This window comes from Rhizobium sp. CIAT894, from assembly GCF_000172795.2.
Taxonomy (GTDB): Bacteria; Pseudomonadota; Alphaproteobacteria; order Rhizobiales; family Rhizobiaceae; genus Rhizobium.
In genome coordinates, this window is record NZ_CP020947.1 from 3,143,572 (window position 1) to 3,257,346 (window position 113,775).

At 61.7% G+C, this 113,775-nt stretch carries 110 protein-coding genes and 1 pseudogene; 61 read left to right on the forward strand and 50 right to left on the reverse strand.

Translation table 11 applies throughout. From position 1 onward, the window contains the following. Positions 1–66: 66 nt before the first annotated feature. A complete protein-coding gene (locus RHEC894_RS15615) occupies positions 67–336 on the forward strand; it encodes a hypothetical protein (RefSeq protein ID WP_064840017.1) in 270 nt (89 codons plus the stop codon). Positions 337–448: 112 nt separating this feature from the next. Further along, the gene (locus RHEC894_RS15620; protein WP_010065608.1) at positions 449–634 is read left to right on the forward strand and encodes a DUF1059 domain-containing protein; all 186 of its coding nucleotides are present in this window, start codon (positions 449–451) and stop codon (positions 632–634) included. Between the two features lie 74 nt (positions 635–708). Here RHEC894_RS15620 and RHEC894_RS15625 read toward each other — a convergent pair whose 3' ends face one another. From RHEC894_RS15625 to RHEC894_RS15635, 3 genes are read right to left on the reverse strand one after another with little or no spacing between them, the layout of a single operon-like run. Next, positions 709–1,962: a CCA tRNA nucleotidyltransferase gene (locus RHEC894_RS15625; protein WP_085737946.1), complete on the reverse strand. Its 1,254-nt coding sequence runs from the start codon at positions 1,960–1,962 to the stop codon at positions 709–711. Then, positions 1,959–2,609, reverse strand: coding sequence for a CoA pyrophosphatase (locus RHEC894_RS15630; RefSeq protein WP_085737947.1), 651 nt, complete (start codon positions 2,607–2,609; stop codon positions 1,959–1,961). Before RHEC894_RS15630 ends, RHEC894_RS15625 begins: the two co-directional genes overlap by 4 nt. Continuing rightward, positions 2,606–3,229 (reverse strand): DUF1285 domain-containing protein, encoded by a 624-nt coding sequence (locus tag RHEC894_RS15635; protein ID WP_085737948.1) that lies wholly within the window; start codon positions 3,227–3,229, stop codon positions 2,606–2,608. Before RHEC894_RS15635 ends, RHEC894_RS15630 begins: the two co-directional genes overlap by 4 nt. Before the next feature lie 158 nt (positions 3,230–3,387). On the opposite strand from RHEC894_RS15635, the gene RHEC894_RS15640 reads away from it, so the two are divergent. The 5 genes from RHEC894_RS15640 to RHEC894_RS15660 are packed head-to-tail and all read left to right on the forward strand — an operon-like array spanning position 3,388 to position 10,633. Then, a complete protein-coding gene (locus tag RHEC894_RS15640) occupies positions 3,388–4,398 on the forward strand; it encodes a MoxR family ATPase (RefSeq protein WP_085737949.1) in 1,011 nt (336 codons plus the stop codon). Between the two features lie 13 nt (positions 4,399–4,411). Next, the gene (locus RHEC894_RS15645) at positions 4,412–5,332 is read left to right on the forward strand and encodes a DUF58 domain-containing protein (protein WP_085737950.1); all 921 of its coding nucleotides are present in this window, start codon (positions 4,412–4,414) and stop codon (positions 5,330–5,332) included. Next, positions 5,329–8,142 carry a DUF4159 domain-containing protein gene (locus RHEC894_RS15650; protein ID WP_085737951.1) on the forward strand — a complete coding sequence of 938 codons (2,814 nt, stop codon included), beginning with the start codon at positions 5,329–5,331 and terminating at the stop codon, positions 8,140–8,142. The genes RHEC894_RS15645 and RHEC894_RS15650 overlap by 4 nt, the downstream gene beginning before the upstream one ends. A 1-nt stretch (position 8,143) precedes the next feature. Beyond that, positions 8,144–10,213, forward strand: a complete 2,070-nt coding sequence (locus RHEC894_RS15655) for a hypothetical protein (RefSeq protein WP_085737952.1) — start codon at positions 8,144–8,146, stop codon at positions 10,211–10,213. A gap of 3 nt (positions 10,214–10,216) precedes the next feature. Then, positions 10,217–10,633: a GNAT family N-acetyltransferase gene (locus RHEC894_RS15660; RefSeq protein WP_085737953.1), complete on the forward strand. Its 417-nt coding sequence runs from the start codon at positions 10,217–10,219 to the stop codon at positions 10,631–10,633. Here the strand turns inward: RHEC894_RS15660 and RHEC894_RS15665 are convergent, their stop codons facing one another. Then, positions 10,634–11,197: an N-acetyltransferase gene (locus RHEC894_RS15665; RefSeq protein WP_085737954.1), complete on the reverse strand. Its 564-nt coding sequence runs from the start codon at positions 11,195–11,197 to the stop codon at positions 10,634–10,636. It abuts the gene before it with no gap. Positions 11,198–11,426: 229 nt separating this feature from the next. Between RHEC894_RS15665 and RHEC894_RS15670 the strand changes: the two genes are divergently transcribed. Beyond that, positions 11,427–12,437: a glutathione S-transferase family protein gene (locus RHEC894_RS15670; protein ID WP_085737955.1), complete on the forward strand. Its 1,011-nt coding sequence runs from the start codon at positions 11,427–11,429 to the stop codon at positions 12,435–12,437. A 29-nt stretch (positions 12,438–12,466) separates the two neighbouring features. Here the strand turns inward: RHEC894_RS15670 and RHEC894_RS15675 are convergent, their stop codons facing one another. Then, entirely contained in the window at positions 12,467–12,946 is a 480-nt protein-coding gene (locus tag RHEC894_RS15675) for an NUDIX domain-containing protein (RefSeq protein ID WP_085737956.1), read from the reverse strand. 70 nt (positions 12,947–13,016) lie between these two features. Between RHEC894_RS15675 and RHEC894_RS15680 the strand changes: the two genes are divergently transcribed. The 4 genes from RHEC894_RS15680 (at position 13,017) to RHEC894_RS15695 (ending at position 16,187) form a co-directional block, all read left to right on the forward strand. Then, the gene (locus RHEC894_RS15680) at positions 13,017–13,925 is read left to right on the forward strand and encodes a metallophosphoesterase (RefSeq protein WP_085737957.1); all 909 of its coding nucleotides are present in this window, start codon (positions 13,017–13,019) and stop codon (positions 13,923–13,925) included. 159 nt (positions 13,926–14,084) lie between these two features. After that, complete coding sequence (locus RHEC894_RS15685) at positions 14,085–14,645, forward strand: hypothetical protein (RefSeq protein ID WP_010069547.1); 561 nt, start codon at positions 14,085–14,087, stop codon at positions 14,643–14,645. Between the two features lie 187 nt (positions 14,646–14,832). After that, positions 14,833–15,342, forward strand: coding sequence for an RNA polymerase sigma factor (locus RHEC894_RS15690; protein ID WP_010069548.1), 510 nt, complete (start codon positions 14,833–14,835; stop codon positions 15,340–15,342). Between the two features lie 2 nt (positions 15,343–15,344). Beyond that, positions 15,345–16,187 (forward strand): anti-sigma factor, encoded by an 843-nt coding sequence (locus RHEC894_RS15695; protein ID WP_085737958.1) that lies wholly within the window; start codon positions 15,345–15,347, stop codon positions 16,185–16,187. 335 nt (positions 16,188–16,522) lie between these two features. Here the strand turns inward: RHEC894_RS15695 and leuA are convergent, their stop codons facing one another. After that, positions 16,523–18,241, reverse strand: a complete 1,719-nt coding sequence (leuA, locus tag RHEC894_RS15700; RefSeq protein ID WP_089152715.1) for a 2-isopropylmalate synthase — start codon at positions 18,239–18,241, stop codon at positions 16,523–16,525. A gap of 341 nt (positions 18,242–18,582) precedes the next feature. Continuing rightward, positions 18,583–19,782 carry a benzoate/H(+) symporter BenE family transporter gene (locus RHEC894_RS15705; protein ID WP_085737960.1) on the reverse strand — a complete coding sequence of 400 codons (1,200 nt, stop codon included), beginning with the start codon at positions 19,780–19,782 and terminating at the stop codon, positions 18,583–18,585. A gap of 36 nt (positions 19,783–19,818) precedes the next feature. On the opposite strand from RHEC894_RS15705, the gene RHEC894_RS33790 reads away from it, so the two are divergent. Beyond that, positions 19,819–19,950: a hypothetical protein gene (locus tag RHEC894_RS33790; RefSeq protein WP_281069149.1), complete on the forward strand. Its 132-nt coding sequence runs from the start codon at positions 19,819–19,821 to the stop codon at positions 19,948–19,950. A 6-nt stretch (positions 19,951–19,956) separates the two neighbouring features. Here RHEC894_RS33790 and RHEC894_RS15710 read toward each other — a convergent pair whose 3' ends face one another. Continuing rightward, positions 19,957–20,541 carry an ATP-dependent Clp protease proteolytic subunit gene (locus tag RHEC894_RS15710; protein WP_085737961.1) on the reverse strand — a complete coding sequence of 195 codons (585 nt, stop codon included), beginning with the start codon at positions 20,539–20,541 and terminating at the stop codon, positions 19,957–19,959. Positions 20,542–20,772: 231 nt separating this feature from the next. Here RHEC894_RS15710 and RHEC894_RS15715 point away from each other — a divergent pair, with 231 nt between their 5' ends. Then, positions 20,773–21,531, forward strand: a complete 759-nt coding sequence (locus RHEC894_RS15715; RefSeq protein WP_085737962.1) for a DUF2076 domain-containing protein — start codon at positions 20,773–20,775, stop codon at positions 21,529–21,531. Positions 21,532–21,677: 146 nt separating this feature from the next. On the opposite strand, the gene queF is transcribed toward RHEC894_RS15715, so the two are convergent. The 6 genes from queF to RHEC894_RS15750 all read right to left on the reverse strand — a co-directional run bounded on the left by queF (position 21,678) and on the right by RHEC894_RS15750 (position 29,001). Then, entirely contained in the window at positions 21,678–22,142 is a 465-nt protein-coding gene (gene queF / locus RHEC894_RS15720; RefSeq protein ID WP_085737963.1) for a preQ(1) synthase, read from the reverse strand. Beyond that, positions 22,142–23,056, reverse strand: coding sequence for a CDF family cation efflux transporter EmfA (gene emfA, locus RHEC894_RS15725; RefSeq protein ID WP_085737964.1), 915 nt, complete (start codon positions 23,054–23,056; stop codon positions 22,142–22,144). Before emfA ends, queF begins: the two co-directional genes overlap by 1 nt. A 189-nt stretch (positions 23,057–23,245) precedes the next feature. After that, positions 23,246–23,917, reverse strand: a complete 672-nt coding sequence (locus RHEC894_RS15735; RefSeq protein ID WP_085737966.1) for a DUF2161 family putative PD-(D/E)XK-type phosphodiesterase — start codon at positions 23,915–23,917, stop codon at positions 23,246–23,248. 15 nt (positions 23,918–23,932) lie between these two features. Further along, complete coding sequence (locus RHEC894_RS15740) at positions 23,933–24,172, reverse strand: hypothetical protein (protein ID WP_003561395.1); 240 nt, start codon at positions 24,170–24,172, stop codon at positions 23,933–23,935. Between the two features lie 111 nt (positions 24,173–24,283). Then, entirely contained in the window at positions 24,284–26,473 is a 2,190-nt protein-coding gene (locus RHEC894_RS15745; protein ID WP_085737967.1) for an anthranilate synthase, read from the reverse strand. Between the two features lie 269 nt (positions 26,474–26,742). Continuing rightward, a complete protein-coding gene (locus RHEC894_RS15750; RefSeq protein ID WP_085737968.1) occupies positions 26,743–29,001 on the reverse strand; it encodes a TonB-dependent hemoglobin/transferrin/lactoferrin family receptor in 2,259 nt (752 codons plus the stop codon). 247 nt (positions 29,002–29,248) lie between these two features. Here RHEC894_RS15750 and RHEC894_RS15755 point away from each other — a divergent pair, with 247 nt between their 5' ends. Further along, positions 29,249–30,244: an extensin family protein gene (locus tag RHEC894_RS15755; RefSeq protein WP_085737969.1), complete on the forward strand. Its 996-nt coding sequence runs from the start codon at positions 29,249–29,251 to the stop codon at positions 30,242–30,244. Here RHEC894_RS15755 and RHEC894_RS33045 read toward each other — a convergent pair. Both RHEC894_RS33045 and RHEC894_RS15765 read right to left on the reverse strand, forming a co-directional pair. After that, positions 30,207–30,500 carry a hypothetical protein gene (locus RHEC894_RS33045; RefSeq protein WP_164517693.1) on the reverse strand — a complete coding sequence of 98 codons (294 nt, stop codon included), beginning with the start codon at positions 30,498–30,500 and terminating at the stop codon, positions 30,207–30,209. The genes RHEC894_RS15755 and RHEC894_RS33045 overlap by 38 nt on opposite strands. 41 nt (positions 30,501–30,541) lie before the next feature. Then, complete coding sequence (locus RHEC894_RS15765) at positions 30,542–32,221, reverse strand: formate--tetrahydrofolate ligase (protein ID WP_085737971.1); 1,680 nt, start codon at positions 32,219–32,221, stop codon at positions 30,542–30,544. A gap of 156 nt (positions 32,222–32,377) precedes the next feature. Between RHEC894_RS15765 and RHEC894_RS15770 the strand changes: the two genes are divergently transcribed. Then, on the forward strand, positions 32,378–32,908 hold the full coding sequence (locus tag RHEC894_RS15770) for a TIGR00645 family protein (protein WP_085737972.1): 531 nt from the start codon (positions 32,378–32,380) through the stop codon (positions 32,906–32,908). Positions 32,909–32,975: 67 nt separating this feature from the next. Here RHEC894_RS15770 and RHEC894_RS15775 read toward each other — a convergent pair whose 3' ends face one another. After that, positions 32,976–34,619 carry a hypothetical protein gene (locus tag RHEC894_RS15775; RefSeq protein ID WP_010069513.1) on the reverse strand — a complete coding sequence of 548 codons (1,644 nt, stop codon included), beginning with the start codon at positions 34,617–34,619 and terminating at the stop codon, positions 32,976–32,978. A gap of 331 nt (positions 34,620–34,950) precedes the next feature. On the opposite strand from RHEC894_RS15775, the gene RHEC894_RS15780 reads away from it, so the two are divergent. Beyond that, a complete protein-coding gene (locus RHEC894_RS15780) occupies positions 34,951–35,676 on the forward strand; it encodes a LuxR C-terminal-related transcriptional regulator (RefSeq protein WP_085737973.1) in 726 nt (241 codons plus the stop codon). Between the two features lie 34 nt (positions 35,677–35,710). After that, positions 35,711–36,172, forward strand: a complete 462-nt coding sequence (locus RHEC894_RS15785) for a PAS fold-3 domain protein (RefSeq protein WP_010069511.1) — start codon at positions 35,711–35,713, stop codon at positions 36,170–36,172. Between the two features lie 11 nt (positions 36,173–36,183). Here RHEC894_RS15785 and RHEC894_RS15790 read toward each other — a convergent pair whose 3' ends face one another. The 3 genes from RHEC894_RS15790 to RHEC894_RS15800 form a co-directional block, all read right to left on the reverse strand. After that, entirely contained in the window at positions 36,184–37,314 is a 1,131-nt protein-coding gene (locus RHEC894_RS15790) for a DUF2333 family protein (protein WP_085737974.1), read from the reverse strand. Between the two features lie 144 nt (positions 37,315–37,458). Then, positions 37,459–38,529: a hypothetical protein gene (locus RHEC894_RS15795; RefSeq protein WP_085737975.1), complete on the reverse strand. Its 1,071-nt coding sequence runs from the start codon at positions 38,527–38,529 to the stop codon at positions 37,459–37,461. Between the two features lie 136 nt (positions 38,530–38,665). Then, positions 38,666–39,268 carry a thymidine kinase gene (locus RHEC894_RS15800; protein WP_085737976.1) on the reverse strand — a complete coding sequence of 201 codons (603 nt, stop codon included), beginning with the start codon at positions 39,266–39,268 and terminating at the stop codon, positions 38,666–38,668. A gap of 236 nt (positions 39,269–39,504) precedes the next feature. Between RHEC894_RS15800 and RHEC894_RS15805 the strand changes: the two genes are divergently transcribed. From RHEC894_RS15805 to RHEC894_RS15830, 6 genes are all read left to right on the forward strand, one after another. Continuing rightward, positions 39,505–40,461 (forward strand): choline ABC transporter substrate-binding protein, encoded by a 957-nt coding sequence (locus RHEC894_RS15805; protein WP_085737977.1) that lies wholly within the window; start codon positions 39,505–39,507, stop codon positions 40,459–40,461. A gap of 74 nt (positions 40,462–40,535) precedes the next feature. Next, entirely contained in the window at positions 40,536–41,381 is an 846-nt protein-coding gene (choW, locus tag RHEC894_RS15810) for a choline ABC transporter permease subunit (protein ID WP_085737978.1), read from the forward strand. Further along, positions 41,378–42,430: a choline ABC transporter ATP-binding protein gene (choV, locus tag RHEC894_RS15815; RefSeq protein ID WP_085737979.1), complete on the forward strand. Its 1,053-nt coding sequence runs from the start codon at positions 41,378–41,380 to the stop codon at positions 42,428–42,430. The genes choW and choV overlap by 4 nt, the downstream gene beginning before the upstream one ends. Before the next feature lie 31 nt (positions 42,431–42,461). After that, on the forward strand, positions 42,462–43,211 hold the full coding sequence (locus RHEC894_RS15820) for a pyridoxamine 5'-phosphate oxidase family protein (protein WP_010067735.1): 750 nt from the start codon (positions 42,462–42,464) through the stop codon (positions 43,209–43,211). 117 nt (positions 43,212–43,328) lie between these two features. Beyond that, entirely contained in the window at positions 43,329–43,646 is a 318-nt protein-coding gene (locus RHEC894_RS15825) for a metalloregulator ArsR/SmtB family transcription factor (RefSeq protein ID WP_085737980.1), read from the forward strand. 312 nt (positions 43,647–43,958) lie between these two features. Then, complete coding sequence (locus RHEC894_RS15830; RefSeq protein WP_085739011.1) at positions 43,959–45,284, forward strand: aspartate aminotransferase family protein; 1,326 nt, start codon at positions 43,959–43,961, stop codon at positions 45,282–45,284. 78 nt (positions 45,285–45,362) lie between these two features. On the opposite strand, the gene RHEC894_RS15835 is transcribed toward RHEC894_RS15830, so the two are convergent. Continuing rightward, entirely contained in the window at positions 45,363–46,277 is a 915-nt protein-coding gene (locus tag RHEC894_RS15835; RefSeq protein ID WP_085737981.1) for an HD-GYP domain-containing protein, read from the reverse strand. Positions 46,278–46,737: 460 nt separating this feature from the next. Between RHEC894_RS15835 and RHEC894_RS15840 the strand changes: the two genes are divergently transcribed. From RHEC894_RS15840 to RHEC894_RS15855, 4 genes are all read left to right on the forward strand, one after another. Further along, positions 46,738–47,841, forward strand: a complete 1,104-nt coding sequence (locus RHEC894_RS15840; RefSeq protein WP_010068297.1) for a branched-chain amino acid ABC transporter substrate-binding protein — start codon at positions 46,738–46,740, stop codon at positions 47,839–47,841. A 116-nt stretch (positions 47,842–47,957) separates the two neighbouring features. Further along, positions 47,958–49,655 (forward strand): adenine deaminase, encoded by a 1,698-nt coding sequence (gene ade, locus RHEC894_RS15845; RefSeq protein ID WP_085737982.1) that lies wholly within the window; start codon positions 47,958–47,960, stop codon positions 49,653–49,655. A gap of 58 nt (positions 49,656–49,713) precedes the next feature. Further along, positions 49,714–49,914: a hypothetical protein gene (locus tag RHEC894_RS15850; protein ID WP_010067552.1), complete on the forward strand. Its 201-nt coding sequence runs from the start codon at positions 49,714–49,716 to the stop codon at positions 49,912–49,914. Further along, positions 49,911–50,165 (forward strand): hypothetical protein, encoded by a 255-nt coding sequence (locus RHEC894_RS15855; RefSeq protein WP_010067551.1) that lies wholly within the window; start codon positions 49,911–49,913, stop codon positions 50,163–50,165. Before RHEC894_RS15850 ends, RHEC894_RS15855 begins: the two co-directional genes overlap by 4 nt. Positions 50,166–50,168: 3 nt before the next feature. Here RHEC894_RS15855 and RHEC894_RS15860 read toward each other — a convergent pair whose 3' ends face one another. After that, positions 50,169–51,815: an alpha-glucosidase family protein gene (locus RHEC894_RS15860; protein WP_085737983.1), complete on the reverse strand. Its 1,647-nt coding sequence runs from the start codon at positions 51,813–51,815 to the stop codon at positions 50,169–50,171. A gap of 284 nt (positions 51,816–52,099) precedes the next feature. On the opposite strand from RHEC894_RS15860, the gene RHEC894_RS15865 reads away from it, so the two are divergent. The 7 genes from RHEC894_RS15865 (at position 52,100) to RHEC894_RS15895 (ending at position 59,093) form a co-directional block, all read left to right on the forward strand. Continuing rightward, entirely contained in the window at positions 52,100–53,680 is a 1,581-nt protein-coding gene (locus tag RHEC894_RS15865) for a peptide ABC transporter substrate-binding protein (RefSeq protein ID WP_085737984.1), read from the forward strand. 48 nt (positions 53,681–53,728) lie between these two features. After that, entirely contained in the window at positions 53,729–54,652 is a 924-nt protein-coding gene (locus RHEC894_RS15870; RefSeq protein ID WP_085737985.1) for an ABC transporter permease subunit, read from the forward strand. Further along, positions 54,649–55,566 (forward strand): ABC transporter permease subunit, encoded by a 918-nt coding sequence (locus RHEC894_RS15875; protein WP_085737986.1) that lies wholly within the window; start codon positions 54,649–54,651, stop codon positions 55,564–55,566. Before RHEC894_RS15870 ends, RHEC894_RS15875 begins: the two co-directional genes overlap by 4 nt. Position 55,567: 1 nt before the next feature. Beyond that, a complete protein-coding gene (locus RHEC894_RS15880) occupies positions 55,568–56,569 on the forward strand; it encodes an ABC transporter ATP-binding protein (protein WP_085737987.1) in 1,002 nt (333 codons plus the stop codon). After that, on the forward strand, positions 56,562–57,548 hold the full coding sequence (locus tag RHEC894_RS15885; RefSeq protein ID WP_085737988.1) for an oligopeptide/dipeptide ABC transporter ATP-binding protein: 987 nt from the start codon (positions 56,562–56,564) through the stop codon (positions 57,546–57,548). The genes RHEC894_RS15880 and RHEC894_RS15885 overlap by 8 nt, the downstream gene beginning before the upstream one ends. 111 nt (positions 57,549–57,659) lie before the next feature. Continuing rightward, entirely contained in the window at positions 57,660–58,001 is a 342-nt protein-coding gene (locus RHEC894_RS15890) for a hypothetical protein (RefSeq protein WP_085739012.1), read from the forward strand. A 171-nt stretch (positions 58,002–58,172) separates the two neighbouring features. Beyond that, a complete protein-coding gene (locus RHEC894_RS15895; protein WP_085737989.1) occupies positions 58,173–59,093 on the forward strand; it encodes a sugar kinase in 921 nt (306 codons plus the stop codon). An 81-nt stretch (positions 59,094–59,174) separates the two neighbouring features. On the opposite strand, the gene gstI is transcribed toward RHEC894_RS15895, so the two are convergent. Next, complete coding sequence (gstI, locus tag RHEC894_RS15900) at positions 59,175–59,366, reverse strand: glutamine synthetase translation inhibitor GstI (protein WP_010068489.1); 192 nt, start codon at positions 59,364–59,366, stop codon at positions 59,175–59,177. Positions 59,367–59,797: 431 nt separating this feature from the next. On the opposite strand from gstI, the gene RHEC894_RS15905 reads away from it, so the two are divergent. Then, complete coding sequence (locus RHEC894_RS15905; RefSeq protein ID WP_085737990.1) at positions 59,798–60,838, forward strand: glutamine synthetase beta-grasp domain-containing protein; 1,041 nt, start codon at positions 59,798–59,800, stop codon at positions 60,836–60,838. 239 nt (positions 60,839–61,077) lie between these two features. Beyond that, positions 61,078–62,259 carry a glycosyltransferase family 1 protein gene (locus tag RHEC894_RS15910; RefSeq protein ID WP_085737991.1) on the forward strand — a complete coding sequence of 394 codons (1,182 nt, stop codon included), beginning with the start codon at positions 61,078–61,080 and terminating at the stop codon, positions 62,257–62,259. 6 nt (positions 62,260–62,265) lie between these two features. On the opposite strand, the gene RHEC894_RS15915 is transcribed toward RHEC894_RS15910, so the two are convergent. Then, entirely contained in the window at positions 62,266–63,279 is a 1,014-nt protein-coding gene (locus tag RHEC894_RS15915) for an alpha/beta hydrolase (RefSeq protein ID WP_085737992.1), read from the reverse strand. A 160-nt stretch (positions 63,280–63,439) separates the two neighbouring features. Here RHEC894_RS15915 and RHEC894_RS15920 point away from each other — a divergent pair, with 160 nt between their 5' ends. Beyond that, positions 63,440–63,877 carry a MarR family transcriptional regulator gene (locus tag RHEC894_RS15920; protein ID WP_085737993.1) on the forward strand — a complete coding sequence of 146 codons (438 nt, stop codon included), beginning with the start codon at positions 63,440–63,442 and terminating at the stop codon, positions 63,875–63,877. A gap of 242 nt (positions 63,878–64,119) precedes the next feature. On the opposite strand, the gene der is transcribed toward RHEC894_RS15920, so the two are convergent. From der to RHEC894_RS15935, 3 genes are all read right to left on the reverse strand, one after another. After that, on the reverse strand, positions 64,120–65,541 hold the full coding sequence (gene der / locus RHEC894_RS15925; RefSeq protein WP_085737994.1) for a ribosome biogenesis GTPase Der: 1,422 nt from the start codon (positions 65,539–65,541) through the stop codon (positions 64,120–64,122). A gap of 16 nt (positions 65,542–65,557) precedes the next feature. Then, the gene (locus RHEC894_RS15930) at positions 65,558–66,241 is read right to left on the reverse strand and encodes a tetratricopeptide repeat protein (protein ID WP_085737995.1); all 684 of its coding nucleotides are present in this window, start codon (positions 66,239–66,241) and stop codon (positions 65,558–65,560) included. A gap of 211 nt (positions 66,242–66,452) precedes the next feature. Next, the gene (locus tag RHEC894_RS15935) at positions 66,453–67,031 is read right to left on the reverse strand and encodes an NnrU family protein (protein ID WP_085737996.1); all 579 of its coding nucleotides are present in this window, start codon (positions 67,029–67,031) and stop codon (positions 66,453–66,455) included. A gap of 121 nt (positions 67,032–67,152) precedes the next feature. On the opposite strand from RHEC894_RS15935, the gene RHEC894_RS15940 reads away from it, so the two are divergent. Further along, complete coding sequence (locus tag RHEC894_RS15940) at positions 67,153–68,142, forward strand: polysaccharide deacetylase (RefSeq protein ID WP_085737997.1); 990 nt, start codon at positions 67,153–67,155, stop codon at positions 68,140–68,142. Between the two features lie 268 nt (positions 68,143–68,410). Here RHEC894_RS15940 and sbmA read toward each other — a convergent pair whose 3' ends face one another. The 9 genes from sbmA to glpK form a co-directional block, all read right to left on the reverse strand. Next, entirely contained in the window at positions 68,411–69,676 is a 1,266-nt protein-coding gene (gene sbmA, locus RHEC894_RS15945; protein ID WP_085737998.1) for a peptide antibiotic transporter SbmA, read from the reverse strand. 125 nt (positions 69,677–69,801) lie between these two features. Then, positions 69,802–70,986 carry a YbfB/YjiJ family MFS transporter gene (locus RHEC894_RS15950; RefSeq protein WP_085737999.1) on the reverse strand — a complete coding sequence of 395 codons (1,185 nt, stop codon included), beginning with the start codon at positions 70,984–70,986 and terminating at the stop codon, positions 69,802–69,804. Between the two features lie 133 nt (positions 70,987–71,119). Further along, positions 71,120–71,878: a type I methionyl aminopeptidase gene (map, locus tag RHEC894_RS15955; protein WP_085738000.1), complete on the reverse strand. Its 759-nt coding sequence runs from the start codon at positions 71,876–71,878 to the stop codon at positions 71,120–71,122. Between the two features lie 41 nt (positions 71,879–71,919). Then, on the reverse strand, positions 71,920–72,981 hold the full coding sequence (locus RHEC894_RS15960) for an LLM class flavin-dependent oxidoreductase (protein ID WP_085738001.1): 1,062 nt from the start codon (positions 72,979–72,981) through the stop codon (positions 71,920–71,922). Positions 72,982–73,338: 357 nt separating this feature from the next. Then, positions 73,339–73,629 carry a GIY-YIG nuclease family protein gene (locus RHEC894_RS15965; RefSeq protein WP_010068735.1) on the reverse strand — a complete coding sequence of 97 codons (291 nt, stop codon included), beginning with the start codon at positions 73,627–73,629 and terminating at the stop codon, positions 73,339–73,341. Between the two features lie 187 nt (positions 73,630–73,816). Further along, positions 73,817–74,284 (reverse strand): SRPBCC family protein, encoded by a 468-nt coding sequence (locus RHEC894_RS15970; RefSeq protein WP_010068734.1) that lies wholly within the window; start codon positions 74,282–74,284, stop codon positions 73,817–73,819. An 89-nt stretch (positions 74,285–74,373) separates the two neighbouring features. Then, positions 74,374–75,633 carry an RNA polymerase sigma factor gene (locus RHEC894_RS15975; RefSeq protein WP_085738002.1) on the reverse strand — a complete coding sequence of 420 codons (1,260 nt, stop codon included), beginning with the start codon at positions 75,631–75,633 and terminating at the stop codon, positions 74,374–74,376. Beyond that, a complete protein-coding gene (locus tag RHEC894_RS15980; RefSeq protein WP_010067050.1) occupies positions 75,630–76,004 on the reverse strand; it encodes a YciI family protein in 375 nt (124 codons plus the stop codon). Before RHEC894_RS15980 ends, RHEC894_RS15975 begins: the two co-directional genes overlap by 4 nt. Before the next feature lie 260 nt (positions 76,005–76,264). Next, positions 76,265–77,758 (reverse strand): glycerol kinase GlpK, encoded by a 1,494-nt coding sequence (gene glpK, locus RHEC894_RS15985; protein ID WP_085738003.1) that lies wholly within the window; start codon positions 77,756–77,758, stop codon positions 76,265–76,267. Between the two features lie 157 nt (positions 77,759–77,915). Between glpK and RHEC894_RS15990 the strand changes: the two genes are divergently transcribed. The 5 genes and pseudogenes from RHEC894_RS15990 to xdhC all read left to right on the forward strand — a co-directional run bounded on the left by RHEC894_RS15990 (position 77,916) and on the right by xdhC (position 84,217). Next, positions 77,916–78,692 carry a 3-hydroxybutyrate dehydrogenase gene (locus tag RHEC894_RS15990; protein ID WP_008530592.1) on the forward strand — a complete coding sequence of 259 codons (777 nt, stop codon included), beginning with the start codon at positions 77,916–77,918 and terminating at the stop codon, positions 78,690–78,692. A gap of 28 nt (positions 78,693–78,720) precedes the next feature. Next, positions 78,721–80,187, forward strand: a complete 1,467-nt coding sequence (gene xdhA / locus RHEC894_RS15995; protein ID WP_085738004.1) for a xanthine dehydrogenase small subunit — start codon at positions 78,721–78,723, stop codon at positions 80,185–80,187. Between the two features lie 181 nt (positions 80,188–80,368). Next, the gene (gene xdhB, locus RHEC894_RS16000; RefSeq protein WP_085738005.1) at positions 80,369–82,708 is read left to right on the forward strand and encodes a xanthine dehydrogenase molybdopterin binding subunit; all 2,340 of its coding nucleotides are present in this window, start codon (positions 80,369–80,371) and stop codon (positions 82,706–82,708) included. Between the two features lie 23 nt (positions 82,709–82,731). Then, a pseudogene (locus RHEC894_RS16005) lies at positions 82,732–83,151 on the forward strand (DUF559 domain-containing protein); the annotation flags it as partial. A gap of 250 nt (positions 83,152–83,401) precedes the next feature. After that, complete coding sequence (gene xdhC, locus RHEC894_RS16015; protein ID WP_085738008.1) at positions 83,402–84,217, forward strand: xanthine dehydrogenase accessory protein XdhC; 816 nt, start codon at positions 83,402–83,404, stop codon at positions 84,215–84,217. On the opposite strand, the gene RHEC894_RS16020 is transcribed toward xdhC, so the two are convergent. Next, a complete protein-coding gene (locus RHEC894_RS16020) occupies positions 84,193–84,396 on the reverse strand; it encodes a hypothetical protein (protein WP_010069448.1) in 204 nt (67 codons plus the stop codon). The genes xdhC and RHEC894_RS16020 overlap by 25 nt on opposite strands. 101 nt (positions 84,397–84,497) lie before the next feature. Between RHEC894_RS16020 and RHEC894_RS16025 the strand changes: the two genes are divergently transcribed. After that, the gene (locus RHEC894_RS16025; RefSeq protein ID WP_010069447.1) at positions 84,498–85,394 is read left to right on the forward strand and encodes a LysR substrate-binding domain-containing protein; all 897 of its coding nucleotides are present in this window, start codon (positions 84,498–84,500) and stop codon (positions 85,392–85,394) included. Between the two features lie 51 nt (positions 85,395–85,445). On the opposite strand, the gene RHEC894_RS16030 is transcribed toward RHEC894_RS16025, so the two are convergent. Beyond that, entirely contained in the window at positions 85,446–85,778 is a 333-nt protein-coding gene (locus tag RHEC894_RS16030) for a hypothetical protein (RefSeq protein WP_085738009.1), read from the reverse strand. A 288-nt stretch (positions 85,779–86,066) separates the two neighbouring features. On the opposite strand from RHEC894_RS16030, the gene RHEC894_RS16035 reads away from it, so the two are divergent. From RHEC894_RS16035 to RHEC894_RS16055, 5 genes are all read left to right on the forward strand, one after another. Beyond that, a complete protein-coding gene (locus RHEC894_RS16035; protein ID WP_085738010.1) occupies positions 86,067–87,305 on the forward strand; it encodes a urate hydroxylase PuuD in 1,239 nt (412 codons plus the stop codon). Then, a complete protein-coding gene (gene guaD, locus RHEC894_RS16040; protein ID WP_085738011.1) occupies positions 87,302–88,609 on the forward strand; it encodes a guanine deaminase in 1,308 nt (435 codons plus the stop codon). Before RHEC894_RS16035 ends, guaD begins: the two co-directional genes overlap by 4 nt. Before the next feature lie 52 nt (positions 88,610–88,661). Then, on the forward strand, positions 88,662–88,922 hold the full coding sequence (locus tag RHEC894_RS16045) for a type II toxin-antitoxin system ParD family antitoxin (protein WP_085738012.1): 261 nt from the start codon (positions 88,662–88,664) through the stop codon (positions 88,920–88,922). Positions 88,923–88,925: 3 nt separating this feature from the next. Beyond that, the gene (locus RHEC894_RS16050) at positions 88,926–89,225 is read left to right on the forward strand and encodes a type II toxin-antitoxin system RelE/ParE family toxin (RefSeq protein WP_085738013.1); all 300 of its coding nucleotides are present in this window, start codon (positions 88,926–88,928) and stop codon (positions 89,223–89,225) included. 105 nt (positions 89,226–89,330) lie between these two features. Further along, the gene (locus RHEC894_RS16055; RefSeq protein ID WP_085738014.1) at positions 89,331–90,473 is read left to right on the forward strand and encodes an alpha-hydroxy acid oxidase; all 1,143 of its coding nucleotides are present in this window, start codon (positions 89,331–89,333) and stop codon (positions 90,471–90,473) included. A 69-nt stretch (positions 90,474–90,542) separates the two neighbouring features. On the opposite strand, the gene RHEC894_RS16060 is transcribed toward RHEC894_RS16055, so the two are convergent. From RHEC894_RS16060 to RHEC894_RS16070, 3 genes are read right to left on the reverse strand one after another with little or no spacing between them, the layout of a single operon-like run. Continuing rightward, entirely contained in the window at positions 90,543–90,983 is a 441-nt protein-coding gene (locus tag RHEC894_RS16060) for a hypothetical protein (RefSeq protein WP_085738015.1), read from the reverse strand. Continuing rightward, a complete protein-coding gene (locus RHEC894_RS16065; RefSeq protein WP_085738016.1) occupies positions 90,980–92,308 on the reverse strand; it encodes a phosphatase PAP2/dual specificity phosphatase family protein in 1,329 nt (442 codons plus the stop codon). Before RHEC894_RS16065 ends, RHEC894_RS16060 begins: the two co-directional genes overlap by 4 nt. Positions 92,309–92,318: 10 nt before the next feature. Next, positions 92,319–94,103, reverse strand: coding sequence for a bifunctional alpha/beta hydrolase/class I SAM-dependent methyltransferase (locus tag RHEC894_RS16070; protein ID WP_085738017.1), 1,785 nt, complete (start codon positions 94,101–94,103; stop codon positions 92,319–92,321). Positions 94,104–94,305: 202 nt separating this feature from the next. Here RHEC894_RS16070 and RHEC894_RS16075 point away from each other — a divergent pair, with 202 nt between their 5' ends. The 4 genes from RHEC894_RS16075 (at position 94,306) to RHEC894_RS16090 (ending at position 98,632) form a co-directional block, all read left to right on the forward strand. Beyond that, positions 94,306–94,917, forward strand: coding sequence for a CDP-alcohol phosphatidyltransferase family protein (locus RHEC894_RS16075; protein WP_085738018.1), 612 nt, complete (start codon positions 94,306–94,308; stop codon positions 94,915–94,917). A 162-nt stretch (positions 94,918–95,079) separates the two neighbouring features. Further along, positions 95,080–96,219, forward strand: a complete 1,140-nt coding sequence (locus RHEC894_RS16080; protein WP_085738019.1) for a PspA/IM30 family protein — start codon at positions 95,080–95,082, stop codon at positions 96,217–96,219. A gap of 5 nt (positions 96,220–96,224) precedes the next feature. Next, positions 96,225–96,872 carry an OB-fold-containig protein gene (locus tag RHEC894_RS16085; RefSeq protein WP_085738020.1) on the forward strand — a complete coding sequence of 216 codons (648 nt, stop codon included), beginning with the start codon at positions 96,225–96,227 and terminating at the stop codon, positions 96,870–96,872. Further along, positions 96,869–98,632: a flotillin domain-containing protein gene (locus tag RHEC894_RS16090; protein WP_085738021.1), complete on the forward strand. Its 1,764-nt coding sequence runs from the start codon at positions 96,869–96,871 to the stop codon at positions 98,630–98,632. Before RHEC894_RS16085 ends, RHEC894_RS16090 begins: the two co-directional genes overlap by 4 nt. Before the next feature lie 16 nt (positions 98,633–98,648). Here RHEC894_RS16090 and RHEC894_RS16095 read toward each other — a convergent pair whose 3' ends face one another. The 8 genes from RHEC894_RS16095 to RHEC894_RS16130 form a co-directional block, all read right to left on the reverse strand. Continuing rightward, positions 98,649–99,389 (reverse strand): metallophosphoesterase family protein, encoded by a 741-nt coding sequence (locus RHEC894_RS16095; protein WP_085738022.1) that lies wholly within the window; start codon positions 99,387–99,389, stop codon positions 98,649–98,651. Further along, a complete protein-coding gene (gene uraH / locus RHEC894_RS16100) occupies positions 99,390–99,746 on the reverse strand; it encodes a hydroxyisourate hydrolase (protein ID WP_010066677.1) in 357 nt (118 codons plus the stop codon). Next, positions 99,743–100,243, reverse strand: coding sequence for an ureidoglycolate lyase (locus RHEC894_RS16105; RefSeq protein ID WP_010066678.1), 501 nt, complete (start codon positions 100,241–100,243; stop codon positions 99,743–99,745). Before RHEC894_RS16105 ends, uraH begins: the two co-directional genes overlap by 4 nt. Positions 100,244–100,248: 5 nt before the next feature. Next, entirely contained in the window at positions 100,249–100,611 is a 363-nt protein-coding gene (locus tag RHEC894_RS16110; RefSeq protein ID WP_085738023.1) for a HepT-like ribonuclease domain-containing protein, read from the reverse strand. After that, positions 100,608–101,108: a 2-oxo-4-hydroxy-4-carboxy-5-ureidoimidazoline decarboxylase gene (gene uraD, locus RHEC894_RS16115; protein ID WP_085738024.1), complete on the reverse strand. Its 501-nt coding sequence runs from the start codon at positions 101,106–101,108 to the stop codon at positions 100,608–100,610. Before uraD ends, RHEC894_RS16110 begins: the two co-directional genes overlap by 4 nt. Beyond that, positions 101,108–102,031 carry an allantoinase PuuE gene (gene puuE / locus RHEC894_RS16120; protein ID WP_010069467.1) on the reverse strand — a complete coding sequence of 308 codons (924 nt, stop codon included), beginning with the start codon at positions 102,029–102,031 and terminating at the stop codon, positions 101,108–101,110. Before puuE ends, uraD begins: the two co-directional genes overlap by 1 nt. A 115-nt stretch (positions 102,032–102,146) precedes the next feature. After that, complete coding sequence (locus RHEC894_RS16125) at positions 102,147–102,854, reverse strand: DUF1045 domain-containing protein (protein WP_010069466.1); 708 nt, start codon at positions 102,852–102,854, stop codon at positions 102,147–102,149. A gap of 114 nt (positions 102,855–102,968) precedes the next feature. Beyond that, entirely contained in the window at positions 102,969–104,147 is a 1,179-nt protein-coding gene (locus RHEC894_RS16130; protein ID WP_085738025.1) for an FAD-binding oxidoreductase, read from the reverse strand. Here RHEC894_RS16130 and mnmD point away from each other — a divergent pair. The 3 genes from mnmD to RHEC894_RS16145 all read left to right on the forward strand — a co-directional run bounded on the left by mnmD (position 104,146) and on the right by RHEC894_RS16145 (position 105,436). Continuing rightward, positions 104,146–104,874 (forward strand): tRNA (5-methylaminomethyl-2-thiouridine)(34)-methyltransferase MnmD, encoded by a 729-nt coding sequence (mnmD, locus tag RHEC894_RS16135; protein WP_010069464.1) that lies wholly within the window; start codon positions 104,146–104,148, stop codon positions 104,872–104,874. The genes RHEC894_RS16130 and mnmD overlap by 2 nt on opposite strands. Before the next feature lie 72 nt (positions 104,875–104,946). Continuing rightward, positions 104,947–105,195, forward strand: coding sequence for a type II toxin-antitoxin system ParD family antitoxin (locus RHEC894_RS16140; protein ID WP_010069463.1), 249 nt, complete (start codon positions 104,947–104,949; stop codon positions 105,193–105,195). Continuing rightward, a complete protein-coding gene (locus tag RHEC894_RS16145) occupies positions 105,167–105,436 on the forward strand; it encodes a type II toxin-antitoxin system RelE/ParE family toxin (RefSeq protein WP_245339473.1) in 270 nt (89 codons plus the stop codon). Before RHEC894_RS16140 ends, RHEC894_RS16145 begins: the two co-directional genes overlap by 29 nt. Here the strand turns inward: RHEC894_RS16145 and RHEC894_RS16150 are convergent. After that, on the reverse strand, positions 105,430–108,825 hold the full coding sequence (locus RHEC894_RS16150; RefSeq protein ID WP_085738026.1) for a response regulator: 3,396 nt from the start codon (positions 108,823–108,825) through the stop codon (positions 105,430–105,432). The genes RHEC894_RS16145 and RHEC894_RS16150 overlap by 7 nt on opposite strands. A gap of 329 nt (positions 108,826–109,154) precedes the next feature. On the opposite strand from RHEC894_RS16150, the gene RHEC894_RS16155 reads away from it, so the two are divergent. The 4 genes from RHEC894_RS16155 (at position 109,155) to RHEC894_RS16170 (ending at position 113,764) form a co-directional block, all read left to right on the forward strand. Continuing rightward, positions 109,155–109,463: a hypothetical protein gene (locus RHEC894_RS16155; protein ID WP_085738027.1), complete on the forward strand. Its 309-nt coding sequence runs from the start codon at positions 109,155–109,157 to the stop codon at positions 109,461–109,463. Positions 109,464–109,707: 244 nt separating this feature from the next. Then, the gene (locus tag RHEC894_RS16160; RefSeq protein ID WP_085738028.1) at positions 109,708–110,631 is read left to right on the forward strand and encodes a hypothetical protein; all 924 of its coding nucleotides are present in this window, start codon (positions 109,708–109,710) and stop codon (positions 110,629–110,631) included. A gap of 14 nt (positions 110,632–110,645) precedes the next feature. Beyond that, complete coding sequence (locus RHEC894_RS16165) at positions 110,646–111,761, forward strand: DNA alkylation repair protein (RefSeq protein WP_085738029.1); 1,116 nt, start codon at positions 110,646–110,648, stop codon at positions 111,759–111,761. 248 nt (positions 111,762–112,009) lie between these two features. After that, positions 112,010–113,764 (forward strand): DEAD/DEAH box helicase, encoded by a 1,755-nt coding sequence (locus RHEC894_RS16170; protein ID WP_085738030.1) that lies wholly within the window; start codon positions 112,010–112,012, stop codon positions 113,762–113,764. The last annotated feature ends 11 nt before the right edge of the window (positions 113,765–113,775 follow it).

A 113,775-nucleotide genomic window follows, 5' to 3' on the forward strand; every position in this document is an offset into this window, starting at 1 on the left:
CCTTCAAGAAAAATCAGTGCGTCCTAACTTTATATGTATGTGCGTAACAATCGGAGGAGGATTGTCATGACGATACAAAGTGGCTCGCCTGCGTCCACGGATGTCCAGGAAACATCCCGTACGATCGACACATCCGAGTTTTTGACGCGCATCGCCGAAAAGCTACGGGCCAAAAGCGGCTCGGATCTGCCATTGTCCTGCTTCATTGAGCAGGTCAAGCTGCAACTGGCCGGCGGAAAATCGCCGGAACAACTGCAGAACGAAGCTGCGGCCGCCAACAGCAACATGCCCGGCCAGCTTTCGGATACCTACAAAGCTTGGGCTATGCCCGACTGAAAGATCTTCTCCGGTCGACACCTCATGCCGGCCGGAACCTTCTCTTCCTCCGCACATTCATCAATCGCGTGAAAACGCGAGGGCCGTTGCGTTCCAGACAGAGGAGAAAACCATGCGACTTTTCGAATGCGGCACGCTCGTTCCCGGCTGCGCCTGGCACACCCGGGCGGACAATGACGCCGAAGTGGTCCGCCGCGCCGTCGAGCACATGAAGAGTGCTCACGGTGAAACGACCATACGCGAGAACATGGTTGATAATATCAAGGCCCGCATCCGCGACGAGGCAAACGCCGCCTGATCGCCGGTGGGCAGATGCACGGATGAAAGCAAGTTGAGGTGCGCCGCATCGACCGGATGCGACGGCCATGACCTTTATCGCGTCCGTTCCTGCAGCCGGACGAGCAGTACTGCCCGATCGGACGCGAAGTTTTCCTCGACCCACTGGCATTCCAGGCTGCCAAGCAGTTCGCCAACGCGCGGGCCGGGCGCGATGCCTGCCGATAGCACATCGCCGCCATTCAGTGGAAATTGCGGCTTCTTCCAGTTCGCGGCCTGATCCAGGAGCTTGGTGAGCCGCGCCGATCGGGCCATTTCGCCGAGATCGCCCTCGGCCTTGCCGCGCGCAACGGCAAGCGCCAGCTTTAGCCGTGTCGTGATGCCGTCTTGACCGTTGCGATAGAGCAGCCGTTCGAAGGCGGCCGACGACATCTCGTCATTGACCGGCGCTGCCATCGCCCAGGCTTTGAGGGTGGCCGCTTCCGCATTCGAGAGCTTCAACCGGGCTGCAAGCGCCGTGAGCCGCGTGACATCGGGCGGCACGATCGCGGCAAGGCGCAGCAGCGGATCGGGCGTCCAGCCGAGCGCCTTTTCGGTGGCAACAAGCGAAGGGATCGCATCGATCCCCCATTTTTCCGATTCCGGCAGGATTTCCGTCAGCACCGCCATCTGCCGCATCCAGAGCAGCGCCCGGCCGGGTTCGGCAGCCCCGAGCAGCTTTCTAAGCTCCGACCAGACGCGTTCTGCCGACAGCGTCTTCAGTTTCGAACGCGCCGCCGCACAGGCCTTCAGCCCCTCGGCATCCGGCCGTCCGGAACCGTAATAGGCAAAGAAGCGGAAGAAGCGCAGGATGCGCAGATGATCTTCGGCAATACGCCTTGCCGCGTCGCCGATGAAGCGGATGTTGCGCTTCTCGATATCGGCAAGCCCGCCGACGAGATCCACCACTTCGCCCTCGGAGTCCGCATAGAGCGCGTTGATCGTCAGGTCGCGCCGTTCGGCATCCGCTTTCCAATCGGTGCTGAAGGCGACCTTGGCACGGCGACCGTCGGTCTCGATGTCGGTACGAAGCGTCGTCACCTCGAAGGGCTTGCCGTCGATGACGAGTGTCACCGTGCCGTGCTCCAGCCCTGTCGGCACTGCCTTTATGCCGGCCACTGCTGCCCGCTCCATCACGATCTCCGGCGTCAGCGTCGTGGCGATGTCTATATCGCTGACCGGCAGACCCATCAGGCTGTTGCGCACCGCGCCGCCAACCACCCGTCCTTCTCCGTCATCGGTATTGAGAAGTGCCAGGACCCGGCCGAGCGCCGGGTCGCGGAACCATGCTTGGTCGGCCAGGCCGGTCATGCATAAAGCCTTTCATAAAGCGTGCGGACGATGCCGGCGGTGATGCCCCAGATCATTCTGGTTTCATAGGGCACGCGGTAGAAATGCCGGTCGATGCCGTCGATCACACGCCTGTCGCGGCTATGATTGGCAGGGTTCATCAGGAAGGAAAGCGGCACCTCGAACACATCGTCCACCTCGGTCGGGTTCAGCGTCAGCGCAAAACCGGGCGTGACGACGCCCAGCACCGGCGTGATGCGGAAGCCGGTCGAGGCAAGATAATTCGGCAGCCGCCCGACGGTCTCGACGAAGGAGCCGGCAAGACCGATCTCCTCCTCCGTCTCGCGGATCGCCGCCATCTCGGGTGAGATATCGGCGGGATCGATCGAGCCGCCGGGAAAGGCAATTTGTCCGGAATGTTTGCGCAGCGTCGTCGTGCGCTTGGTGAAGATCACACGCGCCTCCTCGCCATCGTCGACGACGGGCACGAGCACGGCGGCGTCGCGCAGCTTGAAGGTCGCGACCTCCTCCACGATATCGGGATTGAGGATATGGTCGCCGTGATCGCGCCAGGCATGATCGACCGGCCCTCCATTCTGATTGAGCGCGCGGCGGCGGAATTCGGCTGCTGAGAACAGCGGATAACGGTGGGTGATCGCATCATTCATCGGGAAAGTGCATCCAGTTCGTCGGCCGGCATGACCGGGAAAACCTCGCCGGCGGAGCGGATCGCAAACATCGCCCGCCCCTCCACGTCGAGGATCTCGCCGAGTGCCGCCAGTTCATACATCACTGCACGCGACACCAGCGCCTCCAGCCGCCCGCGCACATGCAGATAGGGTTTCAGTTCGGCATTGCCGCCCGCAATGGCAAAGCGCAGCCGATGCTCTCCTCCCGCCTCCACGACATCGCCGACATTGGTGCGGAATGTCAGCACCTGTTTGCCTTGCCCCCCGGTCACGCTCATTTCCACGGCGACGAAAGGCGCGTCGACGACCCTGATCCCGACCTTTTCCACAGGAGTTACGAGATAGGTCTTCTGGTCGTCGTCTTTCCGCAAAACCGTCGAAAACAGCCGCACCAGTGCCGGCCGGCCGATCGGCGTGCCCATGTAGAACCAGGTGCCGTCGGCCCTGATCTCCATGTCGATATCGCCGCAGAAAGGCGGATTCCACCGCTCGACCGGCGGCAATCCGCGTTTTTTACCGCTACTTTCCGCAGACGCACGCGAAATCATGGCGGCAAGTCCCGCCGCATCCGCCTGTCCGCTGATTTCTTCGGCTGCCATTCTTCCGTCCCGGTTTGTCCTTAACGAAGTAAAGTCACGAGATAGTCATTCGTAACGAACTTGTCAGCCCGTCGCATCTCCATAACTCTATCGAGTATGAGGCAGATGTATAAGTCCGCCGATTCGCTGCCGAATGATTTCAGCCGTTGGAGATGCCCGTGGGTATGATGAAGACCGAAGCCAGCCTCGATGAAAAGGCGATCGTCGCCGCCGCCGAGAAGGCGCTCTCCGATATCGCCGCCATCCGCGGACAAGTCTCGAAGGTGATCTTCGGTCAGGAAAGCGTCGTCGAGAACACCATTCTCGCCGTGCTGTCCGGCGGCCATGCCCTTCTCGTCGGTGTCCCCGGCCTTGCCAAGACCAGGCTGGTGACGACACTCGGCGAAGTGCTCGGCCTTGCTGCCAACCGCATCCAGTTCACGCCGGATCTGATGCCCTCGGATATCCTCGGATCCGAGGTGATGGACCAGGACGACAGTGGACGCCGCTCTTTCCGCTTCGTCAAGGGCCCTGTTTTCGCCCAACTGCTGATGGCCGACGAAATCAACCGCGCCTCGCCGCGCACCCAGTCGGCCCTTCTGCAATCCATGCAGGAATATCACATCACCATCGCCGGGCAGCGCTACGACCTGCCGGCCCCCTTCCACGTGCTCGCCACCCAGAACCCGCTCGAGCAAGAAGGCACCTATCCCCTGCCCGAAGCCCAGCTCGACCGTTTCCTGCTGCAGGTCGACGTCAACTATCCCGAGCTCGCCGCCGAGCGCCAGATCCTGCTCGAGACGACGGGCTTGGGCGAAACCCGGCCGGAAGTCGTCATCGACGCACAGCGACTGATCGAAATCCAGACCCTGGTACGCCAGATGCCGGTGAGCGACACGGTCGTCGATACCATCCTGGCGCTGGTGCGCTCCGCCCGCCCCGGACAGGGCAATGCCTCGACCGACAAGAACGTCGCCTGGGGCCCGGGCCCTCGCGCCGGCCAGGCGATGATGCTCTGCGCGCGCGCGCGCGCGCTTTACGAAGGCCGCCTCGCGCCGTCGCTCGACGATATCTTCGCGCTTGCCGAACCCATTCTCCAGCACCGCATGGCGTTGACGTTCGCCGCCCGCGCCGAAGGCATGTCGGTGCGCGACGTCATCGCCGGACTGGTCAAGCAGGCAAAGGGATAAGGAAGCCGGACGCGTGGCATCTATCGGACAGATCGTCAACCCGACGCCAGGCAGCGATGCCCTTTCCCGCGCCAGGCAGCGGGCCGCCCTGGTGCCGGACTGCCTGGTGGAGGCCAAGCGCATCGCCAACACGGTGATCGCCGGCTGGCATGGCCGCCGCAAACGCGGCATCGGCGAAAATTTCTGGCAGTTCCGTCCCTATGCCGAGGGCGAAAGCCTGTCGCGCATCGATTGGCGTCGCTCCGCCCGCGACGACCATACCTACGTGCGCGAACGCGAATGGGAGGCGGCTCACACGATCTGGCTCTGGTGCGACATGTCGCCCTCGATGATGTACAAGTCGAGCTATGGCAGCGTCTCCAAGGAAAGCCGCGCGCTGGTCGTCATGCTGGCGCTGGCCGAAATCCTCGCCCGCTCCGGCGAGCGCATCGGCTGCCCCGGCATCATGGAACCCATCTCCGCGCGCAACGCCGCCGAGCGCCTTGCAGCCGCGCTCATGCACACGCCGCTGACCGGCGGCCTGCCGGAAACGGCGATGATCCGCGGCTGGAGCGACCTCGTCCTCATCGGCGATTTCCTCGACGACGCCCCGGCGATCATGGAGCGCCTCGGCCCGCTTGCCCGCCGCGGCCTGCGCGGCCACGTGGTCGAGATAGCAGATCCCGCCGAGGAGATCTTCCCCTATAGCGGCCGCACCGAATTCACCGATCCGGAGAGCGGCGCCAAGCTCATCTCCGGCCGCGCCGAACACATCCGCGAGGCCTATCGCAACGCCTATCTCGCCCGCAGGGACGGCCTCGGCCAATCGCTGCGCCATCTCGGCTGGACCTTTGCGACGCACCGCACCGATCATCTTGCCTCTGAGGCATTGGTCGCGGTGCATATGTATCTGTCCGGCATGCCGGCCAAGGCGACGCATGGAGGGCAGCTATGAACGCCCTCCCCTTCGCTTTCGCCTATCCCGCCATTCTCGGCGCGCTCGTCGCTCTGCCCGTCATCTGGTGGCTGCTCAGGCTGACGCCGCCGCGGCCGAAGACCGAGGTGTTCCCGCCGCTGAAGATCCTGGCATCGGTGCTGAAGCGCGAGGAGACGCCGGCGCAAAGCCCGTGGTGGCTGACGCTGCTGCGCATGCTGCTCGCCGCCGCCATCATCCTTGCGATCGCCGATCCGGTTTTCAATCCACGCACCAGTTCGCTCGCATCCGGCGGCCCGCTCGTCCTCTTCGTCGACAACAGCTGGGCGACGGCGCCCGACTGGGAACGCCGCATCCAGACTGCCGACGCGTTGATAGACGATGCCGAATCCGCCGGTACGCCGGTATCGATCGCCTTCACCGCCGATCCCACAAACAACGCCGTACCCGGCACCGCAGCGAGTGCTCGCGACAAGCTGCGCGCCGCCGAGCCACGGCCGCTTGTGCCGGACCGCGAACGCGCCTTCCAGGCGCTGCGCGCCGCGCTGAACGGCATCAAGCCCGGCACCCTCGCCTTCCTGAGCGACGGCGCCGCCGCCAAGTCAGACGATGCCACAGTACGCAGGCTTGCCGAACTCCAGCCCGCCGATCTCCGGCTGATCGAGGGCGATGCCGCACGGACGGTCGCGATCACCGCGGCCAACAATGCGGCCGATGCCATGACCGTCAAGGTTACACGTCTCAACGCTTCGCATGCCGCATCCGTGGCGCTGAACGCCGTCGATAGCCAGGGCCGCTCGATCGCCAACGGCAGGGTGGATTTCCGTCCCGGCCAGAGCGTTGCGACGAGTTCGATCACCGCACCTTTCGAGATGCGCAACGATTTCGCCCGCGTCAGCGTCGATAACGGCGCAACGGCGGGCGCGGTCCATCTTCTCGACGACGCATTCAAGCGCCGCCGCGTCGTCTTGCTGTCGGGTGCAGGCGGAGATGAGTTCCAGCCGCTGCTCTCGCCGCTCTATTATATCCAGCGGGCACTGCAGCCCTATGCTGATCTGATCCAACCCAGCGATTCCGATCTTTCGGTCGCCATACCGAAACTTCTCGCCAGCAATCCCTCCATCATCATCATGGCCGATATCGGCCGGTTGCCGGAGGAGACCTACGAACCTCTGACCCGCTGGATATCGAACGGCGGCATGCTGCTGCGTTTCGCCGGTCCGCGCATGGCGGCAGCCCCCGCGGACGACCCGCTGATCCCGGTCATCCTGCGCCAGGGAGAACGGGCGCTGGGCGGCACCTTGTCCTGGAGCGAGCCGCAGTCGCTTGCCGAATTTCCGAGTTTCGGGCCTTTCGCCGGCATAACGCGCCCCGCCGATGTCGTCATCAAGCGGCAGGTGCTTGCCGAACCGACGCCCGATCTTGCCGAACGCACCTGGGCGAGCCTGGCTGACGGCACGCCGCTGGTGACGATGAAACAGCTCGCAGCCGGCCAGATCGTCCTGTTTCATGTCACTGCGGAAGCGACCTGGTCCGATCTGCCGATCTCCGGCACTTTCGTCGACATGCTGCGCCACCTGCTGCAGATATCGCGCTCGGGCGGCGTCACCTCTGAGGCGCGCGGCAATGCGCGTGTCTCGGAGACCCTGCCGCCGTTCCGCATGCTGACGGCCAAGGGCACGCTCGTCTCCGAGACGGGCGCGGCGCGCCCCCTCATCCCACAGGCAGGAACCGAACCGACGGCGAATTTCGACAACCCGCCCGGGCTCTACGGTTCGGAGGATGGTTTCACTTCGCTGAACGTATTGCCCGAGAATGCCGAACTGACGCCGCTCGACACGGCCGGCACCAACGCTGTGCGCGAAGGCCTGATCGGCGGCGAAAGCTGGTCGGCAAAACCCGCGCTCTTTCTCGCAGCCTTTCTGCTGCTGCTCGCCGATAGCCTGATCGTCCTCTTCATGAACGGTGCGTTCTCCCGCTCGCGCCCGGCTGTCCGCACAGCGGCGATGATCGCTATTGCGCTCAGCGCCGGCTTTCTCATGCAACCCGGCACGCTTCATGCCAACGACTCCCGGCCCGGCGACGACCTCATCCTGCAAAGGCTCGACAACACGCACCTCGCCTATGTCGTCACCGGTGAGCAGGACGTCGACAATATATCCGAACGCGGGCTCGAGGGCCTGACCCAGTTCCTGACCTTTCGCACGACGCTGGAGCCGGCGCCGCCCGTGGGCATCGACCTCACCAAGGACGAGCTTGCCTTCTATCCGATCATCTACTGGCCGGTTTCGGCGACGGCGCCGATGCCGTCTTCGGCGGCGATCAGCCGCATCGACGCCTATATGCGCAATGGCGGCACCGTGCTTTTCGATACGCGCGATCAGATCAGCGCATTGGACAATGGCGGCAATGTCAGCGCCAACGGCCAGAGGCTGCAGCAAATCCTCGGCAATCTCGACATTCCGCCGCTTGAGCCGGTACCGTCGGATCACGTGTTGACGAAATCCTTCTATCTCCTGTCGAGCTTTCCCGGTCGTTACGCCGGCAGCCCCCTGTGGATCGAGGCCCGGCAGGGCGGCCGCGAAGCGACCGAAAAATCGGCAGCGACGGCCGACGGCGTTTCGCCGATCCTGATCACCGGCAACGATTTCGCCGGTGCCTGGGCAATCGACGACAACGGCATACCGATGCTGCCGACCGTGCCGTCCGATGAAACACAGCGGGAATATGCCTATCGTTCCGGCGTCAACATCATGATGTATATGCTGACCGGCAACTACAAAACCGACCAGGTTCATGTTCCCGACCTGCTCGAACGGTTAGGGCAATGAGATGACGTTCGATTTTTCGCCCTTCCTGCCTTGGCCGGTTCTGGCCGCACTGGCTGCCGTCAGCGCCATCATCGCCGGCCTGGCGGTCTGGCGCGGCATTCGCGGCGCCTGGATCCGGACGCTGGCGGCACTCGCCATGCTGGCCGCCCTTGCCAATCCCGTCCTGCTGCAGGAGGACCGGGATCAGCTGTCGACCATCGTCCCCGTTCTCGTTGACCGAAGCCAGAGCCAACAGACACCCGACCGCGTCAAGACGACAGACGATGCGCTTGCTGCCCTGAAAGGACAGCTCGCCCGCTTCCCCCAGATCGAACCTCGCTTCGTCGATGTCGAAGGCGACGTCAATTCCGACGTGCCGTCGACCCGGCTGTTCGACGCGCTGTCTGCCAACATCGCCGATGTCCCGCCCGCCCGTATCGGCGGCGCCATCATGCTGACTGATGGCGAAGTCCATGATGTCCCCGCCGCCAACCAGGCGCTCGGTTTCGACGCGCCGATCCACGGCCTCATCACCGGCAAGGCCAATGAATTCGATCGCCGCATCGAAGTCATCAAGGGGCCGCGCTTCGGTATCGTCAACGAGGAGCAGCAAGTCGTTCTGCGCGTCTTCGACGACGGCCCGAGCCCCGGCGGCACGGCCAATGTCACGGTGAAACTGAACGGTGACGAGATCGCTACCCTGCAGGCGACGCCCGGCCAGGATACGCCCTTCTCCTTCAAGGTGCCGGCCGGCGGCAGCAACGTGCTCGAATTCTCGGTCGCGGCCCTTCCCGGCGAGGTCACCACCGCCAACAACCGCGCCGTCCACGTCATCGACGGCATCCGCCAGAATCTCCGCGTCCTGCTCGTTTCCGGCGAGCCGCATGCCGGCGAGCGTGCCTGGCGCAACCTGCTGAAATCCGATGCCTCCGTCGATCTCGTCCACTTCACCATCCTGCGTCCGCCGGAAAAGCAGGATGGCACGCCGATCAACGAGTTGTCGCTGATCGCGTTCCCGACGCGTGAACTCTTCGTCGACAAGATCAAGGATTTCGACCTGATCATCTTCGACCGCTATCAGCACCGCGGCGTACTGCCACTGCTCTATTACGATTACATCGCGCAATATGTCGACAACGGCGGCGCGCTGCTGATCGCTGCTGGTCCCGAGCATGCCGGCCCCGATTCCATCGCGCTGACGCCGCTTTCGTCGGTCCTGCCGGCAACGCCCACCGGAGAGATGATCGAAAAAGCCTTCTATCCCCGCCTCTCCGAGGAAGGCCGCAAACATCCCGTCACCCGCGGCCTGGATGGTTCGGGCGAGGATCCGCCGCATTGGGGCCGCTGGTTCCGCAGCGTCGATGTCGACCGGCCGCAGGGCGAGACGATTATGCTCGGGGCCGACAACCATCCGCTGCTGGTGCTGAACCGCGCTGGCCAGGGCCGCGTCGCCATGCTGCTTTCCGATCAGGGCTGGCTGTGGGCGCGCGGCTTCGAAGGCGGCGGTCCGAACGTATCGCTCTATCGCCGTATCGCCCATTGGCTGATGAAGGAGCCGGCGCTAGAGGAAGAAGCGCTGACGGCGCGCGCCTCCGGCCGGACCCTTGAAGTCACGCGCCAGACGATCGGCGACAATCCCGGCAACGCCACCGTGCGTTATCCCTCCGGCAAGACCGAAACTCTGGCGCTCACCCAGTCCGAACCCGGGCTCTACAAGGCCGAGAAACGGATGGACGAAATCGGCCTCTTCGAAATCCGCAACGGCAAGCTCTCGACACTTGTGCATATCGGCGCCGTCGACGCACCTGAGTTCAAGGCGATGATCTCGACGACCGATGTGCTGAAGCCGATCGCCGACAGAAGCAAGGGTCTCGTCACCCGCGTTGCCAACGAAAATGGCAGGATCAACGTTCCGCCGATCCTGCCGGTGCGCGGTCAGGTGCGCGTCGCCGACAATGATCGCATGATGATCCGCATGACCAGCGAGACGGTGTTGAAGGGCATCAACACGCTGCCGCTCTTTGCCGGCTTCGCCGGCGTCGGCATCCTGCTGCTGGCCTTTGGCGCCATGTGGTGGCGTGAAGGGCGATAACCCATGCCGGCATTCGAGCTGACCGCCTCACCCTCGCCGGAGGAACTCGCTGTTATCACCGATGCGCTCTCGGCCTTCAACAATAGTGATGTTGGCCCCGCGGATCGCCGGCCGCTTGCCGTCCTCATCCGCGACACGGACGGCAAGGTGACCGGCGGTCTGTCCGGCTTTACCGCCTGGGGCTGGCTGTTTACCCAGATGCTCTATATTCCCGATACGCTGCGCGGCACCGGTCTCGCCGGCAAGATCCTCGCGAAAGCGGAAGACGAGGCGAAAGCCCGGGGCTGCCGCGGCGCCTGGATCGACACGTTCAGCCCGCAGGCCTTGCGAGCCTATCTGCGTCAGGGTTATGAGGTCTTCGGGGAGCTTGAGGATTTCCCGGAGGGCCGCACACGCAGCTTCCTCCGGAAAAAACTCTAATCATCCGTGCCAGGCGATAATGCCCTTCAGCCGCTCGTGCACGCCTTCGGCGATCGGAACGACGAGTACGCGGCCGGGGTCGACGGGTCCCGGAAAGGACAACGCGTTATAGGCGACCTTCTCGAAGCCGAGCGGGCCGTAATAGGGCGGATCGCCGACCAGGATGACCGCTTCCGAGCCCTTGCGTCTGGCCGCCTCCACCGCGATCCGTACCAACTCACGGCCGATACCCTGGTTCTTGTGCGAGGGCCGGACGGCAAGCGGGCCGAGCAAATGCCCCTTCGCCGTGCCGGCCAGCACCGGCGTCATCCGCACGGAAGCAATCGTCTCGCCATTGTCGGTGCAGATGAAGGAGAGCGACAGATCATGCGGCCCCTGCTCGCGGATGCGCGCGGCAGCGCGCGCGAAGCGACCGGGACCGAAGGCTTCTTCGTTGATGTGTTCGATGGCGGCGTCATGAGACGCGTCTTCGGTGAGGTAGACGAGATCGTGCTTGTACATGATGACAGAAACCGGATGGACAGATTGATGGGTCTCGAACACGCCTTGGGCGTTCGGGAGCATCAGCGTCGTCGCGGGTTTCTGAAAATGAACATCAGGCAGGGGTCTCTCAAATCATGACAAGGCCGATAGCAGGAAAAATTTCCGCCGTCCAACGCAAAATGCACACCACGGCACTCGAAACTATGCAGTGCCTGAACGGCGTGACGCACTGTTCAACCTTTACCACCTGCAAAGCGCCGCTATCTCAGCTAAGTCAGGTCCCGACACGCAATCAAGGGAAGTGAAGATCATGGGAATGCTGGTGGACGGCGTCTGGCATGACGTCTGGTACGACACGAAGGAGAGCCAGGGCCAATTCAAGCGACAGCCGTCGCAGTTTCGCAACTGGGTGACCTCGGATGGTGAGGCCGCCCCTTCCGGCAGCAGCGGCTTCAAGGCCGAGGCCGGGCGTTACCATCTTTATGTTTCGCTTGCCTGTCCCTGGGCGCACCGCACGCTGATCTTCCGCAAGCTGAAAAAGCTGGAGGAGCTGATTTCGGTCTCTGTCGTCGATCCGCTGATGCTCGAGAACGGCTGGGAATTCAAAGTCGGCGACGGCGCCACGGGCGACCCGCTTTTCGGCGCGGCCGCGCTCTGGCAGATCTACGCCAAGGCCGATCCGCATTATTCCGGCCGCGTGACCGTTCCCGTCCTCTGGGACAAGAAATCAGGCACGATCGTCAACAACGAATCCGCCGAGATCATCCGCATGTTCAACAGCGCCTTCGACGGCCTGACCGACTCGAAGATCGATTTCTATCCGGAAGATCTGAGAGCCGAAATCGACGCGCTGAATGCCACCGTCTACGACACAGTCAACAACGGCGTCTACAAGGCGGGCTTTGCCACCACCCAGGACGCCTATGAGGAAAATGTCGGCAAGCTGTTCGAAACCCTCGATATGCTCGACGAACGCTTGGGCAAGGGCCGCTACCTCTTCGGCAACCGCCAGACCGAGGCCGACTGGCGCCTGTTCACCACGCTGGTGCGTTTCGACGCCGTCTATGTCGGCCATTTCAAGTGCAACATCCGCCGCCTCGCCGACTACCGCAACCTGCCCGGCTATTTGAGGGATCTCTACCAGACGGCGGGCATTGCCGAGACGGTGAACCTGACGCACATCAAGCAGCATTATTACCGCAGCCACAAGACGATCAATCCGACCGGCATCGTCCCCGTCGGCCCGGCGCTCGATCTTGACAGCCCACACGGCCGCGCTACAGCGCCGCGCGTCTTTTCAGACGCGCAAAGGACGCCATAGAACTTTAAATCACGGCTTGAATTTGCCTCTCACCACCGGTGGTCAGGTTCCTGCTCGCCGCGCAACTCGGCCAGGCGGCGATGCGTCGCCTCGGTCGTGCCGGCGGGCAGGCTGTCGAGCGAGAAGAAGCCGCTGTCGGAGATTTCCCAATCCGGCGGGCGCGGCGCCGTCTGCTCGACGCTGGCCCGGTAGAATACGACATGGTCGCGCCGTGTGGTCGTGGTGTTGAAATAGACCTGGACCAGTTGCGGTTTGCCGATAATCCTGAGGTTGCCCTCCTCGCGCAGTTCCTTGGCGAGCGCTTCCTCGACCGTCTCGTTGCGTTCCAGCCCGCCGCCCGGCATATGCCAGCCGCCGACATAGCTGTGACGCACCAGGAAAATCCGCCCTTCGGCGTCGAAGCAGGCAGCCCTGACACCCATCGTCATGCCGCGGGCGAAGGAGAAATAGACATGCAGGAGGCGCAAGGCCAGCCTGATGTGAGGGGGCCGCTTTTCTTTATCCACCATCGTACCGTTTCAGCCCTTCATCGCGCCGGATGTGTTTGATTTGTCAATAAGCTGGTCTATGTCTCGTAGGATGTTCAAACTCGCGCATATTTCCGACGTCCACCTCGGGCCGCTGCCCCGTCTTTCCATCCAGGAGCTGTTTTCAAAACGCATAACGGGCTTTGTGAACTGGCATCGAAATCGACGCAAGCACCTTTTCGGCAGCACGCTGGATCTGCTGCTCGACGACATCCGCGCCCATCAGGCCGATCATCTGGCCGTGACCGGCGACCTTGTCAATCTGGCGAGCGGCATTGAGATCCGCGCCGCCGCCGCCTGGCTGCGTGAACTCGGCGACCCCGCCGACACTTCCGTCGTTCCCGGCAATCACGACGCCTATGTGCCCGGCGCCTACGAGAAGTCGATGCGCGCCTGGTATGATTATGTCCGCGGCGATCTCGCCCCGCCGCAATGGCAGGAGGATCGCCATATCTTCCCCTATCTGCGCATCCGCGGCAAAGTCGCGATCGTCGGCTGCTCGACGGCGGTCGCGACACCTCCCTTTGCCGCCTCCGGCTTTTTCGGCGCCCGCCAGGCCCGCGATACCGTCAACATGCTGCGCGCGGCCGGCGAGGCCGGTCTCTTCCGCGTCGTCATGATCCATCATCCGCCGATCCGCGGCGCCACCACCTTCTACAAGCGCATGATCGGCATTCGCCGCTTCGCCGCGGTGATTTCGACCGGCGGCGCCGAGCTGGTGTTGCACGGGCATACGCACCTCAACACGCTGCACTGGCTGCGCGGCCAGGTCCAGCCGGTGCCCGTCGTCGGCATTGCCTCGGCCTCGCAGGGACCGGGCAGCATCAAGCCGCCCGGCGCCTACAACCTCTTCTCCATCGATGGAGCTCCCGGCGCCTGGGAGCTCAGCGGTGAGCGCTTCAGCCTCAACCGGTCCGGCGATGCCGTGATGCCGGAAAGCGTCGATATTTTCGCGCGTTAGCGCAGGATCCGGACTCTGTTCATCCAGAACTTGAATCGATCTGAGAAGACATCGGACCATCGTCGCAACATTTGCCGCAGAGACCGCTTACCCCCTTGGTATTTTTAATCGTAAGCGTACAATCCGGCCAACCGCATCGCCTCAGAACGGAGCCCGCCGATGACTTCCTCTTTCCGTCACCTGTCCAGACTTTCGCTCGCTGCCGGCTTCGCCTTCGGCATCGCCACGGCCGCTTTTGCGGTCGGCGGCAGCAATGATGACACCAATCCGCCGCCGAAGACCGAGACGACCAAGACCTGCACCGGCGGCAAGGTCTGGGACAAGGCCAAGAAGGAATGCGTCAACCCGAAGAAGAGCAGCTTCAACGATGACGATCTCTATAAGTTCGCCCGGGAGTTTGCCTATGCCGGCCAGTATGAGAACGCCATCACCGTGCTCAATCTCGCTCGCAACCAGAACGACCCGCGCATCCTGAACTATCTCGGCTACGCCAACCGCAAGGCCGGCCGCATGGAGCTCGGCATGTCCTATTACCGCAAGGCGCTACAGGCGGACGAAAACTACATCCTCGCCCGCTCCTACATGGGCATGGCGCTGGTGGAACAGGGAGATATCCAGGGGGCTCGTGTCCAGCTCGTCGAAATCCGCGATCGCGGCGGCGAAGGCACATGGGCCTATCGCGCTCTGCTGCAGAGCTTGAACGGCTACAAGACATATTGACGCAAGTTTTGTGGACCACAATACGAAAACCCCTTGAGAAAAGGGGATGAAGACCGCCGAATGCTTGCGCAGTGCAGGAGACTTGTTTCATAAAGCACATGCATCGTCGGCGTCGATAAGGCCGGCTTCGCGCCCGACGGCGAACCCTTCGTCCGCGAAACCATCGTGAATGCTTCTTGGATAGACAATGCGTCAACCCGCAACGACCATCGACCTCCGGCGTGATCTCGTCGGCCTTCTGCCCCGCCTTCGCCGCTTCGCGATCACGCTCGCGGGTGAGGCTGCCGTCGCCGACGAACTCGTTCAGGCCGTCTGTCAGCGCGCCATCGCCAAGGGCCATCAATGGAGCGGTGAAGGCCGGCTGGAAAGCTGGATCTATACGCTTGCCCGCCAGCAGTGGACGGACGACAGCCGCAAGCGCAAGCCGAAGGCTTCCGTCCGCGGCAACGTCACCGATATCAGAGAAGCCGCGCGCGAGCGCTCGGCTGCGGTCGATCCCGACGCCATCCATCGCATGATCGCCGACATGCCGGACGGCCTGTCCAGCATGTTCCTGCTCGTCGACGTCGAAGGCCACAGCTACCAGCAAGCGGCCGACATCATGGGCACGCCGGTGGCAAATGTCGTCTCGCAGCTTGCCACCGCCAGGCTGCATTTTGCCGGGCTCGCCGACACCCACCCGATTCACAGGTACTGAATTTGCCCGATCTTAGGAAATTGCCGCTCGAAGCCCAGCTCACCGCCCTTCTCGACGGCGAAGTCTCGCCCGAACAGCGCCACGAGTTGGAGCAGCGCCTGGCAGTCGACGAGAACGCCCGCCGCCTGCATGAGAGGCTGCGCCACGGCGCCGATTTCGGCCGCCGCCGCCTCGACGATATCCTGAAGGAGCCGGTGCCGCTCGCCCTCGTCCGCTCGATCAAGAGCACGCAGCCGCCGAAGACGCCGATCGCCCAGCGCGCCACGCGCCCGCAGGTGAAACTGGCGCCGACCGGCCCGCAGGCGTTGGCCGCCGCTCTCATCCTCTTCGCCGTCGGTTGCGGTATCGGCTATTTTGTCGGCACCAGCCCTGATGCCGACGACATCGCCGCCACGACCTCGACCGCCGCGCCCGCCAATACCAGCGACTGGCTGGGCGACGTCACCGCCTATCAGCGGCTGCTGATCCGTCAGCCCCGTCATCTCGTCGAAGTACCCGCCTCGCAGGCCGAGGAAATCTCCAGCTGGCTGACCACCGCGATCGGCGTGCCTTTCCGCGTGCCCGATCTCAGCGCCGAATCCTGGACCTTCCAGGGCGCCCGCGTCATTCTCGGCGACAGCCGCCCTGTCGGCCAGCTCGTCTATTCCAACGCCGACGGCGACGTCATCTCCATCTGCTTCCGCAAGGACGCGCTGCCGCCGGAGACCGACGATTTCAAGGAAACGATCAAGGACGAGATCGGTCTTGTCACCTGGCACAATGCCGGCACGTCCTACGTGCTTGCCGGCCCCTCCGCCGAAGCCGCCCTCGGCCAGCTCGCCATGAAGATCGCTACGGCGATTTGATGACCGCCAGCGGAGCTGAGGCGGCACCATGGCAAAATCGACTATCAGCGCCAGCCGCCCCCTCATCCGACCCTGCGGGCCACCTTCTCCCCGCTGGGGAGAAGAGGGAGCGAGTGGTGGCCTACCGTCCGTCGGCGCCCTTTTGCGGATGAGAGGAAGCGAGACGTTGCGGCATATCTCTTCTCCCCAGCGGGGAGAAGGTGCCGGCAGGCGGATGAGGGGGCCGCACGGCACGTCTTTCATTGCTTTCGCGTGCGCTCAGCGCAGACGCAACGAAGTCAACCTAATCGTCAGGCCGCACCGTACCGAGACGATCGCGGCCTGATTCAATCCGATCAGGCCTTGCCGGCCTTCAGCTCGAGCACGCGGTTGGCCGCAGAGACGATTGCTTCCAGCGATGCCGCGACGATGTTGGTGTTGATGCCGGCGCCGAAGAGCTTGCCGCCGGGATAGGAGGTCTCGACATAGGAGATCGCCGCCGCGTTCGAGCCGTGCTGCAGCGAATGCTCGGAATAGTCCTCGACCGACATCTCGATGCCGAGATAGTGCGACAGCGCATTGATGAAGCCGTCGATCGGGCCGTTGCCGTGTCCTTCGATGCGCTTGATCTCGCCATTATCGGTGATCTCGGCCGCGACGATCCGCTGGCCCTTGCGCTCCGTGTCGGGATAGGTGTGGTGATCGACAAATTTGAGGCGCGCATCGGGCTGGGTCACGTAGCGCTCGATGAAACGATCATAGATGCGCTTGGAGGGAAGTTCCTTGCCCTCGACATCGGTGATGCGCTGAATGTCCTCGCGGAACTCGACCTGCAGGTTACGCGGCAGGTTGAGCCCGTAATCCTGCTGCAGGATATAGGCGATGCCGCCCTTGCCGGACTGCGAGTTGATGCGGATGATCGCCTCGTAGGAACGGCCGACGTCACGCGGATCGATCGGCAGATAGGGCACTTCCCAGACCGGATGGTTGGCGACCTGTGCGGCCTTCATGCCCTTGTTGATCGCATCCTGATGCGAGCCGGAGAAGGCCGTATAGACCAGCTCGCCGACATAGGGGTGGCGCTCTGCAATCGCCATCTGGTTCGAATATTCGAACACTTCCTTGATGCGCTCGATATTGGAGCAGTCGATCCCGGGATCGACCCCTTGCGTGAACATGTTCAGCGCCATCGTCACCACGTCGACATTGCCGGTGCGCTCGCCATTGCCGAACAGCGTACCTTCGACGCGGTCGGCGCCCGCCAGCAAGGCCAGTTCGGCGGCAGCGATCCCCGTGCCGCGATCGTTATGCGGATGCAAGGAAATGATCAGGTTTTCGCGATTGTCGAGATTGCGGCACATCCACTCGATCTGGTCGGCATAGACGTTCGGCGTCGCCATCTCGACGGTGGACGGCAGGTTGATGATCAGCTTGTTGTCAGGCGTCGGCTTGACGACCTCGATAACGCCGTTGCAGATTTCCAGCGCCACTTCGAGTTCCGTGCCGGTAAAGCTCTCCGGCGAATATTCGAAACGGTAGCCGCCCCCGGCCCTGGCCGCCATATCGGTGATCATCTTGGCGGCATCGACGGCGATCTGCTTGATCCCTTGCACATCCTTGGCAAAGACGACGCGGCGCTGCAGCTCGCTGGTCGAGTTGTAGAAATGCACAATCGGCCGGTTGGCCCCTTCCAAAGCTTCGAAGGTGCGGGTGATCAGTTCGGGGCGGCACTGCACCAGCACCTGCAGGGAGACGTCGGCCGGAACATTGCCCTCCTCCACGCACCAGCGGGCGAAATCGAAATCCGTCTGCGAAGCCGAGGGAAAGCCGATCTCGATTTCCTTGAAGCCCATTTCGAGCAGCAGCTGGAACATGCGGGCCTTGCGGTCGTGGCCCATCGGATCGACCAGTGCCTGGTTGCCGTCGCGCAGGTCCACCGAGCACCAGACCGGCGCCTTGGTGATGGTCTTCGTCGGCCAGGTGCGGTCGGGAATGTTCACCTGCGGATAGGGCCGGTATTTCAGCGCGGCATCGGGCATACCTTTTGCGGAGGATCGGCTGCTAGTGTTGTCCATTGTCTTGTCTCCTCGTCCCGGCATTTGTCCCGCCTCTTAGCCGATCACGTCGGGCTTGGCGATAAACAAATGCGGACCTTCGTCGGTCGTTAGGTCAATTTTGAAAGTGAATCGCGAGGAGCGATGCCGGGCGGGCTTTCGGCCGCCGGGCGCTCCTCAACGGACCCGGCAACCGCGCGTAAGGCCGAGGAGAAGAAGCGAGGTCAGGGCGCGCGTATTGTCACGCAGCGCAATGCGGCCGCGTGCAATCGTGTCGGAAATTCTGGCGCCATGGGTCTTCATGGCCGCGCTTATAGCCTTGGGCGGCGGAACTGGCAAGCCCTCGCAGCACGCGCCTTCCGTTACCTCGACTGAGACCGGTCTTTCCAAACCCTCACCAGCTGCGACAGCGCGAGCATCAGCCCGCCCGCGATCAATCCCCAGAAGGCGCCTGAGATGCCGCCGAAGGAAACGCCGGATGCTGTGACGAGAAAGGTGATCGCCGCCGCCTCGCGCGATTCCGGCGCCTGGAAGGCCGACATCGCCGAGGACGAGAAGGCGCCGACCAGCGCCAGCCCCGCCACCGCTTCGATCAGGATCGGAGGCGCCAAGGCAACGAAAGCCGTCACTGCGCCGGCAAGCAGTCCGAGGACGATATAACCGACGCCGGCGACCAGCGATGCCCAATAGCGCCGCGTCGGATCGGCATGGGCGTCATGCCCGGCGCACATGGCCGCGGTGATCGCCGCCAGATTGACGGCATGGCCGCCGAAAGGCGCCGACAGCAGCGAGAAGAAGCCGGTGACGGCAAAGAGCGGACCGGGTTTCGGATCGTAGTGATTAACCTTCAGCACCGCGATGCCGGGAATGTTCTGCGAGGCCATGGTGACGATGAAGAGCGGCAGCGCGATCGACACGAAGCCGGCAAGGTTGAACACCGGCCGGACGATTTCAGCCGTCGGCACGAGCGACCGTTCGAGCGAGGCGAATGCGCCGTCGGGGATATCGACGCCGAAGGCCAGCACCAGGACGAAGGCCGCGAGTGCTGCCGGCACTGCCCAGAGCCGCTTGAAGGCGCCGACGACGATCCAGGCGAGAACGATCGGCAGCCCGAACAGCGGATTGAAGCCGATCGCCTTCACCGGCGCGAAACAGAGGCCGATCAGCACGCCGGAAAGCATCGCATTGGCAAGCGGTGCGGGAATGGCGGCAACCGCCCGGCCGAGCGGCTTGAACAGCCCGGCGACGATGATCAGCGCAGCACAGATCAGGAATGCTCCGACCGCCGCATTGAAGCCGCCCTCGATCGCCCCGGTGCTTGCCAGCAGCGCGGCGCCCGGCGTCGACCAGGCGATGCTGATCGGCAATCGCGTCACGGCACTCAGCACGATCGCGCAGACGCCCATGGAGATCGACAATGCCATCAGCCCGGACGCCGCCTGCGCATCGGTGGCACCCACCGCTTCGAGCCCATGCAGCACGACGGCAAACGAGCTGGCAGAACCGACGAAAGCGGTCAGCAGCCCCATGAACAGGGCCTGGACAGAAAAATCTTTGAGCATGGCGGAACTCGCAGGCTGCGGGAAGGCGCATGGAGCATGACGATCGCCGCCAACGCAAGCCCGGATTCGGTCCTTTCCGTCCAGCCCTTGCCGATAGGCATCAGCCGAAAACAAAACACCCTCGCCTGCGGTGAGCCGGCAAGGGTGGTTCTTGGTATCTTTGACTGAGAAACCTCAGATATCGGCCTGCGACGTGACGATCCGCGAAACGAGGCCATAATCCTTCGCTTCTTCGGCAGAGAGCCAATAGTCGCGATCGGTATCCTTGGCGATCTTGTCGAGCGGCTGGCCGGTGGCGGCAGCCATGATCTTGTTCAGGCGCTCGTTCATCTTGATGATCTCACGCGCCTGGATCTCGATGTCGGATGCCATGCCGCGTGTGCCGCCGGAGGGCTGGTGCAGCAGGAAGCGGGTGTTCGGCAAGCAGAGGCGCTGCTCCTTCGGAGCCGCGACATAGATCAGCGCGCCGGCCGAGGCAACCCAGCCCGTGCCGATCATCCAGACCTTCGGCTTGATGAACTTGATCATGTCGTGGATGGAATCGCCGGATTCGACATGGCCGCCGGGCGAATTGACATAGATGCGGATATCGTCGTCGCTGGCCGCGGCAAGTGCAACGAGCTGCGAGCAGACCTTCTGTGCCAATTCCTGATTGATCGGTCCGTAAATGAAGATCGAACGCGACTTGAAAAGATTCGCCTCCGTTTCCTTGCCGAGCGGCAGTTCCTTGGTCTTGTCGTCTTGTTCTTCGTCGTTCATTCGAACCTCTTGGAGATGAATTCGGCTTCCCCGCACATAGTGCGACTCAATGCCTAAAACAATGCGGGAAAAACACAAGGCACCGAAGCGGTGGAGATATCCTTAAGAAGCCTCACGCCGTTCTGCAAGCCTTACTGAAATGTAACGGGCAATGGCTTTGAAAAGCCTGAATCGGTTCCTACCTCACCCCTCACATGGCAACCGCCATACGAAATCAACAGGAGACAGGACATGTCACCGGAAGAACGCCAACTATTGACTGCCCTCTTCGACCGCGTGCGCACCGCGCAAGCCCAGCCGCGCGACCGCGAGGCCGAGGCCCTGATCGAGCAGGCGACGCGCGAGCAGCCATCGTCCACCTACTATCTGGCCCAGGCCGTCATCGTTCAGGAAAAGGGGCTGGAAGCAGCCGCCAATCACATCAAGGAACTCGAGGAGCGCGTTCGGCAGCTCGAAGCCGGCGCCAGCGAGCACCGACAGGCCGAACAGGGCGGCGGTTTCCTGAGCTCGATCTTCGGCAACACCCAGACGCAGCAGCCGGCTCCGGTCCCCTCCAACCCCGGCCCCTGGGGCCAGCCGTCGCGGGGCTATGACGAAGCCCGCGATACCCGCCAGATGCCGCAGCAGCCGACCGGACCGTGGAGCCAGCAGGCCTCTGCGCCGTCTGCGGGCGGCAGCTTCCTGCACGGCGCGCTCGGCACGGCGGCGGGCGTTGCCGGCGGCATGCTGCTTGCCAATTCGCTGAGCGGTATCTTCGGCAACCACATGTCTTCGCTCGGCTGGGGCTCGCCCTTCGGCGCCAGCCCCTTCGGCAATGCCAGCGCGCCGGCCGAGGAAACAACCGTCATCAACAATTATTACGGCAATGACGATGTCCGCCAGGCGTCCGACAATGCCGGCAATGATGACGACGACAATGTGCAGCAGGCCGATTATGACGATGGCGACGATTACAGCGATGACTCGTCCGGCGACGTCACGGATGTGTGAGAACCAGCGCTGAAGCCTTGACGGCCAGCGGTCGGACAAGGGACAGCGGTTGCCGCACCCTCGCCCGGCCCTTCGCTTGGGCTCAGGGCGTTCGCTGCTGCAATCGATTCACTGGATCGATTGCTCGGGCTGCGCCCGATCGCAGCTCACCCACGTCCGCGATAGGTGGGCACACCCTGCTCCGGCAGCCACACCCCTTCCGGCGGCTTGCCCGTCTGCCAGAACACGTCGATCGGAATGCCGCCGCGCGGATACCAGTAGGCGCCGATCCGGAGCCACTTGGGATCGAGCAGTTCGACGATGCGCTTGGCGATGTAGATCGAGCAATCCTCGTGGAAAGCGCCGTGATTGCGGAAGGAATGCAGAAAGAGCTTCAGCGACTTCGATTCCACCAGCCATTCGCCCGGAATGTAATCGATGACGATATGAGCGAAATCCGGCTGCCCGGTCATCGGGCAGAGCGAGGTGAATTCCGGCGCGGTGAAGCGCACGACGTAATCGGTGCCGGCATGGTTGGACGGCACTTTTTCAAGCACCGCCTGCTCCGGCGACTGCGCGGTTTCGGTTTGCTGACCCAGCATCGACAGGCTGGAAACATCGGTATTCGGCATCATGCCTCCTTGACGACTTTGACGCGGATGCCATGGGCCTTTTCGCCCTCCGGCTCCACATGAATGGCTATTTTGGCGCCCTCATGCACGGCGCTGATGGCATCCTCAAGGCGGTCGCATATATCATGTGCCTGCCGCACGGACATAGTGCCGGGCACGACCATGTGAAAATCGATGAAGGTAACAGTGCCGGCCCGCCTGGTCTTCAGGTCATGCACGCCGATCGAGCCCGCCGCATGGGTGGCGATCGCCTGTTTGATCGCCTCTTCGTCGCGCGGATCGACCGCCTGGTCCATCAGCCCGCCGATCGATTGCGAGATTACCTTCCAGCCCTGATAAAGGATGTTGATAGCAACGAGGATGGCGAGCACCGGATCGAAGATCGCATAGCCGGTCGCCAGCGCCAGCAGCAGGCCGACGAGCACGCCAACCGACGTGACAACGTCGGACATGATATGCTGCCCGTCCGCCGTCAGCGCCGCCGAGCGGTGTTTGCGCCCGGTCCGGATCAACAGCCGCGCCCAGACCGCATTGATGACGCCGGCCGCGACATTGATCGCGAGGCCGAGCACCGGCGCATCGAGCATGCGCGGTTCGCTGAGATAACCGATCGCCTCGTTGACGATCAGCAGGGCGGCGACGACGATCAACACGCCTTCGGTGACAGCAGACAGATATTCCGCCTTGTGATGGCCGAAGGGGTGGTCGTGATCGGCCGGCTTCTGCGCGTAGCGGATGACGAAAAAGGCGATGAAGGCGGCAACGACGTTGACCGTTGATTCGAGGCCGTCCGACAGCAGCGCCACCGACCCGGTGACCCACCAGGCCACCATCTTCAGTCCCATGACGCCGAGCGACAGCGGAATGCCCCACATCGCCAGCTTCCGAACCGTAAGATCGCCGTTGTCGCTCATATCGTCCTCCTGCGGTTGCGAATGAATTGCAGGGTCCAAGCCATTGAAATGCAAAACCGCCCACGCGAATGTCGCGCAGGCGGCCCAGTTGAGGGTGATATGGGCGATGATGATGGATTTGTCAAAGGAGAATGCCACTCCGTTCACGGCGTTGCCGCCCCTCGCCGGAAAGCTGCCTCGCGGCGCGACTCAGCCGATCGGGTCGGAAAGGTCAGCCTGCGGCCAGCGCAGGAGAGCGGCCTGCCCTGCCGGCGTCAGCGCGTAGACGCCCTTTTCCTGGCGCTCGAACCATCCATAGACGTTGTCGCGCAGGATCGGACCGGCCTTTGATGTCAGCGCCTTCATATCTCGAGGCCTTACGATTCCCCGATCGAGTGCCGAAGCGCAAAGCAGCGCCTGCTGGCGGTAGGCGGTCATGATCGGCGCCCGCGAGCCGCCGCCAACGGCAGGATCGCCGCGGCGGCGCTGATGCTCCTTGACGAGGCGCGTGCGCCGCTTCGGATTGGTGCGCGGCATCGGCGAGACGGAACTGACAATGACGCTGACCTCACCGCCGTCGGAGACGCCGAGCATGCCGATGCCGAGCCGTCGGCAGAGATCGCGGTAACGTTTATCGGCCTCTCGCCCGCGCCCCTTGGCCGAAACGCGGGCCGCGATCCAGACTTCATCGCTCATGGCGGCGCGGTCGACTGCCTGGAGAAGCAGTTCGAGGTTGAAGGAAAGTTTCAGTTCGCAGACCACCACGACCGGCGGCTCGCCCTCGCTCAAGCCGACGAGATCGCATCCGGCGACCTCGCCCTTCACGACATAACCGGCCGCCTCAAGGAAGGTTTTGACCGGCAGGTAGAGCGACGTTTCCACAGTGAAAACGTCGCCTCAGGCAGCGTTGAGATCAGCAATCTCGCCATATCGTGCGAGCAGTCGCGGTGAGGACATGTCGCCGGTTTCTTCGTCGACGATCACGGCATAGGCCGCCACGCCGACGAACCGCTCAGCCATCGCCGAGGCGATCTTTTCAGCGCTGACGGAATTCGACGCCTGGCGCATTTCGCCGGGCACAAGATTGCCGCGGTTCTTGCGGTAAGGGAGCACGATGAACTTTTCAGCATTGGCCACGGCGATAATTCCCGGTTGATCGTTCCTGAAATGTTCTGATTTGCCTGATAAAGTCAACCGCTGAATGGCCGCCGCCCTTCCCGTGACAAGGAAGGGCGGGGCGGATAGCCATCAAGCAGCCTTCGTCTTCGCCTTGCGGGCCAGATGCGCCACGACATTTTCAATCATCCGCATACCGGCATCGCCGCCGAGCGTCATGATCGATTCCGGATGGAACTGCACTGCGGCGATCGGCTCCTTCTCATGTTCGATGCCCATGATCGTACCGTCTTCGCTTTCCGCCGTGATGATGAACTCACGCGGCAGCGTCGAAGGATCGGCGAAGATCGAGTGATAACGGCCGACCGTCACTTCCTTCGACAGGCCGGAGAAGACGATGCCCGGTTCCAGCACGCGGATGCGCGACGGCTTGCCGTGCATCGGCAGGGCCAGATGGCGCAGTTCCCCGCCATAGGCTTCAGCGAGCGCCTGCAGGCCGAGGCAGACGCCGAAGATCGGCAGGTTGCGCGCCCGCGCCTTCTTGATCGTCGCCTTGCAGTCGAAATCCTTGGGCGTTCCGGGTCCCGGCGACAGCACGACGAGGTCAGGATTCAGCCGGTCGAAGATCTCTTCCGGCACCGGCGTGCGCACGGTCGAAACCGTCGCCCCGGTCTGGCGGAAATAATTGGCGAGCGTGTGAACGAAGCTGTCCTCATGATCGATCAACAGGATGCTGACACCCTTGCCGACGCTTGCGACGTCGCGCTGGATCTTGCCGGAATTGCCCGTTTTGGCATCGCGGATGGCGGAAAGCATGGCGGAGGCCTTCAATTCTGTTTCGGCTTCTTCTTCCTCTGGAATGGAATCGTTGAGCAGCGTCGCGCCGGCGCGCACCTCGGCGATGCCGTCCTTGATGCGCACGGTGCGCAGCGTCAGGCCGGTATTCATATCGCCGTTGAAGCCGACCATGCCGATCGCCCCACCATACCATGCGCGCGGGCTCTTTTCATGGCTCTCGATGAAGCGCATCGCCCAGAGCTTCGGTGCGCCGGTGACGGTGACGGCCCAGGCGTGGCTGAGGAAACCGTCGAAGGCATCCATATCGTCGCGCAACCGCCCTTCGATGTGGTCGACCGTATGGATCAGGCGCGAATACATCTCGATCTGCCGGCGGCCGATCACCTTGACCGAGCCGGGTTCGCAAACGCGGCTCTTGTCGTTGCGGTCGACGTCCGAACACATGGTCAGCTCGGATTCGTCCTTCTTGGAATTCAAAAGCTTCAGGATCTGCTCGCTGTCGGCGATCGGATCGTCGCCGCGTTTGATCGTGCCCGAAATCGGGCAGGTCTCGATGCGGCGGCCGGACACGCGCACGAACATTTCGGGCGATGCGCCGACCAGATATTCCTGGTTGCCGAGATTGATGAAGAAGGAATAGGGCGACGGGTTGATCGCCTTCAGCCGCCTGGAAATGTCGGAAGGCTTGCTGTCGCAGCGCTCCATGAATTTCTGCCCCGGCACGACTTCGAAGAGGTCGCCCTTGCGGAAACTTTCCTTCGCCTTGGTCACGAGCTCGGCATATTCGCCCGGCCGGTGATCGCTCTTCGGCGGAATGGAATCGGTGTGTTTGAAGGGTTCCGGCGCGATATCGCCTGCCTTGCCCTCGGTCGACACGCCGCCCTTTTCGAAATCGTAACGGTCGACCCAGGCCTTGGCGGCGTAATTGTCGACCACGAGGATCTCGTCCGGCAGGTAGAGCACCATATCGCGCTGGTCCGAGGGCCGCGTCAGCGTCAGATTGATCGCGTCGAACTGAAAGGCAATGTCGTAGCCGAAGGCGCCATAAAGCCCGAGGCTCGCATCCGCCTGCGAATAGAAGAGGTCGGTCACGGCGCGCAGCACGGTGAAAACCGTCGGCATCTTCGAGCGCTCTTCCTCGGTGAATACCCGGTCCGGCTTCTTGACCGAAAGATCGAGGCGGCGGGCGGAGGAAGCGCCGAGCACGAGCTCGGGCACCGTCTTCAGCCGCTCGGCCACAAAGCCGAGGATGACCTCGCCGCGTTCATTATAGGCTTCGATCCAGACGTCGCGCCCGAAGGAGGAGATGCCGAGCGGCGGATCGACGACGGCGGTATCCCAGCGCGTATAACGTCCAGGATATTCGTAGTTCGACGAGAACACAGCGCCGCGGCGTTCGTCGAGCTTGTCGATATAGGAAGAGACCGCATCGCCGTAGGGGATTGCCCGCCGCTGCCGCGTGACGGATATGCCGCCCTTGGTCTCGTAGATTTCTGCACCATCATCCCGCAGGATCGTTACCATTGTTCCACTCCGTTATCGGGGCCCGGACGACAGGCGGCGATAAAACAAAAAAGCCGCCTCGAAGTTTCGGGCGGCTCACTCGTCGTCGTCTTTGGACACGATTGGTCGAGGCCGCCTTAGCGAGCCCACCACCAAACAGCAATGTTCAAGGACTTGATCATGGAAAATTGTTAGCCTGAGATCGGCCATTGCGCAAGAGGCGATCGCGGGAATGAAAGGGGCAGCCCGAAAGCCGCCCCTGCCCCCAACCTTGAACGCGTAATCCGTAATCAGAACGTCTTGGTGAGCGAGACCTTGAAGGTACGGCCCGGCTCGGAATACCACTCCCGCGGCTGCGACGCCGTCGCCGAGCTGAGATTGACGTCGCGCACGGCGAGCGCGTTGTAGTGCTCCTGGTCGAAGATGTTGTAGACCCCGGCTTGAACGCGCAGGCCCGGCAGCTGTTCCGGCGTCCACCAGCCGGTCAGGTCGACGATGGCATAGCCGGGCGCATCGAAGGTCGTGTCGGCGGTGTTGGTGATTGGTGTATCGAGGTGGTCGGTCAGCATACCGGCTGAAAGCGTCGAGGAAAGATCGAAGCCGAAGGTCTCATTGCTCCAGCCGCCGCCGACGATCGCCTTGAACGGCGCCACCGAGCGCAGGCGCTGGGTGGTCTCTTCGTTCCTGCCATAGGCATAGGCAAGCGAAGTATGCAGATTGATACCGTTGCCGAAGGTCTTTGCTGCACTGACTTCAATGCCGGAGATCGTGGCTGCAGCCACGTTCGTGTAATTGAACTCCGTGAAGCCGGTCGAGTCGACGCTCGTCACCGTCTCGATGAAGTTCTGATAACGGGTATGGAAAGCCGCGACCCTGCCGGTAAAATCGCCCGTGTCGAAATTGGCGCCGACTTCGATGCCGCGACCGATTTCCGGTTCCAGATCAGGATTGCCGAGCTGGGCGTAGCGGCCCGTAGGGTTGTAGAAGCGGCTGTAAAGCTCGTCGACGGTGGGCGCACGGAAGCCGACCGCGAGCTGCATATAGAGCTCTATATCAGGCGTCAGGTCGTATGTCGCAAGGATCTTCGGCGACATGGCGGCTTCCGTCCGCTCGCGAAGATCGCCGAAACGGGTAAGGCCGGTATTGTTGGCAAAACCGCCGCCGGTCGTGGGATCGTAGTTGAACCAATCGAAGCGGAAGCCGGGCGTCAGCGTGAAGCCGGTATTGCCGATCTCGATCTTGTCTTCGACCACTAGCCCAAGGTTCTGGCTGTCCACATTGGGCACTTCCGCCTGATTGTTCAGCGACGGGCAAGTCGTCGACGTGGGGCACAGAGCCCAGCTATATTGGCTCCAGCTGGAGACGCCGACATCGAGGCCGACGCGAACCGAGTGGCTGAGGCCGGAATATTCGAAATCCTTCGTCGCGGTGCCGCTGAAGCCCCAGGTTTCGTTTTCGACCTCGTTGTTGCGGCCATAGGCAACATTGGCGGTCGTACGGCCCCCGCTGCCGGCTTCCTTCTTCAAATCCTGCCAATAAAGGGTGGCGCGCGCACTGCTGAAGAAGGCGTCGGAAGACTGCGCTTCATAATCGTAGTCGAGCGATACACGATCGCGGTCACGCAGTTCGCGGCCGTCATAATTGTCGATCATGAAGTTACGAGGGCTGGTTCCCCCCTGAAGGTGGCGCAGGTCGGTTTCAAGGTCCCGGCGGAACCGTTCCGCAGTCAAGCCGATGCGATGGCCGCCTTCCAGCTCCTGACGCAGTTTGAAGAGCAGGTTGTTCTGATCGAAGTCAGCCGGATTCGCCTCTGTGCGGAAACGACCGTAAACGTCATTATTGCCCATGTTCGCCCGCTCATGGCCTTTGCGGTAGCCGCCCTGGAACAGGATCGAGGTACCACCGATCTTCTTGGCAGCCGCGGCTGAGCCGGAAAGGCTCCTGTCTTCGCTGTCATAGGTCGACTTGACGATCGCGCCCCAATCGCGGCCTTCAGGAATGAGATCCTCCGGTTCCAAGGTATTGAGAACGATGGCGCCGCCGAGCATGCCCGAACCGCCCTTGCTCGAATCCGCGCCGCGCACGATATCGAGCGAGGACAATGAGTCGAAATCGAAGGTGTCGCCGCCGCCATTGGCGTTAGCAGGCGCAAAAGCACCCTGGCGCGAGCTGTTCGAAATATAAGGGATCGGAATGCCGTCGATGGTGGTCAGGATGCGAGCACCGGAAAGGCCGCGCAGGTTGAAGCCTGCGTCGCCTCGCGAATAGTTCACGCCCGCATCGACGCTACGGCCGATATCGTCGTAATTGGTGACCTGCTTCTCTTCCAGTTGCTTCTGGGTGATCTCCGTCGCCAGCGGCGTATCGGCGACGCTGCCCGGCGCCACGCGTTTGCCCTTGACGACGATCTTCTGCAGGACGGTGCTGTCCTCCGTCGTCGCTTGCGGCGTGGTTGCCGCAGCGCTTTGCGCGAAAGACTGCGAAACAGGAAGAACAACTGCGGCTGCCGTGCAGACCAATAGAACCGAGCGCCAATACCGGACGATCATAACCTACCCTCTCATGATGATTACCGGGCTGGCTGGTCGTGGCGCGTCGAACGCTCGAGGGGCTGGCTGGGCTTTGCGGATGAAGACGCGGAATTTCGCCTTCTTTTCGCCGCATAAAAAACATGAGTTGATATGTCAAGATAATGCGGAAACTTATGTTGAATATATTCAAGTTTTAATGATCTTTGCGGGCGTTGCGCAATTGCAACGAAAACCGCCACAATGCGTTATATCTTGCGCTATCGACATGACGGAACCGGATGCGTTGAGAACACTTTCGATACTGGCAATCCTCGCCGCTACCGCCTTTCTTACCGGCGCCCGCCTGCCCCCGCATGGCCCCTTACCCCAACCTCGACCCGACGCCGGGGAGATGACAGCTCCCGCCCCGCTTCCTGATAAGACTGAACCGCCTGCGCCGGTTGATGTACCGGCACCTCAGCCAAAACCTGACGTGAAAGAGCCGACGACACCCGCGCCCGACCAGCCGACGGCGCCCCCAACCGAACCGACAAAGCCCGAACCAGCAAAACCCGAACGGGCAAAGCCGGAGCCGTCAGAACCGGTGCAGGGCCCGCCGCTGCCGCCGGGCGGGGTCTCAAGCCCGCAGACACCGGTGGAAGAAAACAAGCCGCCTGCCGAACAGACGCTCGAAGAGCAACATCTGACGATCGAACCCGAAAGTGACGCGGAACACGCCGAATGCACCGCCGCACTCCAGGCCTTGGGTGTCATCTTCAAGGAAGCGCCGCGCATCGACGATGGCAACGGCTGCGGTATCGACAAGCCGATCACCGTCTCCGAAGCCCTACCCGGCATCAAACTGAAGCCTGAAGCGACGATGCGCTGCCCGGCCGCACTTGCCCTTGCCCGCTGGATGAAGGAAAGCGTTATTCCGGCGGCCTCGGCCGCCCTGCCGGAACAGGGCCGCATCACCACAGTCAACCAGGCAACGTCCTATATGTGCCGCCTGCGCAACAGCGCCGAAACAGGCAAGATCTCCGAACATGCCCGCGGCAACGCCATCGATATCACAAGCTTCCATTTCGAAAAGGGCGAGGATGTCGCTGTCCGCTCCCGCCGCGAGGATCCGACGCTGACCGGCGCCTTCCAGCGCACCGTCAGCGCCGCCGGCTGCCTTTATTTCACCACCGTCCTCGACCCCGAAAGCGACGCCGCCCATGAAACCCATTTCCATCTCGACGTCATCGAGCGAAAGGGCGGCTATCGCTATTGCCATTGATCATTCCGTGGCTGCGATCCCCGCTTGAATCGTGCAGCGAAATACCCAAATCAAAGCTGCAGAATGTCAGGGGAAGGGTTCGTCGCGTATGAAGATCATCGCATGTTACGCGATCTTGGCTCTCTTTTTCCTGGGCATTGGATTCGTTTTTACCGGCAAACTGCATTGGTTTCTTGCCGTCGGGATGCTGCTCACAGGCACATTGGAACGGCTTGTCCTCTGGATGCTCATAGGCCCCGAACAAGAGAAAAACCATCGTCTCCGTCTATTGAGACAACCAGCCAAGTCATCCCCGGATCAGAACAGCCCCTCGATATAACCCTGGTCGTTCAGGAAAATCCGCTCCGCCGAGGGTGATTTCGGCAGGCCGGGCATCGTCATGATCTCGCCGGTGATGGCGACGACGAAGCCGGCTCCGGCCGAAAGCCGCACTTCCCGCACCGTGACGATGTGGCCTTCCGGCGCGCCGCGCAGGTTCGGATCGGTGGAGAAGGAATATTGCGTCTTCGCCATGCAGACCGGCAGCTTGCCGTAGCCCTGCTCCTCCCATGTCTGCAACTGGTCGCGCACCGCCTTGTCGGCCGTCACCTCGCCGGCGTGGTAGATCTTCGAGGCGACGATCTCGATCTTCTCGAACAGCGAAATGTCGTCGCCGTAGAGCGGCTGGAATTTCGCCTGGCCCGATTCGGCCAGTTCCACCACCTTGTGCGCCAGTTCCTCGATGCCGGCCGATCCCTTCGCCCAGTGCTGGCAGAGGATCGCCTCGGCACCGAGTCGCGAGACGAATTCCTTCACCGCCGCGATCTCGGCATCGGTATCCGAGACGAAATGATTGATCGCCACGACGACGGGCACGCCGAAGCGGCGCACATTGGCGACATGCCGGCCAAGATTGGCGCAGCCCTTCTTCAGCGCCGCGACATCCTCCGTGCCGAGATCCTCTTTCTTCACCCCGCCATTCATCTTCAGCGCCCTGACGGTCGCGACGATGACGGCCGCATCCGGCTTGAGTCCGGCCTTGCGGCACTTGATGTCGAAGAATTTCTCCGCTCCCAGATCGGCCCCGAAGCCCGCTTCCGTCACCACATAGTCGCCAAGCTTCAGCGCCGTCTTCGTCGCCGTCACCGAATTGCAGCCATGGGCGATGTTGGCGAAGGGGCCGCCATGCACGAAGGCGGGATTGTTCTCCAGCGTCTGCACCAGGTTCGGCTGCATCGCATCCTTGAGCAGCACCGCCATGGCGCCGTCGGCTTTCAGGTCGCGCGCATGCACCGGCGTCCTGTCGAAACGGTAGCCGATGATGATGTCGCCGAGCCGCCGCTCCAGATCCTTGAGATCGGTGGCAAGGCAGAGGATCGCCATCACTTCGGAGGCGACGGTGATATCGAACCCGCCCTGGCGCGGGAAGCCGTTGGCGACGCCGCCGAGTGAGGAGACCATGCTGCGCAGCGCCCGGTCGTTCATATCCATGACCCGCCGCCAGGTGATGCGGCGGATGTCGATATTCTCTTCGTTGCCCCAATAGATGTGATTGTCGATTATCGCCGCCAACAGATTGTGTGCCGAGGTGATCGCATGGAAATCGCCGGTGAAATGCAGGTTGATGTCTTCCATCGGCACGACCTGCGCATAACCGCCGCCGGCAGCCCCGCCCTTGACGCCGAAGCAGGGGCCGAGCGAAGCCTCGCGGATGCAGACGATCGCTTTCTTGCCGATCCGGTTCAGCCCGTCGCCAAGCCCGACAGTCGTTGTCGTCTTGCCCTCGCCCGCCGGCGTCGGATTGATCGCGGTGACGAGGATCAGCTTGCCGTCCCTTTTGCCCGCCTGCGCCGCGATGAACTCGGCGCTGACCTTCGCCTTGTCGTGACCGTAGGGGACAAGTTGCTCGGCCGGAATGCCGAGCTTCGCCCCGATCTCGAAGATCGGCTTCTTGGCCGCGGCGCGCGCGATCTCGATATCGGATTTGATGGATGGCATCGATGTCCCCCGTCCCGGCCTCCGCAGGCGCGAAGGCGTTTGTCCTCGTCAATGGGATATCGAAATATCGGCAAGCTGTGAATAGTGCTCGCCTTGCGGCCGCCACGCTGGACGGTTATGTGGCGAGCAACGATCGCAGTTTTACAGGATGAAGACATGAAAGCACTGGAATTGATCATCGAGCGCATTATCCTGTCGAGCCGGTGGATCCTCGTCGCCTTCTATATCGGCCTGGTACTGGCGCTCGCCGTCTATGCCGTTTCCTTCGGCTACAAGCTCCTGAAGATCGCCTCCGGCGTCTTTGCCCTCGATGAGGCGGAGATGATCCTTGCCATGCTCAGCCTGATCGATGCGGCCCTTGTCGCAAGCCTGATCGTCATGGTGATGATCTCGGGTTACGAGAATTTCGTCAGCCGCTTCGACGAGGCCAGCGAAGCCGACAACGAAGTCTCCTTTCTCGGCAAGCTCGATTCAGGCAGCCTGAAGATCAAGGTCGCCTCCTCGATCGTCGCCATTTCCTCCATCCACCTGCTGCAGGTCTTCCTCAATGCCGACAAATACGAGGACGGCAAGATCATGTGGCTGACCCTCATGCACCTCGCCTTCGTCGCCTCCGCCGTCATGCTCGGCTTCCTGGAGAAGCTGATGAGCGTGACCTCGAAGAATGACTTGAAGGACAAGGGATAGAGCGACGACGAACCGGTGGCCACATCGGTGAGCGGGCACACCGGCCGTCAATGCATTGTTTTCCGCATCAATTCGCGGCTGCAGCAGCAGGAACGATCTCGGCCGCAGCTTTTCTGGGGCATCGAAGACTTTCCTTGGCATCGGGTCCACACAGGCGATCGCCGGGCTCATCGCCATAAGGGATGATGCCATTGACGATGCCGAGCTCGAGCGCCTGAGCACGAGGAATTTCTTTTCGCTCGATCGGGGCCGCGAGCATCATCGTCTCGAAAGACTCGGCATTGACGCCCATCTCGTCGAAATAGGCGAAGAATTTCGTAGCTTCAGCCGCCGTGGGTCTCGCAAAGCCGATATCGGAATATCCGATAATCCGCGGCGTTCCGCTCATCAACACGAGAGTACATGTCGAAAGACAGTATGCGCCGCCCGCAGAGACCTCTCCGCCGGTCGGTCCGCTTTTGGCCATGCTCGCCTTGCAACGCGGGTTCAGCGTCGGACAGTTCGGCAACCGCGTTCTGCCAACCGAGGTCTCCACACCGGCGGCACGGATCATGCGCCCCATTGCGAAAGCCGCATCCATGTCCCCGCCATTGGACTGAAGGACGATTGGCAGCTTTCTGTCGCCGAGCGTCTTCAAGATCGCCTTCAGCCGAGTCGGGGTATCCGGCGCGATGTCTCCCTCCGCAGAAATCCACTGCGTGCACTCCTCCTGGCAATTGCCATGATACATCAGGAGAAAATCCATCGAATGGGGTGTCGGCAGTTTGTCGCTTGCGGCTGCAGCCTGCGCGAGCGCGTCGACCGCCGAACGGCTGTGGCAGATGGCATCGGCGGCTGCACCCGGCACGCAGAGCGGCATGCCCGGCCACTCATTGTAAGCCAGCATGTCGGTGTTCAGCCCCATGCGAAGTGCATCCGCGGGTGGCACGATCGTGATGCGATCCGGAGCCGTGCTCATCATCAAAGCGATCAGATCGCCGCTAACGCCCATCTCCTTCAAATAGCTCGTCAAGGCAGCGGTGGCCTTCTTGCCGAGCTTGGTGGAACTGCTCTGCCCCACCGCCTTGCGTCCAACCTCCTTGCGGGAAATTTCCTGCTTCCTGCCGTTCACGATCTTGTATTCGATACGATAGGAGATACGCACCTTGTTGTAGACGGTCGTGATCTGGTGCACGCCGATGAAGGCCCATTGCGACGAGACGCGCGAGGTGCCGCCGGCGAAAGCCAGGGGACATGCGGAAAAACAGTATGCGCCGTCCGAATAGGTGACGCCGACCGAGCTGCCATCCTTAGCGATAGCCGCGGCGCAACGCGCATCATCCGCCGGGCAGTCCTTCAGTCGGGTGCCCCCGACGGCTGTTTCCAGGCCTGCCTTGCGGATCATCCGGCCCATCGCATAGGCAGCATCCACCTCGCCACCTTCCGACTGGAACACGACAGGCAGTTTCCGGTCTCCGATTTTCTTCAGAACTTTTCTGAGCTGGGCGGGAGTATCGGAGGTTATTCGCCCCTCTGCCGAGATCCATTCAGGACAGTCTTCCATGCAGAGGAGGCTGCGTACAATGATGAAACGCATCGCGGGCTGCCCCGTCTGCTTCTTCTGCTCGGCGGCCTGCGAGGTCGCGGCCCCGATCGACAAGCTCAGAAAAAATAAGGCAAGTAATATCAGAGAAAACAGATGCTTCATAAAAACAGAAATTGCAAAGCGCACGATTAAATCGCCTCATTTATACATGGAAGCAGGCTTAGCAATTGCACTGAACGGCAGCAAGTCGATTTCGATGGCAGTGTCGCCCAGCCTCTTTCCCGAAGTGATTCCCTTACCATCAGGCCTAAGCGAACTCATGACCATCCAGTCATGCAAGATGTTACCGATACCAGAACGCTACTATTATCGACGGCAACTCAACCGAAGCGCGCGCAATTGTGACTAATTCTTCACAATTTGGGTCAATCGGCTCGCATGAAGCCAATTGGGACTAGCATCCAACGGGTTTTCCGTATTTGATAGCGGTAACATTAGGCTGCCCGGGGGCGTACATATGTCTTACATGACCACCTCTGAAAGACAGTCATTGCTTTCGGCGGAACTTGCCGGGGCAAGAACGCGCAGCCTGTTTGCCCAGGCGCTCGGCAGGGTCTCGTCTGCCTTCGGATTGTCACATGCGACGCTGATGCACGCCCCCTCTTCGGAAGACCTCCTGCTGAGGCCCCTGCTGATCGAAACGTCGCTTCCGGCCGCCTATATCAGGGAGTTCGACCGCGCCCACATGATGCGCGGCTGTCCATTTGGCCTGCGGCTGAGGGAGTCCGCGGTCCCGCCGGTTTGGCACCTCAACGACGCGGTCAATGGTCAGGCCTTCCCCGCAGAACTGCGTGCTTTGATGCTGCGCCACGCCATACCGGCAGGCATTGCCATGCCGACCATTACAGCCGACGGCCAGCGTTTGGTCTTCTGGTTCTGCGGCGAGCGCGCCGCACTTGCCCAGAGCGAAGTCAATGAACTGGCAATGATCATTCTGCATGCACTCGATGCGTATAATGCAGTGAAGCGCAATGAAGAATGCACGCATAACGCGCTATCGATCCGAGAGCTGGAAGTTGTGCGCTGGACCGCCCAGGGCAAGACCTCGATCGAAATCGGCCAGATTCTGACCCTCTCGGACCATACCGTGAACGCCTACATGACGAACGCGATCAAAAAACTCGATTGCGTCAACCGTACCCAGTTGGTCGCGAAGGCAATTCGATTGAAGCTGATCAACTGAGAGTCGGCACGTCGTCCCGTGATCTGGGGGTATCGTGTCTTTTCGCTTCGAACAGCCCGTCATTGACAAGGCAGAGCAATCCCGCGCCCACATCGGCATCACCGATGCGGAAATCGTCCAGATGCTTGTCGCCTATCGCCTATTCGGCCTCTGGCGCATCGACATCGAAACAGGTCATTTCTTCGCAAGCGAGGATGTGCACACGATCTTCGACCTCCCCTACAGCAACGGCCCCGTCAACCTGGCGGAGCTGATGTCGCGCATCCACGCGGAGGATCGCAGCCTGATCGCCCAGACGTTCGAAGAGGCGAGCCTTCACCGCCTCGGCTTCCATTTCGTTTACCGCGTCGACAACCGGCTTGGCGGCTACAAGCTGGTACGCAGCGTCGGCCGCTTTCGTGACGGTGAAAGCGGCGGCAGCATCGTCGGCATCACTTACGAGTTCGTCGAGAAGCTGGGCGTCGTCGGCTTCGAGCACAATACGATACCCCGCTAATTCGAGAGTGCTCAGCGATCGAGCACAGAGCGGATTTCCACCAGGTTCGAACGCACCCTAAGAATATAGAATCCCATGGTGGCGAGGTGGCTCGGCATGATCCACCCATCCTCGCGCCCGTTCGAGATGATCGCCGGCTGAATGCGCAGTGCTGCCTGGAACTGCCGCGTCGTGCCGCCCCAGATCGCGCCGAGATTACGCTCCTGCACCACCTGCGAGAAATCCGCCTGCGCTGCGGTCAGGATGGCGTAATAGGCATAGAGCTGGCCGTAGGCGAACCAGAACCGATCGTCGGCGCGTGTATCGAACCAGCCGCGATTGTGGTGCTCCGAGCGTTCGGCGAGCATATCGGAAGTACTGCCGAGATCGTTGGCGATGCGGTCGATGAACTGCATCAGGTTGTCGGCGCGGCCATCGAAAATGGCGTTACAGGCGGCGAGATCGGTGTTGAACTTGCGCAGATCTCCGATTGCCGTGCGATAGAAGGAAGGCGTCGGTGTCTTCGGGCCGAAGGGATTGAGCCCGAAATACCAGCTGTATTCGTCGAACTGCAGATTGCCTCGCGCACGCTGCAGATCGTTGTTGATGCCCGAAGTGCCGCGCACGCGCCCGAGCGTATCGACAAGCTCCGCCGACGTCCGGCGGACCGCCTGGTTGATGCCGCGCTGGAACGAGGCCTTGTTGTCGAGAAAAGGCGTGTGATCCCAGTCGATGCCGAAAAAGCCCATCTTGTAAAGCAGCATGGAGGAAATCCATGCATTCTGGTTGACATTGAAATCGGTCAGGTCGGCCGTAACGTCGACGATGGCCGAGCGCTGGCAGGTCTTGGCGGCCGCCGTTCCGGCTCCCTCGGCAGCAGGCAGCTCCTGCCCGGCGGGAACCTTGCGTTCGGAAAGCCGGTACTGGTCGACGAAGGCGGTGTTGAAATTCGTCCAGACCTGCGTCTGCCAGAAGAAATAGCCGTAAAGTACGACGAAGAGCGCCACGAGTGCGATAACCGGCAGCCGGATCATCCAGCTCCGGCGCTCATACCAGCCGTGCGCGGCAAGGAAGGGCCAGAAGACCCAGGCGGAAAACAGGCGGGCCCAGCGACCGATCATTTGGCCGATCAGTCTGAAAAAACCGGCTATCCGGTCAAGCATCGTCGGCTCCTGTCAGGCGAGGCGAACATCAGGACATTTCGGCCCTTTGCATCACATATGCGCTGGATGGGCCGAGCACAACACGAGCGCTTCGATTTTCCGAAGAGCTCATCGCGCAAAAGCGCGCGAACCGCAGCCTGCGGCTCAGGGACGCAGGAAAGACAGACTGAAACGGAATGACCTGCGCGCGGTGTCGATCAGAGGCGCTCCCGATGTTTCCGGCGGTACGCCATAGGTCGGAAACCTGCCGGCGCATTCGAGATCGGCACGGCTTTTGCGCCGCTCCAGATCCTGGGCGACCAGCATGCCCTTCTCAAACAACCTGATCGGCGGGGCGATATCGGGAAAGAGTTCGGGTTTGATCCGCATCTTCATTCCCGGCCGGTCGGTATCGACCTGCGCCTGGTAGATGATCAGCCGCTCCTCGACGTCGATCATCAGCTTGCGCAGCAGCACGTTGCAGGCGGCAATTCGGCCGTTCAGCGAATCGACAAAGGCCTGGAACAGGCCGATGAAGCGCTCGCGCCGCTGGCTGTCGTCGCGCATCTCGTGCTCCTCGGCCGAAATCCGCTCGGCTTCCGCCTTCAGCGCCCGCCGTTCGGCCTCCATCTGCTCCCAATGCGCCCTGTTGCCGTAGACGCCGATCCGGCCCTGCGTTATCAGCGCCTTGGCGTTGAGCTCCTTCATCTTGAGGCGGGCGATATCGATGGAATCGACCAGCCGGCGCCGTTGCTCGACGATATCGACGAGGCCGCGTTCGGCTGCCTTGTGACATTCGACGATCGAACTGCGCTGGCTGGCGATCAGCCTGGCGAGAGCATCCGATTTCGCCAGAAGGTCGAGCAGCCGTTCAATGACCGGCGCCTCGCGCACGCGTTCGGTATACATGCGCCACATCCGCTGCCGCGAGGTCCAGCCGGCCATTTTTTCGCGCAGCGTCAGGCCGCGGAACCTGTCGAGATCGGCCGAAACCTCGGCCGTCATCCGGTCGAGCGAAAAGACCAGTTCGGCAAGCAGTGCATCCAACGCCGCATTGTCGGCGATATGGGCCTGGAAACGACCATTCTGTTCGAGAAAGATCTCGTCGGCCAACCGCACTTCGTCACCGTTGAACGCACGGATGCAGGCCACGCAATAGGCTCCGTCGGCCGCAATCCTCTCGGCAAGGCCGCCTGCGGCTTCGTACTGGCTGTCGAATGGCGGAGGTTTGCGCACCAGGCTCTCCAGGGAATCTCGTGCTTGCCAAGCTAGTGCAATTCGGGGAAAAGTGCGAAACGGTTTTCCGTCCGGCATTGCGTAAAATAAAACCACATCGTTTGCCGCGCCAAAGAAAACAGGCGACGTCGCGACCTCAGACCGGCTCGGCGATCCAGGCCCCGTTCATTGCTTCATCCCAATGCCTGCGGCAGAGCGAGACATATTTCTCATTGCCGCCGACATCGATCTGCGCGCCTTCGTGCAGCACGTTCCCCGCCGCGTCGAGCCGCACCACCATCGTCGCCTTGCGCCCGCAATGGCAGATCGTGCGCACCTCGCGCATTTCATCAGCGATCGCCAGCAGCTCCTGCGAGGCCGGAAACAGCTTGCCCTGAAAATCCGTCCTCAACCCGTAGACCATCACGGGAATGCCGAGCCTGTCGACGACCCGGGCAAGCTGCCAGACATGGACAGGCGTCATGAAATGCGCCTCGTCGACGAAGACACAGGCGATCGGCGCCCCGTCTCCGCTCAAGCTCGCAATCAGTTGGAACAGGTCCTCGTCCGGCTCGAAGGGAATGGCGCTCGCCTCCAGCCCGATCCGCGAGCCGATAACGCCGCGGCCGGCGCGCTCATCGAAGGCGGCGATCAGTTGCACCGTGCGCATGCCGCGCTCCTGATAATTATAGGAGGCCTGCAGCAGCATCGTCGACTTGCCGGCGTTCATCGTCGAGTAGTTGAAATAGAGCTTTGCCATCCGATTTCTCCTTAATCGGTTTATTGAAAGCTCCAACTGGCAAAGAAAAGCCCCGTAGCGGCAATAATCACAGGAATCGACGCCCAGAAACCGCCGAAAGCCTCGAAAACCGGACAGAACGAAAAATCTGCAGACGTCGCAATCGCACCCGTCGATACGACGCAAACACACGGAGGTCGCTTGTCAAACTCGGCTATTGGTGATTGGCTTGGGGACCTAAAGACTGGGAGTCTAAAATGAAAACAACAAGCGCATTCAAACTCGTCACTGCAACTGCCGTCGCCGCCCTCTCCGTTGCGACCGCCGCTTTCGCCGCCGATCCCGACAGCTGCTCCACCGTCCACTTCTCGGATGTCGGCTGGACTGACATCACCGCCACCACGGCTACCGCATCCGTCGTCCTGAAGAGCATCGGCTATCAGACCGACGTCAAGGTTCTCTCGGTGCCGGTCACCTATACCTCGCTGAAGAACAAGGACATCGACATCTTCCTCGGCAACTGGATGCCGACGCAGGAGAAGGACGTCCGTCCCTATCTCGACGACAAGTCGGTCGAATCCTTCGGCCCCAACCTCGTCGGCGCCAAGTACACGCTCGCCACCAACGCCAAGGGTGCAGACCTCGGCATCAAGGACTTCAAGGATATCGCCGCTCACAAGGACGATCTCGACGGCAAGATCTACGGGATCGAGCCTGGCAATGACGGCAACCGCCTCGTCATGGACATGATCGAAAAGAACACTTTCGGCCTCAAGGATATGGAAGTCGTCGAATCCTCAGAACAGGGCATGCTCGCCCAGGTCGCCCGTGCCGACAAGGCCGGTAAGCCCGTCGTTTTCCTCGGTTGGGAACCCCATCCGATGAACACCAACTTCAAGCTGACCTATCTGACCGGCGGCGACGATATCTTCGGCCCCGACTTCGGCGGCGCCAAGGTGTTTACCAACGTGCGCGCCGGTTATCTCGACGAATGCCCTAACATCGGCAAGATGCTGAAGAACCTGACGTTCTCCCTCGACATGGAGAACCACATCATGGGCAAGATTCTCAATGACGGCAAAGAGCCGGAAGCTGCGGCTTCCGAATGGCTGAAGGCCAATCCTTCCGCCATCGAGCCCTGGCTCGCCGGCGTCACGACCCGCGATGGCAAGGGCGACGCGCTGGCGGCCGCCAAGACCGGCCTCGGCCTTTGATGATATGAACGGGGCGGCTCGCCGCCCCGTTTCATTTTTGTCCCATTGTTGATTTTTTCTGGATAGGCGCGCTCTTGAATTGGATCACCGACTTTAAGATTCCCATCGGCCCTTTGGCCAAGTCCTTCGTGGACTGGTTGACCTCGAACGGCGAGTGGTTCTTCAATCAGCTGGCATTCCTGCTGTCGAGCGCCATAGACGGCCTGCTCTTCGTCCTGCAGAAACCGCACCCGCTGATCGTTATCGCCGCCATCACCGCCATCGCCTTTTGGCTGCGCCGGTCGATCGCGATCGCCGCCTTCACCTGTCTTGGGCTGCTGCTCATCGTGAACCAGGACTATTGGAAGGAGACGACGGAAACGCTCGCCCTCGTGCTCGCCGCCACCTTCGTCTGTATGGTGATCGGCATTCCGCTCGGGATCGCCGCCGCCCGCCGCCCTTGGGTCTATGCCGCCATGCGCCCGGTGCTCGATCTCATGCAGACGATCCCGACATTCGTCTATCTGATCCCGGCGCTGATTCTGTTCGGCCTCGGAATGGTGCCGGGCCTGATCGCGACCGTCATCTTCGCGATCCCTGCGCCCATCCGGCTGACACGCCTCGGCATCATCTCGACGCCGCCATCCCTGGTCGAAGCAGCCGTCGCCTTCGGCGCGCGGCCGATGCAGGTGCTGCGCAAGGTCGAGCTTCCCTTCGCCGCGCCGCAGATCATGGCAGGCCTCACCCAGACCATCATGCTGTCGCTGTCGATGGTCGTCATCGCCGCACTCGTCGGCGCCCCCGGACTTGGCGTGCCTGTCGTGCGCGCGCTGAACACCGTCAATATCGCCAAAGGCTTCGATGCAGGTTTCTGTATCGTCATCCTGGCGATCATTCTCGACCGCATATTCCGCGCAGGCGACGAAGGAGACGGCGCATGACAGCGATAGACTTCAAGAATGTCAGCATCATCTTCGGCGACCGGCCGGAAACCGCCCTTGCCATGGCCGACCAGGGCAAAACGCGCGACGAGATCGGTGCTGCGACCGGCCTGGTGCTGGGCGTCGCCAATGCCTCGCTGACGATCGAGGAAGGCGAGATCCTCGTGTTGATGGGCCTTTCCGGCTCGGGAAAATCGACGCTTCTGCGCGCCGTCAACGGGCTCGCTCCCGTGGTGCGCGGCGACGTTTCGGTCTCCACGAACACCGGCCCCGTCAACCCTTACAAATGCAGTGCCAAAGCCCTGCGCGACCTGCGCACCCACACCGTCTCCATGGTGTTCCAGCAGTTCGCCCTCCTGCCCTGGCGCACGGTCGCGGAGAATGTCGGCTTCGGGCTTGAGCTCGCGGGCATGCCGGAGGCTGAACGCAAGGTCCGCATCGGCGAGCAGCTCGAACTCGTCAACCTGACAAAATGGGCGGATCGCAAGGTCAACGAACTCTCGGGCGGCATGCAGCAGCGCGTCGGGCTTGCCCGCGCCTTTGCCACCGGCGCCCCGATTCTGCTCATGGACGAGCCTTTCTCGGCGCTCGACCCGTTGATCCGCACCCGCCTGCAGGACGAACTCCTTGAGTTCCAGCGGCGGCTGAAGAAGACCATCCTCTTCGTCAGCCACGATCTCGACGAGGCCTTCCGCATCGGCAACCGCATCGCCATCATGGAGGGCGGGCGGATCATCCAGTGCGGGACGCCGCACGACATCGTCAAGAACCCCGCCGATCAGTATGTCGCCGATTTCGTGCAGCATCTCAATCCGATCAACATGCTGACGGCGGCCGACGTGATGCAGCCCGGCCTCGGCCAGACCGCCGCCGGCATGAGCGTCAGCGCCACCGCCCGGGCCACAACCCCGCTCGTCGATGTCCTAGACGTACTCGCCCGCCAGCCGGGCAGCATCGGCATCGTGGAAAACGGCGCGGTCATCGGCACCATCACCGCCCAGGATATCGTCGCCGGCCTCACCCGCCATCGTCGTAAGGAGGACGCTTGATGTTTTCGATCCGCTTTGCCACAAAGCGGATATGAAGGATCAGCCCTCGCCCATACGCGAAACCGACGACGAGGCCCGCAGGCTCGGCCGCGTGCTGCTGCGCTCTGCGCGGCACGCGGCGCTTGCCGTTCTCGACCCTCAGACCGGTTTTCCTTTCGCCAGCCGCGTGCTCGTCGCCACCGATATTGACGGCAGTCCTGTCATTCTTGTTTCGAAGCTGTCGGCCCATACGAGAGCGCTCGCCAGGGACGCGCGCGCCTCGCTGCTCACCGGCGAGCCCGGCAAAGGCGATCCTCTCGCCTACCCCCGTCTGACGACCCAATGCCTGGCGGAGCCGGTCGAGCGTGGCCACGCGTTCTACGAGCGTATCCGCACGCGTTTTCTCTCTCGCCATACCAAGGCAGAGCTTTATATCGATTTTCCTGATTTTCTCTTTTTCCGTCTCAAACCGGAATTGGCCAGCCTCAATGGCGGCTTCGGCCGCGCCTATCAACTCGATGGAAACGATCTCGTCATCCAATCCGCCGCGAATGAGGAAATCGCCGCCGGAGCAGCAGAAGCAGTGCGAGATTTAGTAGAACGCCACCCTGACGTGGCCGAGACCCTCGCTAGCAGGTTAAACGCGCCGGAATCGGCTTCCTGGCGCATTTGTGGTATCGATCCCTCAGGTTTCGACCTCATTTCCGGCGATTTTCTGCTGCGATATGAATTCGAAACCCTCGTTGGAGAGGCCGATCACATTTGTTCAAACATATCTAAAATAGCATACTCGATACCTTAAATTTAGGTATATACAATCTTCGACCCTAGTTGCTAGTTTTTAGGTGTGGGTGAAAATCGCGACAGGCGGCCTGTGCCAACACACGTGATGTACGTTTCGCATTAGGAAGATAACAATATGGAAACCACTGATTTGGCCGAACACACGAATGTGGCGGCAGCGTTATTGTCGGCCATGGCCAACCCCAAGAGATTGCTGATCCTGTGTAGCCTCGTGAAGGGCGAAGTGGCCGTTGGCGCGCTTGCAACGCAGGTCGGCCTCAGCCAGTCGGCTCTCTCTCAGCACCTGTCGAAGCTGCGCGCTCAAAAGCTGGTCAAGACCCGCCGAGACGCGCAAACCATCTATTATTCGAGCACCTCCGAATCGGTGATGAAGATCCTGGCGACGCTCGAAGACATCTACCTCGTGCCGAGCAGGAACAGATCCGCGGCATGATGATAGCGCTGACATGAATGTCGGCACGATGCCGTGGCGTAAGGGAATGTTCCCGGAGGCACGGCAACGATATTTCAGCACCTGAACCTTTCGTACGACCGGCAAATTTCACGTTTGCCGGTCGTATCTTTATTTTGACATCCCCTGACCCCGTTATTGGCGCGGCGGACCGAAGCAATTTGAGCCTCCTGCCGGAAGCAAGCTTCGGGACTTTTCCCGTTGACGCCTTGGGAAGCCCTGATAATTTGACCGGACAGTCAAAATATGGGCGTGAAGCCCCGGAAACGGGCCGTCAGCGGCCAGGAGAACAGCATGTCCAATCGCCTCAATGCACCCAACGATCTTCGCGCCTTCTGGATGCCGTTCACAGCAAATCGCCAGTTCAAGAAGGAACCGCGTTTGTTCGTTGGCGCCAAGGATATGTATTATACGACCCATGACGGCCGTCAGGTGCTGGACGGCACCGCCGGCCTCTGGTGCGTCAATGCCGGCCACTGCCGCCCGAAGATCACCGAGGCGATCCGCGAACAGGCCGGCGAGCTCGATTACGCGCCGGCTTTCCAGCTCGGCCATCCCAAGGCCTTTGAGCTGGCCAACCGCCTGGTCGATATTGCGCCGGAAGGCCTGGATCACGTTCTCTATACCAATTCCGGATCCGAATCCGTCGAGACGGCGCTCAAGGTGGCGCTTGCTTATCATCGCGTGAAAGGCAATGGCTCACGCTTCCGCCTGATCGGCCGCGAACGCGGCTATCACGGCGTCAATTTCGGCGGCATCTCCGTCGGCGGCATCGTCACCAACCGTAAGATGTTCGGCACGCTTTTGACCGGCGTCGACCACATGCCGCACACCCACCAGCCCGGCAAAAACAACTTCACCCGCGGCGAGCCCGAGCATGGCGGCGATATCGCCACCGAACTCGAACGGATCGTCACCCTGCATGACGCCTCCACCGTCGCCGCCGTCATCGTCGAGCCGGTGGCCGGCTCCACCGGCGTGCTGATCCCGCCGAAAGGCTACCTGCAGAAGCTGCGCGAAATCTGCACCAAGCACGGCATCCTTCTGATCTTCGACGAGGTCATCACCGGCTTCGGCCGCCTCGGCGCCCCCTTTGCCGCGCAATATTACGACGTCAAGCCCGACATGATCACCGCCGCCAAGGGACTGACCAACGGCGTCATTCCGATGGGCGCCGTCTTCGTCACCTCCGAGATCCATGATGCCTTCATGAACGGCCCGGAGCACATGATCGAGTTCTTCCACGGCTACACCTATTCCGGCAATCCGATTGCCTCCGCTGCCGCGCTTGCTACGCTCGACACCTACAAGGAAGAGGGGCTGCTGACCCGCGCCGCCGAGCTTTCCGACTACTGGGCCGACGCGCTGCATTCGCTGAAGGACTGCCCCAATGTCATCGACATCAGGAATACCGGCCTGATCGGCGCGATCGAACTCGATCCGATCGCCGGCGAGCCGACCAAGCGCGCCTTCACCGCTTTCCTGAAAGCCTATGAAAGCGGCCTGCTGATCCGCACCACCGGCGATATCATCGCACTCTCGCCGCCGCTGATCATCGAGAAGCACCACATCGACGAACTGTTCAGCAAGCTGCGGACCATCCTGCAGAACAATATTTGAAGACGCTCGGAAGACTTTCAATACCGCAGCCCGCGACGGACATCGTCCTCGCGGGCTTTTCGTTTATGGAAAGAAAATTCAGATCACTGAGGCGATGGAGAGGCAGAGGGCAAATTTCTTCAGGAGCCGGCGATCGAAGTGCCCTTCGACACCCATCATCCATTTCAATGCATCGCTGGCACTCCATGGCGCCTTGTAAGGCCGTACCGAGGTGACGGCGTCATAGACATCACAGATCGTCGCAATACGCACATACAAGCTGATCGCGCTGCCGGACAGCCCACGCGGATAGCCCTTGCCGTCGGTGCGTTCGTGGTGATTGAGGCAGACGTCGAGAACGATCTCAGACAGGCCCTCCTGCCGCAGCAGGATTGCGTGTCCTTGCTCCGGATGCCTTCGCATCAAGCCGATCTCATCCTCTTCCAGGCGCCCTTCCTTGGTCAGGATCTCCAGCGGAATTTCGAGCTTGCCGACATCGTGCAGCAACCCGGCGGTGCCGAGTATCTGAACCGTTGCCTCATCGAGTGCGAGATGACGGCTGAAAAGGATCATCAGCGCACTCACCGAAATCGAATGGAGGAACGTCACTTCGTCTTTTGATTTCAGACGCGTCACGCTCAGGAAAACGGAAGGGTTCTCATCCATCGACTTGGAGACGGAGGAAATCACCGGCGCCACTTGCTCGAAGGTGACTCCCTCACCATTTTTCACGCGGCCGAAAACCTCCTCCAGCATCTGTACGGATTTCTGGACGGTTTCGCGCGCCGCCTTGCTATCGACCTCGGTGTCACGACCCGGCAGCCCATTGGTATCGAGGCCCTTGCTGGTGTTGATGACGACGACGGCAGTGCCGCACTTCCGAATTTTTGCGGCGTCGAGCTCACGACGAATGGAAAATCTGCGCTTCGACAAAAGCGGATCCTGCCACAGGCCCTCGATAGCCTCTACAAACATTCCGATACGCACCTGATTGGCGTCGATACGCTTGAGCATTCAGATCTCTAGTCCCGATACGTCTCAATAATTCGTGGAGCTTTCGTTTGCAGTGCAGCACTATTTGCGTGTCGCATGCTTCTACTACAATCCACCGAATTAACGGTTAATGCCAGATATGAAGGAGCCGCATGAATTCGGGTTTCCTTCTCGACCAGAGTTTGCACCTGGCAGCTCGGCCTCAAAAAAACGCAAAACCACGACAAAAAGAACCATTTCGATTGAATTTCCGGCGGGATCGACCCAATTTCTCCTCCGTTTTGTTATGATCTTGCGAAATCCCGTCAAAATTCTTAGAAATCCTGTCATGAGCCTCCGCCGAGTCAAACATGGCCGGCAGGTTCGCTGATCGCGCCCTTGTCGATCGTCCTTGGCACAGCCCGAAGGGCTGTTGAATGATCGGAAAATCCGGCGCGGCACCTCATCGCGGGTCGAAGGACCCCATCCAAGGAGACAGACTATGACCCTCAAGACATTGACGGCGACCCTGGTCGCGTCGCTCGCCTTTGCGCCGCTCGCCCATGCCGATATCACCATCGGCCTGATCGCGCCGCTGACCGGCCCCGTCGCCGCCTATGGCGACCAGGTGAAGAACGGCGCCCAGGCCGCCGTCGACGAGATCAACAAGAAGGGCGGGATTCTCGGCGAGAAGGTCGTCCTCGAATTGGCCGACGATGCCGGCGAGCCGAAGCAGGGCGTTTCCGCCGCCAACAAGGTCGTCGGCGACGGCATCCGCTTCGTCGTCGGCCCGGTCACATCAGGCGTTGCCATCCCGGTTTCGGACGTTCTGGCTGAAAACGGCGTATTGATGGTCACCCCGACCGCCACGGCCCCCGATCTCACCAAGCGCGGCCTCACCAACGTGCTGCGCACCTGCGGCCGCGACGACCAGCAGGCCGAAGTCGCCGCCAAATACGTGCTGAAAAATTTCAAGGACAAACGCGTCGCCATCGTCAACGACAAGGGCGCCTATGGCAAGGGCCTCGCCGACGCCTTCAAGGCGACGCTGAACGCGGGCGGCATCACCGAAGTCGTCAATGACGCGATCACCCCCGGCGACAAGGATTTCAGCGCGCTCACCACCCGCATCAAGTCCGAGAAGGTCGACGTCGTCTATTTCGGCGGATACCACCCGGAAGGCGGCCTGCTCGCCCGGCAGCTGCATGACCTCGCCGCCAACGCAACGATCATCGGCGGCGACGGCCTTTCCAATACCGAATTCTGGGCGATCGGCACGGATGCGGCGGCCGGCACGCTGTTCACCAACGCATCAGACGCCACCAAGAACCCGGATTCCAAGGCTGCCTCCGATGCGCTCGCCGCCAAGAACATCCCGGCCGAAGCCTTCACGCTCAACGCCTATGCTGCTGTCGAAGTGCTGAAAGCCGGCATCGAGAAGGCCGGCAGCGCCGAGGACGCGGAAGCCGTCGCGGCTGCGCTGAAAGACGGCAAGGAAATCCCGACCGCTATCGGCAAGGTCACCTACGGCGAAACCGGCGACCTGACTTCGCAGAGCTTCTCGCTCTACAAGTGGGAAGGCGGCAAGATCGTCGCTGCGGAATAAGTCAAAGTATAGAGACTGCGACCGGGCGCCATATGGCGCCCGGTTTCGTTTGTGGCATCGCATGTTGCCGCAGATCGGTTATAAGTTCCGGAATCGGTTGCAATGTGAGCGGTGCCATGACCAACAGACTCGAACGTCTCATCGACCAGGGTGTGGGCCGCGTGCCTGCCGATATCGTGCTGAAGGGCGGCAGCTTCTTCGATCTCGTCACCGGCGAAGTCGTCCGCTCCGACATCGCCATCGGCGCCGACCGCATCGTCGGCACCTCGGGTGATTACGAGGGCGAGACTGAGATCGACATATCGGGCAAAATAGTCGTTCCCGGCTTCATCGACACGCATCTGCACATCGAATCCTCGCTGGTGACGCCGCATGAATTCGATCGCTGCGTCCTGCCCTATGGCGTCACCACCGCGATCTGCGATCCGCATGAAATCGCCAATGTGCTCGGAGCCGCCGGCATCGAATTCTTTCTCGAATCCGCCCTGGAAACGATCATGGACATCCGCGTCCAGCTCTCCTCCTGCGTACCGGCGACGCATCTCGAAACCTCAGGCGCCGACTTGCCGATCGAGCGTCTGCTGCCCTACCGCCATCATCCGAAGGTCATCGGCCTTGCCGAATTCATGAATTTCCCCGGCGTAATCCACAAGGATCCCGTCTGCATGGCCAAGCTCGACGCCTTCGAGGGCGGCCATATCGACGGGCACGCGCCGCTTCTCTCCGGCAAGGATCTCAACGGTTATCTCTCGGCCGGCATCCGCACCGAGCACGAATGCACGACCGCAGCCGAAGCACTGGAAAAGATCCGCAAGGGCATGCATATCCTGGTGCGCGAGGGTTCGGTGTCCAAGGACCTCGCCGCGCTGATCCCGATCATCACCGAGCGGCTTTCCCCCTACCTCGCTCTCTGCACCGACGACCGCAATCCGCTCGATATCGCCGAACAGGGCCATCTCGATCATATGATCCGCACGGCGATCGCCAACGGCGTCGAGCCGCTGGCGATCTATCGCGCCGCCTCGATCTCGGCCGCCCGTGCTTTAGGACTCCGGGACCGCGGCCTGGTGGCGCCGGGCTGGCGCGCCGATCTCGTGGTTCTCGACAGTCTGGAAGACTGCCGCGCCGATATGGTCTTCTCCGCTGGCCGCCGTGTCACCGACGCGCTCTTTTCCACGCGCAGGCCGGTTGCCCCGATCGGCCTCGACAGCGTCAAGGCCCGGCCCGTCAACGCCGCTCATTTCGGCGTGCCGGCCAGGGAGGGCGAAACATCGGTCATCGGCGTCATGCCCGGCAAGATCATCACCGAGCATCGCCGCTATCGCCTTCCCGTCAAGGGCAACGAGACTTCGGTCGACCTTGCCAACGACATCATCAAGGTTGCCGTCATCGAGCGCCACGGCAAGAACGGCAACCACGCCAACGGCTTCGTCCAAGGCTTCGGCCTGAAGAAGGGCGCGATCGCCTCTACCGTCGGCCATGACAGCCACAATATCTGCGTCGTCGGCGTCGACGAGGACGACATGGCGCGCGCCGCAAACCGCCTCGGCGAGATCAAGGGCGGCTTTGTCGTCGTCGAGGACGGCAAGGTCACCGGCGAAATCGCCCTGCCCATTGCCGGCCTGATGAGCCTCGAGCCCTACGAGACGGTCCGCGATACGCTGCACCATCTGCGCAAGGCCGCTTTCGCACTCGGCGCCACGCTGGAAGAACCCTTCCTCCAGTTGGCCTTCCTGCCGCTGCCGGTTATCCCGCACCTGAAGATATCCGACCGCGGCATGGTTGATGTGGACAAGTTCGCGCTGATCGGGTGATGGAATCCTTGGCAAATTCCGCGCCAGCGCCTATTTTGCGATATCGCTGGAGCAAATCATGACCAAGCTGGAACAGATTGAAAGATCGGTGACCGAACTCGACAAGCAGGAGTTCGAAGCCTTTTCCACGTGGTTTGAAGCCCTTCAGGCCGAACGCTGGAATCGACAGATGGAAGCGGACGCCGCGAGCGGCAAGCTCGATCGTTTCGCGGAGAAGGCCTTGGCGGATTTTCGTGCCGGAAAGACAAGACCGCTTTGAAACACCATGCAACTCCCTCCTTCTGGGAGGCCTATGACGGCTTGCCTGAGCAGATGCGGAAGCTGGCCGACGAAAATTTCGATCTGCTCAAACAAGATCCCAGACATCCATCCCTGCACTTCAAGCGCGTCGGCCGCTTTTGGTCGGCGCGCGTTGGCACGTCCTGGAGAGCTTTAGCCATCAGGGATGGCGACGACGTCATCTGGTTTTGGATCGGCTCCCATGCGGATTACGACAAGTTGCTGAAATAATCCTCAAATCCGCGCACAGAACCCATCCAGCGCGGCAAGCTTCACCAGCCCCGAAGCTGACGCCGCTTCAAAGCCCGGCATCTCCAGCGACTCGCCCAGCACCATGCCCTCCGGCAGGCGGAATTCCGCCGGCTTGCGAGTCAGGTTGAAAACGAAGAGCAGCTTTTCTCCGCCCTTCTCGCGAGTGAAGGCGAGCAGGTCCTGGTTGGTGCCGATGAAAGTCATCTCGCCGTCGACCAGCGCAGGGTGGTTTTTTCGGAAGGCGAGCGTCCTGCGATAGTGCTGCAGCACGGAGCTGTCGCTCGCCTCCTGCGTATCGACGGAAAGGGCTGCCTGCTCATAAGGCACCGGCAGCCAGCTCTTTTCGGCAGAGGTAAAGCCCGCATGCGCCTTCCCGGCTTCCCACGGCATCGGCGTGCGGCATCCGTCACGGCCCTTGAAGGCCGGCCAGAAGCGGATGCCGTAGGGGTCGCGCAGATCCTCGAAGGCAAGTTCCGCCTCCGGCAGGCCGAGCTCTTCGCCCTGATAGAGGCAGATCGAGCCGCGCAGCGCCGCAAGCACCGAGATCGCGAGCTTGGCGATGACGGGCCGCTCCTCCTCGGTCAGCGCGAAACGGCTGACATGGCGCATGACGTCGTGATTGGAGAAAGCCCAGCAGACCCAGCCGTCCGTGACGGCTTTCTGAAAAGCCTCGACGCAGCCGCGAATATGCGGGGCGGTGAATTCCGGCCCCAGCAGATCGAAGGTGTAGCACATGTGCAGTTTGTCATCGCCGCCCGTATAGGCCGCCACCGTCTTCAGCGAGCGCGCGCCGTCTCCGACTTCGCCGACGGTCGTGCGGTCCTCATATTGATCGAGCAGTGCCCGGAAGCGCTTGAGGAAGCCGATATTCTCCGGCTGGGTCTTGTCGTAGAGATGGTTCTGCATGCCGTAGGGGTTGGTATCGGGCGCATCGAGGCCGCCGTCATCCGTATCGGGCTCGTGCGGCGGATTGCTTCTGAGTTGCTTGTCGCAGAAATAATAATTGACCGTATCCAGCCGGAAGCCGTCGACGCCGCGGTCGAGCCAGAACTTTACCGTCTCCAGCACCGCATCCTGCACCTGGCTGCTGTGGAAATTGAGGTCCGGCTGCGAGGTGAGGAAATTGTGCTGGTAATATTGCCGGCGCACGCCGTCCCACTCCCAGCCCGGGCCGCCGAAGATCGACAGCCAGTTGTTCGGCGCAGTCCCATCCGGTTTCGGATCGGCCCAGACATACCAGTCCGCCTTGGGGTTGGTGCGGCTCGCCCGGCTCTCGACAAACCAGGGATGCCGGTCCGATGTATGCGAGATGACCTGGTCGATGACGACCTTGATGCCGAGCCTGTGCGCCTCGGCCATCATCTCGTCGAAATCGGCAAGCGTGCCGAAGATAGGGTCGACGTCGCAATAATCGGAAACGTCATAACCCATGTCCGCCATCGGCGATTTGAAGAAGGGCGAGAGCCAGATCGCATCGACGCCGAGGCTGGCGATATGCGGCAGCCGGCGGGTGATGCCCTTGAGGTCGCCGAGACCGTCGCTGTTCGTGTCCTGAAACGAGCGCGGATAGACCTGATAGATCACCGCGCCGCGCCACCAGTCCGCATTCCCGCCCGTCTGCAATGCCATCGGTTACGTCTCCCGCTTGTTTGTGCTCGCCACACTAAAGCGGACGAAACAAAAGACAACCACATCAAGCCGTTATGAAAGTGCCGCCGATGTCGCAACAGGTCGTCGCGATCCGACAAGGGGGAGACGTATATAGGCTTGTCCACAACCCGTTTCCAGCCGCCGGATTTGGGGTTGCAACGCGATTCCTTTGCGATAAGGTGCGCACTGACCTGCACGTAAGAGGTCAAATGCCGGGAACAGATGTCTAATAAAGGCGCAAAGCCTAGAAAGGTGGACCCACGATGAACCAGTTCACGAAAAAATTTCTCGCCTCCGCAATGCTTGGCACATTGCTGGCGTTTTCAGCCCATGCGGCCACGCTCAACATTCACAATGGTGGCGACCCGCAGTCGCTCGATCCGCAGAAACTTTCGGGCGACTGGGAAAACCGCATCGCCGGCGACATCTTCGAAGGCCTCGTCACCGAAGACGCCAAGGACAATCCGATCCCCGGCCAGGCCGAAAGCTGGACGATTTCACCGGACGGCAAAGTCTACACCTTCAAGCTTCGCGACGGCATCAAGTGGTCCGATGGCCAGCCGGTAACGGCAGGAGACTTCGTCTTCGCCTTCCAGCGCCTCGTCGACCCGAAAAACGCCGCCGACTATGCCTATCTGCAGTTCACCATCAAGAACGCCGAAAAGATCAACAAGGGTGAAATCACCGATCTCAATCAGCTCGGCGTCAAGGCGATCGACGACAAGACGCTGGAGATCACCCTCGAAAACCCGACCCCTTATTTTCTCAATGCCCTGATGCATTACACCGCCTATCCGCTGCCCAAACATGTCGTCGAGGCGAAGGGGCAGGATTGGGTCAAGATCGGCAATATCGTCACCAATGGCCCCTATAAGCCGGTCGAATGGGTTCCGGGCTCCCATGTCACGACGGTCAAGAACGATCAGTGGTACGGCGCCAAGGACCTGAAGATCGACGGCGCCAAATTCTTCGTGCTCGAAGACCAGGAAGCCGCGCTGAAACGCTACCGCGCCGGTGAATTCGACATCCTGACCGACTTCCCGACAGACCAGTACGAGTGGATGAAAAAGAACCTGCCTGGCCAGGCGCATGTCGCTCCCTTCTCCGGCCTCTACTACTACGTCATCAATTCGACCAAGCCGCCCTTCGCCGACAAGCGCGTGCGCCAGGCTCTCTCCATGGCGATCAACCGCGAAGTCATCGGCCCGCAGATTCTCGGCACCGGCGAACTGCCGGCCTATTCCTGGGTTCCGCCGGGCACGGCAAACTACGGCGAGCCGGCCTACGTTTCCTGGAAAGATCTTCCCTATAAGGACAAGGTCGAAGAAGCCAAAAAGCTGCTGAAGGAAGCCGGTTTCGGCCCGGATCATCCACTGACTGCCGAACTCAAGTACAACACCAACGACAACCATAAACGCATCGCCGTAGCGATCGCCTCCATGTGGAAGCCGCTCGGCGTCAATGTCGAACTCGTCAATGCCGAGACCAAAGTGCACTATGATCAGTTGCAGCGCGGCGAAGTACAGATCGGCCGCGCCGGCTGGCTCGCCGATTACAATGATCCGGATAATTTCCTGAACCTGCTGGTGACAGGCGTCCAGATGAACTACGGCCGCTGGTCTAATCCCGAGTACGACAAGCTGATCAAGGACGGCAACGCCGAGACGGACCTCACCAAGCGCGCTGCAATGTTCAAGAAGGCCGAGCAGTTGGCGTTGGATGATTCTGCCGCCCTGCCGATCTACTACTATGTTTCGAAGAACGTCGTTTCGCCGAAGATCGAAGGCTTCGTCGACAACATTCAGGACATCCACCGCACCCGCTGGCTGTCGATGAAAGAGTAAGGGAAAACGGTCCTTTCCGCGCCCTGCGGAAAGGACCGGCCCACGATCATGATCAAATACGCCCTCCGTCGCCTGCTATCGACGATCCCCGTTCTGTGGATCGCCGTCACAGCCTGTTTTTTCGTTTTGCGCCTTGCCCCCGGCGGCCCGTTCGATGGCGAAAGGCCATTGCCGCCGGTGATCCTGAAAAACCTCGCGGTCCACTACAACCTCGATAAGCCGCTGATCCAGCAGTACCTGATTTATGTCGGCGATCTGCTACGGGGCGATCTCGGCCCCTCCTTCGCCAGTGAGGATTTCACCGTCGCCCAGCAGATCATGATCGGTCTGCCCTATACTTTCACCATCGGCACCGCAGCCTTCCTGATTGCCATCATCGTCGGCGTGGCCGTCGGCTGTCTTGGGGCGCTCTACCAGAACAAGACGCCGGACTACATTCTGGGCAGCCTCATCCTGGTCGGCGTCGTGCTGCCGAATTTCCTGATCGCACCGATCCTGCAGCTGATCTTCGGCATCCACCTCGGCTGGTTTCCGGTGGGCGGCTGGGGTGACGGCTCGATCAAATACCTGATCCTGCCGATCGTCGTTCTGGCCCTGCCGCATGCCGGTCGCATCTCGCGTATCACTCGCGGCTCGATGATCGAGGTGATGAACCAGAACTTCATTCGTACCGCCAAGGCCAAGGGCATCGGCCCGCGGCTGACGGTGATGCGCCACGCGCTGAAACCTGCGCTGATGCCTGTCGTCTCCTATCTCGGACCGGCGGCAAGCTACCTTCTCACCGGCTCGCTGGTCGTCGAGAGCATCTTCGGATTGCCCGGCATCGGCCGCTACTTCGTCAATGCGGCGTTGAACCGTGATTACGGCATGGTTCTCGGTACGGTCATCTTCTACATGGTGCTGATCGTGTTCCTGAACCTTCTCGTCGATATCGCCTATGCGTGGCTCGATCCGAAAGTGAGAAACCGATGATCCTCAACCCCGCAAAACGCGAACTGCTCGCCCAGGAGCTTCTGGAGGCGGAGGGCCTCGCCCCCGAAGGCCGTTCGCTGACCAGGGATGCGCTGCGCCGCCTGGCGCGCAACAAGGCCGCCGTGCTCTCGATCGCCGTCCTGGGGCTCCTGATCCTCGCCGCCTTCCTCGGCCCGTGGTTCATTCCCTTCAACTACGAGGACCCGGATTGGGCGGCCTTCCGCATCTCGCCCTCGATCGAAACCGGCCATTACTTCGGCACGGACCCGAACGGCCGCGACCTTCTCGCCCGGGTACTCTACGGCACCCGCGTCTCGCTTGCCGTGGCGCTGACGGCAACCGTCGTCTCCGTCGTCATCGGCGTGCTCTACGGCGCGATATCGGGCTATATCGGCGGCAGGCTGGATGCGATCATGATGCGCTTCGTCGACATCATGTATGCGCTTCCCTATATCCTCTTCGTCATCCTGCTGATGGTGATCTTCGGCCGCAACGTCTACCTGCTCTTTGCCGCGATCGGCGCGCTGGAATGGCTGACCATGGCCCGCATCGTGCGCGGCCAGACGCTGTCGATCAAACATCGCGAATTCATCGAGGCGGCCCGCGCATCCGGGCAACGGCCGTTCAAGATCATCGTCAAGCACATCATCCCGAACCTCGTCGGCCCCGTCGTCATCTTCGCAGCGCTGACCGTGCCCGAAATCATCGCCACCGAAAGCTTCCTCTCCTATCTCGGCTTCGGCGTGCAGGAACCGCTGACCTCGCTCGGCACGCTGATCGCCGAAGGGACCGACGCCATGGAAAGCATGCCCTGGCTGCTGATCTTCCCGGCAAGCTTCCTGGTGGCGCTGCTGCTCAGCCTGCTCTTCATCGGCGACGGCCTGCGCGACGCGTTCGACCCGAAGGATCGATAGAATGCTCCAAGAAAAAGACATCCTTCTCGAACTCAAGGACTACTCGATCACCTTCGCGACGCCGGATGGCGAAGTGAAGGCGGTCTCGAACATGAACCTCACCGTCCGGCGCGGCGAGCGCATCGCCATTGTCGGCGAATCCGGCTCCGGCAAGAGCCAGACCTTCCTCGGCATTATGGGCCTGCTTGCCAAGAACGGCCGGACGACAGGACAGGCGCTGCTCGAGGACAAAGACGTGCTGTCGCTGAAACCGCGCGAGCTGGACCAGATCCGCGGCAAGGATATGGCGATGGTCTTCCAGGATCCGATGACCGCGCTGAACCCGTCGCTGAAGATTTCCCGGCAACTGACGGAACAGCTTGAAGTTCACCGCGGCCTGACGGCGCGCGCCGCCTCCGACGCCGCCCTCGACATGCTGAAGCGTGTCGGTATCCCCGATCCCACGCGGCGCTTCCACCTCTATCCGCATGAACTCTCCGGCGGCATGCGCCAGCGCATCGTCATCGCCATGGCGCTGCTCACCAAGCCGAAGCTCCTGATCGCCGACGAGCCGACGACCGCCCTCGACGTCACCATCCAGGCGCAGATCCTCGATCTCTTCAACGACCTGACGGCAGAAATGAACACGGCGCTCATCATGATCACCCACGATCTCGGTGTGGTCGCCGGCCTCGCCGACCGCGTTGCCGTCATGTATGCCGGCCGCATCGTCGAGGAGGCGCCCGTCGACGAACTTTTCGACAATCCTGCCCACCCTTATACCGCGGCGCTGCATGCCTCGATCCCGCGGCCGGACCAGGATGTCGACGACCTCGTCGTCATCCCCGGGCGCCCGCCGAACCTGCAGCACCTGCCGAAGGGCTGCAATTTCTCGCCGCGCTGTTCGCAGGTCCAGGACGATTGCATCGACCGTCCACCGCCGCTCGAAACCCTGGCGCCGCGCCACTGCGCCGCCTGTTATCACCCCTTTCCGCGTCGTGAGGAGTTGCTGAACCATGGCTGACCGATCGCTTCTGAGGGTCGAGAACCTGACGACCCAGTTCGAACTGCCGGCGAAGGGCTTGTTCAAGCCGCCGGTCTTCCTCACCGCCGTCAACAATGTCAGCTTCGATCTCGCCGAAGGTCGCACGCTCGGCGTCGTCGGCGAATCCGGCTGCGGCAAATCCACCCTCGGCCGCTCCATCCTGCGGCTCCTGAAATCGCAGAAGGGCCGTATCCTCTGGCAGGGCCGCAACCTGCTCGACCTCACGGAGGAGGAAATGCGCGCGGCGCGCCGCGATATGCAGATCATCTTCCAGGATCCGATCGCCTCGCTCGACCCGCGCATGACTGTCGGCGACATCATCGCCGAGCCGCTCACCGTCTTCGAGCCCAAACTTTCGAAGGCCGCGCGCACCGAGCGTGTACGCGAGATCATGAGCGCCGTCGGCCTGGTTCCGGAGATGATCAACCGCTACCCGCACGAATTCTCCGGCGGCCAGGCGCAGCGTATCGGCATTGCCCGCGCAGTCGTCACCAGGCCGAAGCTGATCATCTGCGACGAGCCGGTTTCGGCCCTCGATGTCTCGATCCAGGGCCAGGTGATCACGCTCCTGCGCAAGCTGCGCAAGGAATTCGGCCTGACGCTGATCTTCATCAGCCACGACCTTTCCGTCGTGCGCCTGATCTCGGACGATGTACTGGTGCTCTATCTCGGCCGTGTGGTGGAATCGGGCGACTGCGCCACCGTCTTCGATCATCCCGCTCATCCCTATACCCAGGCGCTCTTTTCCGCAGCGCCGATCCCGGATCCGAAGCTCGCACGCCTGCGCACCCGCATCCGCCTGCAGGGCGATCCACCCTCGCCGCTCAACCCGCCGAAAGGCTGCGTCTTCTCTCCCCGCTGCTGGAAGGCGACCGATATCTGTCGCACCGAAATGCCGCCGACCGAGGAAGTCCGCCCCGGCCAGAAGGCTGCCTGCTATCATATGGACAGGCCCTGACCAGAACCCGGAAGCGGACCTATTTTGGGGTATAAAACCCCTGATAAGAAAGATTTATCCGAGGGCATGTTAACCCTTATCGGCCTGATCATGGGCCTGGGGAACGCATATATGAAATCGAAACTATCCGGATTGATCGCGGTTGCGGCCGCGATTATCGCTGCCTCCGCCGTGCCGTCGCACGCCGAAGATCTGAAGTTCCAGCTCACCAACGGAACCAATTCCGTGCTGACCCGCTTCTACAGCTCGCCGGCGGGCGTCGACAGCTGGGAACAAGACGTCTTCGGCGAGAATGTTCTCAATCCGGGCGAAAGCGCGAACATCACCATCGCCGATGGCCGCACCGTCTGCAAATACGACATGCGCTTCGAATTCGACGAAGATTCGGATCTCGACACCACCGAAGACACGCAGGATCTTTGCCAGCTCGGCAGCTACACCATCCACGAATAGACATTCTTCTCCAGAGCGCGCCTTCGCTTTATCTGCGAAGGCGGGCTTTTCATTTCGCGTTACATCGGCGCTTGTCACCCCGCCCGGCTCCGCGTATCAGCGGATGAAGCGTCAATTCAAAGCGATAGAGCGTCCTGTTGATCAGCGGCGCTCCGATGCCGGGAGGATCAGGTGAGCAGACGGTTTCTATCGATCGGTGAATGCATGGTGGAACTCTCGCAGGCGGGCGACGGCCTGCTGCGCAAGGGTTTTGCCGGCGATACCTTCAACACCGCCTGGTATGCCCGTGCCTGCCTTGGCCCCGACTGGTCGGTCGATTATTTCACTGCGCTTGGCGACGACGCCATGTCGGATGAGATGGTGGCCTTTATCGACAAGGCAGGCATCGGCACGAGCCTCATCCGTCGCATCAGGGGCAAGACGCCCGGCCTCTATATGATCAGCCTGAAGGACGGCGAGCGCTCGTTCAGCTACTGGCGCGACAATTCGGCCGCCCGCAGCCTCGCCGCCGATCCCGACCACCTGCGCGAGGCGGTCGAGAGCGCCGACGTCGTCTATTTCTCCGGCATCACCCTTGCCATTCTTCCGCAGGAAGACGCCGCGACGCTGCTGGCCGAAGTCCGCCGTGCCAAGGCCGCCGGCAAGCTCGTGGTGTTCGACCCGAACATCCGTCCCCGCCTCTGGGCGAGCTACGACGTGATGCACGCGACGATCAGCGAAGGCGCCCGCTCCTCCGTACTCGTCATGCCGAGCTTCGACGACGAGGCCGCCCATTTCGGTGACGCCTCCATCGAGGCGACGATCCAGCGCTACCGTGCACTCGGCGCCGTCGACATCGTTGTCAAGAACGGCGCAGACGGCGTCCGATTGAATTTCTCCGGCGATGAGACCTTCGTTCCGGCCGAAAAGGTGGAGAAGGTGGTTGATACGACAAGTGCCGGCGATAGTTTCAACGGCGCCTTCCTCGCACACTACCTTGAAACCGGACAAGCAACCTCCGCCGCCGGCTTTGCCGCAGCCGTTGCAGCCCGCGTCGTCAGTGAACACGGCGCGTTGGTAGCAAAGGAAAAGCTTGGATTGAGGGCCGGCTGAGCCCGCGCATGACGACAGTCCGACTGCGCGCAAAACTCTCTCGCCGGTCGACATTTCGCCGCGGTTGAGGGGACTGAAAAATCAGGACTTCGTCGGCCGATCCGGCCCGCGAACCGCCTCGTCATGATACCAGCAGCTATCGAGCGCCGCATCGCACACCTCCGCGGCCTCGCGTTCCATCAGCCGGGCGCGTTCGAACCGGTTCGCGGCCCGCGTCGGCTTGACGGGAAACTGGTAGATCGTTGCGGATTCACGATGGAAACCCGTGGGCATGAGATCGCCTCCATTCAGCTCTCGCATCAACATTCAGCACCGAAACCATAGCACAATGCACATAGTTTATGCAAATTGCACAAATTATGTGCGTCGATATAGATATGATTGATCGATATGCTGTCTACTCGAGAAGCGTCCGCCTATTTGTTCAACACTTCATCAGTTTAAGCTAACGCCCAAATTTTCATCCCGTTCCAAAGCGGAAAATCTCCTTTCTTCTTGATGAATCAGCCCTCGGCCGTGCCGAAGGCCGTTTTCAAAGACAGAAAAACACAGGCGCCAACCGGCTGATTCGGGATTTTTCCTTAACCGGGCATCAAACTGGCACGCTACATGCATTAATAGGTGCATCCCCTGGCGGTCGGATGCGTGCATGCGCCGAGATCGTCTCCGGATTTGCTCACCTTCGTAGCATTGAGAGAGTCACGATGACAAAATTTAAGCTCGAGTATATTTGGCTCGATGGTTACACTCCGGTCCCGAACCTGCGCGGCAAGACGCAGATCAAGGAATTCGACGCATTCCCGACGCTGGAACAGCTTCCGCTCTGGGGCTTTGACGGCTCGTCGACGCAGCAGGCCGAAGGCCGGAGCTCCGATTGCGTGCTGAAGCCCGTCGCCATCTATCCCGATCCGGCCCGTACCAACGGCGCACTCGTCATGTGCGAAGTCATGATGCCCGATGGCGTCACGCCGCACGCATCGAATGCTCGCGCCACCATCCTCGACGACGAAGATGCATGGTTTGGCTTCGAGCAGGAATATTTCTTCTACCAGAACGGCCGTCCGCTCGGCTTCCCCGAGCAGGGCTATCCGGCTCCGCAGGGCCCCTACTACACCGGCGTCGGCTATTCGAACGTTGGCGACGTCGCCCGCGAAATCGTCGAAGAGCATCTCGATCTCTGCCTTGCTGCCGGCATCAACCACGAAGGCATCAATGCCGAAGTGGCCAAGGGCCAGTGGGAATTTCAGATTTTCGGCAAGGGCTCCAAGAAGGCCGCCGACCAGATCTGGATGGCGCGTTATCTGCTGCAGCGCCTGACCGAAAAATACGGCATCGACATCGAGTATCACTGCAAGCCGCTCGGCGACACCGACTGGAACGGTTCGGGCATGCATTGCAACTTCTCGACCAAGTACATGCGCGAAGTCGGCGGCAAGGCCTATTTCGAGGCGCTGATGGCCCAGTTCGAAAAGAACCTGATGGACCACATCAACGTCTACGGCCCTGACAACGACAAGCGCCTGACCGGCAAGCACGAAACGGCTCCGTGGAACAAGTTCTCCTACGGCGTTGCCGACCGTGGCGCCTCGATCCGCGTACCGCATTCCTTCGTCAAGAACGACTACAAGGGCTATCTGGAAGATCGCCGCCCGAACTCGCAGGGCTGCCCCTACCAGATCGCTTCCCAGGTTCTGAAGACGATCTCGGAAGTTCCGCTCGCCGGTTCCGCTTCCGCTGCCGCCTAACCTCCCAAGCGGCGCCGGTCCCCGACCGGCGCCGCTATTCTTTCTGCCTGAAAACTGGGATCGGCCGCTGACATATTCGCGGCGATCGAGCCGCTGAATGCCCAGCAAACGCTGGCATGCGGCTGTAATATTTCCATCATGGTCATGCCTCAAAATAGGCAAGCGGGAATCGCCGTTCCGGAACCCCGCTTTGGGGTTGAGCGTTGACAGATCACTGCAACGCGGATGGAAATCGCGAGATGCTGCAACGTCCGGCAAACACTTATAGCGGCGAGAGCTGGGCCAATGCCACAGCCGCCGGAAATCTGCCGGAAAGGCTGGTCATCGTCACCGACGCCTGGCATCCGCAGGTCAATGGCGTGGTGCGTTCGATCGAGAACACCAATCGCGAGTTGGCAAAGATGGGCGTCGAGGTGTCGATGGTAACGCCGGAGCGCTTCAACAGCATCCCCTGCCCGACTTATCCCGAGATCCGCCTGTCGATCGCCGGTTATCGCCGCATTGCCCGCGAGATCGAAAAGCACAATCCCTCCTACGTGCATATCGCCACCGAAGGGCCGCTCGGGCTGACCGCCCGCCGCTGGTGCCTGAAGAACCGTATGCCGTTTTCGACGAGCTACCATACCCGCTTCCCGGAATATGTCGCGGCCCGCCTGCCGATCCCGAAGAGCTGGCTCTATTCCTTCGTCCGCTGGTTCCACAATGGTGGTGCCGGATGCATGGTGGCGACACCGAGCCTTGCGCGCGAACTGTCGGAAAAGGGCATCCGCAATCTCATGCCCTGGAGCCGCGGCATCGACGCCACGCAGTTCCGCCCGATGGCGCTCGAAGAAAAACCCTTCGGCTTGCCGCGCCCGATCTTCATGACCGTCGGCCGCGTGGCGCTCGAGAAGAACCTGCCGGCCTTCCTCGATCTCGATCTGCCCGGCTCGAAGGTCGTTGTCGGCGACGGCCCGGCGCGTGCCGAACTCGAAAAGCAATATCCCCAAGTCTTCTTCGCCGGTGTGAAGTTCGGCGAGGAACTGGCGCAGGCCTATGCCCAGGCCGACGTCTTCGTCTTTCCCTCGCTCACCGACACTTTCGGCAACACCATCCTCGAAGCACTGGCATCGGGCGTACCGGTCGCCGCCTATCCGGTGACCGGCCCACTCGACATCATCGGCGAAGACAGCGAGGTCGGCGCGCTCGACATGGACCTGCGCGCCGCCTGCCTCGCCGCCCTCTCCGCTTCACGCGAGAAGGCGCATGCGCTCGCCATGCAATACTCCTGGGAAGCGGCGACGCTGCAATTCATCAACAACATCCGCGCCGCAAACGGCGTGATCACGCCGAAATGGAAGAAAGCCTGGCAATTTGCCAAGTCGCTTCCAAGAAGCAGAAAGCCCGGCGAAACCGCCGGGCCTCTCCCATCCGGAGATTGATCGACCCTATTTGTGCAGGGCGTTGCGCAGCGTATCGTTGGCGACGGCAATTGCACTGCGCGCGGCAGGCGTTTCGGCAATCGCATTCAGCAGCACGAAGTCGTGGATCGTACCGTTGTAGCGGATCGACGTGACCTTGACGCCGGCCTGGCTGAGTTTGCGGCCATAGGCTTCGCCCTCGTCGCGCAGCACGTCGTTTTCATCGGTGATGATGAGAGCCGCCGGCAGGCCGTTGAGCTGCTCAAGCGAGGCCTGCAGCGGCGAAGCCGTCGGCTCCTTGCGCTTGGCCTCATCGGGCAGGTAGGCGTTCCAGAACCACTTCATCGCCTCCTTGGTCAGCCAAGGGCCGTTGGCGAACTCATTATAGGAACCGTTGTCGAAATTGGCGTCGGTGACGGGGTAGAACAGCACCTGCTGGTCGATGGCAGGACCGCCGCGCTCCTTGGCAAGCAGCGTCACCACGGCCGCCATATTGCCGCCGACGCTGTCGCCGGCGACCGCCAGCCTGCTGGCATCGACATTGAATTCCTTGGCATGCTCGGCGACATATTTGGTCGCGGCATAGGCCTGCTCGATAGCCACGGGATAGCGGGCTTCAGGCGAGCGTTCGTAGTCGACGAAGACGACGGCGGCATCGGCGCCATTGGCGATCTCGCGCACCAGCCGGTCATGCGTGTCGGCATCGCCGAGCACCCAGCCGCCGCCGTGGAAATAGAGAATGACCGGCAGCGTGCCCTTGGCGTGTTCGGGGCGGACGATGCGCAGCTTGATGTTATCCGTCGGGCCTGCCTTGATGACCTTATTCTCTTCCTGCGCGGCAAGCTTCTTGACGCCGCCCTTCTGCGCGCCGGCCAGAACATTGCGGGCATCGGCCGGCGACAACGTGTAGATCGGCTTGCCGCCGGCAAGCCCGTCGATGAACTTCTGCGTTGTCGGTTCCAGTACCGGATCGGCAAGCGCGCCGATGGCGGAAGCTGCGAGCAGTGCTGCCGCGGAAACTGCGGTCTTGATGGTCGACATTGTCTTATCCTCTCATTTCGGTGTCCGTTGCGGCCACGGCAATTTATATCGTGCACGATTATTTATCGAACAATTAAAATTGTCACATATCTGCCATGCATAAAAATCGCTTCCAATTATTTATCGCGCGATATAAACTCGATCAATTTTGGAGGTGACCATGCAGGATCAGCTGAAGCTCGACGATTTCATCTGCTTCGCCGTCTACACGGCAAGCCACGCTTTGAACCGCGTCTACAAGCCGCTTCTCGACACGCTTGGCCTTACCTACCCGCAATATCTCGCCATGGTCGCGCTGTGGGGTGAGGACGGCCAGACGGTGGGCGGCCTCGGCGAAAAGCTCTTCCTGGAATCGAGCACGCTGACTCCGCTGCTCAAACGCCTGGAAAGCGCAGGCTATATCAGGCGCGAGCGCAGCCGAGAGGACGAACGCGTCGTCGTCATCCGCTTAAGCGAGGCGGGTATTCGCCTGAAGGAAAAGGCGATCGGCATTCCCGGCTGCATCGTGGAAGCGAGCGGCCGCGATGCGGTGGATCTCACCCGGCTCCAGGCCGAGATCGTGACGCTTCGCGAAGCGTTGAATGAAAGCGTGGCTTAGTTCAAGACGATCGAGATAGGTCGTGCCTGAGGCGCCCCCCTCTGCCCTGCCGGGCATCTCCCCCACAGGTGGGGAGATCGGATGGGCGGACCCGCTCACTCCAACATCAATTGTTTGGGGAGATACTATCCGCGAGTCGATCTCCTCCTTGTGGGGGAGATGCCCGGCAGGGCAGAGGGGGGTAACCCTAAGCACGACGCGAACGGATATTCCGCAAACGCCAACTGGCGCCCCCAAGAACCCTAGGTCCGCCTCTTCTTGCCTTCGAACGGATTATCGGCCGAGCGGAAATGAATGCGGATCGGCACGCTCGGCATGTCGAAATCGGCGCGCAACCCGTTGATCAGGTAACGCGTATAGGATTCCGGCAGCGCGTCCGAGCGGGTGCAGGAGATCATGAAGGCCGGCGGACGGGCCTTGACCTGCGTCATATATTTCAGCTTGATGCGGCGACCGGACACGGCCGGTGGCGGATGCTGGATCTGTTGCGTCTCCAGCCAGCGGTTGAGCCGCGCGGTCGAGATGCGCTTGTTCCAGACCCTGTCCGTGTCGATGATCGACTGCATCAGCTTGTCGAGACCCCAACCGGTCTGGCCGGAGATCGGCACGGCGCGGATGCCGCGTGCCTGCGGCAGCAGCCGGTCGGTCTTTTCGCGCAGATCCGCAAGCACCGCCTGCCGGTCTTCGATCATGTCCCACTTGTTGAACGCCAGAACCGCCGCGCGGCCCTCGCGCAGCACCAGGTCGACGATCTGCAGGTCCTGCTTCTCGAAGGGGATCGTCGCATCGAAGACGATGACGACGGTTTCGGCGAAGCGGATGGCGCGCAGCGCGTCGGCGACGGAAAGCTTCTCCAGCTTCTCGGTCACCCGCGCCTTGCGGCGCATGCCTGCGGTGTCGAACATTTTGATGGTGCGGCCGCGCCAATCCCATTCGACCGAGATGGAATCGCGTGTGATACCGGCCTCCGGCCCGGTCAGCAGCCGGTCCTCGCCGAGGAAGCGGTTGATCAGCGTCGACTTGCCTGCATTCGGCCGGCCGACGATCGCCACCCGGAGCGGTTTTGTGTCGTCATAGGCGGGCTCTTCGTCCTCGTCCTCACCCTCATCAGCCGCGTGGGGGATATCGACGTCGGTGACCGCAACATCCTCCTTGGCATAGGCCCGGTCCTTGCCGATCGCCTCGACGATCGCATCGCGCAGATCAAGCATGCCTTGCCCGTGTTCGGCCGAGATCGGCGTCGGCTCGCCGAGGCCGAGCGTATAGGCGTCGTAAAAACCGCTGTCCGAGCCGCGCGCTTCGGACTTGTTGGCGACGAGCACCACCGGCTTGCCGCGCCGGCGCAGCATTTCTGCAAGCGCGGTATCGACAGGCGTCAGCCCGTTCTTGGCGTCGACGACGAAGAGCGAAAGATCGGCCTCGTCAATCGCCGCTTCGGTCTGCGCGCGCATACGGCCCTGCAGGCTTTCCTCGTCGGCCTCTTCGAGGCCGGCCGTGTCGATGATCGTGAAGGTCAGACCCATCAGCCGCGCATCGCCCGGCCGGCGGTCACGCGTCACGCCAGGCGTGTCGTCGACAAGCGCCAGCTTCTTTCCCACAAGCCGGTTGAAAAGCGTTGACTTGCCGACATTCGGACGACCGACGATCGCGACCGTGAAACTCATTCTTTTTCCTTAAAACTCAGCCCTGCGCGGCGGGTGCCTTGCCGGATGCGGTAATGAGATCAAGCATCATATGGGCGCGATTGCCGACATTGCGCGGGCTGTCGGTATCGTCGACGATCGACTGGAACCATTGACGCGCCTGCGTCATGTTGCCGGCCTTGTAGGCGGCAAGGCCGAGCGCCTCGCGCGCCGAGTGGCGGAAGGCGTTGCCCGGCACGGCCATTTCCTCGATCGCCGCCGAAACCTGCTCGTAAGAGCCGTTCTCGATCAGCAGCCAGCCGGCGCGCATTTTGGCGGCATCGCGCACGGCAGCGGGAACGCCATTGTCCTTGCCGATCTCGTTGAAGGCGGCGATCGCCGCAGCCGCATCACCCTTCTGCGCCTGGACGGTCGCGGCCCGCATGCGCGCCAGCACCGGATAGGCGCCATGGCCTTCCTTCTCCAGCTTGTCGAGCGCGGCCAGCGCCTCGTCGTTCTTGTTCTCGTCGGCAAGCTTCATCGCCGCCAGGAACTGATCGCCGGCGCTGGAGGAGCGGTTATCGTCCCAATATTCATAGAGAACCTTGCCGGCGGTGCCGACGACGATCAGGATGGCGACGACGATGATATAACGGCCGAAGCGGCGCCAGACGCCCTTCATCTGGTCGGACCGCAATTCCTCATTGACTTCACGAATGAAGCTGTCGTCGTTGAATGCCATTCTCGTCTCCGGCCGCGGAAATACTCACACTATGCATAATGCATATTGTCGGGCCTTCTACCCCATTTTGCCGCCGTTGTAAGGGGGATGTGAAAGATTCGTTACATCCAATGCATGTCGCCGGGAAGTGTGCAGCGGTTCCCGGATAACGACATGCATAAAAACAAAGAGCTAAAGCGCGTCGCATGAATCAAGTTAACCGCGACGCGCTTTAGAGCGGCGAAACCCCGATCAACCATTCGTGCAGCTTCCAGATGATCAGCACCCAGGCGACGATGCCGATGACGACGGCATAGAGATCGTATTTCGCTGAGACAAAAGGCCGGAGCGTGATCTCCCCCGCCCGCTGCCGCCGTTTGAGCGAAATGCGCAGGATCACGCCCCAGGCGAGGAAGGCCGCAAACAGCAGCACCGACGACGTCTCGCCATTGGCGAGCAGATGCGCCAGCGCCCAGATCTTCACCGACAGCACCATCGGATGTTTCGTCTTGGTCGCGATGTGCCCCGCCGGCAGCAGCGAGGCGACGAGACAGATCATCGCGATCAGCATCAGCGTGATCGTGATATGCGCCATCCAGACCGGCGGATTGTAGAGCATGCCGGTGACCTGCCGGGCTTGCCCGAAACCGTAGATCAACAGGATCAGCGTGAGGATGCTCGCCACCGAATAACCGGCCCGCCAGCCATTCTCGCCGAGGCTTGCAATCATCGAGCGGCGGAAGCCGGGAGCCACCACCCGCACCAGATGCACTCCGAGAAAAAGTACGATGCCGACGATAAGCAATGTCATTGCGGATCCCTTCCGTGCCGTTTGTCATGGCTTAGCGTTTGGCGGGAAAAAATGCCAGCAAGACCGCAGCTTCGCCGCAATTCTATTGGAGGGAAACCGCGAACAAATTGTCGCGGTGTCCATGTCTCGTCCTCTCCTCGCCACTTGTCTGGCTGCCTTGTTCCTTCTTCCTGTGATGGCAGAGGCGGCCGACCGGCCGAAACAGCTCGTCATCATTTCCTTCGATGGCGCCCACGACAATGCGCTCTGGCTGAAGAGCCGCGAGATGGCTGCCAGGAATGGCGCCCACTTCACCTATTTCCTCTCCTGCACTTTCCTGATGAACGAGGCGGCGAAGAGGGCCTATCAGGCGCCGCATCAGAAGCGCGGAAAATCCAATGTCGGCTTCGCCCACAGCGACGACGAAATCCGCGAACGCCTCGGCAATATCTGGCACGCCCATCTCGAAGGCCACGACATATCGAGCCATGCCTGCGGCCATTTCGACGGCCGCCAGTGGAGCGAGGCCGACTGGTCGGCCGAATATGCAACCTTTCACGCCACCCTGAAATACGCCTGGAAGAGCGTCGGCCTGGACGAGCCGACAGGCTGGCAGGATCTGGTCGATCACGGCATCAAGGGCTTTCGCGCTCCCTACCTCTCTGCAACGGCCGGCGCCGATATGATCTCCGCAGAAAAGATGGCGGGCTTCAGCTACGATGCAAGCCTCGTCACCAAAGGCCCGGCCATGCCCGTCGAGGAAGACGGCATCATCCGCTTCGGCCTGCCGCTGATCCCCGAAGGCCCCGGCGAAAAACCGATCATCGGCATGGACTACAATCTCTTCGTGCGACATTCCAAAGGCGAGGAAGACACGGCGGACAGCGCCGCCTTCGAGCAGCGCGCCTATTCGGCCTTCAAAGAGGCTTTCGACAAGCAATATGCCGGCAGCCGCATTCCCCTCCAGCTAGGCTTCCACTTCGTCGAGATGAACGGCGGCGCCTACTGGCGCGCCCTCGACCGCCTGGTCGGCGACGTCTGCCACCGAGAGGACGTCGCCTGCGTCAGCTATTCCGAAGCGATCCCGATGATCGAGGCGCGCGGCAAGCTGGAGCGGGCGTCGGGGCTCTGACGAAAACCTTTTGAAAACGAGAGGTGGTGCCGCGCGGCCCCCTCATCCGCCCTAACGGGCACCTTCTCCCCGCTGAGGAGAAGAGGGAATCGCGAAGTCGGCGAACATATTCTCAAGCGATGGATAAACGCGAGGCGCTGCCACGCGTCTCTTCTCCCCAGCGGGGATCCGAAGGACGGGTCGAGACCTGTGGCTCGACCCCGGTCGCTGCCGGCAGGCGGATGATGGGGCCACACGGCACCCCCCTTCATCCAGCGAGCCTTGTCCATCAACCGTCGACATGTACGACGCCGGCTTCACGCTCCAGATAGTGCTGGTCGATGGCAGGCAGTGGTTCGCCGTCGATGGCTGCCTCGAAGGCTTTGAGGCGCTTGTGGATGGAGAGCAGCTCAATGATCGTTGTCCAAGAGTTGACCAGATACTGGAACGAGTTGCTCACCTGGCCGAAAGCGGTCGCGATCTGCTGGAAGATTCCATATGTGATCGCCCCGGCGACGAGGGTCGGCGCCATAAAGAAATAGACGAAAAGATTGTCCGCTTGCAGATAAAACGAGCGCGCAACATTGAAGTACATATAATGGAAGTACAGCGTGAAATAGTTTCTACGTACCCCTGAGAACAGCTCCTGGACCGTTGGCGGCTGCGCGCGGTCGGCGTGATCTTCGCCATAGACCAACTCTTTGCGGTACGCTGCCTCCACGCGCTGATTCTTGAAATTCAGCCCAGGCAATTTGATACCGGCAACAGCAAGCAGGATCGTGCCGAATGCCGACCAGAAGATAGCCAACCAAAAGAGAGAGTTCGGTACCTCGCCTAGCACCGGCAGGCTGGTCACGTAATGCGATAGCGCCATCATGATCGGCAGGAATACGACCAGTGTCATCACTGAATTGATCAGATTGATGCCGAGACCTTCCAGCGTGCTGGAAAAGCGCATCGTGTCCTCCTGAACGCGCTGGGACGCGCCTTCGATATGGCGAAGCTTTTCCCAATTCGCCATGTAGAAATTGTTCATCGCCGTCCGCCAGCGGAAGATATAATGGCTCGTGAAGAAATCGGTCATGATCGATACGAACATGGCGAGAAAGGCGATCTGCGCGAAAACCAGAAACAAGTCGTTGAAATTGTCGACAGAAATACCGGGCTTCTTGGCCAGGGCATTCTGCAGCAGATCGCCAAACGGCCGACGCCAATTGTTGATCACGACCGAGATCTGCACACTGAAATAGGTCACGAAGATGATCAGCGCCGATCCCCATATCGACCATATTTTCCAAGGATGGCTCATCGCCTTCACATGCCAAAAGCCGCAAAAGATCAAAGCGCTTGCCAGGAAATATCCGTAAAACCAGACATTTTCAGGCAACAGGAAAAAGGAAAGGTCGATCGGTTGCTGTTCCTCGGCAACCGGCACAAAGCCAAGCGACGCGCCGAGACCGGCGGCGAAAAAATACCAGCCAAATATTGAAATTAGCGTCCACACGACAAGCGAAATGAAGAAAGGTTTCGGCTGGGGAAAAAAGGAATGAAACACGGGGGGCTTTGCTTTCCTGAACTGTGAGTCTCGGGAGTGTCATGGAACACTGATTGTGCCGGAAACTAAGGCAGTTCGAAGGAAGCAGCAATGGGTTCGGCCGATTGTTACGCAGATGTAACCGGTTAGGCGATTTTCCTGATGACCGGCATCACGAGTGCTGCGCAGACAACAAGGGCGGCGGCAGCAATCACCGTCGGCACGGTGAAACTGCCCGAGCGTTCGGCGATCCAGCCGGCAACAACAGGCCCGACGATCTGGCCGAGGCCGAAGGCGGCGGTCATCATCGCCAGGATCCGCCGCGGGCTTTCCGGCGAAAGCTTGCGGCCGATCTGCAGGCCGTAAGCGGTGATCGCCAGGAAGGTCGCCCCGAATAGCGCGCCGCCGATCAACGGTGCGGCGGAATGCGGCAGCATCACGGTCGCGAGCACGCCGGCCGCCTCGACCAGAAGTGCGGCGACATAGACGCCGCCGAGCCCGAGCGGCCTCACCAGCGGCTTCCAGGCAAACAGCGCCACAGAAGCGGTCAGGCCGGCGATGAACCAGCAGAGGAATTCGACGAAAGCGCCCGTTGCCGACAGGCGCGCGATGGTGACGAGGAAGGTCGCCGTGATGACGTAACCGAAGCCGAACAGGCCGTAGGACAGCGTCACCAGCACCATCGGCCGGCTCCAGACAAGCGCCGGTTCCTTGCCCGTTCGCGCCGTTTGCGCCGGCGCCAAGGGCAAGAGCCACCAGACAATGACCAAGCTTGCCGCACAATAGAGCGCTCCGCCAATCCAGTCGGCGCGCCAGCCGTCCGGCCCGCCGTGGAAGACCAGCCCGATCAGCAGCACCATCACCGAGGAAAGCGCAATCCCCGCCCCCGGCCCGCCGAAATGCGCCGCCTGCACATGGTCGTTGCCGGCGGCAGCCCCGTGGCTGAGCACGATCGACGAGGTGAACACCATCGCAAAGGCGCTGGCGAGGCCGGCAAGGAAGCGGATGATGGCAAAGACCGCGACGGAGTTGGTGCCCGCCATGGCGGCAAGCAGGATCGCGGTGGCAAGCAGCGCCAGCAATGCCACCAGCCTTTCCCGTCCCGCAGCCCAGCCATAGGCGGCAAGCACGGCGCCGACGAGGTAACCGACGAAATTCGCCGAGGCGATGAAACCGGCGTCCCCCGCCGAAAGCGGCACGCCGCTCATCATGCCGGGCAGGATCGGCGTGTAGGAGAAGCGCCCGAACCCCATGGCCGCCGCCATGGCGATGGCGCCGGCAGCAGCGGTGGCAACGAGGTTCGGCGGGGAGTGCGGCAGACGGGAAAGCATGCAGCGCTTATCGCGCCGCAATCGCTGCACCGCAAACGAGTATTTCTGATCGATCGATCAATTCTGCGAAAGACCGCGCTCAGGCGGAAGAGAAGGGGACCAAGGCGCGAGAGGGCGCGACCTGGCCTCAGCCCTACGCCTGCATGTCCGGCAGCGTCAAAATCACCGGCCCGTTCCGCGTCGCGACCACCGTGTGCTCATATTGCACGGTCGGCGCCTGCGGATCGGCATAAAGCGTCCATGCATCGTCGCCGCCTTCGGCCCAGGTCGCGCCGAGCGATAGGAAGGGCTCGACCGTGAAGACGAGGCCGTCCGTCATGATGCGTTTTTCCGAAGGGTCCGGCCAGGTCGAAAGCTCGGCCGGCTCCTCGTGCAGCGAGCGGCCGACGCCGTGGCTCGCGAGGTTGGCGACCAGCGTATAGCGGTTCTTCTGCGCAAAGGCGCCGACGGCGGTGCCGATCTTTGCCAGCGGTTCGCCCGATTTCACCTGGTTGAGCCCGACCCAGAGCGCCCGCTTGCCATCGCGGCAGAGCCGTTCGATCTTCGGCTTGACCGGCGGTATGGCGAAGGAGGCGCCGGTATCGGCGAAGAAACCATCCTTCTCGGCCGAAACGTCGATGTTGATGAGATCGCCCGCTCGGATGACGCGCGGGCCGGGAATACCGTGGGCGATTTCCTCGTTGATGCTGATGCAGGTCGCGCCCGGAAACTGATAGCAGAACTCCGGCGCCGAGCGTGCGCCTGCATCTTCGAGCACCTTGCGGCCGATCTGGTCGAGTTCCAGCGTCGTCATGCCGGGCTCCATCGCCGCCGCCATCACCTGGATGGCGTTGGCGCAGATGCGGCCGATCTCCTTGAGCTTCACCAGTTCGTCGTCGTTTGCGATAACCATTCGTCTCTTCCGCCCCTGGCTGCAGAGCGGTCGAAGCCGCCTCAGGCTGAGGCTTTCACCCCTTCGCCCTTTTCAGTCAACGCCTTTCTGACGAGCGGCGCCACTTTCGTTCCGTAGAGCTCGATGCCGCGCATGATCTGATCATGCGGCATCAGGCCGATCGCCATCTGCAGCAGGAAGCGGTCGTTCTTGAACAGCGCGTGATGGGCGATGATCTTTTCGGCCACCACCTCGGGATCGCCGAGGAAGAGCGCGCCGTTCGGTCCGCGCGACATGTCGAAATGCGCCCGGCTGGTCGGCCCCCAGCCGCGCTCGCGGCCGATGCGGTTCATCACCTCGGCCTGCGGTCCGTAGAATTGGTCGGCCGCCGCTTGCGCCGTGTCGGCGATGAAGCCGTGGACGTTGATGCTGGTCTTCAGCTTCGCCTGATCCTGCCCTGCCCGGCGCGCCGCCTCGCGATAGAGATCGAAGAGCGGCGCGAAACGGCGCGGCTCGCCGCCGATGATCGCCAGCGCCACCGGCAGGCCGAGCGCGCCGGCACGCGCCACCGACTGCGGCGTGCCGCCGACGGCGATCCAGAGCGGCAACGGATCCTGTAGCGGCCTGGGATAGACGCCGCGACCGTTGATCGGCGCGCGCAGCTCGCCCTTCCACTCCACGACCTCACTATCGCGCAACGCCAGCAGCAGATCGAGCTTCTCCTCGAAAAGCTGGTCGTAATCTTCGAGGTTATAGCCGAACAGCGGGAAGGACTCGATGAACGAGCCGCGCCCCGCCATGATCTCGGCCCGGCCGTTGGAAATCAGGTCGAGTGTCGAAAACTGCTGAAAGACACGCACGGGGTCATCGGAGGACAGCACGGTGACGGCGCTGGTCAACCTTATGTTTTTCGTCTTGACGGCGGCGGCCGCCAACGCGACGGCGGGCGCCGACGCCGCATAATCCGGCCGATGATGTTCGCCGAGCCCGAAGACATCGAGCCCCACCTGATCGGCAAGCTCGATCTCCTCGATCAAATGCTTGAGCCGCTCGGCCCCTTCCGCTCCCTTGCTGCGGGAGGGATTGGGATTGACGTCCGCGAAGGTATAAAGCCCGAGTTCCATCGTCGATATCCCATTGAATTCCGCCCGGAGATAAGGATCGGCAAGAGGGAACGCAAATACAAACTCTGGAGCGGGCGGGATGCCTTTGACGTCGATGGGCGCAACCTGCAAGGTATGATTGGGTAGAGATCAGGGGCGATTTTAAGAGTCTTTGCGCCGTAGACACGGCGCTGCTGGATTCCTGTGACAGGCACAGGAATGAGGGAGTTCTTGGCATTCGTGGTGTTCAACAATAAATGATAATGCCCGGAACAATAAGGGATATGAGTGGCGAGGTGCGCACCCCTTGCTCCCTCATTCCTGTGCTTGTCACAGGAATCCAGCAGTCGCGCGTCCGCGCGACGAAAGACTGCCCCCTCACAGCCCCAGCAGATGAAACGAAATATCCTCCCACTCAGGATTTTCCCGCTCGATCAAATTGAGCTTCCATTGCCGTGGCCACTTCTTGATCGTCTTCTCCCGCGTGATCGCGGTCGTCAGCAAGTCATGCTCTTCGAACCAGACCAGCGTCTTGACTCCATACTTCGACGTAAAGCCTGGCGTCAGTTCATTCTGGTGCTCGTATAGTCGCCCGGCAAGATCTCGCGTCACACCGGTATAGAGCGTGCCGTTGCGTCCGGACGCGAGGATGTAAACGTACCCTTTCATGCGAACAGATTGACACAGCGTAGCGTGAAAAGCATAGGGCAAAATCCCCCAAGACCGACGAACCCGACCACCAATTCGAATCCGAATTCAACGACTTCGAGGCATCGGCGGAATCATCCTCCAAGCTGCCTCGCGCGGCACTTGAAGCACGAGACGGCGCGGCCTTCGCCGCGCCGGTCCGCCGCAATTAGATCTTCGCCAGCAATTCCGCCAACTGGTCGGCGGCCTTGCCCCATCCTTCATGGAAACCCATCTTCTCATGAGCTTCCTTGTCCTCGGCGCGCCAGTGCAGCGCCTTGGCCGTATATTTCGTCCTGTCGTTGCCGAGGTCCTCGAGCAGGATGATACCCGTAAAAAAGGGTTTTTCGGCAGGCACCCAGGCGCTACTATAGGCATCGGTGAAGACGATCTTCTCGTTCTCGATGACCTCCAGATAGACGCCTCGGTTCGGGTACTGATTGCCCTCAGGATCGGCCATGACGATGACGTTGGAGCCGCCGGGGCGGACGTCGAGCGTCGCCTCCACAACACTCCAGGGGCGCGGCACGAACCACTGCTTCAAGAGGTCGGGATCGGTCCATGCCTTGTAGATCTTCTCGCACGAGGCGTCGAATTCACGAACGAGGGTAAGTTCATGCTGCGTGCTGGCGGTCATTTCAACATCTCTCCGTTTGAATGAAACCTGTTTCGTATCAGGTTGTTACAAGGACGTGTCGACGTTCGATACTCCGACAGCGCGCCGAATTATTTTGCCATCGGCTGCGCGGTCTCTTCCTGCATCTTGTCGATCTGCCGGCGGATATGGGCGGCTTCCGCCGCTGAATGGGCAAGCGCGATGGCGCGGTCGAAGGCTTCGCGCGCATGGCTGTTGCGGCCGAGCTGCTTCAACAGATTGCCGCGCAGACCATGATAGTAGAAATAGCCGTCGAGTTTTTCGCCAAGCGGATCGATGAGGTCGAGCGCATCCTGCGCACCTTGGAGCTTGGAGACGGCGACCGCCCGATTGAGCGTTATCACAGGTGACGGCTGAAGACGCTCCAGCGCGCGATAGAGCAGATCGATCTCCACCCAGTCGGTATCCTCGGCGCGTTTTGCCCGGGAATGAACAGCGGCGATGGCCGCCTGGAGCTGAAAGGTTCCGGGCCGGCGGTGACGCAGGGCCTTGTCGAGCAGCGCCACGGCCTCGTTGATGAAGGGCTGGTTCCAGAGCGCGCGATCCTGATCCTCAAGCAGCACGATCTCGTCTTCGGCGCTGAAGCGCGCCTGCCTGCGCGAGATCTGCAGAAGCATGAGCGCAAGCAGCCCCATCAGTTCCGGTTCGGACGGAAAGATACCCAGCATCAGCCGCGCCAGCCGGATCGCCTCATCACTGAAGGCGGCCGCCTCATGTTTAGGATCGGCCTGGCTGTAGCCCTCGTTGAAGATCAGATAGATCATCGTGCTGACGATCGACAGACGTTCGGCCCTCTCCTCCGGGCTCGGTGTTTCGAAAGGCACGCCCGCCTTGGCGACTCGCGCCTTGGCCCGGGTGATGCGCTGCTCCATGGCGCTTTCGGACACCAGGAAGGCACGCGCGATCTGCGGCACCGAGAGGCCGGAAACGATACGCAACGCCAGCGCGATCTGCTGGGTCGCGGGCAGATCGGGATGGCAGCAGATGAAGAGAAGCCGCAGGATATCGTCGCGGTAATGGGAATCGTCCAGCCGCTCGGCGATATCGCTTTCGGCATCCTCGGTATCGGAAATCACCTCCTCATCCGGCAAAGCCTGGAGTTTCGACCGCTTGCGCGCCGCGTCGATCCCGCTATTTCGGCCGACGAAAATCAGCCAGGCCGTCGGGTCACGTGGCGGCCCCTTTTCCGGCCATGTCCGGATTGCCCTCAGGCATGCCTCCTGGAACGCCTCTTCCGCGGTATCGAGATTGCGGAAATAGCGCAGCAGCGCGCCGAGCGCCTTAGGGCGGGCAGAGGCAAGCGCGAGGTCGATCCAGGCAATGTCTGTCATGATGAAGCATCTCCCGGCCTGAAGACGTAGAACGGCCGAATTTCGTAAGAGGTGGAACCCGGATTGACTGAAGAAAGCTGTTTCGAGAAGGCGACCGCCTCGTCGAGCGTTTCAAAGTCGACCACATAAAAGCCGAGAAGCGCCTCTTTCGTTTCCGCGAAAGGCCCATCGATCACCAGAGCCTCGTCCTTACCCTTACGCACTGTCGTCGCAGCCGTCGTCGGCATCAGCCGGCCGACGGGGCCGAGCTTGCCGGACTTCGCCAGCGGCTCCTGCACCGCGTAAAGCTTTTCCATGACCGCAGCTTCCTCCTCCTTGCTCCAGGCGAAGACGGTTTCCTCATGGGCGTAACAAAGGATTGCATAAAGCATCGGGTCACTCCTCTTTCCGAATGACGAAGGAGTAACCGCTTACCCGACAGGCCGCATTAAAAAATTATAGATGAAGCGGAGGCGCCATCTTGCTGCTGTCAGCAAGAATGATGGTGCCACCACCACAGCCCGACAGCACGGATTCTCATTGAACGGCGCTATACGAACACATGCATTACGGCATCTTCGTTGTTGCAGCGGTATACGGCGCCCCGCGATGTCGAGAACTGGTTGAGCTGATAGAAATCCCTGTCCTTTCGTCACCCGTCGCTCAACGTGCGCCTGACCGCATTCTTCCAGCCCTTGAGCTTTGCCGCCCGCACCTTTTCGTCCATGTCGGGCTCGAAACGCCGGTCTCGTTTCCACGTTGCCGAGAAACCCTCCCTGTCCGGCCAGACCCCTGCCCGGCTGCCAGCGAGCCAGGCAGCCCCCAACGCCGTCGTCTCCAGGATCACCGGGCGGTCGACCGGGGCGTCGAGCAGGTCGGCAAGCCGTTGCATCGTCCAGTCGGAGGCGACCATGCCGCCGTCGACGCGCAGCACCGTATCCTCAGCGCCATTCTTCCAATCCTTCTGCATGGCGTCGAGCAAATCGCGGGTCTGGTAGCAGACAGCTTCAAGCGCAGCACGGGAGAGCTCCGCCGGGCCGCTGTTGCGCGTCAGCCCGAAGATCGCGCCGCGCGCCTTGGCATCCCAGTGCGGCGCGCCGAGGCCGGTAAAAGCGGGCACGAGATAGACTTCCTGCGTCGGATCGGCCCTCTCGGCCAGCGCATTGGTTTCGGCAGCGCTGCCGATGACGCCGAGCCCGTCCCGCAGCCATTGCACGGCAGCGCCGGCGATGAAGATCGACCCCTCGAGCGCATAGGTGGTCTCGCCGTTCAGGCGGTAGGCGATGGTGGTCAGCAGCCGGTTTTTCGAGCGCACCATGTCGGCGCCGGTATTGAGCAGCGCAAAACAACCGGTGCCGTAGGTCGATTTCAGCATGCCCGGAGCAAAACATGCCTGGCCGATGGTCGCCGCCTGCTGGTCGCCGGCAACCCCGAGGATCGGGATGGCAGCGCCGAAAATATCAGGGTCGACCGTGCCGAAATCTGCGGCGCAATCCTTGACCTCCGGCAGCATGGCGGCCGGCACCCTCAGGATGTCGAGCAGATCCTCGTCCCATGCGTTTTCGGCGATGTTGTACATCAGCGTGCGCGAGGCGTTGGTGGCATCGGTGACGAAGCTCTTGCCGCCGGTCAGCCGCCAGATCAGGAATGTGTCGATCGTGCCGAAGCAGAGATCGCCTCTGGCTGCGCGTGCTCGCGCCCCCTTCACATTGGCGAGCATCCAGGAGAGCTTGGTTCCCGAGAAATAGGGATCGAGGATGAGGCCGGTCTTCTTGGTGAAAACCCGCTCCAGATCCTGCCGCTTGAGATTGTCGCAATAGCTTGCCGTGCGCCGGTCCTGCCAGACGATGGCGTTCTGGATCGGCCGACCCGTCTCGCGCTCCCAGACGACCACGGTCTCGCGCTGGTTGGTAATGCCAAGCGCGGCAATATCCTTCGCCGTCACCTTGGCTTCGCGCAGCGCCATGTGCACGGTGGAAACGACAGAATCCCAGATCTCCTCGGGATCGTGCTCGACCCAGCCGGAGCGCGGATAGAGCTGGGTAAATTCCTTCTGGCCCTTGCCGGCGACCTGCATGTCGCCATCGAAAACGATCGCCCGAGTCGATGTCGTTCCCTGATCGATCGCCAGAACATATCCGCTCATGAAGTCCCTCCCAAGCACGTTGATTATCGTGACAAATCAATAGGACACGGATGCGGGCGAGAAAAGCGAATAAAGCGGAATTGCCAGCCTGCCGGCTTTGGGCATAACCTCGCCCGTAACGTTGCAACGCAGCATCGTGATGTCAGGAGAAAACAGCATGAGCAGATCAGTCGTCGTCACCGGCTCCACCAGCGGCATCGGCCTTGCGATCGCCACGGCCTTTGCCGAAACGGGCGACAATGTCGTCATCAACGGCTTCGGAAATGCTGAAGACATCAAGACGATCGTCGCACGGCTTGAATCATTGTCGAAGGGACGGGCAATCTATCATCCGGCCGACATGACCAAGCCCGCCGAAATTGCCGACCTGATCGAAACGACGGCGAAAACTTTCGGCACCGTCGATGTCCTCGTGAACAATGCCGGCATCCAGCATGTCGAAAAGATCGAGGATTTCCCGATCGAGAAATGGGATCAGATCATCGCGATCAATCTCTCCAGTTCCTTTCACACCATGCGCGCCGCGATCCCGTTGATGAAGGAAAGGAAGCACGGCCGCATCATCAACATCGCCTCGGCGCACGGGCTCGTCGCCTCTCCGTTCAAATCCGCCTATGTGGCGGCAAAACATGGTATATTAGGCTTGACGAAGACGGCAGCGTTGGAGCTTGCCGAGTTTGGCGTCACCGTGAATGCCATCTGCCCCGGCTATGTGCTGACGCCGCTTGTGGAAAAGCAGATACCCGATACCGCCAAGGCCCGCGGCATGACCGAGGAGCAGGTGAAGAGCGAGGTCATCCTCAAGGCGCAGCCGACCCGGGAATTCGTCAAGGCCGAGGAGATCGGCGCGCTCTCGCTCTATCTCGCGAGCGACGCTGCCCGCCAGGTGACGGGAACGCATATCTCGATTGACGGTGGCTGGACGGCGGCTTAACCATTTGGAAAAAACAACCGGGAATATCATGAACGACAGCATCCGCTTCATCCTGAATGGCGAGGACATCGCCCTCTCCGATGTCAGGCCGACCGAGACGCTTCTCGATTTCCTGCGGTTGAATCGGCGGCTGACGGGCACCAAGGAAGGATGCGCGGAAGGCGATTGCGGCGCCTGCACCGTGCTCGTCGGCCGGCTCGCCGACGGCAAGCTCACCTATGAATCCGTCAATGCCTGCATCCGTTTCATCGGCTCGCTGCACGCCACCCATGTGGTGACGGTCGAGCATCTCGCCGGCAGGGACGGCGCCCTGCATCCGGTGCAGCAGGCGCTGGTCGATTGCCATGGCTCGCAATGCGGCTTCTGCACGCCCGGCTTCGTCATGTCGCTCTACGGGTTGTGGCTGACGAAGGAGAAACCGACCCGCCGCGAGATCGAAAAGGCCCTGCAAGGCAATCTCTGTCGCTGCACGGGCTACGAGCCCATCGTCAAGGCAGCCGAGCAGGTGAGCCAGATGCGGCCGAGCGCGCTCTTCGACCCGCTGGAGCGGACGCGCTCGGAAATCATCGCGCGGCTCTGGGCCATGCAGGCGAGCGGCACCATCCGGATTGGCAAGGACGAAGACCGGCTGATCGTGCCGGCATCGCTCCAGGCGCTGGCCGAAATCCTCTCGCAGGAGCCTGACGCAGTCGTGGTCGCCGGCTCGACCGATGTCGGCCTCTGGGTCACGAAGCAGATGCGGCGGCTGAGCCCTGTCGTCTTCATCAATCACCTGAGCGAATTGCAGTCGATCACCGAGAGCGAGGATGGCATCACTATCGGTGCCGGCGTCAGCTATACCAGCGCATTTGCCGCGATCTCGAAAAAGATCCCGGCGCTTGGCCGGCTGATCGACCGCATCGGCGGCGAACAGGTGCGCAATATGGGCACGATCGGCGGCAACATCGCCAACGGCTCGCCGATCGGCGACAGCCCGCCGCCGCTGATCGCCCTCGGCGCGACGCTGACGCTGCGTTCCGTGGAAGGCCGACGCCGCATGCCGCTCGAAGACTTTTTCATCGCCTATGGCAAGCAGGATCGCAGGCCCGGCGAATTCGTCGAAAGCGTCTTCGTGCCCTACCCCGGGGCAACCAGCCGCTTTGCCGCCTACAAGATCACCAAGCGCCGCGACGAGGACATTACCGCCGTGCTCGGCGCATTCCTATTGACGCTCGACGATGCCGAGATGGTCACCGACATCCGCATCGCCTTCGGCGGCATGGCGGCAACGCCGAAACGCGCTCGCACGGTGGAAGCCGAATTGCTCGGCAAACCTTGGACGGAAGCCACCGTCGAAGCCGCCCGCCCCGCCTTCGACGCCGATTTCCAGCCGCTCACCGACTGGCGCGCCACGGCGGAGTACCGCCAGCTGACGGCGAAGAACCTGCTGACGCGGTTCTATCTTGAGACTGTGGGCGCGCCGGCGGAGTTGAAGCGGTTCGAGGAGGTGGCGTGATGAAGACGGTTCATGTTTGCGCAAACCACCCCCCTCATCCGGCTGCCGCCACCTTCTCCCCGCTGGGGAGAAGGGAGTGCCGCGCCGTCGCCTTTCCCCCTTCTCCCCTCGGGGAGAAGGTGCCCGAAGGGCGGATGAGGGGGCCACACACCACAACATCTCCTCTCGAAGGAGCCATCTAATGGACAAGTCCACCTTCGAAGACCCCAAAGTTGTCATCTCAGGACCGATGCACGGCTCGCCGCGCCATGATTCCGCGCATAAACACGTCACCGGAACCGCCGACTACATCGACGACATCCCCGAACCCGCGGGCCTGCTGCACGGCGCCCTCGGCCTTTCCGAGCGCGCCCATGCGGAAATCATAAGCATCGATCTTTCCGCGGTCGCAGCCTATCCCGGCGTGGTCTGGGTCTTCACCGGCAAGGACATCCCCGGCGTCAACGACACCAGTTCCAACGGCAGCCATGACGAGCCGCTGCTCGCCGAAACTCTGGTTCAGTTCCACGGCCAGCCGATCTTTGCCGTCATCGCCGAAACGCGCGATGTCGCCCGTCGCGCGGCGCGGCTCGCCAGGATCGACTATCGCGACCTCCCGCACTGGAGCGATATCGACGGCGCGCTCGCCAACGGCAGCCCTCTCGTCATCACCCCGATGACGCTCCATCGCGGCGATCCGGAAACGGAAATGCCGAATGCACCCAAGCGGTTGAAAGGCCAGATGCGCATCGGCGGACAGGAGCATTTCTACCTCGAAGGCCATATCGCCGTGGCGATCCCGGGCGAGGACGACGAGGTCACCGTCTGGTCCTCGACGCAGCATCCGAGCGAGATCCAGCACATCGTCGGCCATGTGCTCGATATCCCCTCCAACGCGGTGACCGTCAACGTGCGCCGCATGGGCGGCGGCTTCGGCGGCAAGGAGACGCAGGGCAATCAGTTCGCAGCACTTGCGGCGATCGCCGCCAAGAAGCTCGGCCGCGCCATCAAATTCCGCCCCGACCGCGACGAGGATATGAGCGCTACCGGCAAGCGCCATGATTTCCTTGTCGATTATGAGGTGGGTTTCGATGCCGAAGGTCGCATCCACGCGTTCGACGCGACTTACGCCGCGCGTTGCGGTTTCTCCTCGGATCTCTCTGGACCCGTGACCGACCGTGCCCTCTTCCATGCCGATTCCAGCTATTTCTACCCGCATGTGAATCTGGTTTCGAAACCATTGAAGACGCACACCGTCTCCAACACCGCCTTTCGCGGCTTCGGCGGACCGCAGGGCATGCTCGGCGCCGAGCGCGTCATCGAGGAGATTGCCTATGCCCTCGGCAAGGATCCGCTCGATATCCGCAAGCTGAACTTCTACGGCCAGGCGGGTTCCGGGCGCACGCTGACGCCATATCATCAGGAGATCGAGGACAATATCATCGCCCGTGTGGTCGAGGAACTGGAGGAAACGGCCGAATACCGGGCACGGCGCAACGCCATCATCGGCTTCAACCGCGACAGTCGCTATATCAGAAAGGGCATCGCCCTGACGCCGGTCAAATTCGGCATCTCCTTCACCATGACCGCCTTCAACCAGGCCGGCGCCCTCGTCCACATCTATCAGGACGGCTCGATCCATCTGAACCATGGCGGCACGGAAATGGGCCAGGGCCTCTACACCAAGGTCACGCAGGTGCTCGCGGACAGTTTCCAGGTCGATATCTCTAGAGTGAAGATCACCGCGACGACAACCGCCAAGGTGCCGAACACCTCGGCCACCGCCGCCTCCTCCGGCTCGGACCTGAACGGCATGGCGGCCTTCGACGCCGCCCGCCAGATCAAGGAACGGCTCACGGCCTTTGCCGCCGAGAAATGGGATGTCGGGCCCGCCGACGTCGTCTTCTTGCCGAACCGCGTGCGCGTCGGCGAGATCGAGATCCCCTTCCCCGATTTCATCAAGCAGGCCTATTTCGCCCGCGTCCAGCTTTCCGCCGCCGGCTTCTACAAGACGCCGAAGATCCACTGGGACCGCAAGGCCGGTCGCGGCACGCCCTTCTATTATTTCGCCTATGGCGCCGCCTGCACCGAAGTCTCGATCGACACGCTGACCGGCGAATATCTGATCGACCGCACCGACATCCTCCACGATGTCGGCCGCTCGCTGAACCCGGCGATCGACCTCGGCCAGGTCGAGGGCGCCTTCGTGCAGGGCATGGGCTGGCTGACGACGGAGGAGCTCTGGTGGGACGACAAAGGGCGGCTGCGCACTCATGCACCATCGACCTACAAGATCCCCCTCGCCTCCGACCGCCCGAAAATCTTCAACGTCCGCCTCGCCGAATGGTCGGAGAACGCGGAGGCCACCATCGGCCGCTCCAAGGCCGTCGGCGAACCGCCGTTCATGTTGGCGATCTCGGTGCTGGAAGCCCTGTCGATGGCGGTGGCGAGCGTGGCGGATTACAAGGTCTGCCCGAGGCTCGACGCGCCGGCGACGCCGGAGCGGGTGCTGATGGCGGTGGAGCGGATGAAGCGGGTGTAGGCGATCCTCGGATGTCTGATCTCGAAGACATTAGAAAGAGACGGCCCGGTAAGACCGCACAGGCCCGCAAACTGCGGCAAACCGAAACCGAGGAAGAATATCGACTTTGGAGTGATCTGCGAAATCGGCAGTTGAACGGATACAAGTTTGCACGACAGGTTCCCCTCGGGGTCTATATCGTCGATTTTCTATGCCGGGAAGAACGGTTGGTTGTCGAGATCGACGGATTGCATCACGCCGACAATATGTCTGACATGGCTCGGACCTTGTGGCTAAACCAGGCTGGATATTCAATCCTCCGATTTTGGAATCATGAAATAACCCAGGAGCGAAGAGCAGTCCTTGAGACGATCCTTGCCGCACTTGAAAGGCGAATATTCCAGCGCGATGATATCCTTCGCTTCTATCCTGCGATCGTTCGTACGGAGAATTTGAGAACGTAATGCGCTTGAACCAAGCCCCCTCATCCGACCCTTCGGGCCACCTTCTCCCCGCTGGGGAGAAGAGGGAGCAAGATGTTCGGGCATCGTTCAAACAAATCGCTGAACCTGCGGGAACCACATGTAAAAGCGCAGATGGGATCAACGAGAGCGCGGCATTCTCCCTCTTCTCCCCAGCGGGGAGAAGGTGGCCCGAAGGGTCGGATGAGGGGGTCTTCGCGGCATACTCCAACGACCGCAAGCTCCAACTCCCATGACCGACCTCCCCACCTTCCTCGCCGCCCACCCCGACAGCATCCTCGTCGACATCACCGGCACGCAAGGCTCCACCCCGCGCGAGGCCGGCGCCTATATGCTCGTCTCGCCAACCGCCCTCTGGGGCACGATCGGCGGCGGGCAGTTCGAGTTCATGGCGATCGCGAATGCGCGGGAGATGCTGGCGGGAGTCGGCGGAACCGCCGCCATGGACATCCCGCTCGGCCCGGAGATCGGCCAGTGCTGTGGCGGGCGCACGCAGTTGCGGTTTCGCCGGCTGACGCAGGCGTTGAAAGACGAACTCGAAGCGAGGCTTGCCGGCGAGATCGACAGCCTGCCGGAGGTCTATCTCTGCGGCGCCGGTCATGTCGGCCGGGCACTGGCGGCAGCTCTCGCGCCGCTGCCGCTTTCGGTAACAGTCGTCGAAACTCGCAAGGAAGAACTCGCCAATCTGCCGGATGGAACCAAGACCCGGCTCGTGCCGATGCCCGAAGCGCTGGTGAAGGAGATTCCGGCCGGCGGCGCGGTCGTCATCCTGACCCATGACCACGCGCTGGATTTCCTCATCGCCCGCGAAGCGCTTGAGAGAACCGATCTTGCCTATACCGGCATGATTGGTTCGGCGACCAAGCGCGCCACCTTCTCAAGCTGGCTTTCTCGTGAAGGCGGCGGCGAGCGCGGCTGGATAGAGCGGCTGACGCTGCCGATCGGCGGCTCGACGGTTAGGGACAAGCGCCCCGAAGTGATCGCCGCCATGACCGCCGCCGAGATCCTGACGGCGCTTTCCGCCTACCGCATGCGCTCGTCCTCGTAATAGGGATCGCGTCCGTCGAGAAAACCGAGGTCGCGTTTGACGCGATCCGGCATGGCATTGAGATCGAGCCGGGGCAGACGGCAGAAACGGTTGATAGTGCCAGCCAGCCGGGCGGCAAGACGCGAAAAAACGCCGCCGCTCCGTGGCAATCGGCTCTCTTCGGCAACATGGCAATCCATGACATCACCTCATTCGTTTGATGGTATGAGTTGCAGTCTGCCGCTAAAAATGCTGCAATTCCAATCGAACGACCGTCTGCCTGCATCAAGAGAACTTATCCATGAAACTGTCGAAACAATTCCCGCTGAATGCGTTGCGCGTCTTCGAAGCCGCCGCCCGGCTCGGCAGTTTCACCAAGGCGGGTGGCGAACTCGGCATGACGCAGACGGCGGTCAGCTACCAGATCAAGCTCTTGGAGGAGAATGTCGGCGAGCCGCTCTTCCTACGTCGCCCCCGCCAGATCGTTCTGACGGAGACCGGCGAACGGCTGGCGCCGAAGGTGACTGAAGCCTTCGCCATGCTGCATGACGCGATGGCGACGGCGCGCGACAGTGTCGAAGGTACGCTCGCGATCAGCTCGACCCACACCTTCGCCTCGAAATGGCTGGCGCCGCGGCTCGGCTCTTTCCACCTGAAGCATCCGGCGATTGCGGTGCGCTTCCAGGCAACCGCAGACATCATCGATTTTACCCGCGAACAGATCGACGTCGGCATCCGCTGGGGTGACGGTAACTGGCCTGGGCTGGTGCTGCACCGGCTGATGGGCCTGGAATTCACGCCGATGCTGAGCCCGAAGCTGGCGGAATCGGCAGGCGGCATCAAAGAGCCACGCGATCTCCTGAAGTTCGATCTCTTCGATGCCGGCGACATCTGGTGGAAACAATGGTTCGAGGCAGCCGGAGTCACGGAAACGGATCTCGACCGGCGCCCGCGCAACCAGCTCGGCTCCCAGGCTGTGGAAGCCGATGCGGCGATGGCCGGCCACGGCGTCGCCATCCTCAACCCGGCTTTCTATGCGGGCGAGATCGCACTCGGCCGGCTCTATCAGCCCTTTGAGCTGACCCGCAGCGACGGCAAGGCCTATTGGCTCGTCTATCCTGACAATCGCCGTAACGTGCCGAAGATCAAGGCCTTCCGCAACTGGATCCTCGAAGAGATGAAGGCGGCCGGGCATTAAAGCCACGCGCATCAGGCCCGGCTCGCATACCGGGCCTTCCGTGCTCAGACATCAATATCCCATCTCCGGCGCATAAAAACAGCGCGGCGTATCCTCGTTCGGGAACAGACAGAGATGATAGTCGTTGTCGCCCGATTGCATCGCCTTCGTCATCGGCAGCAGGAAAACATGGGCATGCGTGACCAGCCGGTGGTCGCCCGGCAGCAAGGTTACACGATATCCACCCGGCGTCACCGCCACGCTTTTCGAAGGGATCATCTGGCAATCGCCATTATGACTGTCGCCATTGCAACAATAGGGGTCGTAACTCCACCCCGTGGGTGCGTCGTGAGCCGTGGCCAGCGACGCATACGCAATCATCACACACGTCAGAATACTGCGCATGGCATCTTCTCCGTCGATGAATGCGCCGCCGACGATCTAATTGTTCTTATTTATTCCGGCGGCCTGCAACATAACTGTAATCGAGGCATCGTAGTTTCAAGATCCGCTGAATTAGCAGATCGAGTATAAGTCGGGGATAATGCACAGCCTTCTCGGCAGCTTTTAGGCACGCAACAACAGATCGGCGGTCCGGCCACGATCGACAGCTTTGACCAAACTCAATCTCCTCTTCCCTCCCCGCAAGAATTTCCGCAATGTCACGAGTCGGAGGAAGACAAGGGGAACTCGATGTATGAATATGCCATAGCATGTGAATGGCTCGCCTTCGCGGCGCGCTGGTTCCATGTCGTTACCGCGATCGCCTGGATCGGATCGTCCTTCTATTTCATCGCGCTCGATCTCGGACTGGTCAAACGCCCGCATCTGCCGCCCGGCGCCTATGGCGAGGAATGGCAGGTCCATGGCGGCGGCTTCTATCATATCCAGAAATATCTGGTGGCGCCGGCTCAGATGCCGGAACACCTGACCTGGTTCAAATACGAGAGCTATTTCACCTGGATTTCAGGTTTTCTGATGCTCTGCATCGTCTATTACGGCGGCGCCGACCTCTTCCTCATCGACCGGCATGTGCTCGATATCAGCCCGCCCGTCGCCATCCTGATCTCGCTGGCATCGCTGGCCTTTGGCTGGATCGTCTACGACCTGCTGTGCAAATCGCCGCTCGGGCGCAACACCTGGGGCCTGATGGCGGTGCTCTACGTCGTGCTCGTCTTCATGGCCTGGGGCTATACGCAGCTTTTCACCGGCCGCGCCGCCTTCCTGCATCTCGGCGCCTTCACCGCGACGATCATGTCGGCCAACGTCTTCATGATCATCATCCCCAACCAGAAGATCGTCGTTGCCGATCTGATCGCCGGCCGCACGCCCGATCCCAAATACGGGCAGATCGCCAAGCAGCGCTCACTGCACAACAACTACCTGACACTGCCCGTCATCTTCTTCATGCTGTCGAACCACTATCCGCTGGCCTTCGGCACGGCGTTCAACTGGGTGATCGCCGCGCTCGTCTTCCTGATGGGCGTCACCATCCGCCATTGGTTCAACACCACCCATGCAAGGAAAGGCCGGCCGACCTGGACCTGGATCGTCACCGTCATCCTCTTCATCCTGATCATGTGGCTTTCGACCGTGCCGAAGCAACTCACCGGCGAGACCGATGCGGCGGCTGTCGCGCCAGCCTTCCAGCAATTTGCCGGCGATCCGCATTTTCCCGCCGTCAAGCAGCTGGTCTCCACGCGCTGTTCCATGTGCCACGCGGCCGAGCCCGCCTATGAGGGTATCGTGCGGCCGCCGAAGGGCGTGATGCTCGAAAACGACGCGGAAATCGCCGCCCATGCCCGAGAAATCTATATACAGGCAGGCCGCAGCCATGCCATGCCGCCGGGCAACGTGACCGATATCACGCCGGACGAACGCAGGCTGCTCGTCGCCTGGTTCGAAAGCGCAGTCGAAGGCAAGAAACAATGACGACGACACTTCTCCGCGGCCGCCTCCTCTCTTTTCATCGCGCGCCGCTGAGCCTCGCCGACAGCCAGAGTTATCTCTACGAGGAAGACGGCGGCCTGCTGATCGAGGACGGGCTGATCGTAGCAGTCGGCTCCTATGCCAACGTCAAGGCGAAAGCCGCCGAAGGCACGGCCGAGATCGACCATCGCCCACATCTGATCATGCCTGGCTTCATCGACATGCATCTGCATTTTCCGCAGATGCAGGTGATCGCCTCCTATGCCGCCAATCTGCTCGAATGGCTGAACACCTATACTTTTCCCGAGGAATGCCGTTTCGTCGAAAGCGCGCATGCTGAAAGGATCGCCACCCATTTCTACGACGAACTGATCCGCCACGGCACGACGACAGCGGTCGCCTATTGCTCCGTGCACAAGACCTCGGCCGACGCCTTCTTCGCCGAGGCGATGAAGCGCAACATGCGCATGGTCGGCGGCAAGGTGATGATGGACCGCAACGCCCCGCAGGGTCTGCTCGACACGCCCGAGATGGGTTACGACGAGACCCGCCAGGTGATAGCCGACTGGCACGGCAAGGGCCGCAACCATGTCGCCATCACCCCGCGCTTCGCCATCACCTCGACCCCGGCGCAGATGGAAGCGACTGCAGCGCTCGCCCGAGAATTTCCCGACCTGCACATCCAAACGCATCTTTCGGAAAATCACGACGAGATCAAATTCACCTGCGAACTCTATCCGGATGTGATCGACTATACCGACATCTATGCCCGTTACGGTCTGCTCGGGCCGAAAAGCCTCTTCGGCCATGCCATCCACCTGTCCGAGCGTGAAGCCGATGCCATGAGCGAGACGGGTTCCGTCGCCGTCCACTGCCCAACCTCGAACCTCTTCCTCGGCTCCGGCCTGTTTCCGTTGAAGGCATTGGCGCGCCGCGAAAAGCCGGTCCGCATCGGTGTCGCCACAGATATCGGCGGCGGCTCCAGCTATTCGATGCTGAGGACGATGGACGAGGCCTACAAGATCCAGCAGCTGCTCGGCGAACGGCTGAACCCGTTGGAAAGCTATTACCTGATGACGCGCGGCAACGCCGAGGCGCTGTCGCTCGCCGACCGGATCGGCACGCTGGACCCCGGCACCGAAGCCGATCTCGTCGTCCTCGACGCGGCGGCGACCCCGGCCATGGCGTTGAAGATGGAAGCGGTGAAGACGCTGCCCGAGGAACTTTTCCTGCTGCAGACGATGGGCGACGACAGGGCGGTCGTCGAGACCTATGTGGCGGGGCTAGCCTTGAAAAAGAACCTTTAGCGAACTTGCAAAAATCTGCCGATCTTCCCATACTTCTCCAAGGAGATAGCCTATGGACCTGACCGTTTCATTGCCCGATGAGCTGGCGAGCTACATCAAGAGAAAGATCGATTCCGGCGGTTACAGCTCTTCGAGCGATGTCGTGAGCGAAGCCCTTCGGCTGCTGGAAGAGCGCGACAGCACCAAAGCCCGCGAGACCGAACGCCTGCGCAATGCATGGCAGGAGGGAATGAAAAGTGGCGATTTCGCCCCTCTGGACATCGATGCCGTAAAAGCTGAAGGGCGCCGGCGATTTTCAGGATCAAAAACCTGATCGATGGCCACGGTTCTCTATTCGAGCCGCGCCCGCGCGGATATGCTGGACCTGTGGCTATGGATTGCCGAAAAGAGCGGCCCACCAATAGCCGATACCATGATAGACCGCATCGAACGGCGCATTTCTTCGCTCGAACGACATCCTCAGATGGGTCCCAAGCGACCTGCGATCGCCAGGGATGCCCGGGCCCTGGTGGTTGAAAGATGGCTTGTTCTTTACTCCTGCGATAGCACTGATGTTCATATCGTGCGCATCATCGATGGAGCCAGCGACCTTCGCGATATTAGCTGGGAGGAATAATCGCTTTTCCGCATCGCCGCCGCTGAGGACCTTCGAATTCCCCTCACACTCCCGCGAATTCCATGTTACGCCGGATAGCCGCATTCAGATGTGAAGGTTCAATTCATGGCCACTCCGCTCACCATCGCCGATCTGAAGAAGCTCGCACGGCGCCGTGTGCCGAAAATGTTCTTCGATTATGCGGATTCGGGCGCCTGGACGGAATCCACTTATCAGGCGAATGAGAGCGATTTCAGCCGGATCAAACTGCGCCAGCGGGTGATGGTCGACATGACCGACCGCACGCTGGAAACGACGATGATCGGCCAGAAAGTGTCGATGCCGGTAGCCATGGCACCGACCGGCCTGACCGGCATGCAGCATGCCGATGGCGAGATGCTGGCGGCGCGTGCCGCCGAGGAGTTCGGCGTTCCCTTCACGCTTTCGACGATGAGCATCTGCTCGATCGAGGACGTCGCTTCGGTGACGACGCGCCCCTTCTGGTTCCAGCTCTATGTGATGCGGGACAAGGATTTCGTCCTCGGCCTGATCAACCGCGCCAAGGCCGCCGGATGCTCGGCGCTGGTGCTGACGGCCGATCTGCAGATCCTCGGCCAGCGCCACAAGGACCTGCGCAACGGCCTGTCTGCGCCACCGAGATTCACCCCGAAACATCTTTGGCAGATGGCGACCCGGCCCTTCTGGTGCCTGGATATGCTGCAGACCAAGCGCCGCACCTTCGGCAACATCATCGGTCATGCGAAAAATGTCTCCAGCATCACCTCGCTCGCCGCATGGACGCACGCACAGTTCGACCCCCGGCTCTCCTGGGCCGATGTCGCCTGGATCAAGGAACAATGGGGCGGACCGCTGATCATCAAGGGCATCCTCGATCCGGAGGATGCGAGGGCAGCGGCCGATACCGGCGCCGATGCGATCATCGTCTCCAATCATGGCGGCCGCCAGCTCGATGGCGCCCCCTCCTCGATCAGCATGCTGCCTGCGGTCGTCGATGCTGTCGGCGACCGCATCGAAGTCCATCTCGACGGCGGCATCCGCTCCGGCCAGGATGTGCTGAAGGCCGTGGCGCTCGGCGCCAAGGGCACTTATATCGGCCGCCCCTTCCTCTATGGCCTCGGCGCCATGGGCAAGGAAGGTGTGTCGCTGGCGCTCTCCATCATTCGCAAGGAGATGGACATCACCATGGCGCTCTGCGGCAAGCGCGACATCAACGACGTGAACGCATCGATCATATCAGGGCGCGGCTGAGAGAAATCGGCAAGGGCTGGACGCCTGACGGCGTCGGCAGGACCTGTGATATACGCAGCCGCATGCGTATCAGCACAGCGGCTGGCCGTCGCCCGCAGTGAACAGAAGGATCGCAAAAATCACGAGACAGGCGGCGAGCGCCAAACGCTGCCGCCAGACGATGCGGCGCGATCCGGCAATCCGCATATCGAGGCCACGCGGTGTCCTATCAGGCTTACGAAGCTGCATTCGAGACAGCAGGTCGTCGACGGCGGCAAGACCGGCGGCCTCCGTCTCGTGGCTCGACGCGAGGCGAAACAGCAGCGCATCGAAGAGGAGATGGACCGCCAGCGCAAGGACGATCAGACAGAAAACCACCATCAAGAGCCAGCCGAGCGATGGAGCGAAGCCGCGACATCCCGCGGTGATCGGGCCGGCGATCAGTGGCAACAACGCCGTCAGCCCGCAGCAGATCGAATTGCCGCCGAGATTTCGTGCCGCTGCCGAGGCCGTGCTATTCCACTGCGTCATTGCAGGCCCTCCGTCACGGCATGGATGCTTTCCGCGGGCAGATGAACACGCCGCCCTGCCCGTTCGATCAACCGCACGGCTTCGACTGGATCTTCGCAACGCCGGCTGATGAGCAGCCAACGCGCGATGACCCAGGCGCTGCGCTGGAAGCCCAACGCACAGCAGACGAGAACCGGCCCCTGCTGGCGCGCAGCCTCGATGACATCAGCCGCGGCAAGCGTCTGGATCTCGTCGAGGGCTATAAGGTCAAGGGTCGGAAAGCTGCACCAGCGTGCGTGCGTCCCGCTCGGGCGTGGAAGTTCACCGGCCATGTCGATCACCGTGGCAAAACGGTCGGCTTCATGGCGATGCGGAAAACGGCCGAGATGGACGCCATCGGCAATCGCCACCGATGCCGGCATTCTCCGGGTCCAGAGCCGAATGTTGATGTGGGCGCCGAGCCGGTAGGGTGCCAGCAACCAGCGGCTGGCGAGCGTGACCCGGCCATCGACGCGTTTCTGGAAGATCTGCGGACCGGCGCCGAAATATCCGAGCGCGACAATCGCCAGCGCAACAGCCGGCCAGAGCAACAGCAGCGCTGCCGCCGATAGAGGAGTGCAGAGCGCTGCAAGGCCGAGAAATACGACGGCGCCGCAGAGATAATAGATGCCGAGACGGCGCGACTTCGGATCGCCGCTCATTGCAAAATTCGCAAGAGGCGAACCGGCATCGCGCGGAAAAAGCCAGGCAGCAAACAGGCCGAGCAGCATGCCGGTCGGTATGTCGATGACGTGATGCTGCCACGTGGTCAGCACCGAGGCACCGATCAGGAAGCACCAGGCGTGCCAGGCAAGCCGTGCCCTCTGCGGCAGCCGGCCGCGCAGATGGTCCCAGATCACCACCAGCAGCGCGATATGCAGCGACGGCGCCTGGTTGAACGGTTTATCGAAGCCGCCGAGCACGGCGAACATGAAACCGGGCAGGCCGCTCGTTGCCGGCCGCACGAAGGTCGCTTCGAGCGGAAACGCGATAAAACAGGCGACCGCTATTAACTGGATCGTCAGATAGCGTCTCGCCAGCCTATCGACATCCCGCGGCGTCGCGTTGATGAACAGGCAGAGCCCGTAGAACAGGTTGATCGACCAATAGGGAATGATCGTCCATGCGAAGAACGGAATAGCGCTTTCCCATGCGAAGGCGACGTTCGGCACATGGACGCGTTGCGATGCCAGCCAATTGGCGCTGCCATAGCTCAGATAGAAGAACGGCGCCAGGAAGGCGAGCCAGAGCGCCGCCCGCTTCAGGACCGGCGCTGTCTGGGAAAGAGTAGAACGTACCTGCCCCAAGGCTTTGCCCTCAAACTCTCTCCGCCAGCGAGACGGTGAAAATACCCCACTGGTCGATGCGCTGTTCGATCTTGCGGAAACCGGCTGCGGCGACCAACTGGTCCATTTCCTGTTGCGTGCGCCGCCGCATCACCCACGCCTGACCACCACGGTGGGAGGTGAGCGCACGGGCAATCATCTCCAATTGCGGATGCCATGGCTGGTTGGTGTAGACGAGCAGACCACCGGGCTGCATCGCGCGGGCGATCCCATCGAGTGAAGCGGCGATCATCGCATTGTCGGAAAACAGCTCGTAAAGACCGGAGACGATCGCCAGATCCGGAGCCGGCGTGATGGCTGCCAGCCCCTCGCCGTCAAAGGCATCCTGCTGACGGAAATTGACGAAATCACCCAGTCCACGCGCGGCAATGCTGGCACGGCCGGCGTCGACGTTGATCGGGGAATAATCCTGCAGGCGCGCACTATCGGGACGCACGGCAGCCATTTCGATCGCATCGAGGACATAACGGCCGTGCCCGGCCGCTATGTCAAGCATGTGGGTACTGCGGCCGGCGGCTTTCAGGCGCTGCAGCGCGTACTCGATCAGCTCCTGCAAATGCAGCTTGCGCTGCCTGATGCCGCGCCAGCCGATCGCCTCGAGAAACACCTTGTCGATCAGCCGCCCGCCGGGACCGAGTCCGCGCGGCTTGTTCTCGTAGACGTAATCCAGCGTCGAGCCGGAATCGAAACCGGTCTTGACCCCGGTCCTTATGCCTTCGGACACCAGCGCGCCGAGCCTGATGTTGAGACGGCTGAGCGCCCAGTAGATGCCGCGTGGGGATGTGGCATCCAGCGGGCTCGCGAGCCGGTCGGCCTCGTCCTTGGTATAGCCCTGGACATGGGCGGTGCGCAGATCGGCAGGCGCCCGGGGCTCAGCGAAACGCGCATCGATAAAACGGCGGATCTCGGCGAGCGCAATCGCGCGATCCTTTTCGCCAAGTGTGTCGTGGTAGAAGCCGGCAAGCACATGCCGTTCCTTGATGCGACTGCCGAGGTTTTCGTAAAACCGATGCTGCGGCGCGTGCCGCACCACCCAGTCGCTGCCGGAGATCAGCAGCTGGGTCGGCACGGTGATGGCGCGGGCGTCGCCGACGACGCGGGCTGCCGCCTCATAGAGCTGCAACAAAATGTTGGAGGCAATCGGCCTAGATATCAATGGGTCGGATTCGTACGAGGCGATGCGCGCGGGATCATGCGTCAGAAACCTCGCCTTGACGTAGGAATTGACGAAGAACGTTCCCTTGAGCTTTTCCCAGAGCGCAATGCCTTCCCTGGCAAACGGCACGTAGAGCTTGACGCTGAAGGCCGGCGAGGCCAGCACCAGCGCTCGGATCGGCGGTGCATAGTCGTGCACCCAGGTGCTGGCCAGTACCGCGCCGACGCTCTGTGCAATGACGGCGATGTCTTCGACTGGAGTACCGCTTGTCTCGCTGACATGGCGGACAAAGCAATCGAGATCATGCGCCGAGGCCGCAAAGGATGGCGAATAGCCGCGCTCTCCGGGCGAACGCCCGTGGCCGCGTGCGTCCCAGGCGTAGAAGGCAAAATCATCGAGGCCGAGTTCGGTGGCGAGATGGGCGACGCGGCCGCTGTGCTCGTGGCCGCGATGGAGAAGAATGATTGCGCCCTTCGGCGAAGCACCGATCACAGGCCACGTCCGATAAAACAGTCGAGTGCCGTCATGCGATGCGAATTCGGATTCATGCATGGGTCTGGTCGTCGAGGACGGTTGCTCGCTATCGGCAGTCTGCAGCACGGTCGTCTCCAATTCTGATCGGTGGATAGGTTGCATCCATTGGCGGCAACAGTGAGTTGCTTTCATTGCAAAAGTCTAGCTGCAAATGATAAGTCCTTTGGGTGAGCCGATATGAAGTGCGGGCTTTCCCACAGCTACGACGATCCGCACTGCCCGAGCCGGGATAGACTGTTCAAATGCCGTAAAATTCCACTGAGGTCGCATGTCTGTTTATCAATTGAAGTCCCGGTTTCAGAATATTCTTCGCCCTCTGGTGCGCTCGCTTGCGGCACGAGGCGTCACCGCCAATCAGGTGACCTCAGTTGCCGCCGCCGTCTCGGTTGCACTTGGCCTTTTCCTGAGCCTCGCCCCGCTTCCGCATTGGTTCCTGCTGGTGCCTGTATGGTTTTTCCTGCGCATGGGCCTCAATGCCATTGACGGCATGCTCGCGCGCGAACATGGGCAGAAGAGTATCTTGGGCGCCTATCTGAACGAGATCAGTGACGTCGTCTCGGACGCCGCCCTGTATTTGCCGTTTGCGCTGATCGATCCGAACGATCTGATGCCGGTTATGGCCGTCATATTCCTCTCGGCGCTGACGGAATTTGCCGGCGTCCTGGGTCAAACGGTCGGTGCAAACAGGCGTTACGACGGGCCGCTGGGCAAGAGTGACCGTGCGGTGCTGTTCGGCGCTCTCGGCATCTTTATCGCCGTTGGCGGTACGTTTGCAGCATGGACCTCGTGGCTTTGGGCCGTGGTGGCTCTGCTTCTCGTATGGACCACCATCAACCGTATCCGCGCCGGTATTCGCGAGTCGCAAACGGCCGCCCGATAGAAAGCGCGCAGCCGATCGGCCGCCGGTTCTTCCATCGCCAATGTATTCCGGAAACTGTGTAGAACGCTCCTTCTTACGAGTTGCTTGGCTAGCGCTTCTTCCAGGCCTGTATTTTTTACCCCTCTCCTTGAAAGCACAAAAGCGGTGCTTTATGTTTTACTCATGGCAAACGCTGGCAAGACACAGCATCCATCGCAGTTGTGCTACGTGCTGGCACCGGATGATCGTGCCCGCCAGGCGCTTGATGACACCATCGCCGCCTATCGCAGAATGCTCGACATCCTGGGCGAGCTCATTCACGACAGGGCGGGCGCCAATCTCGTCGTCCTGCATGAGCTTGCCTATGAAACCGTTCGCGAACAGACGGGCCTGCCGGCACGGCTGGTCACACTCGGCCTTCGCGATTTCGCCGCCAACCGCGGCGTGATCGCCGATCCGCCGCAGCTGCCGCTCGACGACAAGCTCTTTGCCATCAAAGGCCCCGCGGATCTGACGATCGCCACGGTATACGGACGTGTTGCCGTGCCCTTCGATATCGGGGGCTATTCCAAGGGATGGGAGAGTATTTTTCCGGCCTATCTTGTTGCCGGACACAATCATTACGAGATTCACATCGGCGTCACGCCGAATTCCGCTCGGATGGAGGAAAACATGACGAATGAAGGCATTCTTTCCCGCATGGGCCGCCTGATCGCGGGTATCGCGAATGCAGCGGTCGACAAGGCGGAAGGCGTCAACAAGATCGCCGTGATCGAACAGGCGATCCGCGAGATCGACGCGGCGGCTGACGAGGCCCGCACAGATCTCGGCAAGGCGCGCGCCGAGGAATATCGCATCCAGAGCCGCAAGGACGAGATCGTCGGAGACATGAACGCGCTCGACGGAAAGATCCGCCTCGCCGTCTCTTCCGGGCGCGATGATCTGGCAAAGGCCGGCGTCGCCCGCCAGATCGATCTCGAATCCCAGATCGCCGCACTCGACAAGGCACTGGCCGACGCCAGGCAACAGCTGGACGAGGGCCAGAAAGCCCTGCAGGCCGTGCTCGCCACGCGCCGCGAGGCGGACGCCCGCCTTGCCGATTTCAAACGCAGTATCGCCAGGCATCCCGAGGACGCCGCTACAGGCTACAGCCGTCCCGCGCCGGGCGCCGATGCTGCCCGGGCTGCGGCGGCGGTGTCGCGGCTGACCGGTGTTCCATCAGGCGAACATACCCATAGTTCCGAACTGGACGAACTCGACCGGCTGCATCGCGAACAGGCGATCGAGGCGCGCCTCGCGCGCTTCAAGGCGGATAACCGGTAACGCCGATGGCACTTCTCTTCGCCCCCGAATGTGCCCCCTTCGCTATCGCCGCCGCCGTGCTCGCAGGCCTGACCGCAATCGAAATGCTTGCGACCGTCATGGGTTTTTCGATCATGGAATTTCTGGGAAAACCGGATTTCCATGGCCATGACGGGTTTTCGGGCTATCTGTCCTGGCTCAACGTCGGCGGCGTTCCCCTGCTCATCCTCATCATGCTGGCGCTCGGCTTCTTCGCCATGACCGGCTTTGCCATACAGGCCGTCGCCGACGCCTTCTGGGCGCCGCTTCCCGCCACCGTCGCCGCCATTCCCGCTATCCTGGTCGCCGTCCCCATGGTCAGGGCGTCGAGCAGAACCGTGGCGCGGCTCGTGCCGCACGACGAGACCTATGCCGTCGATCTCGACACGTTGATCGGCAGGACCGCCGAAGTATCGCTTGGACCGCTCGATCAGGGACTGCCGGGGCGCGTCCGCGTCAAGGACCAGCACGGAAACTGGCACGTGCTGCGAGCCAAGGCCGCCAGAGATCAGGAGCCTCTCAAGGTCGGCACCGAGGTTCTCCTCGTCGATCGCACGGCAGATGTATTTATCGCCATTCCCGCGCTGGCGGACCCCGCCGCAGCGGACAATCAATCTTTCAGGGAGCAGCCATGATGTATGACATTATTCTACCGGCCGGCATTGGCATCGTCCTCATTTTCGGCATCGGTTTTGTTCTCGCCTCTCTCTATACGCGTTCCAGCCGCGACGAGGCCTATGTGCGCACCGGCCTCGGCGGCCAGAAGGTCGTGCTCGACGGCGGTTCCGTCGTCCTGCCGATCTTCCACTCGATCGCCAGGGTCAATCTGAAGACTCTCCGCCTCGAGGTTCGCCGCGGCGAAGGCGACGCGCTGATCACCAAGGACCGCATGCGCGTCGATATCGGCGCCGAATTCTATGTGCGCGTGAAACCGGACGCCTCCTCGATCGCGCTGGCCGCCCAGACGCTCGGCAGCCGCACCAACGACGCCGAGGCGCTTCGCATCCTGATCGAGGCGAAATTCGTCGACGGCCTTCGCTCGGTGGCCGCAACCATGAACCTCGATGCGCTGCAGGAACAGCGCATGGATTTCGTCAAGGCCGTGCAGGAAGCCGTCGGCGCCGATCTCCAGTCCAACGGTCTCGAGCTCGAATCCGTGTCTCTCACTCGCCTCGACCAGACCGACATCAAGCATTTCAACGCCAACAACTTCTTCGATGCACAGGGTCTGGCCGCCCTGACGCGCATCACCGAGGGCCGCAAGAAAGAGCGAAACGAGATCGTTCGCGACACGGAAGTCGCCATCGCCCAGAAGGATCTGGAAGCCCGCCAGCAATCGCTGACCATCGAGCGGACGAAGCGGGAGGCCGAACTCAGCCAGGAACGCGACATCGCCAACAAATCCGCGGCGACGCGCGCCGAAACCGCTCAGCAGGAGCAGGCGGCCAAACGCGCCGAGGAGGAGGCCCGCATCGCCTCCGAACAGGCAATCGCCGAACGCGAGGCAGCCGCCAAGCAGGCCCGCGAAAGCGCAAACATCGATGCCGCCCGTGCCGTCCAGCAGCGCGACACCGAAGCCAAGCGTGACCTGCAGATCGTGGCCCAGGAAAGCGCCATCGCCGTCGCCAATAAGAGCCGCGAGGAATCCGAAGCGAAAGCGACTGCCGAAATGGCCCGCGCCCGGGCGATTGCAGCAGAAGAAAAGGTCGGCACGGCCAAAGCGATCGAAATTGCCGAGCGCGAAAAGCAGATTGCCGTGATCGACGCACGCAAGAAGGCCGAAACCGAAGCGACTGCCGTCACCGTCGGCGCCGAGGCCGAGAAACAGGCCGCGACCGACCAGGCGGAAGCCATCAAGACGCTCGCCACCGCCGAAGCCGATGCGGCGATCATCAAGGCCAAGGGCATCCTCGAAACCGGCCGGGCTCAGGCTGAAAGCGAGGCCCTGCTCAACGAAGCCCGCAACAAGCTGAGCCAGACCATCATCGAGTTCGAAATCACCCGCGAGCGTATCCGCATCATTCCCGAAGCGCTCGCCGAGGCGGTCAAGCCGATCGAGAAGATCTCCGACATCCGGATCTTCGACACTGGCGGCATGCTCGGCCGCGGCGGCGCGAACGGCGAAGGCGGCATCGGCATGGGCGAAGGCCTGGCCGGCCAGTTGCTCGCCTACCAGGCCAACAAACCGATCCTCGACAAGCTGCTGAAGGAAGCAGGCTTCGACGGCGACAACGCGATCTCGGCGCTCCTTGGGAATCTTGATAGCGCAAAACCGGCAAAGCCGGCCGCGGCTCCGGCAAAGCCTGCTGTCCCGGCCGCGGCTCCGGTAAAACCGGCGACACTGCCCGCAGCCCCGGCAACGACGATCGTTCCTCCGGCGCCGAAGAAGGAATGACCCCAGCAGGCTTGGGCTATTTTAGCCAACCTGCCGCCAGTGCGCTCGCCCAGTCGGCACGGCCCCTTTCGGCGGCCAGTGCCGACATCGCCATATGGTCATAGGCGACGTTCCTGAACTGCCATGTCCATCCCGCAGCCGTCTTTTCCAGAATGGCATAGCCGGCCAGCGGATGGCCGGCTTCGACCTTGTGGTAATAAGGCAGGACATCGTCATAGGCGGGGCAGCCGACACTGCCGGGATTGACGATCAAGCGACCATCGGAAAGGCGAACGGCGCGGGGCACATGGCTGTGGCCACAAAGGATCAGCGGCTGATCGATGCCTTCCGCCAGCGCCTCGATCGCTTCGATCGGCTTCAGGGAGACGATGCCCTCCGGCGAGACGGATTCCAGCCAGTAGAGATTGTCGTCCTTCGGAGTCGCGTGGCAGAGATAGGCCTCGCCGCGATAGACGGCATCGAACGGCAGGCCGCGGATCCAATCGAGATGGGATGGCGTCAATTGCCGATAGGCGGCGGCGTCCGAGGCATGCATGGCCGCCGGATCCTGCTCGATCAGATAACGGTCGTGATTGCCGCGAACCGAGGTCAGGCCAAGCGGCATCAGCATATCGGCGGTCAGGCCGGCCTCCAGCGGCCCGCTGAAGAAATCGCCGAGATTGACGATCTCCTCGATGCCCTCGGCGCGAATATCCGCAAGCACCGCTTCGAGCGCCAGATGGTTGCCGTGAATGTCGGCGATCGCAGCAAACTTCATTCAGCTGCCTCGATAGGTCGAATAACCGTAGGGCGAAAGCAGCAGCGGCACATGGTAATGGGCCGTGACATCGGCGATGCCGAAACGGATCGGCACGAGATCGAGGAAGGCCGGATGCGGCAGCGGCGTGCCGTTGCGCCTGAGATAATCGCCGGCGTGGAAGACGAGTTCGTAGGTTCCGACGTGGAAATTTTCACCGCTGAGGATCGGGCCGCCGTCGACCCGGCCATCGTCATTGGTCTCGACTGTCGTCAGGTGCATGCGGATTTCGCCGTCGAGCCGGAAAAGATCGATCCTGAGGCCGGCGGCCGGCTTGCCGAGGGCGGTATCGAGAACATGCGTGGTCAGTCCGGTCATGGGGCTGGCTCTTTGATGATGAAGGGGGATTCGAAGAAAAATTCCTCCAGATTATTATCAGGCCCGTCGCGGTCGACGACCAGGAAATCGGAGGCGTGGCCAAGCGCCATCAGCGGATGATGCCAGACATTGCGGCGGTAGTTCACGCCTTGATCCCCGCGTGCGAGAAACACCTGCGGCCGGCCGGGCCGTCCATTCCAGTCCTCGGAGACGACGACGAGGAAAGGACGGCCCGAAATCGGCGAGAAGCTCTGGCTGCCGAATGGATGGCGCTCCATCATGTCGACTTCATAAGGGAAGCTGCGCGGCTGGCCGCGGAAGAGATTGATGATGATACGCGCCCCCTCGCCCGTCGCCTCTGCGGCGGCGAGCGCATGAAAGCGCTCCGTCGTGCCGCCATTGATGAGCCGCATCGAGGCCGGATCGGCTTCGATCACCTCGCCGAAGGGAGCGAAGCTGGATCGGGTGAGCGGACGGATGTCGAGAAATTCGGGCAATGGTTTCACTCGCCTTGGGCATGCCAATCACGGACGGCATCGATCCCGGAAAGAAGCTCCGGCAGCGTGCGATACGTCTCCTCCCAGACGTCGACGGGATCGAGATCGAAGACGTCATCGAGGATACGGTTGCCCGTGCCGCAGATTTTCGTCCACGGCAACTCGGGATGCTCCGTCGCAAATTCCGGATGCGCCACCAGCAGGCGCGACGCCGCCGCACCGATGGTGAAATGACAGAAGGCAACCGCCTTGAAGGTGAGCTTGTCCCCGACGAAGGCGGCCCCATCCATTCCGCCGACGAAAGACAGTGCTTCGGATGCCGCCTCGTACATTTCATTGAGATAGTCGATTGTGCGCCGCTCTTTCATTCGGCCTCCGGCAGCATCGATGTCAGGCGGAGCAGCGCGATCCGTTCGACCTGCGCCGTGGCGGTCGCGAATTCTTCGTCTCGACCGTTGGAGATCCGCGTTTCGAAGGCGGCCAGGATATCGTCCTTGCCGAGCCCCTTGACGGCGATGATGAAGGGAAAGCCGAATTTCTCGACATAGGCCGAATTGAGTTCAGTGAAGCGGGCGTGCTCGGCGGGGCTGAGGCGGTCGAGACCGGCGCCGGACTGTTCCTTGCGGCTGTCCTCGGTAAGTTCGCCTGAAATGGCAAGGCGCCCGGCAAGATCGGGATGGGCGCGGAGCACGCCGAGACGTTCCTCGCGGCTTGCCGCGCGGAAGACCGCGGCAAGCACCGCATGCACGCCTGATGCGGTCAGCGGCGCGATCACGCCGCCGGCATCATAGGCACGCTCGGCGATGAAAGGCGAATGTTCGAAGACGCCGCCGAAGCGGGAGACGAAATCCTGACGCGACACCATCAGAGCGCGTCCGGATGATGGTGCTTGTGCCAGTGCTCGGCGATCTCGATGCGGCGCGGGATCCAGACCTTGTCGTGCTTCAGCACATATTCGATGAAGCGCTTCAGCGCCGCCGCCCGGCCGGGGCGTCCGACGAGACGGCAATGCAGACCGACCGACATCATCTTCGGGCTGCCGTCCTTGCCTTCCTCGTAAAGCGTGTCGAAAGCATCCTTCAGATAGGTGAAAAACTGATCACCGGTGTTGAAACCCTGGGGCGTTGCGAAACGCATGTCGTTGGTTTCGAGCGTATAGGGAATGATCAGGAAAGGTTTCCCGTCAACACCCTTCACCCAGAACGGCAGGTCGTCGGCATAGGAATCGGAAGAGTAGAGGAAGCCGCCCTCCTCCTGCACCAGCCGCAGCGTATTGTCTGATGGTTTGCCCTGATACATGCCGTAAGGCCGTTCGCCGGTGAGTTCGGTGTGCAGGCGCACGGCTTCGAGGATATGCTTGCGCTCGAGATCTTCGGGAAAATCCTTGTATTCCAGCCAGCGGTAACCGTGGCTGGCGATCTCCCAGCCGGCCTCCTTCATCGCAGCAACGGCTTCCGGGTTACGCGCCATGGCCAGCGTCACGCCATAGACGGTCGCCTGCACCTTGAGACCGGTGAACATCCGCCAGAGCCGCCAGAAGCCGGCGCGGGAACCATATTCGTAGATCGATTCCATGTTGAGGTTGCGCTGCCCCGGCCATGCGGCCGCACCGACGATTTCCGACAGCAGGTTTTCGGAGGCCGGGTCGCCTTCGAGAATGCAGCTTTCGCCACCTTCCTCGTAATTGATGACGAATTGCACGGCGACGCGTGCCTCGCCTGGCCACTTCGGATCGGGCGTCTGGCGCCCATAGCCGACGAGATTGCGCGGATAGGTCTCGGATACCATCAAATCACCTTCTAAAAAGACGGGGAACGGTATCATCCGCAGCCGGAATGTCGAGACGGAAACTGCGGAGCAGCATTTTCCCATTATGGAACAAATCCTTAGCGCGTCCGCATATTCAGGCGATCTTGCGCGCGCTGACCTTGCCCATCGGATGCAGCGAATGGACGCGGAAGGGGCCGCCGGTGCCCTCCTCGATCATCAGCGCCACATTCGAAACCATGACCGGCTCTCTCAGCACGGGCTCGAAGATCGTCCGCAGCGCCGGCTCGATGCGCGGCATGTCGATCGCGTTGATGGAGCCTGTCACCGGCATGTGGAAACGAAACTCATCCATCACATAAGGATTGCCCCAGCGATGCAGATTGGCGAACTGCGCCGCCGACAAGCCGTCCGGGTCGCTGCGTTCGATATCGGCTTCGCTGAGCGGCGCGCGAAAACGGTCGAATTCCTGCACGATCGCCGAGGCGAGATACTGAATCTGCTCGCAGGGTGTGTTCGGCAGCAGGCTGTAGAAATTGCCGAGCCGGGCGACTTCGAGGCGCGGAATCCGGAAGGGAAGCACCGTTCCGGAGAACCGCATCAGATCGCGCAGCAGTTGAGATTCCGACATGTCGGCAGACAGGTGGAACGGCGCCTTCAAAACACCGTGAAAACCATAGCGCCGCGGCACGGCCGTATGGAAGGCGATCTCGTGAATGCCGAGGCCGCGAACGGCCGGAGGCTCCGTCACATCGCCTGAAAATACGTTTCGGCCAAGCCAGTTGGCGGCCACGAGCGACAGCGGATCGCTCGCCGGGGGCGTGAAGCAAATGGCATAGCGCATGCAATTTCCTCCATCAAGGAAGTGAGCGCCATTCCGATCCGGCGCTGTCGATGCGCAAGCAGATAGGTGATTTGCATGACAAAATAACGAAACGAGGCGCCGGAAAGTTCACGTTTAACGTGAAGCGACGGCGATATGGCTTGAAATCGCAAAACTTTCCGGCAGCGAAAATCCGCAATCTGCATCGCCTGCGATACAAACCGCCGCCTCCGCCAGCCGATGTGCGAGCCCGAAGCTGACCTTGAAGCCGCCGGTCAGCGCGATCAGGCTGGGATGGTCGGGATGGCGGCCGATCATCGGATCGCGGTCGATCGCCTTCGGGCGAAGCCCCGCCCAGCGCTCGACAACCGGCGCGTCGCGGAGGATTGGCACGATGCCGCGCGCCGCCGCGATCAGCGCGTCGAGTTGGGCATCGGTCGAAGCCGGATCGTCGAAACGGTTCTCGCTGGTGCTGCCGATCGCCACATGCCCGCCCTCATGCGCGACGACATAGAGCCCATCGAGAAAGATCGTCGGCAGGGCCGGATCGAGATCGGCTTTCAACAGCGCCGCCTGTCCCTTCACCGGCTGGCCGAGCGGCTGTTTCAACCCCGGCGTCAGTTCCTGCAGCAACGGAAAGGACTGATGGCCGGCGGCGACGATACAGCGGCCGAAAGTGATGGTTTCGCCGCCTGTCTCAGCCGTACCGCGAGCCGGATCAAGATCGGCGACAACAGCATGTTCCATGATGCGCACATGGTTTGCCCGCCGCAGGAAGGCGGTGAGCACCGCGATCAGCGAGCGCGGCGCAACGCGGCCGGCCAGCGTGTCGTGCACGAAGCCGCTCTGGCCGGCAGAGGCCCCGATCCAGCCGTCTACACCGGGACCGTCGAGCACGTGCCAGTGGAAGCGGCGCTCGCCAGCCCGCCAATGGCGTTCGGCGTCTTCGCAATGGCCTCGGGCGATTTTGTGGAGATGCGGCTTGGGCAGCGGGATCAGCCGTCCCGAACGGCGATACCCGGCCGAAAGCCCGGTCGCCGCTTCGAGCATGGCAATCTCGGATTCAAGCGACACTAGCGCATCAAATTGGAACTGCTTCTTCTCCGACCACCGGTCCGGCATATGCGGCATCAGCGCGCCGAGCAGGCCGCCGCTCGCCCCTGCACCCAATCCGCCGGCATCGGCGATCAGCGTATCGATGCCGCGGCGCTCGGCGTGGACGGCCGCCCAGAGGCCCATGATGCCGCCGCCGACGATCAGCAAATCGCAAGAAGATTGACCGGACGCCGGCTGAGGATTATCGGCTTTTCCCATGACAGACGTGAACCCCGATCAGATTGGCGCGGGCGCGCCGCAGCCACTCGAATGGCGCGACGGCGATATGCCTTATTCCACCGCCTTTGGCGATCATTTTTATTGCCAGACCGATGGGCGGCTGGAATGCGGCCACGTCTTCCTCTCCGGCAACGTCCTGCCGGGGCGATGGAACGGCCGGCGGGAGTTCGTCATCGGCGAACTCGGCTTCGGCACCGGCCTGAACTTCGCCGAGACCTGGCGGCAATGGAAACTGCACCGCCTGGCAGGCCAGCACCTGCATTTCATCTCCTTCGAACTCCACCCGATGCGCGGCGAAGAAATCGGCCGGGCGCTCTCGCACTGGCCGGCGATCGATGCCGAACGCCAGGCGTTGACGGCGTCCTGGCCGCAAACGCCCGCCCACACCGTCTCGCTCGATCTCGACGACCAGACGCGGCTCAGCGTCGTCTGCGGACGGGCGCTCGAAGGCGTCACCGCGGCACGGCCCGGCTTCGACGCCTGGTATCTCGACGGTTTCGCCCCCTCGCGCAACAGCGACATGTGGTCGGAGGAACTGATGCGGCAAGTCGCCGAAAAGACTGTCCCAGGCGGCACCTTCGCCACCTATGCCGCGGCCGGCTTCGTGCGCCGTAATCTCATCGCCGCAGGCTTTGCCGTCGAACGCCGCCAGGGTTTTGCCGGCAAACGCGAAATGCTCTGCGGTGTCAGGGCGTCCCGCGATTGAGGCTTGTCGCTTTCATCACCGAAGTTGCTAACAGTTATCGCTTCATGGCATACCTTCTCAAAAGGAACGCTTATGGCAAGCAGCGTGAATCTAGGGCAGCAGCTCGAAAACTATGTAAACGAGCTCGTGAAATCCGGGCGTTACCACACTCGCAGCGAAGTTCTGCGCGAAGGCGTCCGGCTTGTCGAGGAACGGGAAAAACGGCTGACAGCGCTCGATCTTGCTATCGGCCGGGGGATCGCCGACGCGGAAGCGGGCCGCCTCAAACCCATTGGCGAAGTCGGCGCCCGCCTTGCTGCTAAATATAGCGGCCGTTCGTGATCGTCCTCAGCGAGCAGCCGGCTTCATTCATGAACTGGTTGAACGACGTGAGCGTCTGGCGGAGACGCCGAACGGTTTTTCACTGGTACCGCGCTATGAGCATACCGGCGTTCGCCGCCGTCCTTATGGCAATTATCTAATCTTTTATCGCGTCAGCGAGGTTAGCATCGAGATCCTGCACGTGCTCAATGGCGCTCAGGATTTCGAGAGCATTCTGTTTCCCGAAAATAGCCATCAATAGCTCGTACGCCCCGGCTGCTGCTCGTCCTTGCCGAGCCATTGCCGGATCTTCTCTTCCAGCAATTCCGGGCTGATCGGCTTCGACATATAGTCGTCCATGCCGGCGTCGAGGCAGGCCTCGCGATCGCTTTCGAGCGCATGGGCGGTGACGCCGATGATCGGCACGCGGTGCCCCTGCCCCTTTTCGCGTTCGCGGATGGTTTGGGTTGCCTGATGGCCGTTCATGACCGGCATCGACACGTCCATCATGATGATGCGCGGCGTATGCCGCTCCCAGGCGGCGACCGCCTCCTCGCCATTGTCGACGACCAGGAAGGAAAGACCCGTTGCCTGCAGGATCTGCGTGAAGACGATCTGGTTGACCTCGTTGTCCTCGGCGACCAGCACGTCGACGAATTCGGCCGCCCGCGGCTGCGGCACCGGCGCGGGCGCCGGAACTGGCATCGCCGCTTCGGCCTGCAGCCGGGCGACCTCGGCTTCGGAAGCCTGCTTGACGCGGCTGGCGCGCACCACTTCGACGACGGTATTGCGCAGCACGTTGGCGCGCGCCGGTTTCATCAGATGCGCCTGACCGTTCAGCGCCGCGAATTCCTTTTCCGTCCCCGAAATATCCATCGACGTCAGGAAAATGATCGGCAACTCGGCGAAGCGGCGATCGGCACGCAGCCGGCGCGCGACATCGGCGCCGTTCATATCGGGCATATGATAGTCGAGCACGACGGCATCGACGGTGACGCCGAGATCGGTCGCCGCCTCCAGGATCGCAAGACCGGTGCCGCCGCCCTCGGCGGCAACACCGTCGAAACCCCAGAGCGAAAGCTGCTCGGTGAGGATGCGCCGGTTCACTTCATTGTCGTCGACGACGAGGATGCGCGCGCCCTGCACGTTGATCGGCAGCGGCTTCGGCTCCAGGCGGGCGGCCGCCACCGCAAAGGGCAGATTGACGGTGAAGACCGAACCCTTGCCCCATTCGCTCTCGACATTGAGATAGCCGCCGAAAAGATCGACGAGCCCGGCGGTGATCGCAAGCCCGAGACCCGTACCCTCATGTCGCCGGGTCGAGGAAGCATCGACCTGCGAGAACTTGTCGAAGACCGATTCGAGCTTTTCACTGGGGATGCCGATCCCGGTATCCTCGATGCGAATACTCGCCATGATCTCGCCGCCCCCGGCCGCCTGGAAGCCGACATCGACGAAGACATGGCCGCGTTCGGTGAACTTGACCGCATTGCCGACGAGATTGGTGACGATCTGGCGGAAGCGCCCGGCATCGCCGATCACGGCGGCCGGCAGATCCGGTGCGGCGCGCACCAGCAGTTCGATATTCTTCTCGGCCGCATGCGAGGAAAGCAGCGTCGCCACGTCCTCCACCGCTTCGGTAATATCGAAGGCGGCTTTGCGCAGTTTCATCTGCCCGGCATCGATCTTCGAAAAGTCGAGGATGTCGTTGATGATCGTCAGCAGCGCATTGCCCGATTTGACGATGATGTCGACGAACGTCTTCTGCCGCGTGTCGAGATTGGTCTTGGCAAGCAGCTCCGCCATGCCGAGCACCCCGTTCATCGGCGTACGGATCTCGTGGCTCATATTGGCGAGAAATTCGGATTTGGCGCGGTCGGCGGCTTCGGCGCGCGACAAGAGATGCCGCAACTCCTCCTCGCGGCTCTTGAGCTCGGTGACGTCGGTAAAGAGCGCCACCCAATGCTGTCCCTCGCTGACCGTTGCGTCCATGTTCACCCAGCGCTCGCCGCCGACATGGAAGACAGTGGAAATCGGCAGCCGGGCGGCGATATTGTCGCGCCAGCCCTGCAGGATCTCGGCAGCGGCATCGTGGAAATCACCGCGCGCCGCACAGAATTCAAACATGCCGAGCCAGCCCTGCCCGGCTGCGATATAGGCGGGCGGGATCTGCAGGATATCGGCCATTGCCTCGTTGGACATCTTGATGATGCCGTCCTGGACGATGGCAAGGCCTTGCGACATCGCATGCGTCGCATCGCGCATCATCTCGCCGACCCGCTCGAGCGCGGCGCGAGTCTCGTGAATTTCCTTTTCCCGCTCGCGCACCGCCGAGATGTCGGCATAGGTGAGCAGGATACGGTCCTGGGAGATGCGGCGGCTGTCGAAGATGACGGATTTGCCCCCCGCCCAACCGAGTTCGATCGGTTCAGGCGCTTCGGCCTCGAACAGATGCTTGCGGAAAGCGTAGATCTCCTCCGGCGTCTGCGTGCCGTCGTAGCGTCCAAGCTCCAGATTGCGGCGGATAACGTCGATGAAGGGGCGGCCGTCGAAAGGATCGTCGAGCGGCAGATCCCAGATGCTGTAGAATTCGTCGTTGACGTAGAGAATCCGGTGATCGTTATCGAGGATCAGCACGCCGACCGGCAACGAACGAAGAATGCTCTCGATGTCGCGATGCAGTATTTCTTCCTGCCTGCGCGATTCAATCAGCGCCTTCTCGCGCTCCTTGAGCGCCGAAATATCGGAAAAGGAGCCGACGACATAGGTTCGTCCATCCCCAGTCATGACGCGGTTGACGCGTGAAATGACGGGATAGAGGTGGCCGCTCTTGCTCGGCATTTCGCTCTCGATCTCCACCGAGGTGCCGTGCTTCAACGCCAGCAGGTTTTCCTGGTAGATCGCTTCACCACCTTCCAGCCCGAACATTTCATATTCGGTCAGCCCCAGGACTTCGGAGCGGCTATGGCCGCTGAAAGTGTCATAATATTTGTTGGCGTAGACCAGGCGATGCCTGTCGTCGCGCACGAAGACCGCCACCGGCAGATCCTCAAGGACGGTGCGCAAAACGTCGAGTTCGTTGACGCTTTCTCCCCAGGCCGAATCGCCGGTGGGCGCAGGACGTGCGCCCTTGCGATGGGCGGCGTTGACAATCAGCGGCCGGCCGTCTGCCGCAAAGATGCCGATCGGATGGTCGAGCTTTTCCAGCGCCGCCCGCACCTGGGCGAAATCGGCGGCAACTCCGAAATCGTTTACACCACGAGAGCTGTCCGCGGTCTCCCTGTTGGTAGCGGCGCGGCGCTCGCGGGCCTCAAAGATGCCGAGCACATAGATCCGCTCCGGCGACGGCGAGAAGCTTTCGATCTGGATGCGCTCGTGGCCGAGGCCCGCGGCATCGAAGCAGATAGCGTTTTCCTCGGTGCCGAACACCAGCGCCCGGCGCTCCTTGTCCTCGCGCTCCTCTTCCTCGGGACGGTCGAACAGCTCGCGGCTGCGCCGGCCGATGAAATCGGAAATCTCGCAGCCCAGGAAATCCGCATAGGCCTCGTTGACCGCGACATAGCGCAGTTCGCTGTTCTTGACATAGGCCGGGGTGTCCAGATCGGCGATCCGGCGGCAAGCCAATTCCAGAATGTCCCCGGCTGATTTCAAGAAATGGTCGCTCCCGCAATGAATGAAATATCAACTACAAAGACTATAAGGCCAAGGCTTTTAATAAGGTTTTAACCATAAATTTCAGCGGGGGATTTTTACGGACTGTCTCATCAAGCAGAAGATGCGTCTCATTGGCAGCCCAAGCCCGCACGAGACTGAAAAACACCGCTATGACAGGCGATTCCGCATGCGCGGCACACCGCTACCTGTTGAAATCATGACGAAAATTTAATGCGGGAAGCGCTTGCACGGCCATCGCGCCGCCGCGATCCGGGCGGAGGCTGGACTTGGCTTTTCGGAAGCCAGTCTAGATAAGGAAATAGCATATGTCCGTTTTTCATAAGACCATGGCGACGGGCCTGATCGCGCTGACCCTTGCCGGCGCCTCGCTCGCCACCGCCACCACCGCCGATGCTCATCCGCGCGATGCCTTCTGGGGCGGCCTTGCCGCCGGCGTCGTCGGCGGCGCCCTGCTGTCCGAGGCCGCCCGCCCCGCCTACCCGGTCTATCCGGCCTACCCCATTTATCGCCCCTATCCCGTCTACCGGACCTACTACCGGCCGTCCTATTGCCACCTCGAATGGCGGCACGACGATTGGGGCAACCCCTACCGCGTCAAAGTCTGCCCGGAATAGAAACCCCATCCGGCGCCGCTTGACCTTCCGGCGGCGCCGGTCCACCTGCAACGGCAGCTTCCCCATTGGCATCGATAGCGTCGCGCATCGGAGCACCAATTTCGCGCGAAACTGTTCGTCACTCTGTTAAACAACCCAAAGGCAGTTAGGAATCCGCTCGAAGCGTTCATGCATCTTGCTTTCGCTATCGATCGCATTTCAAGCATTCTGCCAGACTTTGAGCGTGCAGAGAGGCAGCAACGGAATGGCCACGAATACCCCAGCTGCCGGTTGGGCGGCGGACGTCGTCGATTTCCTATCCCGAAACATTCCCCGCGACGATCGGGAACAGGGTTGGAACGATATGGCCCTGACGGCCTATCAGATCGGTTGTGAAGCTCTGGTGGCACTTGGACAGGCGGATGAAACCAATTGGGGCGCAATCCCGCGTAAGAATGCTCGGCTACCTCTCGAATTGCCACGTTGGGACGACCTGTGCGTCTCAGTGCTTCGATTGGCGGCACAACAAAGGTTGCTCTCTTATCGCCGGCCTGATGGCAGCGCGCCCCTACCGACCGGCGGCTGGCTCGTTTGCCGGATAGGCGAACCACCTCCGCCTCCACCGAACATCGCCGCTGCAAACGGCCTTGGCGCCGCTTTCGCAACACCCGAGATCTTGTCTGTCCTTCGGGCATTGGGGCTGCTGGCCGAAGGCTGTTGGACGGAGATTGCTGAAGCCGTGTTCTGGCGAGACTGGCCAGGGGAATGGGAAATGAGTTTCACCTCCGATTCCCGTTTCTCTGATGCGATTGAGCAAGCTCTCGCTACGGTACCGGCCGACATCCGCACCGAAATGGACAAATCTGTCACGATCACCGATGCGCAGGTGGCAGCCGAGATGCAGCGAAGTGCGGCAGCTGTAGAGGAGTGGCGCGCTAAATTCGGGCCGAACGCCAACATAATAAGCTCATCGGACACTCCGGAACGGGCAAGAAGTAGTTTAGAGTTCATGTGTCGAAACGAACTTGACTGGCTGTTCTTCCGCCGCTGGCGTCTGACCGACGGGTGGCTCACGTCGAAAGACGCAGCCAAAGCGCTTGGAATCTTTCACGACGATCTTGCCATCGCCATGCGGTGCGCCGTCATTGAGCGGCTCTATCCAAACTTGCCGTTTGCAGCCGCCAGATAGATGAGAGGACCAGCATGCCGGAACCACTCAAGAACCTGCTGCATGAGGCACTGGTCGGCGATATGGCCGATCGCATCGCCGCCAATGCGCCTTCCTTCGACAGAGATCGTTTCGTGGCGCTGGCGACCGATGGTCTCGCGGCGCTGGAACTGATGGAACGCTCGGCGCTGATCCGCGATGCGCTATTGGCTACCCTACCCCACGATTTCCCCGAAGCCGCCGACATCCTGAAGGCAAGCCTGCCTGCCGTAGGCAGGCCGGGACTGTCCGGCTGGATGCTGTTGCCGGTCAACCAGTTCATCGCCGCCCGCGGCCCCTATCATTTCGATCTCGGCCTCGATCTCCTCAAGGCGCTGACGCCGCATTTCACCGCCGAATTCGGCATCCGGCAATTCATCCACCGCGACCAGCAGCGGGCACTCGCCATCATCTCCGGCTGGGTCACCGACCCCGACCATCATGTGCGCCGGCTGGCGAGCGAGGGAACGCGGCCGCGCCTGCCCTGGGCCATGCGCCTGCCGCGGCTCGTGAAAGATCCTGCGCCGATCCTGCCGATCCTGACCGCGCTGCTGGGTGATCCGGAGGATTATGTGCGCCGCTCGGTCGCCAACAGCCTGAACGATATCGCCAAGGATCACCCGGATCTGGTCGCCGCCTTCATCGCCGGCCATATCGAGGGTGCATCAGCCGAGCGTCGCCGGCTGCTGAAACATGCCTCTCGCACGCTGCTCAAGAAAGGCCACGCGCAGGCGCTTGCAAATTTCGGTTTCGGCGCGGCTGCCGCACTGACATGCGAGCTGCGCCTTCTGAATGGCGAGGTGGTGTTCGGCGAAGGGCTGGATTTCGAAATCCGCCTGACCAATTCAGGCGAAACCGCGCACGCGCTGATGATCGACTATGCCATCCACCACGTGAAGGCCGATGGCTCGCTCTCGCCCAAGGTCTTCAAATGCAAAACGGTTACGCTGGCATCCGGACAGAGCCACGCGATCGGGCGCCGCCACGCCATGCGGCCGATCACGACACGGCGCTACTATCCCGGCGAACACCGCATCGCCATCCTGATCAACGGCGCCGAAAGCGCATCGGAAAGCTTCATCTTGAGAATGCCCTCGCCCGACCGGGGCTAATGCCTTTTTGTGCAGTGCACTTGACTTTTCCAGCGAACTAGCCCAAATGCGGCTCAGCTTTCACCCTTCCGGCCGCCGCGTGAGCGTGCCCCTGCTAGAAAATACGAAACGCAGGAAGAAGGGACAAAAGCGCATTTCGATTGAGCGCCGCACTCCCAATCAGCGGCCAGAAGCGCTGGAAAGCTTTTTCCAACTTGCAAGTTCCCACTTCACGCGGGGTTCTTGACGCCAGAATGAAACCGGATCGCATGGTGCGTTCCGGCGCTAGTCGTTGTGGCGCCCCGAAAGGTTATGCCTTGACTAATTTTGAATCGCTTGGTGTCTCCAAGCCGATCGTCGCCACCTTGTTCCAGCTCGGCATCGAAACGCCGACGCCGATCCAGGAACAGTCCATTCCTCTCCTCATATCGGGCCGCGATCTGATCGGCCTTGCTCAGACCGGCACCGGCAAGACCGCCGCCTTCGGCCTGCCGCTCATCGAAAAGCTGCTCGCCGATGAACGCCGTCCCGACAACCGCACGACGCGGACGCTGATCCTGGCGCCGACCCGCGAGCTGGTGAACCAGATCGCCGAGAACCTGAAGAAGTTCATCCGCAAGTCGCCGCTGCGCATCAATGTCGTCGTCGGCGGCGTTTCCATCAACAAGCAGCAACTGCAGCTCGAAAAGGGCACCGACATCCTGGTCGCCACCCCCGGCCGCCTGCTCGATCTCGTCAACCGCCGCGCCATCACGCTGACGACGGTGCGTTATCTCGTGCTCGACGAGGCCGACCAGATGCTCGACCTCGGCTTCGTGCACGACCTGCGCAAAATCGCCAAGCTCGTGCCGAAGAAGCGCCAGACCATGCTGTTTTCGGCCACCATGCCGAAGGCGATCGCCGATCTCGCCGGCGAATATCTCGTCGATCCCGTCAAGGTCGAAGTCACGCCTCCCGGCAAGGCTGCCGATAAGGTCGAGCAGTACGTGCATTTCGTCGCCGGCAAGAACGACAAGACGGAACTGCTCCGCAAGTCGCTGACCGAAAATCCCGACGGCCGCGCCATCGTCTTCCTGCGCACCAAGCATGGTGCGGAGAAGCTGATGAAGCACCTCGACAATATCGGTTATTCGGTCGCCTCGATCCACGGCAACAAGAGCCAGGGTCAGCGCGAGCGGGCGCTGAAGGCTTTCCGCGACGGCAGCATCAAGACGCTGATCGCGACCGACGTCGCCGCCCGTGGCATCGATATCCCGGCCGTCAGCCACGTCTACAACTACGACCTGCCCGAAGTGCCGGACGCCTACGTCCATCGCATCGGCCGCACGGCGCGCGCCGGCCGCGACGGCATCGCGATTGCCTTCTGCGCCCCCGATGAAGCCAGGCTGCTGCGCGATATCGAGCGCCTGATGGGCATCGACATCACGGTCGCAAGCGGCGAACCGCCGGCACAGATCGGCGCCGGCGGCCCGCGCCGCGGCAACGGCAATGGCAATGGCAACAACCGCAATCGCGGTGGCGGGGAACGTCGCGAAGGTCAGGGCCGCGGCGAAGGCCGTGGCGATCAGAACCGTTCGGAACATCGCGGCAGCCGCCAGGAACGCCGCCCACGCCGTGACGGCGAAGGCAACGAGGTGCGCGCCGGCGGCGAAGAACGCCGCGAACGCCGTCCGCGTCCCGAGCGTACAAGCCGCAACGAGGATTTCCGCGGCCAGCGCCGCGGCGAGTCCACCCCGAATATTGGCCCCGATAACGATCTGGTCTCGACCTCCGACTTCCGCCCGGCAAAGCCGCAGCGCCCTGCGCATAACGGCCCCAATGGCCATCACGCCAATGGCGAACCGAGCGGTCATCACCGCGGCAACGGCCGCCACGCCCACGGCCGCCCCGCCCGCAAGCACGGCGAGGACCGCGGTCCGCAGCAGGCCCAGGGCGGCGAACAGCGCCGCGACGGCAATGGCGGCAACCGCCGCGGCGGCTCCGGCTCCCGCAATGGCGGTGGCCAACGTCGCGAACGCGCCTGAGCGTCGATTGA

Bases quoted from the DNA above. Each gene is read 5' to 3' on its own strand.
- RHEC894_RS16050 (WP_085738013.1), top strand. From the start codon at position 88,926: ATGGCCACGGTTCTCTATTCGAGCCGCGCCCGCGCGGATATGCTGGAC.
- RHEC894_RS15710 (WP_085737961.1), bottom strand. From the start codon at position 20,541: ATGAACGACGAAGAACAAGACGACAAGACCAAGGAACTGCCGCTCGGC.
- RHEC894_RS15635 (WP_085737948.1), bottom strand. From the start codon at position 3,229: ATGGCAGCCGAAGAAATCAGCGGACAGGCGGATGCGGCGGGACTTGCC.
- RHEC894_RS15790 (WP_085737974.1), bottom strand. From the start codon at position 37,314: ATGCTTGACCGGATAGCCGGTTTTTTCAGACTGATCGGCCAAATGATC.
- RHEC894_RS16060 (WP_085738015.1), bottom strand. From the start codon at position 90,983: ATGACGCAGTGGAATAGCACGGCCTCGGCAGCGGCACGAAATCTCGGC.
- RHEC894_RS33790 (WP_281069149.1), top strand. From the start codon at position 19,819: ATGACGATCGCCGCCAACGCAAGCCCGGATTCGGTCCTTTCCGTCCAG.
- RHEC894_RS15970 (WP_010068734.1), bottom strand. From the start codon at position 74,284: ATGACCGCCAGCACGCAGCATGAACTTACCCTCGTTCGTGAATTCGAC.
- emfA (WP_085737964.1), bottom strand. From the start codon at position 23,056: ATGAGCGACAACGGCGATCTTACGGTTCGGAAGCTGGCGATGTGGGGC.
- leuA (WP_089152715.1), bottom strand. From the start codon at position 18,241: ATGGACAACACTAGCAGCCGATCCTCCGCAAAAGGTATGCCCGATGCC.
- RHEC894_RS15910 (WP_085737991.1), top strand. From the start codon at position 61,078: ATGCTGCAACGTCCGGCAAACACTTATAGCGGCGAGAGCTGGGCCAAT.
- RHEC894_RS15940 (WP_085737997.1), top strand. From the start codon at position 67,153: ATGTCTCGTCCTCTCCTCGCCACTTGTCTGGCTGCCTTGTTCCTTCTT.
- mnmD (WP_010069464.1), top strand. From the start codon at position 104,146: ATGACAGACGTGAACCCCGATCAGATTGGCGCGGGCGCGCCGCAGCCA.
- RHEC894_RS16045 (WP_085738012.1), top strand. From the start codon at position 88,662: ATGGACCTGACCGTTTCATTGCCCGATGAGCTGGCGAGCTACATCAAG.
- RHEC894_RS15625 (WP_085737946.1), bottom strand. From the start codon at position 1,962: ATGACCGGCCTGGCCGACCAAGCATGGTTCCGCGACCCGGCGCTCGGC.
- RHEC894_RS15765 (WP_085737971.1), bottom strand. From the start codon at position 32,221: ATGCCATCCATCAAATCCGATATCGAGATCGCGCGCGCCGCGGCCAAG.
- uraH (WP_010066677.1), bottom strand. From the start codon at position 99,746: ATGACCGGACTGACCACGCATGTTCTCGATACCGCCCTCGGCAAGCCG.
- RHEC894_RS16085 (WP_085738020.1), top strand. From the start codon at position 96,225: ATGGCACTTCTCTTCGCCCCCGAATGTGCCCCCTTCGCTATCGCCGCC.
- map (WP_085738000.1), bottom strand. From the start codon at position 71,878: ATGGTTATCGCAAACGACGACGAACTGGTGAAGCTCAAGGAGATCGGC.
- RHEC894_RS15800 (WP_085737976.1), bottom strand. From the start codon at position 39,268: ATGGCAAAGCTCTATTTCAACTACTCGACGATGAACGCCGGCAAGTCG.
- RHEC894_RS15750 (WP_085737968.1), bottom strand. From the start codon at position 29,001: ATGATCGTCCGGTATTGGCGCTCGGTTCTATTGGTCTGCACGGCAGCC.
- RHEC894_RS16110 (WP_085738023.1), bottom strand. From the start codon at position 100,611: ATGAAAGAGCGGCGCACAATCGACTATCTCAATGAAATGTACGAGGCG.
- RHEC894_RS15805 (WP_085737977.1), top strand. From the start codon at position 39,505: ATGAAAACAACAAGCGCATTCAAACTCGTCACTGCAACTGCCGTCGCC.
- RHEC894_RS15675 (WP_085737956.1), bottom strand. From the start codon at position 12,946: ATGGTGGATAAAGAAAAGCGGCCCCCTCACATCAGGCTGGCCTTGCGC.
- RHEC894_RS15905 (WP_085737990.1), top strand. From the start codon at position 59,798: ATGACAAAATTTAAGCTCGAGTATATTTGGCTCGATGGTTACACTCCG.
- RHEC894_RS16080 (WP_085738019.1), top strand. From the start codon at position 95,080: ATGGCAAACGCTGGCAAGACACAGCATCCATCGCAGTTGTGCTACGTG.
- xdhC (WP_085738008.1), top strand. From the start codon at position 83,402: ATGACCGACCTCCCCACCTTCCTCGCCGCCCACCCCGACAGCATCCTC.
- RHEC894_RS15680 (WP_085737957.1), top strand. From the start codon at position 13,017: ATGTTCAAACTCGCGCATATTTCCGACGTCCACCTCGGGCCGCTGCCC.
- RHEC894_RS16140 (WP_010069463.1), top strand. From the start codon at position 104,947: ATGGCAAGCAGCGTGAATCTAGGGCAGCAGCTCGAAAACTATGTAAAC.
- RHEC894_RS15885 (WP_085737988.1), top strand. From the start codon at position 56,562: ATGGCTGACCGATCGCTTCTGAGGGTCGAGAACCTGACGACCCAGTTC.
- ade (WP_085737982.1), top strand. From the start codon at position 47,958: ATGACCAACAGACTCGAACGTCTCATCGACCAGGGTGTGGGCCGCGTG.
- RHEC894_RS15615 (WP_064840017.1), top strand. From the start codon at position 67: ATGACGATACAAAGTGGCTCGCCTGCGTCCACGGATGTCCAGGAAACA.
- RHEC894_RS15705 (WP_085737960.1), bottom strand. From the start codon at position 19,782: ATGCTCAAAGATTTTTCTGTCCAGGCCCTGTTCATGGGGCTGCTGACC.
- RHEC894_RS15850 (WP_010067552.1), top strand. From the start codon at position 49,714: ATGACCAAGCTGGAACAGATTGAAAGATCGGTGACCGAACTCGACAAG.
- RHEC894_RS15975 (WP_085738002.1), bottom strand. From the start codon at position 75,633: ATGACAGACATTGCCTGGATCGACCTCGCGCTTGCCTCTGCCCGCCCT.
- RHEC894_RS16130 (WP_085738025.1), bottom strand. From the start codon at position 104,147: ATGGGAAAAGCCGATAATCCTCAGCCGGCGTCCGGTCAATCTTCTTGC.
- RHEC894_RS15825 (WP_085737980.1), top strand. From the start codon at position 43,329: ATGGAAACCACTGATTTGGCCGAACACACGAATGTGGCGGCAGCGTTA.
- RHEC894_RS15755 (WP_085737969.1), top strand. From the start codon at position 29,249: ATGACGGAACCGGATGCGTTGAGAACACTTTCGATACTGGCAATCCTC.
- RHEC894_RS16075 (WP_085738018.1), top strand. From the start codon at position 94,306: ATGTCTGTTTATCAATTGAAGTCCCGGTTTCAGAATATTCTTCGCCCT.
- RHEC894_RS15770 (WP_085737972.1), top strand. From the start codon at position 32,378: ATGAAAGCACTGGAATTGATCATCGAGCGCATTATCCTGTCGAGCCGG.
- RHEC894_RS33045 (WP_164517693.1), bottom strand. From the start codon at position 30,500: ATGGTTTTTCTCTTGTTCGGGGCCTATGAGCATCCAGAGGACAAGCCG.
- RHEC894_RS15670 (WP_085737955.1), top strand. From the start codon at position 11,427: ATGGGAATGCTGGTGGACGGCGTCTGGCATGACGTCTGGTACGACACG.
- RHEC894_RS15685 (WP_010069547.1), top strand. From the start codon at position 14,085: ATGACTTCCTCTTTCCGTCACCTGTCCAGACTTTCGCTCGCTGCCGGC.
- RHEC894_RS16165 (WP_085738029.1), top strand. From the start codon at position 110,646: ATGCCGGAACCACTCAAGAACCTGCTGCATGAGGCACTGGTCGGCGAT.
- RHEC894_RS16125 (WP_010069466.1), bottom strand. From the start codon at position 102,854: ATGCGCTATGCCATTTGCTTCACGCCCCCGGCGAGCGATCCGCTGTCG.
- gstI (WP_010068489.1), bottom strand. From the start codon at position 59,366: ATGCCCACGGGTTTCCATCGTGAATCCGCAACGATCTACCAGTTTCCC.
- RHEC894_RS15650 (WP_085737951.1), top strand. From the start codon at position 5,329: ATGAACGCCCTCCCCTTCGCTTTCGCCTATCCCGCCATTCTCGGCGCG.
- RHEC894_RS15880 (WP_085737987.1), top strand. From the start codon at position 55,568: ATGCTCCAAGAAAAAGACATCCTTCTCGAACTCAAGGACTACTCGATC.
- choV (WP_085737979.1), top strand. From the start codon at position 41,378: ATGACAGCGATAGACTTCAAGAATGTCAGCATCATCTTCGGCGACCGG.
- queF (WP_085737963.1), bottom strand. From the start codon at position 22,142: ATGCCGAATACCGATGTTTCCAGCCTGTCGATGCTGGGTCAGCAAACC.
- RHEC894_RS16160 (WP_085738028.1), top strand. From the start codon at position 109,708: ATGGCCACGAATACCCCAGCTGCCGGTTGGGCGGCGGACGTCGTCGAT.
- RHEC894_RS15830 (WP_085739011.1), top strand. From the start codon at position 43,959: ATGTCCAATCGCCTCAATGCACCCAACGATCTTCGCGCCTTCTGGATG.
- xdhB (WP_085738005.1), top strand. From the start codon at position 80,369: ATGGACAAGTCCACCTTCGAAGACCCCAAAGTTGTCATCTCAGGACCG.
- RHEC894_RS16035 (WP_085738010.1), top strand. From the start codon at position 86,067: ATGTATGAATATGCCATAGCATGTGAATGGCTCGCCTTCGCGGCGCGC.
- RHEC894_RS15930 (WP_085737995.1), bottom strand. From the start codon at position 66,241: ATGGCATTCAACGACGACAGCTTCATTCGTGAAGTCAATGAGGAATTG.
- RHEC894_RS15665 (WP_085737954.1), bottom strand. From the start codon at position 11,197: ATGCTCCCGAACGCCCAAGGCGTGTTCGAGACCCATCAATCTGTCCAT.
- RHEC894_RS15980 (WP_010067050.1), bottom strand. From the start codon at position 76,004: ATGCTTTATGCAATCCTTTGTTACGCCCATGAGGAAACCGTCTTCGCC.
- RHEC894_RS15890 (WP_085739012.1), top strand. From the start codon at position 57,660: ATGAAATCGAAACTATCCGGATTGATCGCGGTTGCGGCCGCGATTATC.
- RHEC894_RS15870 (WP_085737985.1), top strand. From the start codon at position 53,729: ATGATCAAATACGCCCTCCGTCGCCTGCTATCGACGATCCCCGTTCTG.
- guaD (WP_085738011.1), top strand. From the start codon at position 87,302: ATGACGACGACACTTCTCCGCGGCCGCCTCCTCTCTTTTCATCGCGCG.
- RHEC894_RS15820 (WP_010067735.1), top strand. From the start codon at position 42,462: ATGAAGGATCAGCCCTCGCCCATACGCGAAACCGACGACGAGGCCCGC.
- RHEC894_RS15920 (WP_085737993.1), top strand. From the start codon at position 63,440: ATGCAGGATCAGCTGAAGCTCGACGATTTCATCTGCTTCGCCGTCTAC.
- RHEC894_RS16025 (WP_010069447.1), top strand. From the start codon at position 84,498: ATGAAACTGTCGAAACAATTCCCGCTGAATGCGTTGCGCGTCTTCGAA.
- RHEC894_RS15935 (WP_085737996.1), bottom strand. From the start codon at position 67,031: ATGACATTGCTTATCGTCGGCATCGTACTTTTTCTCGGAGTGCATCTG.
- RHEC894_RS16020 (WP_010069448.1), bottom strand. From the start codon at position 84,396: ATGGATTGCCATGTTGCCGAAGAGAGCCGATTGCCACGGAGCGGCGGC.
- RHEC894_RS16090 (WP_085738021.1), top strand. From the start codon at position 96,869: ATGATGTATGACATTATTCTACCGGCCGGCATTGGCATCGTCCTCATT.
- xdhA (WP_085738004.1), top strand. From the start codon at position 78,721: ATGAACGACAGCATCCGCTTCATCCTGAATGGCGAGGACATCGCCCTC.
- RHEC894_RS15660 (WP_085737953.1), top strand. From the start codon at position 10,217: ATGCCGGCATTCGAGCTGACCGCCTCACCCTCGCCGGAGGAACTCGCT.
- RHEC894_RS15865 (WP_085737984.1), top strand. From the start codon at position 52,100: ATGAACCAGTTCACGAAAAAATTTCTCGCCTCCGCAATGCTTGGCACA.
- RHEC894_RS15915 (WP_085737992.1), bottom strand. From the start codon at position 63,279: ATGTCGACCATCAAGACCGCAGTTTCCGCGGCAGCACTGCTCGCAGCT.
- RHEC894_RS15950 (WP_085737999.1), bottom strand. From the start codon at position 70,986: ATGCTTTCCCGTCTGCCGCACTCCCCGCCGAACCTCGTTGCCACCGCT.
- der (WP_085737994.1), bottom strand. From the start codon at position 65,541: ATGAGTTTCACGGTCGCGATCGTCGGTCGTCCGAATGTCGGCAAGTCA.
- RHEC894_RS15620 (WP_010065608.1), top strand. From the start codon at position 449: ATGCGACTTTTCGAATGCGGCACGCTCGTTCCCGGCTGCGCCTGGCAC.
- RHEC894_RS15840 (WP_010068297.1), top strand. From the start codon at position 46,738: ATGACCCTCAAGACATTGACGGCGACCCTGGTCGCGTCGCTCGCCTTT.
- glpK (WP_085738003.1), bottom strand. From the start codon at position 77,758: ATGAGCGGATATGTTCTGGCGATCGATCAGGGAACGACATCGACTCGG.
- RHEC894_RS15860 (WP_085737983.1), bottom strand. From the start codon at position 51,815: ATGGCATTGCAGACGGGCGGGAATGCGGACTGGTGGCGCGGCGCGGTG.
- RHEC894_RS15960 (WP_085738001.1), bottom strand. From the start codon at position 72,981: ATGGAACTCGGGCTTTATACCTTCGCGGACGTCAATCCCAATCCCTCC.
- RHEC894_RS15715 (WP_085737962.1), top strand. From the start codon at position 20,773: ATGTCACCGGAAGAACGCCAACTATTGACTGCCCTCTTCGACCGCGTG.
- puuE (WP_010069467.1), bottom strand. From the start codon at position 102,031: ATGGTATCCGAGACCTATCCGCGCAATCTCGTCGGCTATGGGCGCCAG.
- RHEC894_RS15745 (WP_085737967.1), bottom strand. From the start codon at position 26,473: ATGGTAACGATCCTGCGGGATGATGGTGCAGAAATCTACGAGACCAAG.
- RHEC894_RS15835 (WP_085737981.1), bottom strand. From the start codon at position 46,277: ATGCTCAAGCGTATCGACGCCAATCAGGTGCGTATCGGAATGTTTGTA.
- RHEC894_RS16055 (WP_085738014.1), top strand. From the start codon at position 89,331: ATGGCCACTCCGCTCACCATCGCCGATCTGAAGAAGCTCGCACGGCGC.
- RHEC894_RS15875 (WP_085737986.1), top strand. From the start codon at position 54,649: ATGATCCTCAACCCCGCAAAACGCGAACTGCTCGCCCAGGAGCTTCTG.
- RHEC894_RS16170 (WP_085738030.1), top strand. From the start codon at position 112,010: ATGGTGCGTTCCGGCGCTAGTCGTTGTGGCGCCCCGAAAGGTTATGCC.
- RHEC894_RS16155 (WP_085738027.1), top strand. From the start codon at position 109,155: ATGTCCGTTTTTCATAAGACCATGGCGACGGGCCTGATCGCGCTGACC.
- RHEC894_RS15630 (WP_085737947.1), bottom strand. From the start codon at position 2,609: ATGAATGATGCGATCACCCACCGTTATCCGCTGTTCTCAGCAGCCGAA.
- RHEC894_RS16030 (WP_085738009.1), bottom strand. From the start codon at position 85,778: ATGCGCAGTATTCTGACGTGTGTGATGATTGCGTATGCGTCGCTGGCC.
- RHEC894_RS15690 (WP_010069548.1), top strand. From the start codon at position 14,833: ATGCGTCAACCCGCAACGACCATCGACCTCCGGCGTGATCTCGTCGGC.
- RHEC894_RS15655 (WP_085737952.1), top strand. From the start codon at position 8,144: ATGACGTTCGATTTTTCGCCCTTCCTGCCTTGGCCGGTTCTGGCCGCA.
- RHEC894_RS16095 (WP_085738022.1), bottom strand. From the start codon at position 99,389: ATGAAGTTTGCTGCGATCGCCGACATTCACGGCAACCATCTGGCGCTC.
- RHEC894_RS15965 (WP_010068735.1), bottom strand. From the start codon at position 73,629: ATGAAAGGGTACGTTTACATCCTCGCGTCCGGACGCAACGGCACGCTC.
- RHEC894_RS15780 (WP_085737973.1), top strand. From the start codon at position 34,951: ATGTCTTACATGACCACCTCTGAAAGACAGTCATTGCTTTCGGCGGAA.
- RHEC894_RS15990 (WP_008530592.1), top strand. From the start codon at position 77,916: ATGAGCAGATCAGTCGTCGTCACCGGCTCCACCAGCGGCATCGGCCTT.
- uraD (WP_085738024.1), bottom strand. From the start codon at position 101,108: ATGGTGTCGCGTCAGGATTTCGTCTCCCGCTTCGGCGGCGTCTTCGAA.